Origin of the sequence: Aromatoleum buckelii (genome assembly GCF_012910785.2) — a bacterium.
Lineage (GTDB): Bacteria > Pseudomonadota > Gammaproteobacteria > Burkholderiales > Rhodocyclaceae > Aromatoleum > Aromatoleum buckelii.
In genome coordinates, this window is sequence record NZ_WTVH02000008.1 from 569,855 (window position 1) to 682,715 (window position 112,861).

At 66.7% G+C, this 112,861-nt stretch carries 107 protein-coding genes (2 of these 107 cut by a window edge); 47 read left to right on the forward strand and 60 right to left on the reverse strand.

The features are described 5' to 3' along the window. The 4 genes from dsbD to GO608_RS04550 all read right to left on the reverse strand — a co-directional run. Positions 1–754 carry the 5' portion of a protein-disulfide reductase DsbD gene (dsbD, locus tag GO608_RS04535; protein WP_169197331.1) on the reverse strand. It extends 1,061 nt beyond the left edge of the window, so only the first 754 of its 1,815 coding nucleotides appear in the window; it begins with the start codon at positions 752–754; its stop codon lies off the left edge, out of view. Positions 755–853: 99 nt separating this feature from the next. Beyond that, the gene (cutA, locus tag GO608_RS04540; protein WP_169197286.1) at positions 854–1,201 is read right to left on the reverse strand and encodes a divalent-cation tolerance protein CutA; all 348 of its coding nucleotides are present in this window, start codon (positions 1,199–1,201) and stop codon (positions 854–856) included. Positions 1,202–1,217: 16 nt separating this feature from the next. Continuing rightward, entirely contained in the window at positions 1,218–1,664 is a 447-nt protein-coding gene (locus tag GO608_RS04545; RefSeq protein ID WP_169197285.1) for a universal stress protein, read from the reverse strand. A gap of 13 nt (positions 1,665–1,677) precedes the next feature. Continuing rightward, positions 1,678–2,421, reverse strand: coding sequence for a TerC family protein (locus tag GO608_RS04550; RefSeq protein ID WP_169197284.1), 744 nt, complete (start codon positions 2,419–2,421; stop codon positions 1,678–1,680). A 208-nt stretch (positions 2,422–2,629) separates the two neighbouring features. On the opposite strand from GO608_RS04550, the gene GO608_RS04555 reads away from it, so the two are divergent. After that, positions 2,630–2,941: a DnaJ family domain-containing protein gene (locus GO608_RS04555; protein ID WP_169197283.1), complete on the forward strand. Its 312-nt coding sequence runs from the start codon at positions 2,630–2,632 to the stop codon at positions 2,939–2,941. A 34-nt stretch (positions 2,942–2,975) separates the two neighbouring features. Here the strand turns inward: GO608_RS04555 and GO608_RS04560 are convergent, their stop codons facing one another. From GO608_RS04560 to GO608_RS04610, 11 genes are all read right to left on the reverse strand, one after another. Next, positions 2,976–4,265 (reverse strand): ethylbenzene dehydrogenase-related protein, encoded by a 1,290-nt coding sequence (locus tag GO608_RS04560; RefSeq protein ID WP_169197282.1) that lies wholly within the window; start codon positions 4,263–4,265, stop codon positions 2,976–2,978. Between the two features lie 161 nt (positions 4,266–4,426). Next, complete coding sequence (locus GO608_RS04565) at positions 4,427–5,218, reverse strand: ABC transporter permease (RefSeq protein WP_169197281.1); 792 nt, start codon at positions 5,216–5,218, stop codon at positions 4,427–4,429. Between the two features lie 13 nt (positions 5,219–5,231). Next, positions 5,232–6,209 (reverse strand): ATP-binding cassette domain-containing protein, encoded by a 978-nt coding sequence (locus GO608_RS04570; protein ID WP_247002863.1) that lies wholly within the window; start codon positions 6,207–6,209, stop codon positions 5,232–5,234. 43 nt (positions 6,210–6,252) lie between these two features. Next, on the reverse strand, positions 6,253–6,864 hold the full coding sequence (locus GO608_RS04575; protein WP_169197280.1) for a glutathione S-transferase: 612 nt from the start codon (positions 6,862–6,864) through the stop codon (positions 6,253–6,255). A gap of 38 nt (positions 6,865–6,902) precedes the next feature. Beyond that, positions 6,903–7,550: an alpha/beta hydrolase gene (locus GO608_RS04580; protein ID WP_169197279.1), complete on the reverse strand. Its 648-nt coding sequence runs from the start codon at positions 7,548–7,550 to the stop codon at positions 6,903–6,905. Further along, on the reverse strand, positions 7,547–7,867 hold the full coding sequence (locus GO608_RS04585; protein WP_011237845.1) for a (2Fe-2S) ferredoxin domain-containing protein: 321 nt from the start codon (positions 7,865–7,867) through the stop codon (positions 7,547–7,549). Before GO608_RS04585 ends, GO608_RS04580 begins: the two co-directional genes overlap by 4 nt. Positions 7,868–7,958: 91 nt before the next feature. Then, a complete protein-coding gene (locus tag GO608_RS04590; protein ID WP_169197278.1) occupies positions 7,959–9,038 on the reverse strand; it encodes a VanZ family protein in 1,080 nt (359 codons plus the stop codon). 80 nt (positions 9,039–9,118) lie between these two features. Next, a complete protein-coding gene (gene ubiT, locus GO608_RS04595; RefSeq protein WP_169197277.1) occupies positions 9,119–9,625 on the reverse strand; it encodes a ubiquinone anaerobic biosynthesis accessory factor UbiT in 507 nt (168 codons plus the stop codon). Positions 9,626–9,650: 25 nt separating this feature from the next. Further along, a complete protein-coding gene (locus tag GO608_RS04600) occupies positions 9,651–10,547 on the reverse strand; it encodes a U32 family peptidase (protein WP_169197329.1) in 897 nt (298 codons plus the stop codon). 14 nt (positions 10,548–10,561) lie between these two features. Next, a complete protein-coding gene (gene ubiU, locus GO608_RS04605) occupies positions 10,562–11,575 on the reverse strand; it encodes a ubiquinone anaerobic biosynthesis protein UbiU (protein WP_211159215.1) in 1,014 nt (337 codons plus the stop codon). 123 nt (positions 11,576–11,698) lie between these two features. Further along, a complete protein-coding gene (locus GO608_RS04610; protein ID WP_169197275.1) occupies positions 11,699–12,517 on the reverse strand; it encodes an ABC transporter substrate-binding protein in 819 nt (272 codons plus the stop codon). 353 nt (positions 12,518–12,870) lie between these two features. Between GO608_RS04610 and GO608_RS04615 the strand changes: the two genes are divergently transcribed. Next, entirely contained in the window at positions 12,871–13,971 is a 1,101-nt protein-coding gene (locus GO608_RS04615; RefSeq protein ID WP_211159214.1) for a substrate-binding domain-containing protein, read from the forward strand. Between the two features lie 115 nt (positions 13,972–14,086). On the opposite strand, the gene hcrB is transcribed toward GO608_RS04615, so the two are convergent. The 3 genes from hcrB to hcrC are packed head-to-tail and all read right to left on the reverse strand — an operon-like array spanning position 14,087 to position 17,930. Continuing rightward, positions 14,087–15,076 (reverse strand): 4-hydroxybenzoyl-CoA reductase subunit beta, encoded by a 990-nt coding sequence (gene hcrB / locus GO608_RS04620; RefSeq protein ID WP_247002866.1) that lies wholly within the window; start codon positions 15,074–15,076, stop codon positions 14,087–14,089. Continuing rightward, positions 15,073–17,457, reverse strand: coding sequence for a 4-hydroxybenzoyl-CoA reductase subunit alpha (gene hcrA, locus GO608_RS04625; RefSeq protein ID WP_169197273.1), 2,385 nt, complete (start codon positions 17,455–17,457; stop codon positions 15,073–15,075). The genes hcrB and hcrA overlap by 4 nt, the downstream gene beginning before the upstream one ends. Beyond that, positions 17,454–17,930 carry a 4-hydroxybenzoyl-CoA reductase subunit gamma gene (gene hcrC, locus GO608_RS04630; RefSeq protein WP_169197272.1) on the reverse strand — a complete coding sequence of 159 codons (477 nt, stop codon included), beginning with the start codon at positions 17,928–17,930 and terminating at the stop codon, positions 17,454–17,456. The genes hcrA and hcrC overlap by 4 nt, the downstream gene beginning before the upstream one ends. 399 nt (positions 17,931–18,329) lie before the next feature. Between hcrC and GO608_RS04635 the strand changes: the two genes are divergently transcribed. Then, positions 18,330–19,382, forward strand: a complete 1,053-nt coding sequence (locus tag GO608_RS04635; protein WP_247002867.1) for an asparaginase — start codon at positions 18,330–18,332, stop codon at positions 19,380–19,382. 19 nt (positions 19,383–19,401) lie between these two features. Here the strand turns inward: GO608_RS04635 and GO608_RS04640 are convergent, their stop codons facing one another. From GO608_RS04640 to ubiB, 3 genes are all read right to left on the reverse strand, one after another. Next, positions 19,402–20,868: a high affinity choline transporter 1 gene (locus tag GO608_RS04640; RefSeq protein ID WP_169197270.1), complete on the reverse strand. Its 1,467-nt coding sequence runs from the start codon at positions 20,866–20,868 to the stop codon at positions 19,402–19,404. A 193-nt stretch (positions 20,869–21,061) separates the two neighbouring features. Beyond that, complete coding sequence (rocD, locus tag GO608_RS19500; RefSeq protein ID WP_169197269.1) at positions 21,062–23,218, reverse strand: ornithine--oxo-acid transaminase; 2,157 nt, start codon at positions 23,216–23,218, stop codon at positions 21,062–21,064. A gap of 133 nt (positions 23,219–23,351) precedes the next feature. Continuing rightward, positions 23,352–24,881: a ubiquinone biosynthesis regulatory protein kinase UbiB gene (gene ubiB, locus GO608_RS04655; RefSeq protein WP_169197268.1), complete on the reverse strand. Its 1,530-nt coding sequence runs from the start codon at positions 24,879–24,881 to the stop codon at positions 23,352–23,354. A 144-nt stretch (positions 24,882–25,025) separates the two neighbouring features. Between ubiB and argS the strand changes: the two genes are divergently transcribed. The 4 genes from argS to GO608_RS04675 all read left to right on the forward strand — a co-directional run bounded on the left by argS (position 25,026) and on the right by GO608_RS04675 (position 33,112). Further along, positions 25,026–26,789 (forward strand): arginine--tRNA ligase, encoded by a 1,764-nt coding sequence (gene argS, locus GO608_RS04660; protein ID WP_169197267.1) that lies wholly within the window; start codon positions 25,026–25,028, stop codon positions 26,787–26,789. Between the two features lie 22 nt (positions 26,790–26,811). Next, on the forward strand, positions 26,812–27,393 hold the full coding sequence (locus GO608_RS04665; RefSeq protein ID WP_169197266.1) for an SPOR domain-containing protein: 582 nt from the start codon (positions 26,812–26,814) through the stop codon (positions 27,391–27,393). Between the two features lie 91 nt (positions 27,394–27,484). Beyond that, entirely contained in the window at positions 27,485–28,129 is a 645-nt protein-coding gene (locus GO608_RS04670; protein WP_169197265.1) for a thiol:disulfide interchange protein DsbA/DsbL, read from the forward strand. Between the two features lie 165 nt (positions 28,130–28,294). Further along, a complete protein-coding gene (locus tag GO608_RS04675) occupies positions 28,295–33,112 on the forward strand; it encodes an NAD-glutamate dehydrogenase (protein WP_169197264.1) in 4,818 nt (1,605 codons plus the stop codon). A gap of 25 nt (positions 33,113–33,137) precedes the next feature. Here the strand turns inward: GO608_RS04675 and GO608_RS04680 are convergent, their stop codons facing one another. Further along, a complete protein-coding gene (locus GO608_RS04680) occupies positions 33,138–35,060 on the reverse strand; it encodes a potassium transporter Kup (RefSeq protein WP_211159213.1) in 1,923 nt (640 codons plus the stop codon). Positions 35,061–35,159: 99 nt separating this feature from the next. Then, positions 35,160–36,293, reverse strand: coding sequence for an alanine dehydrogenase (ald, locus tag GO608_RS04685; RefSeq protein ID WP_169197263.1), 1,134 nt, complete (start codon positions 36,291–36,293; stop codon positions 35,160–35,162). 108 nt (positions 36,294–36,401) lie between these two features. Between ald and GO608_RS04690 the strand changes: the two genes are divergently transcribed. Beyond that, positions 36,402–37,232: a helical backbone metal receptor gene (locus tag GO608_RS04690; RefSeq protein WP_169197262.1), complete on the forward strand. Its 831-nt coding sequence runs from the start codon at positions 36,402–36,404 to the stop codon at positions 37,230–37,232. 50 nt (positions 37,233–37,282) lie between these two features. Here the strand turns inward: GO608_RS04690 and GO608_RS04695 are convergent, their stop codons facing one another. The 3 genes from GO608_RS04695 to GO608_RS04705 form a co-directional block, all read right to left on the reverse strand. Continuing rightward, complete coding sequence (locus GO608_RS04695) at positions 37,283–37,759, reverse strand: putative toxin-antitoxin system toxin component, PIN family (RefSeq protein ID WP_169197261.1); 477 nt, start codon at positions 37,757–37,759, stop codon at positions 37,283–37,285. A 76-nt stretch (positions 37,760–37,835) separates the two neighbouring features. Further along, complete coding sequence (locus GO608_RS04700) at positions 37,836–39,659, reverse strand: PHA/PHB synthase family protein (RefSeq protein ID WP_169197260.1); 1,824 nt, start codon at positions 39,657–39,659, stop codon at positions 37,836–37,838. A 21-nt stretch (positions 39,660–39,680) separates the two neighbouring features. Then, positions 39,681–40,709 (reverse strand): MBL fold metallo-hydrolase, encoded by a 1,029-nt coding sequence (locus GO608_RS04705; RefSeq protein ID WP_169197259.1) that lies wholly within the window; start codon positions 40,707–40,709, stop codon positions 39,681–39,683. A gap of 138 nt (positions 40,710–40,847) precedes the next feature. On the opposite strand from GO608_RS04705, the gene GO608_RS04710 reads away from it, so the two are divergent. The 15 genes from GO608_RS04710 (at position 40,848) to GO608_RS04780 (ending at position 51,976) form a co-directional block, all read left to right on the forward strand. After that, positions 40,848–41,285 (forward strand): MerR family transcriptional regulator, encoded by a 438-nt coding sequence (locus tag GO608_RS04710; protein WP_169197258.1) that lies wholly within the window; start codon positions 40,848–40,850, stop codon positions 41,283–41,285. A gap of 74 nt (positions 41,286–41,359) precedes the next feature. Continuing rightward, a complete protein-coding gene (locus GO608_RS04715) occupies positions 41,360–41,827 on the forward strand; it encodes a PaaI family thioesterase (protein ID WP_169197257.1) in 468 nt (155 codons plus the stop codon). 55 nt (positions 41,828–41,882) lie between these two features. Beyond that, positions 41,883–43,022 carry a carbonate dehydratase gene (gene can, locus GO608_RS04720; RefSeq protein ID WP_247002869.1) on the forward strand — a complete coding sequence of 380 codons (1,140 nt, stop codon included), beginning with the start codon at positions 41,883–41,885 and terminating at the stop codon, positions 43,020–43,022. Positions 43,023–43,060: 38 nt separating this feature from the next. Beyond that, the gene (locus tag GO608_RS04725; RefSeq protein ID WP_169197256.1) at positions 43,061–44,251 is read left to right on the forward strand and encodes an acetyl-CoA C-acetyltransferase; all 1,191 of its coding nucleotides are present in this window, start codon (positions 43,061–43,063) and stop codon (positions 44,249–44,251) included. After that, positions 44,252–45,385, forward strand: a complete 1,134-nt coding sequence (locus GO608_RS04730) for an acyl-CoA dehydrogenase (RefSeq protein ID WP_169197255.1) — start codon at positions 44,252–44,254, stop codon at positions 45,383–45,385. 59 nt (positions 45,386–45,444) lie between these two features. Further along, complete coding sequence (locus GO608_RS04735) at positions 45,445–46,233, forward strand: enoyl-CoA hydratase/isomerase family protein (protein WP_169197254.1); 789 nt, start codon at positions 45,445–45,447, stop codon at positions 46,231–46,233. 22 nt (positions 46,234–46,255) lie between these two features. After that, on the forward strand, positions 46,256–46,921 hold the full coding sequence (locus GO608_RS04740; RefSeq protein WP_169197253.1) for a DUF4126 domain-containing protein: 666 nt from the start codon (positions 46,256–46,258) through the stop codon (positions 46,919–46,921). Then, on the forward strand, positions 46,922–47,260 hold the full coding sequence (locus tag GO608_RS19565) for a DUF1289 domain-containing protein (RefSeq protein WP_343316759.1): 339 nt from the start codon (positions 46,922–46,924) through the stop codon (positions 47,258–47,260). Next, positions 47,257–47,439, forward strand: a complete 183-nt coding sequence (locus GO608_RS04750; RefSeq protein ID WP_169197252.1) for a DUF1289 domain-containing protein — start codon at positions 47,257–47,259, stop codon at positions 47,437–47,439. Before GO608_RS19565 ends, GO608_RS04750 begins: the two co-directional genes overlap by 4 nt. After that, on the forward strand, positions 47,436–48,356 hold the full coding sequence (locus tag GO608_RS04755) for an MBL fold metallo-hydrolase (RefSeq protein WP_169197251.1): 921 nt from the start codon (positions 47,436–47,438) through the stop codon (positions 48,354–48,356). The genes GO608_RS04750 and GO608_RS04755 overlap by 4 nt, the downstream gene beginning before the upstream one ends. An 87-nt stretch (positions 48,357–48,443) precedes the next feature. Next, positions 48,444–49,322, forward strand: a complete 879-nt coding sequence (rapZ, locus tag GO608_RS04760) for an RNase adapter RapZ (protein ID WP_169197250.1) — start codon at positions 48,444–48,446, stop codon at positions 49,320–49,322. Further along, positions 49,319–49,708 carry a NusG domain II-containing protein gene (locus GO608_RS04765; RefSeq protein ID WP_169197249.1) on the forward strand — a complete coding sequence of 130 codons (390 nt, stop codon included), beginning with the start codon at positions 49,319–49,321 and terminating at the stop codon, positions 49,706–49,708. The genes rapZ and GO608_RS04765 overlap by 4 nt, the downstream gene beginning before the upstream one ends. Beyond that, positions 49,689–50,231: a Gx transporter family protein gene (locus GO608_RS04770; RefSeq protein WP_211159210.1), complete on the forward strand. Its 543-nt coding sequence runs from the start codon at positions 49,689–49,691 to the stop codon at positions 50,229–50,231. The genes GO608_RS04765 and GO608_RS04770 overlap by 20 nt, the downstream gene beginning before the upstream one ends. Before the next feature lie 115 nt (positions 50,232–50,346). Next, on the forward strand, positions 50,347–51,330 hold the full coding sequence (gene acuI / locus GO608_RS04775; protein WP_169197248.1) for an acrylyl-CoA reductase (NADPH): 984 nt from the start codon (positions 50,347–50,349) through the stop codon (positions 51,328–51,330). 64 nt (positions 51,331–51,394) lie between these two features. Continuing rightward, positions 51,395–51,976: a peroxidase-related enzyme gene (locus GO608_RS04780; RefSeq protein ID WP_169197247.1), complete on the forward strand. Its 582-nt coding sequence runs from the start codon at positions 51,395–51,397 to the stop codon at positions 51,974–51,976. A gap of 55 nt (positions 51,977–52,031) precedes the next feature. Here GO608_RS04780 and ruvC read toward each other — a convergent pair whose 3' ends face one another. Beyond that, the gene (gene ruvC / locus GO608_RS04785) at positions 52,032–52,589 is read right to left on the reverse strand and encodes a crossover junction endodeoxyribonuclease RuvC (RefSeq protein ID WP_169197246.1); all 558 of its coding nucleotides are present in this window, start codon (positions 52,587–52,589) and stop codon (positions 52,032–52,034) included. Positions 52,590–52,734: 145 nt separating this feature from the next. Between ruvC and GO608_RS04790 the strand changes: the two genes are divergently transcribed. Continuing rightward, the gene (locus GO608_RS04790; protein ID WP_169197245.1) at positions 52,735–52,911 is read left to right on the forward strand and encodes a hypothetical protein; all 177 of its coding nucleotides are present in this window, start codon (positions 52,735–52,737) and stop codon (positions 52,909–52,911) included. A 112-nt stretch (positions 52,912–53,023) separates the two neighbouring features. On the opposite strand, the gene GO608_RS04795 is transcribed toward GO608_RS04790, so the two are convergent. After that, positions 53,024–54,370 (reverse strand): sigma-54 interaction domain-containing protein, encoded by a 1,347-nt coding sequence (locus GO608_RS04795; RefSeq protein WP_169197244.1) that lies wholly within the window; start codon positions 54,368–54,370, stop codon positions 53,024–53,026. Between the two features lie 194 nt (positions 54,371–54,564). Here GO608_RS04795 and GO608_RS04800 point away from each other — a divergent pair, with 194 nt between their 5' ends. From GO608_RS04800 to GO608_RS04815, 4 genes are read left to right on the forward strand one after another with little or no spacing between them, the layout of a single operon-like run. After that, positions 54,565–55,095, forward strand: a complete 531-nt coding sequence (locus GO608_RS04800; protein WP_169197243.1) for a cupredoxin domain-containing protein — start codon at positions 54,565–54,567, stop codon at positions 55,093–55,095. A 14-nt stretch (positions 55,096–55,109) separates the two neighbouring features. Beyond that, positions 55,110–56,597 carry a cbb3-type cytochrome c oxidase subunit I gene (locus GO608_RS04805; protein WP_169197242.1) on the forward strand — a complete coding sequence of 496 codons (1,488 nt, stop codon included), beginning with the start codon at positions 55,110–55,112 and terminating at the stop codon, positions 56,595–56,597. A 10-nt stretch (positions 56,598–56,607) separates the two neighbouring features. Continuing rightward, positions 56,608–57,222 carry an SCO family protein gene (locus GO608_RS04810; protein ID WP_169197241.1) on the forward strand — a complete coding sequence of 205 codons (615 nt, stop codon included), beginning with the start codon at positions 56,608–56,610 and terminating at the stop codon, positions 57,220–57,222. Then, a complete protein-coding gene (locus GO608_RS04815; RefSeq protein ID WP_169197240.1) occupies positions 57,219–57,869 on the forward strand; it encodes a hypothetical protein in 651 nt (216 codons plus the stop codon). Before GO608_RS04810 ends, GO608_RS04815 begins: the two co-directional genes overlap by 4 nt. 7 nt (positions 57,870–57,876) lie before the next feature. Here GO608_RS04815 and GO608_RS04820 read toward each other — a convergent pair whose 3' ends face one another. Then, positions 57,877–58,761, reverse strand: a complete 885-nt coding sequence (locus tag GO608_RS04820; RefSeq protein WP_169197239.1) for a DMT family transporter — start codon at positions 58,759–58,761, stop codon at positions 57,877–57,879. 134 nt (positions 58,762–58,895) lie between these two features. Next, a complete protein-coding gene (locus GO608_RS04825; RefSeq protein WP_169197238.1) occupies positions 58,896–59,621 on the reverse strand; it encodes a YebC/PmpR family DNA-binding transcriptional regulator in 726 nt (241 codons plus the stop codon). A gap of 311 nt (positions 59,622–59,932) precedes the next feature. Between GO608_RS04825 and GO608_RS04830 the strand changes: the two genes are divergently transcribed. Further along, positions 59,933–60,550: a hypothetical protein gene (locus GO608_RS04830; protein WP_169197237.1), complete on the forward strand. Its 618-nt coding sequence runs from the start codon at positions 59,933–59,935 to the stop codon at positions 60,548–60,550. A gap of 88 nt (positions 60,551–60,638) precedes the next feature. Here GO608_RS04830 and GO608_RS04835 read toward each other — a convergent pair whose 3' ends face one another. After that, positions 60,639–60,929 (reverse strand): ComEA family DNA-binding protein, encoded by a 291-nt coding sequence (locus tag GO608_RS04835; protein WP_169197236.1) that lies wholly within the window; start codon positions 60,927–60,929, stop codon positions 60,639–60,641. Positions 60,930–61,273: 344 nt separating this feature from the next. Here GO608_RS04835 and rquA point away from each other — a divergent pair, with 344 nt between their 5' ends. Beyond that, entirely contained in the window at positions 61,274–62,002 is a 729-nt protein-coding gene (gene rquA, locus GO608_RS04840; protein WP_247002871.1) for a rhodoquinone biosynthesis methyltransferase RquA, read from the forward strand. A gap of 26 nt (positions 62,003–62,028) precedes the next feature. Here the strand turns inward: rquA and GO608_RS04845 are convergent, their stop codons facing one another. Beyond that, positions 62,029–63,552 carry a DEAD/DEAH box helicase gene (locus tag GO608_RS04845; RefSeq protein ID WP_169197234.1) on the reverse strand — a complete coding sequence of 508 codons (1,524 nt, stop codon included), beginning with the start codon at positions 63,550–63,552 and terminating at the stop codon, positions 62,029–62,031. A gap of 333 nt (positions 63,553–63,885) precedes the next feature. Here GO608_RS04845 and GO608_RS04850 point away from each other — a divergent pair, with 333 nt between their 5' ends. Then, positions 63,886–64,953, forward strand: a complete 1,068-nt coding sequence (locus GO608_RS04850) for a M48 family metallopeptidase (RefSeq protein ID WP_247002873.1) — start codon at positions 63,886–63,888, stop codon at positions 64,951–64,953. A 10-nt stretch (positions 64,954–64,963) separates the two neighbouring features. On the opposite strand, the gene GO608_RS04855 is transcribed toward GO608_RS04850, so the two are convergent. Continuing rightward, positions 64,964–65,857: a cobalamin-binding protein gene (locus GO608_RS04855; protein WP_169197232.1), complete on the reverse strand. Its 894-nt coding sequence runs from the start codon at positions 65,855–65,857 to the stop codon at positions 64,964–64,966. 108 nt (positions 65,858–65,965) lie between these two features. Here GO608_RS04855 and GO608_RS04860 point away from each other — a divergent pair, with 108 nt between their 5' ends. Further along, the gene (locus GO608_RS04860; RefSeq protein ID WP_169197231.1) at positions 65,966–67,435 is read left to right on the forward strand and encodes a cobyric acid synthase; all 1,470 of its coding nucleotides are present in this window, start codon (positions 65,966–65,968) and stop codon (positions 67,433–67,435) included. 47 nt (positions 67,436–67,482) lie between these two features. Here the strand turns inward: GO608_RS04860 and GO608_RS04865 are convergent, their stop codons facing one another. Continuing rightward, positions 67,483–68,265 (reverse strand): enoyl-CoA hydratase/isomerase family protein, encoded by a 783-nt coding sequence (locus GO608_RS04865; RefSeq protein WP_169197230.1) that lies wholly within the window; start codon positions 68,263–68,265, stop codon positions 67,483–67,485. A 229-nt stretch (positions 68,266–68,494) separates the two neighbouring features. Between GO608_RS04865 and GO608_RS04870 the strand changes: the two genes are divergently transcribed. Next, on the forward strand, positions 68,495–68,815 hold the full coding sequence (locus tag GO608_RS04870) for a DUF485 domain-containing protein (protein ID WP_343316760.1): 321 nt from the start codon (positions 68,495–68,497) through the stop codon (positions 68,813–68,815). Next, positions 68,812–70,491 (forward strand): cation acetate symporter, encoded by a 1,680-nt coding sequence (locus GO608_RS04875; protein ID WP_169197229.1) that lies wholly within the window; start codon positions 68,812–68,814, stop codon positions 70,489–70,491. The genes GO608_RS04870 and GO608_RS04875 overlap by 4 nt, the downstream gene beginning before the upstream one ends. A 96-nt stretch (positions 70,492–70,587) precedes the next feature. On the opposite strand, the gene GO608_RS04880 is transcribed toward GO608_RS04875, so the two are convergent. From GO608_RS04880 to GO608_RS04960, 17 genes are all read right to left on the reverse strand, one after another. Next, the gene (locus GO608_RS04880) at positions 70,588–71,964 is read right to left on the reverse strand and encodes a LytR C-terminal domain-containing protein (protein ID WP_169197228.1); all 1,377 of its coding nucleotides are present in this window, start codon (positions 71,962–71,964) and stop codon (positions 70,588–70,590) included. A 16-nt stretch (positions 71,965–71,980) separates the two neighbouring features. Beyond that, a complete protein-coding gene (locus GO608_RS04885; RefSeq protein WP_169197227.1) occupies positions 71,981–72,928 on the reverse strand; it encodes a type II secretion system F family protein in 948 nt (315 codons plus the stop codon). 24 nt (positions 72,929–72,952) lie between these two features. Beyond that, positions 72,953–73,927, reverse strand: coding sequence for a type II secretion system F family protein (locus tag GO608_RS04890; protein ID WP_169197226.1), 975 nt, complete (start codon positions 73,925–73,927; stop codon positions 72,953–72,955). 7 nt (positions 73,928–73,934) lie between these two features. After that, positions 73,935–75,287: a TadA family conjugal transfer-associated ATPase gene (locus GO608_RS04895; RefSeq protein ID WP_169197225.1), complete on the reverse strand. Its 1,353-nt coding sequence runs from the start codon at positions 75,285–75,287 to the stop codon at positions 73,935–73,937. Positions 75,288–75,323: 36 nt separating this feature from the next. Continuing rightward, positions 75,324–76,478: a CpaE/TadZ family protein gene (locus GO608_RS04900; RefSeq protein WP_169197224.1), complete on the reverse strand. Its 1,155-nt coding sequence runs from the start codon at positions 76,476–76,478 to the stop codon at positions 75,324–75,326. Positions 76,479–76,509: 31 nt separating this feature from the next. After that, positions 76,510–76,962 carry a TadE/TadG family type IV pilus assembly protein gene (locus tag GO608_RS04905; RefSeq protein ID WP_169197223.1) on the reverse strand — a complete coding sequence of 151 codons (453 nt, stop codon included), beginning with the start codon at positions 76,960–76,962 and terminating at the stop codon, positions 76,510–76,512. Then, complete coding sequence (locus tag GO608_RS04910; RefSeq protein ID WP_169197222.1) at positions 76,962–77,408, reverse strand: TadE/TadG family type IV pilus assembly protein; 447 nt, start codon at positions 77,406–77,408, stop codon at positions 76,962–76,964. Before GO608_RS04910 ends, GO608_RS04905 begins: the two co-directional genes overlap by 1 nt. Positions 77,409–77,417: 9 nt before the next feature. Beyond that, positions 77,418–78,680 (reverse strand): pilus assembly protein TadG-related protein, encoded by a 1,263-nt coding sequence (locus tag GO608_RS04915; protein ID WP_169197221.1) that lies wholly within the window; start codon positions 78,678–78,680, stop codon positions 77,418–77,420. A 24-nt stretch (positions 78,681–78,704) separates the two neighbouring features. After that, positions 78,705–78,983, reverse strand: coding sequence for a pilus assembly protein (locus tag GO608_RS04920; protein WP_169197220.1), 279 nt, complete (start codon positions 78,981–78,983; stop codon positions 78,705–78,707). A 10-nt stretch (positions 78,984–78,993) separates the two neighbouring features. Then, a complete protein-coding gene (locus tag GO608_RS04925; RefSeq protein ID WP_169197219.1) occupies positions 78,994–80,694 on the reverse strand; it encodes a type II and III secretion system protein family protein in 1,701 nt (566 codons plus the stop codon). A gap of 35 nt (positions 80,695–80,729) precedes the next feature. Next, positions 80,730–81,578 (reverse strand): Flp pilus assembly protein CpaB, encoded by an 849-nt coding sequence (gene cpaB, locus GO608_RS04930; RefSeq protein ID WP_169197322.1) that lies wholly within the window; start codon positions 81,576–81,578, stop codon positions 80,730–80,732. Between the two features lie 122 nt (positions 81,579–81,700). Continuing rightward, complete coding sequence (locus GO608_RS04935) at positions 81,701–83,008, reverse strand: ATP-binding protein (RefSeq protein WP_169197218.1); 1,308 nt, start codon at positions 83,006–83,008, stop codon at positions 81,701–81,703. Between the two features lie 23 nt (positions 83,009–83,031). Then, positions 83,032–83,601, reverse strand: coding sequence for an A24 family peptidase (locus GO608_RS04940; RefSeq protein WP_281505706.1), 570 nt, complete (start codon positions 83,599–83,601; stop codon positions 83,032–83,034). 72 nt (positions 83,602–83,673) lie between these two features. Continuing rightward, on the reverse strand, positions 83,674–83,835 hold the full coding sequence (locus GO608_RS04945; RefSeq protein ID WP_211159207.1) for a Flp family type IVb pilin: 162 nt from the start codon (positions 83,833–83,835) through the stop codon (positions 83,674–83,676). Between the two features lie 116 nt (positions 83,836–83,951). Next, positions 83,952–84,143 (reverse strand): Flp family type IVb pilin, encoded by a 192-nt coding sequence (locus tag GO608_RS04950; RefSeq protein ID WP_169197216.1) that lies wholly within the window; start codon positions 84,141–84,143, stop codon positions 83,952–83,954. Between the two features lie 77 nt (positions 84,144–84,220). After that, the gene (locus tag GO608_RS04955; RefSeq protein ID WP_169197215.1) at positions 84,221–84,610 is read right to left on the reverse strand and encodes a hypothetical protein; all 390 of its coding nucleotides are present in this window, start codon (positions 84,608–84,610) and stop codon (positions 84,221–84,223) included. 235 nt (positions 84,611–84,845) lie between these two features. Continuing rightward, positions 84,846–85,229 (reverse strand): response regulator, encoded by a 384-nt coding sequence (locus GO608_RS04960; protein WP_211159206.1) that lies wholly within the window; start codon positions 85,227–85,229, stop codon positions 84,846–84,848. A gap of 132 nt (positions 85,230–85,361) precedes the next feature. Here GO608_RS04960 and GO608_RS04965 point away from each other — a divergent pair, with 132 nt between their 5' ends. Continuing rightward, positions 85,362–85,718, forward strand: coding sequence for a hypothetical protein (locus tag GO608_RS04965; RefSeq protein ID WP_169197213.1), 357 nt, complete (start codon positions 85,362–85,364; stop codon positions 85,716–85,718). 101 nt (positions 85,719–85,819) lie between these two features. Further along, positions 85,820–86,659, forward strand: a complete 840-nt coding sequence (locus GO608_RS04970; protein WP_169197212.1) for a hypothetical protein — start codon at positions 85,820–85,822, stop codon at positions 86,657–86,659. A gap of 73 nt (positions 86,660–86,732) precedes the next feature. Here the strand turns inward: GO608_RS04970 and GO608_RS04975 are convergent, their stop codons facing one another. Both GO608_RS04975 and GO608_RS04980 read right to left on the reverse strand, forming a co-directional pair. Then, positions 86,733–87,413, reverse strand: coding sequence for a response regulator (locus GO608_RS04975; RefSeq protein ID WP_169197211.1), 681 nt, complete (start codon positions 87,411–87,413; stop codon positions 86,733–86,735). Beyond that, positions 87,410–89,125 (reverse strand): GAF domain-containing sensor histidine kinase, encoded by a 1,716-nt coding sequence (locus GO608_RS04980; protein WP_169197210.1) that lies wholly within the window; start codon positions 89,123–89,125, stop codon positions 87,410–87,412. Before GO608_RS04980 ends, GO608_RS04975 begins: the two co-directional genes overlap by 4 nt. A 206-nt stretch (positions 89,126–89,331) precedes the next feature. On the opposite strand from GO608_RS04980, the gene fumC reads away from it, so the two are divergent. Beyond that, positions 89,332–90,732, forward strand: a complete 1,401-nt coding sequence (gene fumC / locus GO608_RS04985) for a class II fumarate hydratase (RefSeq protein WP_169197209.1) — start codon at positions 89,332–89,334, stop codon at positions 90,730–90,732. Positions 90,733–90,844: 112 nt separating this feature from the next. On the opposite strand, the gene GO608_RS04990 is transcribed toward fumC, so the two are convergent. Next, positions 90,845–91,516, reverse strand: a complete 672-nt coding sequence (locus GO608_RS04990; protein ID WP_169197208.1) for a GntR family transcriptional regulator — start codon at positions 91,514–91,516, stop codon at positions 90,845–90,847. A gap of 351 nt (positions 91,517–91,867) precedes the next feature. Between GO608_RS04990 and scpA the strand changes: the two genes are divergently transcribed. The 8 genes from scpA to ypfJ all read left to right on the forward strand — a co-directional run bounded on the left by scpA (position 91,868) and on the right by ypfJ (position 102,081). Further along, positions 91,868–94,048 carry a methylmalonyl-CoA mutase gene (gene scpA / locus GO608_RS04995; RefSeq protein ID WP_169197207.1) on the forward strand — a complete coding sequence of 727 codons (2,181 nt, stop codon included), beginning with the start codon at positions 91,868–91,870 and terminating at the stop codon, positions 94,046–94,048. Between the two features lie 38 nt (positions 94,049–94,086). Next, complete coding sequence (locus GO608_RS05000; protein WP_169197206.1) at positions 94,087–94,317, forward strand: DUF433 domain-containing protein; 231 nt, start codon at positions 94,087–94,089, stop codon at positions 94,315–94,317. Next, complete coding sequence (locus GO608_RS05005; RefSeq protein ID WP_169197205.1) at positions 94,314–94,646, forward strand: DUF5615 family PIN-like protein; 333 nt, start codon at positions 94,314–94,316, stop codon at positions 94,644–94,646. The genes GO608_RS05000 and GO608_RS05005 overlap by 4 nt, the downstream gene beginning before the upstream one ends. Beyond that, positions 94,639–95,649, forward strand: coding sequence for a methylmalonyl Co-A mutase-associated GTPase MeaB (gene meaB / locus GO608_RS05010; RefSeq protein ID WP_169197204.1), 1,011 nt, complete (start codon positions 94,639–94,641; stop codon positions 95,647–95,649). The genes GO608_RS05005 and meaB overlap by 8 nt, the downstream gene beginning before the upstream one ends. 54 nt (positions 95,650–95,703) lie before the next feature. Continuing rightward, a complete protein-coding gene (locus GO608_RS05015; protein WP_169197203.1) occupies positions 95,704–97,236 on the forward strand; it encodes an acyl-CoA carboxylase subunit beta in 1,533 nt (510 codons plus the stop codon). Between the two features lie 29 nt (positions 97,237–97,265). Next, positions 97,266–99,254 carry an acetyl-CoA carboxylase biotin carboxylase subunit gene (accC, locus tag GO608_RS05020; RefSeq protein WP_169197202.1) on the forward strand — a complete coding sequence of 663 codons (1,989 nt, stop codon included), beginning with the start codon at positions 97,266–97,268 and terminating at the stop codon, positions 99,252–99,254. Between the two features lie 421 nt (positions 99,255–99,675). Continuing rightward, entirely contained in the window at positions 99,676–101,064 is a 1,389-nt protein-coding gene (locus GO608_RS05025; protein ID WP_169197201.1) for a KamA family radical SAM protein, read from the forward strand. Positions 101,065–101,223: 159 nt separating this feature from the next. After that, the gene (ypfJ, locus tag GO608_RS05030; protein ID WP_169197200.1) at positions 101,224–102,081 is read left to right on the forward strand and encodes a KPN_02809 family neutral zinc metallopeptidase; all 858 of its coding nucleotides are present in this window, start codon (positions 101,224–101,226) and stop codon (positions 102,079–102,081) included. A 33-nt stretch (positions 102,082–102,114) separates the two neighbouring features. On the opposite strand, the gene GO608_RS05035 is transcribed toward ypfJ, so the two are convergent. Both GO608_RS05035 and GO608_RS05040 read right to left on the reverse strand, forming a co-directional pair. Further along, the gene (locus tag GO608_RS05035) at positions 102,115–102,591 is read right to left on the reverse strand and encodes a VOC family protein (protein ID WP_169197199.1); all 477 of its coding nucleotides are present in this window, start codon (positions 102,589–102,591) and stop codon (positions 102,115–102,117) included. 125 nt (positions 102,592–102,716) lie between these two features. Further along, the gene (locus GO608_RS05040; protein ID WP_169197198.1) at positions 102,717–103,544 is read right to left on the reverse strand and encodes an AraC family transcriptional regulator; all 828 of its coding nucleotides are present in this window, start codon (positions 103,542–103,544) and stop codon (positions 102,717–102,719) included. Positions 103,545–103,662: 118 nt separating this feature from the next. On the opposite strand from GO608_RS05040, the gene GO608_RS05045 reads away from it, so the two are divergent. Then, positions 103,663–104,901, forward strand: a complete 1,239-nt coding sequence (locus GO608_RS05045; protein ID WP_169197197.1) for a CynX/NimT family MFS transporter — start codon at positions 103,663–103,665, stop codon at positions 104,899–104,901. Positions 104,902–104,974: 73 nt separating this feature from the next. On the opposite strand, the gene GO608_RS05050 is transcribed toward GO608_RS05045, so the two are convergent. The 3 genes from GO608_RS05050 to GO608_RS05060 all read right to left on the reverse strand — a co-directional run bounded on the left by GO608_RS05050 (position 104,975) and on the right by GO608_RS05060 (position 108,907). Beyond that, complete coding sequence (locus tag GO608_RS05050) at positions 104,975–105,694, reverse strand: response regulator transcription factor (RefSeq protein WP_169197196.1); 720 nt, start codon at positions 105,692–105,694, stop codon at positions 104,975–104,977. Further along, the gene (locus GO608_RS05055) at positions 105,691–107,793 is read right to left on the reverse strand and encodes a PAS-domain containing protein (RefSeq protein ID WP_169197195.1); all 2,103 of its coding nucleotides are present in this window, start codon (positions 107,791–107,793) and stop codon (positions 105,691–105,693) included. Before GO608_RS05055 ends, GO608_RS05050 begins: the two co-directional genes overlap by 4 nt. Positions 107,794–107,866: 73 nt before the next feature. Further along, on the reverse strand, positions 107,867–108,907 hold the full coding sequence (locus GO608_RS05060) for an AraC family transcriptional regulator (protein ID WP_247002896.1): 1,041 nt from the start codon (positions 108,905–108,907) through the stop codon (positions 107,867–107,869). A gap of 253 nt (positions 108,908–109,160) precedes the next feature. Here GO608_RS05060 and icmF point away from each other — a divergent pair, with 253 nt between their 5' ends. Continuing rightward, positions 109,161–112,448 (forward strand): fused isobutyryl-CoA mutase/GTPase IcmF, encoded by a 3,288-nt coding sequence (icmF, locus tag GO608_RS05065; protein WP_169197194.1) that lies wholly within the window; start codon positions 109,161–109,163, stop codon positions 112,446–112,448. 70 nt (positions 112,449–112,518) lie between these two features. Here the strand turns inward: icmF and GO608_RS05070 are convergent, their stop codons facing one another. Then, positions 112,519–112,861: the 3' end of a putative bifunctional diguanylate cyclase/phosphodiesterase gene (locus GO608_RS05070; protein ID WP_169197193.1), read on the reverse strand. The gene runs 1,538 nt beyond the window's last position; only the last 343 of its 1,881 coding nucleotides appear in the window; its start codon lies beyond the right edge, outside the window — the gene reads right to left on this strand; it ends in the stop codon at positions 112,519–112,521.

Consider the following 112,861-nt stretch of genomic DNA (forward strand, 5'->3'; position numbering starts at 1 on the left):
CCCCGGCCACGGCATAGGCCGCCGCCATGCCGAGCACGTACACGAGCGACAGCGCGAAAGCGCGTCCGCGCGAGATGTGGTGGCCCTGGCCGACGATGACGCCCGAGATGATCGGGATCATCGGAAAAGTGCAGGGCGTGAAAGCGAGCAGCAGGCCGAAGCCGAAGAAGCTCAACAGGATCAGCGGTACGCTCGCGTCGCGCAGCAGGCCGGCAATGCGCCCGCTTTCGTCGCCGCTCGGCGCCGTGCCGGAGCCTGTGCCCGCCAGGTTGCCGGGCGACAGGAAGCGGTCGATGAGGCTGCCGCCAGCCGCGACCGGCGTCGCTGTCAGGTCGATGTCGGTGCTCTGCTGCGTCGGCGGGTAGCAGATGCCGCCGTCCCAGCAGCCCTGGCTCGTCGCGGTCAGGCGGAACGCGGTGACGCCTTCGACTGCGGTGACCGGCAGCAGGATCCGGATCTCGTCCCGGTAAGTTTCGACGTCGCCGAAGAATTCGTCGTGCCTGATCTTGCCCGGAGCGCGTTCCGGAATGCCGAGCTGCACGGTCGGCGGGTCGGCGGTGAACTTGAACTTGTCGCCGTAAAGATAGTAGTCGTCGGCGATGTCGAACGTGATCTCGACGGTGGCGGGATCGAGCGCGCGAGCGGCGAAGCGGAAGGCTTTTTCGGGTTCGATCGGACTGCCTTGCGCGAATGTCGGCGGCAGCAGGGCAAGCAGGCTGGCCAAGGCGGCCAGCAGTAACAGGAGACGGCGCATCGGTTCGGAAAAGGTGTCGGAATTAGTCGGATTCTGGGGCATGGCCGGCAACGGCGCCTGAACCGGGATCAAGCCGTCCGAAGATGACGCAGTGCGCGATCACGGGGCCGGTCTGCACCCAGTGGATGCCAGAGCCGTCTCTGCGGCCACCCAGTCGAGATAAGCAGGCAGACCCCGCACAACAGGGACCGCGATGATCTCCGGAAGTTCGTACGGATGCGCGGCGCGCACCGCGGCTTCGAGCGCAGCGTAGCGGTCGGCGCTCGTCTTGATGAGCAACGGAACTTCGACCGCTTCTTCGATCGCGTCGTGCCAGCGATAAACCGAGCGGCAGGGCGCGAGCATGTTCACGCACGCGGCGAGCCGGTTTTCGACGAGATGCGACGCGAGCGCGCGGGCGCTCGCCTCGTCGGGAAGATTCGTCAGGACGACAAGCACTTCGTTCATTCGCGCGCTCCCCCCTTCAACCTTCGGCAGCCGGCTTGACGAGCGTCACGGGGATCGCGGAGCGCTTCAGCACCTCTTGTGCGACCGAGCCGAGCACCATCTGCAGCAGCGCGGTACGCCCGTGCGAGCCCATGACGATCTTGTCGAAGCCGTGTTCCTTCGCGTAGCGGGTGATCGTGTCCGCGACATGGCCGACCGCGACGTGGTGAGTGTAGGGAACGTGCGCTTCGTCGAGAATGTGGCGTGCGGGGGCGAGCGCCGCAAGCCCTTCGTCGCGATGGTAATCCTCAAGCTCCTCCGGGCTGACGAACAGCCGCGCGTGGCCCGAGTCGATCGGGATCTGCACGTTGAGGAGGTGGATGTCGAGCTGCGCATCGCTGCGATACAGCGCCAGCACGTGCGCCACGGCGCGGTTTGCGTTGTCCGATCCATCCACGGGTACGAGCACTTTCATCGTCGCCATCGCCATCTCTCCTTCACTTGTCGCCCGGGCGCCCGATGTGCGGGTCGTCGACGGCCAGTTCGACCAGCGGCGGCGTCGCCGCGCCGCGCCGGGCGAGCCAGCTGCCGAGCACGACGACGAACCCCGCGGCAAACGCCGACGTCCCATAGTGCAGCCACGACGGCATCTCTTCCACCCACGGCCTGATCGTCACGTCCCCGACCAGCATGCCGCCGGCGATCCAGCCGAGCAGCGCCGCGCCGAGCGTGATGACGACGGGGAAGCGGTCCATCAGCTTGAGCACGAACTTGCTGCCCCAGACGATGATCGGGATGCTGACGACGATGCCGAACACCACCAGCCCGAGATCGCCTTTCGCCGCGCCGGCCACCGCGATGACGTTGTCGATGCTCATGACGGCGTCGGCGATGACGATCGTGCGGATCGCGCCGAGCAGGTGCGGCGCGCCCTCGACGCCGGCGTGGCTGTCGCCTTCCTCGGGCTGCATCAGCTTGACGCCGATCCACAGCAGCAGCAGCGCGCCGACGATCTTCAGGAACGGAAGTTCGAGCAACTGCAGCGCGAAGAAGATCAGCACGATGCGCAGCCCGATCGCGCCGACGACGCCCCACGCGATGCCTTGGTTGCGCTGGTGCTCGGGCAACTTGCGGCACGCCAGCGCGATGACCACCGCATTGTCGCCGCCGAGCAGGATGTCGATCGCGATAATCTGCAGCACCGACACCCAGAATGCGCTGTCGGTCATGAATTCGAACACGGATGAACTCCTTGCTGATTGGGTCGGCCGGCCTCGCGTGCCGCTCCGTGGCCGCTATGTTCCGCAGGGTTCACGCGCTTGGCAAGCCGTATATGCCACAACAGTGCGCTGCGAAGGGGCGCGGAACTTCGGCGCGGTCCGCCGTTCAAACCGTGCGGCGCTGCCGCCCGTTGCACGGGTCCGAGGCTATGGAGCGCCGCACTTTCCAATGCCGCCATCCGTTTTCGACATCCTCGCCGAACAGCGCATCACCGAAGCCATCCGGCGCGGCGAATTCGATAACCTGCCCGGCGCCGGGCGCCCCCTCCACCTCGACGACGAACCTCTGGTGTCGCCGGAACAGCGCATGGCGAACCGGATACTGAAGAACGCCGGCTTCGCGCCGGCCGAAATCATGCTGCGCCGCGAGATCGCCGCGCTGCGCGGGCAACTGGCCGACAGCGTCGGCGGCGAGCGTGACGACATCAAGCGGCGCCTCGCGCGGTTGGTCGCGGCGCTCGGCATGATGTCGCACCGGTGATTGGCTCCGTTGCGGCTCTCCGGAGCCCGGAAGGTCAGGGCAGCTTGACGGCCTCGATCTTCGCCTTGGCGCCGATCCCCAGCGTCGTCGGCAGCGACACGTAATGCGCGCGGCTCGTGACGTTGTCGTCATGGACCGCGAAACCGACGTTATACACGCCGCCTTCGGCCAGCGCCTTGTCGTCACTGTTCGCGAGGCCGAGCGGGCGGATGATGACGACGGTCCAGATGCCGTCCTGCCAGCGGCCCGAAGCCTTGTTGTCGGCGGCCGAACCGCTCGCATCTGCCGCGCTGAGGACGTACTGCGGCAGCATGTCGCCTTCCTTCCAGCCGGCGCCGGCGTCGAACGGCACGGCGTTGGCGCCCTTGACGAGGATGTGTTCCTTCTTGAACACCTGCTCGGCCGTGACCGCCTTGTCTCCGGCTTTCGCCGCGTCGAACATGAACTTCGGCTGCTTTGTCTCCTTGTCGAGGTTCGAGGCGAAAGGATTCTTGCCGGCGTCGAAATTGCGGTATTCGAGGACGTACCCGTCGTCGGCCATGCCGACCGGATTGCTGCGGTGCGCGCGCCACTGGATCAGGTCGACGAAGCCGCCGGCGGCCTTGAGGCGCTCGATTTCGGCGACGGGCTTGCCGGTCTTCCAGTCGAACGGGTCGGTGCGCGTTGCCGGCAGGTATTTGCGCACGTCGGTTTTCCCGATCGCCGTCAGCAGAGGGTTGGCGGCCACTTCCTCGCTGCTCGCCTGCCCGGCGGTGTCGCGCTCGCCATCGTGGCACGTCAGCCAGCACCCCTGCTCGGCGAACTGCGGCACCTTGCCGTCGTCGATCATGATCGACACGCGGTCTTCATAGATCGCCGGTTGCTTGCCGTCACGGACCTCCCGCTTGAGGCGCGGGCCGCCGTACGCCTTCCACTCCTTGCCGTCGAAACGGTAATACGGGTATTCGACGCCGGGCCCCGCGGCTTGCGTTTTCCACTGCAGGCGCAGGTACGCGTTTCGCGTGTCGTAAGCGGCCTGTACGGTCAGGTCGACGTGTCCCTTCTTGCCCTCGATCGCTGCCGGCTCGAGCGGGCCGCTCTTCACCAGCTTGTCGCCGAACTGCTCTTCCTCGTCCTCGTGGCAGTCGAGGCAGCTCTGGCCTTTCCTGACTCCCGTCTTGCCTTTGTGCCCGGTCTGCATCCACTCGTAGGTCGTCAGCCCCGGGTAGAACAGCGTGATCTCTTCGGCGGGTACCTTCGACCAGTCGATCGTCGCCGGATCGGCGGCGTTCGAGGGCCCGGCGGCGAGGGCAGCGCAGATCGCAGTCAATGCAAGCTTGTTCATGGCGTCTCCTGGTCGTGAAAAGGGATTGGGGCGCCGTTTGCGCAGCCCTGCCCCGGAATATGCATATGAGCATAATACCGGTCCTGAGGGGGCGGCAGGTCGATGACGAATGCGTTGATCGGGGGCGGCGGAGCCAGGGGTCGAGGAGCTGCGTCGGGCCGCTACTTGAGAAGCCGCCGCCGCGTCAGCGCGAGCGCCAGCCAGAAGGCTGCGGCGCCGTAGCCGGCGATGACCCCCAGATGCAGGGCGACGTTCTCCGGCAGCCGTCCGAGCAGTAGCGGCCGGGCGAGTTCGATCGCGTGCGTCAGCGGCAGCAGCGTCGCTGCGGCCCGCAGCGCGGGGGGGAGCTGTTCGATCGGGAAGAACACGCCCGACACAAGCGTCATCGGCGTGATGAACAGCGTGAAGTAATACATGAAGAAGTCGTAGCTCGGCGCAAGCGCCGTCATCACCAGCCCGAGCGCGGCGAATGCGAGGCCGACGAGGAAGATCAGCGGCAGCAGCCACAGCACGTAACGGGTGTCGACGAACCCGAAAGCCGAGATCACGAGCAGGATCGCCGCACCCGACAGCAGCGCTTTCGACGCCGCCCACACCAGCTCGGCGAACACGACGTCGTCGAGATCGATCGGCGCGTTCATGATCGCTTCCCAGGTTTTCTGCACGTGCATGCGCGAAAAGCCCGAATACAGCACTTCGAACGACGCGGCGTTCATCGTCGAATAGCACACCATGCCGGCCGCCAGAAAGCTGATGTAGCGTACGCCGCCGACTTCCGGCACCAGCATGCCGATGCCGAAGCCGAGGCCGAACAGGTAGATCACCGGGTCGGCGAGGTTGCCGAGCACCGACGGCAGCGCGAGCTTGCGCCAGACGAGAAAATTGCGCCGCCATACCGGGATGAAGCGGCGCGAGAGTTGCGGTGCACGCCAGGAACTCGCTGAAGTGGGCATCGATGCGCTCCGGTCAGTCCCTGAGCTCGCGACCGGTGAGCTTGAGGAACACGTCTTCGAGGTTCGCCGGGCGGTGCAGGTAACGCAGGCCGGTCTGCGCGGACAGGTGCGCGAGCAACGGCGCCGCGTCCTCGACGTAGCAGAAAGCGGTCTCGCCGCTGACTTCGAAGCGTCGTGCGAACGCCGCGGCGTGCCGGGCGGCCCACGCTTCGGCGCCGCCCGCGCCACCGCCGCCGTTCCAGTCGCCGTAGACTTCGACGACCTGCGGCTCGATCTGCGCGGCGATGACGTCGCGCGGACTGCCTTCGGTCAGCATGCGCCCGGTGTCGAGAATCGCGAGGCGGTCCGCGAGGCGCTCGGCCTCGTCCATGAAATGCGTCGTCAGCAGGATCGTCGTGCCGGCGCGGATCAGGTGCTTCAGGCGTTCCCAGATCAGGTGCCGCGCCTGCGGGTCGAGGCCGGTGGTCGGCTCGTCGAGGATCAGCAGGTCGGGGCGGTTGACGAGCGCGCGGGCGAGCGTCAGGCGCCGCTTCATGCCGCCCGAAAGCGCCTGGATGCGTGCATCGCGCTTGCCTTCGAGCCCGGCGAACGCGAGCAGCTCCGGGATGCGCGCGCGGATCGCCGCTTCGTCGAGGCCGAAATAGCGGCCGTAGACGATCAGGTTCTCGGCGCACGTGAAATCGGGATCGAGGCTGTCCTGCTGCGGCACGATGCCGACGCGCATGCGCGCTTCGCGCGCGCGTGCCGGCACCGGCAGGCCGGCGAGCCGGATCTCGCCGGCGGACGGCGCGGTGAGCCCGAGCGCGCAGCGCAGCGTCGTCGTCTTGCCGGCGCCGTTCGGGCCGAGCAGCGTGAAACACTCGCCGCGCCGCAGCTCGAGGTCGATGCCGGCGACCACCTCGGTATCGCCATAGCGCTTGCGCAGGCCGCGGATCGACAGCGGCGAGGCCGGCGAGCGGCTCGCGAGCGTCAGGGGACGATCCGCCTGCACCGGCTCTCCGGAAAAGTCCGTCCTCGCAATAGGCACTGCATCTTCAGCCCACCGGGGGTTTGGTGTCGGCGAAGCTCGCGCGGTCGAACAGGCGTTCGGCCAGGGCCGTGAGCGCGGGGTGTGCGGCGCGCCAGTCGTAGTCCGGATGGCGCAGGTCGAGGTAGGCCAGCGCTGCGCCGACCGCGATGTCACCGAGGGTCAGGCTGTCGCCGTGCAGCCAGTGACGCCCGCTCGCGCGCCGCTCGAGCTCGTCCAGTGACCGGCCGATCTTGCCCGTCTGGTGCGCGATCTCGTCGTCGCTGCGCTTCTCCTCGGGGCGGCGTGATTCGAGCACCATCGCGACGGCCGCGTCGGTGATGCCGTCGGCGAGCGCCTCGATCTGCCGCACCCGCACCGCGTCGATCGGTTCGCGCGGCAGCAGGTGCGGTGCGACGTTGAGGGTTTCGAGGTAGCCGGCGATGACCGGGGAATCGAAGAACACTTCGCCGCCGTCGGTGAGCAGCGCCGGCACCTTGCCGAGCGGGTTGACGGAAGGGATGCGAGTATTCACTTCCCACGGCGAATCGACGACGAGCTCGAACGGCAGCCCTTTTTCGGCGAGGATGATGCGGATCTTGCGCGCGTATGGGCTCGTGAGCGAGGCAAAAAGCTTCATGGGGTCGATCTCCTTGAAGGCGGGTGCGCGGCCACCGTTCAGCGCGGCGCCCACGCGCGCGCGATGATGTCGCGGATCAGATGCAGCTTGCCGTGGAAGAAATGGTCGGCGCCCGGGACGACGACGATCGGAAGTTCCTGCGGGCGCGCCCAGTCGAGCACGTTCGCCAGCGCGACGTTCTCGTCCTCGGCGCCGTGGATCACCAACGTGTCTTTCGGCACCGTTTCGGTCGTGTAGCTGCGCGCACCGGCCGCTTCGCCAGTCGCGGTGCCGACGAGCACGATGCGCTCGGCCGGCGTCATGCTGTCGGCGAGCCGCTTCGCGACCCGCGTCTGGACGAAGGCGCCGAACGAGAATCCGCCCAGCGCGATCGGCAGGCTGCCCCAGCGCGATTGTGCCCACGCGATCACCGACAGCATGTCCTCGGTCTCGGCGTCGCCATGATCGTGCGCGCCTTCGCTCTTGCCGACGCCGCGGAAGTTCGGCCGGACAGTCGCGTAGCCGAGCTCGCGCAGACTGCGCGCCAGCGTGTGAGCGATCTTGTTCGTGTTCGCGCCGCCGAACAGCGGGTGCGGATGGCACACCAGCGCGATGCCGCGGATCGTCGCGGGGACGTCGATCAGCGCTTCGATCGCGCCGTCCGGGCCGCGCAGCAGCACGCTTTCGCTCGCATGCGCCCGGCTCATGCGGCGTCCGGCAGGCGCAGGCGGGTCACGATGCGGCCATGGACGAGATGCTCGTCGATGATCTCGTCGATGTCTTCCTTGTCGATGTACGTGTACCAGACGTTGTCGGGGTACACGACAAGCACCGGGCCTTCGTCGCAGCGGTCGAGACAGCCGGCCTTGTTGATGCGGATCTTGCCGCGGCCCTTGAGGCCAAGCGCCGCGATGCGGTCCTTCGCATACGTCTGCATCCCGGTGGCGTTGTGGTTGTTGCAGCAGGTGTCGCCGGGTTCGCGCTGGTTGCAGCAGAAGAAAACGTGGTGCTTGAAGTAGCTCATCGACGGTCTCCGGTCGGGGAAAGTGGCCGGCGCCGCAACGCCGGACCGGCTTCGGCCGATTATAGCTGCGCGACAATCATCCCCGCGCGGTTCAGCGTCCGGCGAGGTGTTCGCCGCGCCACAGGCCGATCGCCGACAGGTAGGACAGCGCGAGAAACGGCCACACGTTCGCCGTGAGCCGGGTCAGACCGTGGAAGTTGAGGAAATTTCCCTGCTGCAGCGACGCCAGCCCGAGCATCAAATACGGGTTGTCGGGGAGCAGGTTCGTCAGCGTCGTCGCCGCGAGCATCGTCACGCCTGCGAGCGCGTGCTGGTGCAGGCGCGGCAGCAGCAGCGCCGCCGCGAGCAGCGGCACGCCGTACAGCAGCCCGCGCGTGGTGCCGGGCGTGAGCCACACCAGCGCCGCGTCGGGAGCGAAGAACGACGCGGTCGCGACGGTTTTCGCGGCGAGCCCGAGCAGCAACAGCAGCGCAACCGGCAGCGGGCTCGCGCCTTGCATCATGCAGCGGCAGAAAAGGCCGACGGCGACGAGGCTCACGGCGACGACGACCGATTCGAGCAGGATGAAGCGTTCGGGATCGAAATGCAGCGGCGTCGGCAGGCCGAGCAGCTGGCGCAGGTCGCCGCTGCCGAACAGCAGGCTGTCGGGCATCAGCTGCGCGAGCAGCCACAGGCCCAGCAGCATCAGGCCGAGGTCGCCCGAGTGGCCGGGAATGATGCGTTCGGAGCGCCAGCGGTGCAGCCAGCCGCGCTCGTCGAACAGCGCGTGGCCCCAGCGCACGCCGGCGAGCGCGCCGATCAGGCCGCCGAGCACGTTGAACCCGAAGTCGATGTTCGACGACACGCGAGTCGGCAGGAAATTCTGCGTGACTTCCATCGAGAAGCTCAGCACGCCGGCGATCAGCGTCACGACGATGACTGCGCCCGCGCGCCCGAGGCGCTCGGGGAGCGCCGGCGCGAGCACGAAGCCGAACGGAACGAAACCGAGCAGGTTGAGCGCGAGATCGGCGTAGCGGAAATATTTCGGCCACGGCGCGAACAGGAAGTCCAGCAGTGGCAGGCCCGTCGGTCTCCACCCTGCGAGCGGGTGCAGGCAGGCGTAGACGATCAGCAGTCCGTACGCGAAAGCGAGGTGGCGCGGCAGGGTGGGGACGGCGCGCGCGGGGGGCATCGGCAAGTCCGGGCGAAGAATCTGGGAAGCCGATTCTAGCCCGGACGCCGGGGCGGGGACGTCGCCCCCGCTGCAGGGGATCAGATGATGGTCGTCAGGCGGCTGTCCGCGCGGTGGCGGGTGAGCGGATTGAGCCGTCGCAGCACGCTGGCGGGCGCATATTCCTTCTGCAGCGCGTCCCAGTCCACCGCGTCGAGCGTGTTCTTCACCAGCAGGCCGAGGTCGGTGTCGCCTTCGGTCAGCAGCCGGCGGCCGAAGAACAGCGTATCGGCATCTTCCTCGCGCAGCGCGAGCGCAAGGTAGTCGCGGACGTTCGCGGTCAGCGTCAGATCGGGCGTGCCGCGACCGGACAGCGGGCGAAAGCCGCGCGCGTCGAGCGTGAAGTCGAGCGTCAGTCCGGCGTCGCGGACCTTGATGCGCAAGTGCCGGCCGGTCAGCGGTTCGAGGTTCTCGCGCGGCAGGATGCGCCCGAGCGCGAGGTTCAGCGCGGTAGTCAGCGCGAACGTCGGCGGGCGCTGCGGCAGGCGGGCGGCAAGGCGCGCGAGCGGCGCGGGCAGCGTGAAGGCCGGGATGCGAAGCGTGGTCATCGGGATGGGCTCCAGGAAGGCGGATTCAGGATGGAACGTATTGTTCCACACCCGGACGGCCGTGCCAGAAACCGTTGCACGGCGCCTCGACCATCCATTCGGCGCTGCGACGGAAAGCTTCCTGCGGGGCGAGCTGCCCGTCGGCCGATTCGCGGAACAGTTCCAGCACCCGGATCGTATGCTCGCCCTGTGGACTCACCCGCACGACCTGCGCCGACTGCCGCACCGACGTCAGGTCGGCGAGGAGGTTATGCACGCGCGCCGATTGCGTCTGCACGCCGTTGAGCGTCAGGAAAGATTCGCCTTCGCGCGTGCGCAGCACCAGACCGTCGCTCATGCCGAGGCAGCGGAATTCGCAGGTGTCCTTCTGCAGGTTGAAGTGGCGCGCGGTGAAGCAGCGCGCCGAATGCGCAAGCGGCAGCCGGCCCCACGCGAGCACTTCGGTCTCGATTTCGGGCGCGCCCGACGCGAGCAACTCGGTGAGCACTGCGCCCGACATCTCGGGCGGCGCGACCCAGCGCGTCGCGCCCGACTCGGCCAGCAGCGCGAGCGTTGGCGGATTGAAGATGTTCAGCGTCGGCCCAGCGATCCAGTCGCGTCGGCCGGCGCCGGTCAGCAGGTGCACGGCCGACATGTCGTTCGCCTCGACGCGGAAATCGGTCTGGGCGACGATGCGGCGCAACGCCTTGAGATCGGATTCGGATTCGATCAGCGACTGCGACGACAGCACGACTTCCTTGCCGGCTGCGCGCAGCATCGCGGCGACTTCGAACCAGTCCTCGAGGCGCAGCTCGTGGCGGCGCGAGCACACCGTTTCGCCGACATAGACGACGTCGGCCGGGCTGTCGGCGACCTGCGCATAGAAGTCGAGCGTCGCTTGGCGCGGCCAGTAGTAAAGGAGGGGGCCGAGAGCGAGTTTCATCGGGTTCATCGCGTTCATTTCCATGGCCGGTAATACGCGCCGAGCGTATGGCTGCGGCCTTCGGAGATTTTGTCGAGCTCGGCGATCCAGGTCGGCTGGACCTTGAAGGAGTCGGCATCGCGCATCACGCGGTCGAGCGCTTCGCGCCACACGCGCGTGACCTGCGCGACGTAGGCCGGGCTCCTCTGGCGGCCTTCGATCTTGATCGCGCGAATGCCGGCGCCGGCGAGGTCGGGGAGCAACTCCAGCGTGTTGAGGCTCGTCGGTTCCTCGATCGCGTAGTAGGTCTCGCCATTGACGTCGAAGCGGCCTTTGCACAGCGTCGGGTAGCCGGCGCGTTCGCCGTCGCCGAAGCGATCGATGAGGATGCCGTTGAGCCGCGTTTCCATCCCGTTCGGCGTCTGTTCCCAGCGCACGTGCTTGCCCGGCGAGCACGCGCCGTTGCAGTTCGGCGATTCGCCGGTCGCGTACGCGGACAGCGCACAGCGCCCTTCGACCATCACGCACAGGCCGCCGAAACCGAACACTTCGATCTCGACGCCGGTGTTCGCGATGACTTGCTCGACCTGCGGCAGCGACAGCACGCGCGGCAGCACTGCGCGCTGGATGCCGAAGCGTTCGGCGTAGAAGTTGATCGCCTCGTAGCTCGTCGCCGAACCCTGCACCGACAGGTGCAGGCGCAGCTGCGGGTGCGTCTTCTGCGCATAGGCCATCAGGCCCGGGTCGGCGAGGATCACCGCATCGATGCCGAGGTCGGCGGCGCGGTCGATCGCCGCGGTCCAGGCTGTCCAGTTGCTCGCCTGCGGATAAGTATTGAGTGCGAGCAGCACCTTGCGGCGGCGGTCGTGCGCGTAGCGCACGCCTTCGCGCATCGCGTTGGCGTCGAAATTGAGCCCCGTGAAGTTGCGCGCGTTCGTCGCATCCTTGAAGCCGAGATAGACGCAATCGGCGCCGTGGTCGACGGCCGTCTTCAGCGCCGGCAGGCTTCCTGCCGGGCAGACGAGTTCTATTCTGGAATTGGAGGTCATGGAGGGGGCTGGGGAAAAAAGCCTCGCAACCATAGTGCGACTCGCTGCGCACCGCGTTGACCGGGGTCAAGGGCGTGGCCGTCGGCTCCGTGCAGGCCTCGCCCCTGTTGCCGCGATCGGAACCTACTTTGCCGCATTCGGGAAGAACAGCTGCTCGCCGTCGATCTTGTATGCCGCGATCGCCTGCTGGCCCTCCGCCGAGACGATCCAGTCGATGAACTGCTGCCCGAGCTCGCGCTTGACGTGCGGATGCTTGGCCGGATTGACGAGCATCACCCCGTACTGGTTGAAGAGGCGCTTGTCGCCTTCGACTGCGATCGCGAGATCCTGGCGATTCTTGAACGACAGCCACGTGCCGCGGTCGGCAAGGAGGTACGCACCGAGCGAGGCCGCCATGTTCAGCGCCGGCCCCATGCCCGAGCCCGAGTCGCGGTACCACGGCCCTTTCGCCTGCTCGAGGTCGATGCCGGCGAGCTTCCACAGCCGCAGTTCGGCCGCGTGCGTGCCGCTCTTGTCGCCGCGCGACACGAACGGCGCCTGCGCGGCCGCGATTTTCTTCAGCGCCGTGACAATGTCGCGCCCGCCGGCGACTTGCGCCGGATCGCTTTTCGGCCCGACGAGGACGAAGTCGTTGTACATGACGTCGCGGCGCTCGACGCCGTAGCCTTCGGCGACGAATTTTTCTTCGGCTGCGCGGTCATGCACGAACACCACGTCCGCGTCGCCGCGCCGCGCCGTATCGAGCGCCTGCCCGGTGCCGAGCGCGACGACCCGCACCTCGATGCCCGACTGCTGCTCGAACACCGGCAGGATGTGGCCGAACAGGCCCGACTGCTCGGTCGAGGTCGTCGACGAGACGATGATGAACTTGTCGCCTGCGTGCGCGGCGAGGCCGAACATGCAGACGAAAGCGGCCAGCAGGACGCGAAGCACATATGCCATGAAAAATCTCCGTGTGAAAAGAAATGTCGATCAAAGTCCGGAATCGCGCGCAAAACAGCGCGCTTTTGCAAAGCGTTGTATCAAAGCTGCAGCGAGCAGGCCAGCGTCGTGCGAAGGCGCGTAGCGTCTCTTAGGCAAATCCATGCATAAGTCCATCGGCATCGCCGGCGCGACTTCGCGCTGCATTTCGACGGTCTGCCAGCGGTTTCCCGTTTCGGTCCGGTGACGGCCTCGCGGCTCGGGCAAAAATGACTGTTGCTTTTTGCCAGGGGGAAGGTGTTCTCCCGCTGGGCATCAACTTTCCGCGCGCGCGGCGGGAAAGGCGCAGCCGCGTTTTCGGGTAAGCTTTTCCGATGAGCGTGAAACTCGAATACCGTTTCATTGCCGGCGTGGCCGAGGCAGCGGGAGCCCAACTGCAGCTCCACAATCCGCTGCTGGCGATGCTCGATGCAATCCGCGTGCAGGGTTCGATCGGCAAGGCCGCCACGCAACTCGGGCTGTCGTATCGCCATCTGTGGGGCGAGCTGAAGAAGCACGAGGCGGTTTTCGGCCAGACGCTGCTCGCCAGCGGCCAGGGCCGGGCGGCGCGGCTGTCGGCGTTCGGCGAACGCCTGCTGTGGGCGGAAAAGCGCATTCTCGCGCGCCTGTTGCCGCAGGCGGAGAGCCTCGCCGGGCAGCTCGACCGCGAACTGTTGCTGGCCGTCGATCCGGGGCTGGCGCTGCTGTCGGCCTGCGCGAGCCACGACCTGCTGTTCGGCGTGCTGCGGGACTCCTTGCTGCGCGACGCGCGCGTGCTGCTCGATGCCGAATATGTCGGCAGCACGCGCGCGCTCGAACGCCTCAATGCCGGGGCCTGCACCGTGGCAGGCATCCACCTGCCGCTCGATGACGATCGGCTGTGCCGGCGCGGCGCGCGGATCCACATCGCGCTCGGACGCGAGCTGCGGCTCGGCGCGCACAAGCTGATCCGTTTCGCGCGCCGCGAGCAGGGGCTGATCGTTGCCCCCGGCAACCCGCTCGGGCTCGTCTCGCTGAGCGACCTCGCCAGATCCGGCGTGGTGTTCGTCAATCGCCTGCAGGGCTGCGGCACGCGGCTGATGTTCGACGAGCTGCTCGCGCGCGCGAACGTCTCCCCTGCGGCAGTCGCCGGCTATGACACCGCGGAGCCCACCCATCTGTCGGTCGCGGCGAACGTCGCCGCTGGCAGCGCGAGCTGCGGCTTCGGGCTGCGCGCCGCGGCCGTGCGCTTCGGCCTCGATTTCGTCCCGCTCGTGCACGAACAGTATTTCCTCGTTTGCCTCAAGGATGCGCTGGACCTGCCAGCGATGCAGGCGGTCATCGGCGTGCTGCGCAGCGCGGATTTCCGGCAGCTGGCCCGGGCGGTGCCGGGCTACGGTGCCGAAGCCGCAGGCGAGATCGTGTCGTTGCGGCGCACGCTGCCCTGGTACAAGTAGCGCGGCAGGCGCGGGCGCCTACCGGGCACCGGCCACGCGGATGCCCGACGCTCCCCGGTGGGCAGCTCCGGCCTGCGCCTCCTCCGCCTTGTCGTGACGATTTCTTCGCAGATCGTCAGCGTCGCTTCGCCTCGTCCCACAGCCTGCCCACGAGGCGCTTCGCGAGCACCGGGGTTGCGCGGCGGCGGTACGGGACGCTGACGGTCGTCGTTTCCATCGGCTGGATCGTGCGCTTGATCTGGCGTTCGATGGTGGCGAACGCCGCCGCGTCGAGCGGCTGCCCGGCGAGCGCGTCGAGGCCGCCGACGAATTCAGGCCGCGACGACACGCCGGTGCAGGCGATGCGCAGCTCGCCGATCGCCTCGCCGTCGCGGGTGAGCGCGGCCGCGACGCCCGCGAGCGGGAAGTCGATCGCCCCGCGCATGCGCAGCTTCTCGTAGCCGCTGACGCGGCCGGCGACGAGCGGCACGGTGACGGCGAACAGCAGCTCGTCGGCTCCCAGCGCGAGCCAGCGCATGCCGTCGTCGACGTAAAGCTCGGCGAGCGGCAGGCGCCGGATACCCTGCGGGCCGAGGAGTTCGACTTCGGCGCCGAGCGCGAGCAGCGCCGGCGCGACATCGCCGCTGAAGGCTGCGTAGCAGCGGCTCGACTTCGGCGCGACGCGGCAGGTGTCGCCGGCGAGTTTCATGCAGTAGTTGTTGCCCTGGCGCCAGCTCTCGCTCTGGTTGAAGTACTGGCAGCGCGTTTCGAGGCACAGGTTGCCCCCGAGCGTCGCCGCGGTGCGGTGCGTCGGTCCCGCGACGCAGAGCGCTGCCTGTGCAAGGGCCGGCAGGCTCGCCCGTACCGTCGGGTCGGCGGCGAGCGTCGCGAGCGTGACGCCGGCGCCGAGGCGCAGCGTATCGCCGCTGCGCTGCACTTCGCGCATCTCCCCGACGTTGCCGAGGTCGATGACGATATCGGTGCTGACAAGGCCGCGCCGCAGGTTCGGCACGAGGTCGGTGCCACCGGCGATGAAGCGGCTCGCGGGATGTTCGCCGCGCAGGCGAACCGCGTCGACGGCGCTCGCCGGACGCAACACGCGGAATTCGGACAGGGCGGCCATCATGCGGCTCCTTTTGCAGCGGCCGCCACGTGGGCGCCGGCGGGGGGTTTGCGGTTGAGCGCGTCGAACACGCGGTCCGGGGTGAAGGGTGTCGCACGGATGCGAGTGCCGGTGGCGTCCTCGATCGCGGCGGCGATCGCGGACATCACGCCGGCGAGTGGTCCTTCGCTCGCTTCCTTCGCGCCGAACGGACCGTTCGGGTCCAGGCTCTCGACGATATGCACTGCGATGTCGGGCGACTCAATGATCGTCGGCACGCGGTAGTCGAGCAGGCTGACCGCCTTGTGGCGGCCGTTCTCATAGACGGTTTCCTCCGAGATCGCCTGCCCCATGCCCATCCAGATCGCGCCCTGGACCTGGCCTTCGACCGACATCGGGTTGATCGCGAAGCCGCAGTCGATCGCCGACCAGACTTTCTCGACGGTGACCTTGCCGAGCTCGGTGTCGACGCTGACTTCGACCGCCTGTGCGGCGTAAGAGAAGCCCATCGTCGAGCCGACCGCGCCGCCGCGCTGCTTGCCACCCTGGAACTCGGGTGGGCACGTGAACGTGCCCTTGACGGTGAGCATGCCGACGTCGACGAGGGCTTCCTCGACGATGTCGTGGAATGGGATCTGACGCGCCGGGTCGTTCGCGACCGCGGCCGCCTCGCCGAGCCACTCGACGTCCGCCTCGGCGACCTGCAGCCGCTTCGCCGCAGCGGCGACGAGCACTGCCTTGAGGTTGCGCGCGGCATCCGCCGCAGCGTTGCCGACCATGAACGTCACGCGTGACGAATACGAGCCGTTGTCCTTCGGCGTCAGCGCGGAGTCGGTCGCGATGAGGCGCAGGCGGCGGTACTCGACGCCGAGAATTTCGGCGACGACCTGGGTGATGATCGTCGACGAGCCCTGGCCGATGTCGGAGGCGCCGGTCAGGATCGTGATGCCGGCGTCGAAATCGACGCGCAGCGCGATCGTCGCGTGCGGCTGACCGGTGAAATGCACGGGCTTCGCCGAGCCGCTGACGAAGTGCGAGCACGCGATGCCGATGCCGCGCCTGATCGGGCCGTCGCTGTCGGCTTCGAGCCGCGCTACGCGCTCGCGCCAGCCGCTCGCCTGCTCGACCCAGTCGAGGCACTCGGGCAACCCGTAGCTCATCACTTTCAGCCCGTTGATCGTCTCGGTCGGCGCCTTCAGCAGGTTGCGGCGGCGCACCCCGAAAGCGTCGAGGCCGAGCTCGGCCGCCATCATGTCGAGCAGCGATTCGAACGCGAAGCGGATGTTGACCGTGCCGTGGCCGCGCATCGCGCCGCACGGCGGCGTGTTCGTATAGACGCGGTAACCGTCGTACTTGACCGCGGGCAGGTCATAGAGGCCGTTCAATAACGCCCCCGCGTAGAGGATCGTCACCAGCCCGTAGCCGCCATACGCACCGCCGCGCTGCACGACGTGCGCCTCGCATGCGGTCATGCGACCGTCGCGGGTCAATCCGAGCTTCATGCGCACGTGCGTTTGCGGCCGGCCGCGGTGCGTGAGGAAAGCTTCCTCGCGCGTCTGCAGCAGGCGCACGGTGCCGCGCGCCGCGCGGGCGAGCAGCCCGGCGATGATCTCGAAGTTCAGCGTCTCGACGCGGTGACCGAAGCCGCCGCCGACGAACGGCTTGATGACGCGGATATAGGCCGCGTCGGTCTTCATGCAGCGCGCGAGCGATTCGTGCACGTAGTAGGGCACCTGCGTCACCGACCACAACGTGAGGTGCCCGCGCTCGTTGTCCCATGCTGCGAGCGCGGCGTTCGGCTCCATCATCGCGTGATGGATTTCGGCGCACTCGAAGGTGTCCTCGCGGATCAGGTCGGCCGCTGCGAAACCGGCGGCGGCGTCGCCGAACTCGTTATGCACTTCGCGCTCGATGTTGCCTTTATTGTTGTCGTGCAGCAGCACGGCGTCGGCCTTGCGCGCGTCGGCCGCGTCGAAATACGCCGGCAGCTCGCGCACTTTCAGCCGGATCAGCGCGAGCGCCGCGTCGGTCGTCGCCTCGTCGATCGCGGCGACGGCCGCGACCGGCTCGCCGATGTAACGGATGCGCCCGCGCGCGAGCGGGAATTCGTTCTGCGCAATCGGGATCACGCCGTAAGGCGTGTCGCAGTCGTTGCCGGTGACGATGCCGCGCACGCCGGGCAGCTTCAGTGCTTCGCTGACGTCGACTTCGAGCAGCTCGGCGTGCGCGTACGGGCTGCGCAGGATCTTGCCGACCAGCGCCCCCTGGGCCGGCAGGTCGGCGGTGTAGCGCGCCGTGCCGGTGACTTTCTCGACGCCGTCGATGAGCGGCAGGCGGGCGCCGACGCCGTGCGGCGCCGCGTTGGCCGCGCCGAACTTGCGCAGTTCGCGGTCGGGCGCGTTCATGCCGGCACCTCGCTGCCGCAGGCGGCCGCTTCGACCGATTCGATGATCTTGACGTAGCCGGTGCAGCGGCACAGGTTGCCGGCAAGTGCTTCGCGGATCTCGTCGCGCGACGGCTGCGGATTGCGGCGCAGCAGCGCTTCGGCCGCCATCACCATGCCCGGAGTGCAGAAGCCGCACTGGCTGCCGAGATGCTCGTGGAACGCGCGTTGCAGGCGCGACAGGTTACCTTCGTGGCTGAGGCCTTCGATCGTCTCGATCGAGCGTTCGGCGACGCTGTGCGCCAGCGTGCAGCACGCGAGCCGCGGCTCGCCGTCGACGAGCACCGTGCAGGCGCCGCACTCGCCGCCGTCGCAGCCCTGCTTCGTGCCCGTCAGGCCGAGCGTGTCGCGCAGGTAATCGATCAGCAACGCATTCCCGGCCACTGCGTCCTCGCGCGGCCGGCCATTCACCGAAAGTGTCAGCAGGGTCTTCATGTCGCCTCCTTGGGCGAACCGCCGCGAGCGCAGGTGCGATCCTCGCCGGTCCGGCATCAATGTTTGATATCAAACAATTTAACGTGAAGCGATGCTAGCACCGTTGGAGGCAACGGAAAATATGAAGCGCAAAGCAGCGGTCGGTCGCGAGACTGCCCATGAAAACCCATGATTTTCAAGGGATTCTGGCTGATGATGCGAACGCTCGGCCTGCTCCGTCTGCAATAAATAGCCGCGGTTTGTGCGCTCGCCCGAAAGGCACGCCGCAGCTGGCGCAACTTTCTTTCTGACGTCGCGCCACAGCGCCGGGATCGGCGTACGGTACGGCTCGGGCGTGATTTGACCTCGCCGGAGCCGGAGGGAACAATGGCCGGCATCGAAACCCGGAGAGCCTGTGCGATGAATCCCGGCAACACGGCTGGCGTAGCGGAACAAGGATCGCGCGCCGCGGCGGGCGAAGGACAGCCGGCGCGGCCGCGCATCGTGCTGCTAGGCACTGGCGGCACGATCGCGGCGGTGGCCGGCGAGCCGACCCAGCTCCACGACTACACCGTCGGCGCGACCACCGACGAACTGCTCGCCGCGGTGCCGCAACTGCGCGCGCTCGCCGAAGTGCGCGGCGAACAGCTCGCCAATGTCGACAGCCGCGACATCGACAATGCACTGCTGCTGAAGATCGCCCGCCGCGCCGACGCGCTGCTCGGCCAGCCCGATGTCGACGGCATCGTCATCACGCACGGCACCGACACCCTCGAAGAGACGGCGTACTTCCTCAATCTCGTGCTGAAGAGCGCGAAGCCGGTCGTGCTTGCCGGCGCGATGCGTCCGGCGACCGCGCTGAGCGCCGACGGGCCGCTGAATCTGTACAACGCTTTTCTCGTCGCCACCTGCGCTACAGCGCACGGCAAGGGCGTGCTGGTGATGATGAACGACCGCATCGGCGCGGCGCGTTTCGTCACCAAGGGGGCCACGACCGCGCCCGACGCGTTTCGCGCGTTCGAACAGGGCAACCTCGGCGAAGTCGCCGCGGGCAGGGTGCATTTCTTCACTGCGCCGTTATGCCGGCACACCGTCGACAGCGAGTTCTCGCTCGCCGCGATCGATGAGCTGCCGCATGTCGACATCCTCTACGATCATCAGGGCGCGGGGCTGCACCACTATCGGGCCGCGATTTCCGCCGGCGCGCGCGGGATCGTCATCGCCGGCTCCGGCAACGGTAGCCTGTCGCCTGCAGCGCGTGCCGGCGCCGAAGAGGCGGCACGGCATGGTGTCGCGGTCGTGCGCTCGAGCCGCGTCGGCCAAGGCGTGGTCACCGCGTCGACCGACGACGCGGTGCTCGGCACTGTCGCGGCGAACTCGCTCAATCCGCACAAGGCCCGCATCCTGCTGATGCTCGCCCTCGGGCGTTCGCGCGACGCCGGCGAGCTGCAGCGCTGCTTCGACCAGTACTGAACCGGGGACGATGCGGCGGTCAGCGCCCTGCGTGCGGCTGTTGCTGAGTCTGCAGGTGCGCGGCGACGTGGCCGTGGACGGGCGTGACCAGCGTCTGCGGCAGCAGCGAGCCGGCGATCATGCCGACGATGCCTGCGAGCATGCCGGCGAAGTGCGGCGGAACGTCGGCGTCGGGAGCGGCGATCTCGAGCGTCACCCACACGACGAGGCCGGCCAGGATCGATCCCAGCGCGCCCTGCGTGCTCGCGCGCTTCCAATAGAGACCGAACGCGAGCGGCACGAAAGCGGTCGCGAGCGTCACTTTGTACGCGTTCTCGACCATGCCGTGGATCGTCTCCTCGGTGTGCGTCGCGTACCACGTGATCAGCAGCGCGAACACGACGACGACGATGCGCGTGAGCAGCAGGAACTGGCGATCGTCCAGGCGGCGGAACGTGCCGCGCAGGATGTTCTCGGAAAAAGTCACGGAGGGCGCGAGCAGCGTTCCCGACGCAGTGCTCATGATCGCCGACAGCAGCGCGCCGAAGAACATCACCTGCGCGAACAGCGGTGTCTGCGCGAGAATCAGCTGCGGCAGGATCTGCTGGCTGTCGATGTCCTGATACTGCGCGACGAGCTCGGGGTCGATCAGCGTCGCCGAGTACGCGATGAACAGCGGCACGAACGCGAAGAGAAAGTAGCCGGAGCCCCCGAGCAGCGTGCCGCGCACGGCGATCTTCTCGTCGCGCGCCGAGTTCAGCCGCTGGAACACGTCCTGCTGCGGGATCGAGCCGAACCCCATCGTCAGGATGCCGGCGAGGAAGGCGATGATGTCGGCCGGGTCGAGCGCGGGCAGGAAGTTCAGCTTGCCGGACTCGCTCGCGTGGGCGACGACGAGGTCGACTCCGCCCGCCATATCACCGACCAGCCACGCGATGTAGAACAGCCCGGCGATGATGACGATCATCTGCATGAAGTCGGTCAGCGCCACCGACCACATGCCGCCGAACAGCGTATACACCAGCACCACTGCGGCGCCGATCATCATGCCGGCCTCGTTCGAGATCGCGCCGTCGGAGAGGATGTTGAACACCAGGCCGAGCGCGGTGATCTGCGCCGCGACCCAGCCGAGGTAGGAGACGACGATCGCGATCGAACACAGCACTTCGACGGTGCGCCCGTAGCGTAGCCGGTAGTAATCGCCGAGCGTCAGCAGGTTCATGCGGTACAGCGGGCGCGCGAAGAACAGGCCGACGAGGATCAGGCACAGCGACGCGCCGAACGGGTCGGACCACAGCCCGCGCAGGCCTTCGTCGATGAACGTCGCGGAGATGCCGAGCACGGTTTCCGAGCCGAACCACGTCGCGAACACCGTCGCAGTGACGATGTACAGCGGCAGGTGGCGCCCGGCGGCGACGTAGTCGGCGGTGTTCCTGACGCGCGTCGCCGCGTATAGCCCGACGCCGATCGAAACCAGCAGGTAAGCGATGACGAAGCCGATCAGCATGGGCGGATTCTTCCGGGGACGTGGATTGAGCGGGCCGAAGTTTAGCAACGAATTTCGTCGCGAGGGCCGCCCCAATCGATCCGGATTCGCGCCCGATCGGGCCGACGAACGGGGCGACGATTGTGCCGGCGATTAGGCCGACGATTGTGCCGGACTTCGTCGTCTCGTCCCGGAGTCAGTAAGCGCGCTGCGCTCAGCCGTGCAACGGCTCGTGCTTGCGGCGGTGGTTCGCAGTCGCGAGCGTGTCGAGGATCACGTCGATCCCGCCGTCGAGCACGGCGTCGTCGATCACCAGCGGCGGTGCGAAGCGCAGCACCGTGTGGTGCGTGTCCTTCGTCGCGATGCCGCGTGCGAGCAGTAGTTCGGCGCCGGTCGCGGCGTCGAGAATGTGGGGGTCGAGCTCGATGCCGACCAGCAAGCCGCGGCCGCGCACTGCCTTCACGCACGGCGGCGCACCGTCGGCAAGCCGGCGCATCAGATGTTCGCCGAGACGCGCGGCGTTTTCCCACGGCCGCGTTTCCTCGAGCAGATCGAGGACTTCGAGCGCGACAGCCGCGCCGAGCGGATTGCCGCCGAACGTCGAGCCGTGGTCGCCGGGATGGAGCACGTCCATCACTGCGGCGTCGGCGAGGAACGCCGACACCGGCAGCAGGCCGCCGCCGAGCGCCTTGCCGAGGATCACCCCGTCCGGATGCACGCCTTCGTGCTCGCACGCGAGCAGCCGGCCGGTGCGCCCGAGCCCGGTCTGCACTTCGTCGACGATCAGCAGCACGTTGTTGCGGCGACAGATCTCGGCGCATCGCGCCAGATAGCCGTCGGGCGGCACGATAATGCCGCCTTCGCCCTGGACCGCCTCGACGAGGAAAGCTGCCGTGTCCGGCGTGATCGCCGCTTCGAGCGCGTCGGCGTCGGCGTACGGGATGAGCGTGAAGCCGGGCGGGAACGGCCCGAAGCCGTCGCGGTACTGCGCTTCTGACGACATGCCGACGATCGCAATCGAACGGCCGTGGAAGTTGCCCTGGCAGGCGATGATCCCGGCCTGGTCGGTTGCGACGCCCTTGACCTTGTACGCCCATTTGCGCACCGTCTTGAGCGCGGTTTCGACCGCTTCGAGGCCGGTGTTGACTGGCAGCGCCCGCTCGTAGCCGAACAGCGTGCACAGCCGCTCGAGCAGCAGCGGCAGGCGGTCGTTCGAATACGCGCGCGACGTCAGCGCGAGGCGCTGCGCCTGGTCGTTGAGCGCGCGCAGCAGGCGCGGGTGGCCGTGACCGAAGCTCACTGCGGAATACGCGCTCATCATGTCAAGGTAGCGCCGCCCCTCGACATCCCACAGCCAGACGCCCTGACCACGGTGAAACACCACCGGCAGCGGGGCGTAGTTGTGCGCGCCGAAATGCTGTTCCTTCGCGCGCAGCAGCGCCGTGCCCGGGCCGAGCGCGGCGCCGGCGAATTCGGCAATCCAGGCGGCGCCTGCACCGAGCGGATCGAGTCCGGGCACGTATTCGACGATCTCGAGTGCCGCGAAGTCGGGGCACGCGCGCAGCGCGAGCAGCGCGTCGGAAAGCTCGTCGGCCGCGAGGCCCCCGGTTTCGCGGCAGGTAACCGCCGGAAAGCTCGCCGGATCGAGCGCGTCGAGATCGAGCGTGACGCCGAACGCAGCGGTGTTGCGCCGCACGACGCTGAGCGCGTCGCAGAACACCGCCGACAGTCCCCGCTCGCGGATCGCCGGCATATCGAAGATCGTCACGCCGAGCCGCTGCAGGCGCTCGAACTCTTCCGGTTCCCACGAGCGCGCGCCGATGATGCAGACGTTGTGCGGGTCGAGACGCGGCCCCGGAATGCCGGTCAGCAGCGCATGGCCTTCGCCGAGCACTGCCGCGAGCGGCATGCCGTGGATGTTGCCGGACTGGGTGCTGGCGCTGGTGTGGCTGTCGAGGTGGGCGTCGATCCAGATCAGGCCGAGCGTGCCGCGCGCCGCGACCCGGCTGGCGATCGCCGGCCAGGTGCCGATCGCGATCGCGTGGTCGCCGCCGAGGATCAGCGGGAAGCGCGCCGGGTCGAGCGCAGCGAGCTGGTCGGCGACGCTTCGCGCGAGGTCGGCGACGCTCTTCAGGCGTTCCTCCATCGACGCGCCCGGCGCCGCCGAATCGTGCGGCAGCAGCGTCTGCTCCCATTTCGCGGCGATGCCGAGGCCGCGCAGCCGCGCGACGAGGCCGGAGGCCTGCAGCGCCGCGGGGCCTGCGTCGGGGCCGCTTCCGGGCGCGCCGAGTGCCGACGCGACGCCGAGGATGCTGACGCTGGCATGCGTCGCGGAATCGTTCGAGATATGAAGTGGGGCTGAATGCGTCATGACATCCTCCCATACCGCAGCTGCGGGCGAACAAGTCGAAATGCCTGACGGTTCGACGTGGGCGGCAGGGATTCGTTCAGCTGCTGCAGGGCGGGGCGCGGTGTCGAGCGCGCCGCGACTCCCGTCGGCGCGTTCAGGTGAAGCCGCGGTACAGCTCGATCGTGACGAGCGCCGCGAGCAGCAGCGCGACGATCGCGAGCAGGCGTCCCTGGAAGCGCTGCGCCGCGGTGAGGCGCTCGAGCTGCTCGCGCTGGACAGCGTGGTGCAGCGTCGGCTCGACCAGCGCCTGATGCATCAGGCGCGGCAGCTGCGGCAGCGTCCCGGCCCACGCTGGCGCCTCGTTGCGCACGCCGTGCAGCAGCGCGCGCCAGCCCATGCGCTCGTCCATCCAGCGCTCGAGGAACGGCTTCGCGGTCTTCCACAGATCGAGGTCCGGGTCGAGCTGGCGGCCGAGGCCTTCGATGTTCAGCAGCGTCTTCTGCAGCAGCACGAGCTGCGGCTGCACTTCCATCTCGAAGCGGCGCGCGGTCTGGAACAGGCGCAGCAAGGTCTTGCCGAATGAAATGTCCTTCAGCGGACGGTCGAAGATCGGCTCGCAGACTGCGCGGATCGCCCCTTCGAACTCGTCGACGCGGGTGTGCGCAGGCACCCAGCCGGCTTCGATGTGCGCGCGCGCGACGCGGTTGTAGTCGCGCTTGAAGAATGCGAGGAAGTTCTGCGCGAGGTAGTTCTTGTCGACTTCGGTCAGCGTGCCGACGATGCCGAAATCGAGCGCGATGTAGCGTCCGTCGGCATGCACGAAGATGTTGCCCGGATGCATGTCGGCGTGGAAGAAGCCGTCGCGGAACACCTGAGTGAAGAAGATCTCGACGCCGGCGCGCGACAGCCGCGACAGGTCCGTGCCCTGCGCGCGCAGCGTCGCGAGCTGCGAGATCGGCACGCCGTGCATGCGCTCCATGACCATCACCGACTTGCCGCACCAGTCCCAATAGACTTCCGGCACGACGAGGAGCAGGGAGTCCTTGAAATTGCGCCGCAGCTGCGAACAGTTGGCCGCTTCGCGCATCAGGTCGAGCTCGTCGTGCAGGTATTTGCTGAACTCGGCGACGACTTCGCGCGGCTTGAGCCGCCGGCCTTCGATCCACAGCCTGTCGAGCAGCATCGCCGCGGTCTCGAGCAGCGCGAGGTCGTGCTCGATGACGCGCTCGATGCCGGGACGCAGGATCTTGACCGCGACTTCGGTGCCGTCGGGCAAGCGGGCGAAATGCACTTGCGCGACCGAAGCGGAGGCGACCGGGGTGCGCGCGAAATCGACGAAGACGTCGTCGACCGGCCGCCCGTAGAAGTCCTCCAGGACTTTCAGCGCCTGCTCGGTCGGGAATGGCGGCACGCGGTCCTGCAGCAGCGCGAGTTCGTCGGCGAGGTCGGTCGGCAAGAGGTCGCGGCGCGTCGACAGCATCTGGCCGAACTTGACGAAAATCGGGCCGAGCGATTCGAGCGCCTGTCGCAGCCGCACGCCGCGTGGCGCCGACGGGTGGCGCCAGAAAAATACGACGTGCCACAGCCGCAACAGCCGGCCGCTCGGATCGGCGTCGAGCACCATCTGGTCGAGGCCGAAACGCAGGCCCACGGTGACGATCTTGGCGAGGCGGAACAGGCGCACGGGAGGGGTGAAAGAGGGAAACCGCGGACTTTAGCCCGAAAGGCGGGGCGGCGAAAGGCGCAGCAGGGCGTGAACTGTGAAGCGCACCGGGTCCGGCGGGGCCGATCCGTTATAATTCAGCCCTTTTACGATTTCCCGAGTGCCATGAGCGCCGATTCGAAAGTACAACTCACCGCCTTGCTGCGCGCCGCGCTCAAGAGCATCGCGCCGGAACTGGCCGATACGCCGATCCACCTCGAACGGCCGAAACAGGCCGGCCACGGCGATTTCGCGACGAACCTCGCGCTGCAGCTCGCGAAACCGCTGCGCCGCCGCCCGCGCGAGCTTGCGGAGTTGCTGCTCGCCGAGCTGCCGCGCTCGACGCTGGTCGCGGCGACCGAAGTCGCCGGCGCCGGCTTCATCAACTTCACGCTCGCCGCCGGCGCAAAGACCGCAGCGGTCGGCGCGGTGCTCGAGCGCGGGGCCGAGTTCGGCCGCGGCGCGCGCAACGGCACCAGTGTGCAGCTCGAATTCGTCTCGGCGAACCCGACCGGCCCGCTGCACGTCGGGCACGGGCGCGGCGCGGCTTACGGCGCGTCGCTTGCCGCGGTGCTCGATTTCGCCGGTTCGGACGTGACGCGCGAGTACTACATCAACGACGCCGGCCGCCAGATGGACATCCTCGCGCTGTCGACGTGGCTGCGCTATCTCGCGCTGCATGGCGTCGACATCCCGTTCCCGCCCAACGCCTACCAGGGCGACTACGTCGTCGGGATGGCGCGCGCGATGCGCGAAGGGCACCAGGACCGCTTCGCCGGCTTCACCGCCGAACAGGTGCTCGAGGGCGCGCCGGGGCTGCCGATTGCCGAGCGCAAGGACGACGAGGCGAAGACGCAGCGCGAGGACCACCTCGACATGTTGATCGCCAACGCCAAGCGGCTGCTCGGTGAGGACTACCACTTCGTGCATGGCTTTGCGCTCAACGAGCAGCTCGGCGACGGGCGCGACGACCTCGAAGAGTTCGGCGTGCATTTCGACAAGTGGTTCTCGGAGAAAAGCCTGTTCGACACCGGGCTCGTGGACCGCGCGGTTGCGGAGCTCGAAAAGCGCGGCCACGTGTATCTGCAAGACGGCGCGAAGTGGTTCCGCTCGACCGCGTTCGGCGACGAGAAGGACCGCGTCGTGCAGCGCGAGAACGGGCTGTACACGTATTTCGCGTCCGATATCGCGTACCACCTGAACAAGTACGAGCGCGGTTACGACCGCATCATCGACATCTGGGGCGCCGATCACCACGGCTACATTCCGCGCGTCAAGGGAGCGATCGCCGCGCTCGGCCTGCCGCCGGAAAAGCTCGAGGTGACGCTGGTGCAGTTCGCGGTGCTGTATCGCAACGGCCAGAAGGCGTCGATGTCGACGCGCTCAGGCGAATTCGTCACGCTGCGCGAACTGCGCCGCGAAGTCGGCAACGACGCGTGCCGCTTCTTCTACGTGCTGAGAAAAAGCGACCAGCACCTCGATTTCGACCTCGACCTGGCGAAAAGCCAGAGCAACGAGAACCCGGTGTATTACGTGCAGTACGCGCACGCCCGCGTCTGCTCGGTGCTTGAGCAGTGGGGCGGCGACGCGGCCGAGCTGCGTGGCGCGCAACTCGATCTGCTCGGCAACGAGCGCGAGCTCGCGCTGTGCGCGCGCCTCGCGAGCTTCCCCGAGCTGATCCAGAACGCCGCCGCGGACTACGCGCCGCACCAGCTCGCGTTCTACCTGAAAGACCTCGCCGCGGAGTTCCACAGCTGGTACAACGCCGAGCGCATGCTCGTCGACGATCCCGCGCTGCGTCTGGCGCGGCTCGCGCTGGCGGCAGCGGTGCGGCAGGTGCTGGCCACCGCGCTGGCGCTGCTCGGCGTGTCCGCCCCGCAGTCGATGTAACGTCCCAACGTCGGAGAACCTCGTGAGCCGCGCCCCCAAGTCCCGGCCGACAACCCGCCGCCCGCCCGCGAAAAGCGGCGGCGGCGTGATCGTCGGCATTTTCATCGGCCTGATCCTCGGTGCGCTGTTCGCGGCCGGAGCCGCGTGGTGGTTCACCCGCTCGTCGCCGTTCCAGACGCCGCAAGGCAGCGGCAGCGTGCCGAGCCGCGTGCCGTCGGGGCCCGACCAGCCGCCGTTGTCGTTGCCCGGCAAGCCGGGCGACCGCCCGGTCGTCAAGCCCGACTTCGAGTTCTACAAGATCCTGCCGCAGGGCAACGTCGCGCCCGCTGAAGTCCCGCCCGCTCCGCCGCCCGCGCCCCCGGTCGCCGAGCGGCTGTATCTGCAGATCGGCGCTTTCGAGAATCCCGCCGAAGCGGACAACCTCAAGGCGCGGCTCGCGCTCGCCGGCATCGAGGCGAGCGCGCAGCGCGCGCAGCTGCCCGACGGGCGAACGATGCACCGCGTGCGCATCGGCCCGTTCGCCAAGCCGGAAGACATGAATCCGGTGCGCACGCGGCTCGCCGACGCCGGCTTCACCGGCACCGTCGTGAAAGCCAGCCCCTGATTCGCGGTTCCATGCCGTTGGCACGGACGTTCGCGGGAACGTCAGCGCGCGGCTGCCGTCCGAGACATTGTCATCAACCCGGGAGCAATGCATGAATCGTCGTCTCGCCCTCAAGCAACTCGCCGCGCTCGGCGCGCTGTCCACGCTGGGCGCCTCCGCCTCCGTCTTCGCCCAGCGGGAAGCTTTCCAGACGTTGGGCACGAAGGTGCCGACCGAAGTCGCAGGCAAGGTCGAAGTGATCGAGTTCTTTTCCTACGGCTGCCCGCACTGCCACGACTTCGAACCGCTGCTCAACGGTTGGGCGAAGAAGCTGCCGGGCGACGTGAACTTCGTCAAGGTGCCGATCACGTTCAACCGTCCCGAATGGACGGCGCTGGCGCGGCTCTACTACACGCTCGAAGCGATGGGCCAGGCCGAAGAGAAAGGGCCGGCAGTGTTTGCCGCGATCCACGACCAGCGGCAGCCGCTGTACCGTGATGAGGTGCTGATGCAGTGGGTCGCGAGTTCGGGGCTCGACAGCAAGCGCTTCAGCGACATCTACAAGTCGTTCGGCGTGCAGTCGAAAGTGCAGCGCTCGAACCAGATCGCGGCGGCGTACAAGGTCAGCGGCGTGCCGATGATGGCCGTCGACGGCCGCTACACCGTTTCCGCGAGCTCGGCGGGCGGATTCGAGCAGATGCTCAAGGAAGTCGACCAGTTGATCGCGCGCTCGCGCAGCGAGCAGAAAAAGGGCTGAACTCCGTCGACCCGCTGCTCCGGCCGACCCGCGCGGCCGGATAACCCTACGGGGTAAAAGCTTCTTTCGCCGCGCGCCTGATCCGGGTATCGTTTTCGACGGAAGCGGGTCGGCGCCCGTATGACGCCACGTTGCACAGCCCGTCTTCGACAAACGGAGGCAGCGATGCAGGCACTTCAGGCGGACGTCGACGCCGCGCGATTCGATGCGGTTCTGGAACAGATCGCGAACAAGTTGCCGACCGACCAGGCGGCGCTGATCGAGCCGTTTGCGCGGCGATGGTTCGGCCAGGTCGCGCCGGAGGATCTCGCCGACCGCTCGGTCGACGACCTGTACGGCGCCGTGGTCAGCCACTGGCAGTTCGTGCGCAAGCATCGCGGCGGCACGCGCTTGCGCGTGTACAACCCGAAGCTCGAAGAGCACGGCTGGGAATCCACGCACACCGTCGTCGAAATCGTCAATGACGACATGCCGTTCCTCGTCGATTCGATCACGATGGAAGTCAATCGGCAGGGGCTCACGCTGCACCTGATCATCCATCCGGTGATGCGTGTCGTGCGCGACGAAGCGGGCCAGTATCTCGGGATCGCCGAAGACGGCGACACGCGCGGGCATTACGAATCGATCATCCACGTCGAAGTCGACCGGCGCACCGAAGCGGACGACGTCGATGCGCTGCGCACCGGGCTCGAGCGCGTGCTCGCCGACGTGCGCGCGGCAGTCACCGACTGGCCGGCGATGCAACAACGCGTCGTCGAGATCATCCAGGGCATCGAGCAGGACCCGCCGCCGGTCCCGCAGGACGAGATCGCCGAGACGGTGGCTTTCCTGAAGTGGCTGTTGGACGAGAACATCGTGCTGCTCGGCTGCCGCGACTACGAGCTGGTCGCCGCCGACGGCGACAGCGAACTGCACATCCGGCCCGGCTCGGGGCTCGGCTTGCTGCGGCAGCATCCGGGAGAGAACGTGTCGCGCTCGTTCGCCGCGCTGCCGATGAACCTCAAGGCGACGCTGCCGAATCTGCCCGTGCTGCTGACCGTGACGAAGTCGAACACGCGCTCGACCGTGCATCGGCCGGGGTTCATCGACCGGTTCAGCGTCAAAGTGTTCGACGAGAACGGCCGCGCGCGCGCCGAGCGCCGCGTCATCGGGCTGCTCGCGTCGACCGCTTACAGCACCAGCCCGAAGCTGATTCCGTTCCTGCGCCGCAAAGTCGCCGCGGTCGTCGAGCAGGCCGGCCTGCTGCCGAAGAGCCATGCGGCGAAGGCGTTGCTGACGATCCTCGAGCGCTACCCGCGCGACGAGCTGTTCCAGATCTCGACTGAGGATCTGTACCACCAGGCGATGGGCATCCTGCGGCTCGGCGAGCGCCAGCGCACGCGCCTTTTCGTCCGCACCGACCCGTTCGCGCGCTTCGTCTCGTGCCTGATCTACGTGCCGCGCGAGCACTACAACACCGACCAGCGGCTGCGCATGCAGGCGGTGCTGATGGAAGCGTTCAACGGCAGCAGCGCCGAGTTCGACGTGCAGTTTTCCGAATCGGCGCTGGCGCGCGTCCTGATCATCGTGCGCACGCGCGACTCGACGATTCCGCCGTTCGACGTGCACGAACTCGAGCAGCGCCTGGTGCGTGCGACGCGGCGCTGGGAGGACGAGCTGCAGCGCGCGATCCTCGAACACTGTGGCGAGGAGCGCGGCATGGCGCTGCTGCGCCGCTACGCCGACGGTTTCCCGGCCGGGTACCGCGAGGAATACGCGCCGCGCGTCGCGGTGTTCGACATCGAGCAGATGGAATCGCTTGCCGATGACCGCGACCTCGCGATGAGCCTCTACATCCCGCTCGAAGCGCCGCCGGGGCGGCTGAACTTCAAGATCTACCGTGTCGGCGCGCCGGTGCCGCTGTCGCAGAGCCTGCCGATGCTCGAACGCATGGGCGTCGCCGTCATCGACGAGAAACCCTCGGAGATCGAGCGCCAGGACGGGCGCTGCGTGTGGATCCACGACTTCGGGCTGTCGTACGCGGGCGCCGAGGAACTCAACCTGGACCGGCTGCGGGCGCTGTTCCACGATGCTTTCCTGCACGCGTGGCGCGGCGACATCGAGAGCGACGACTTCAACCGCCTGACGCTGCTCGCCGGGCTCACGTGGCGCGAGATCGTCGTGCTCCGCGCCTACGCGAAGCACATGCGCCAGGCCGCGTTCACGTTCAGCCAGGCGTACATGGAGCAGACGCTCGCGGCCCACCCGAAGCTCGCGCGGCAACTGATCGACCTGTTCGCGCTGCGCTTCGACCCGGCGCATGGCGGCGAGCGCGAGGCGCAGGCGGCAGCGCTTGTCGCGAACATCGAGGAGGCGCTGAACCACGTCGCCAACCTCGACGAGGACCGCATTCTGCGGCAGTTTCTCGCGATGGTGCGGGCGACGCTGCGCACCAACTACTACCAGCGCGCCGCCGACGGCAGGCCGAAGACTTATCTGTCGCTGAAGCTCGATCCGCGCCGCATCCCGAACCTGCCGCAGCCGCTGCCGATGTTCGAGATTTCGGTCTATTCGCCGCGCTTCGAAGGCGTGCATCTGCGCGGCGGGCGCGTCGCGCGCGGCGGCCTGCGCTGGTCGGACCGCATGGAGGACTTCCGCACCGAAGTGCTCGGTCTCGTGAAGGCACAGATCGTCAAGAACGCCGTCATCGTGCCGGTCGGCTCGAAAGGCGGCTTCGTCGTCAAGAACCCGCCGGCCGGCGGCCGCGAGGCGCTGCTGGCCGAAGGCGTCGAGTGCTACCGCACGTACCTGCGCGGCCTGCTCGACGTGACCGACAACCTCGTGCAGGGCCAGGTCGTGCCGCCCGTCGATGTAGTGCGCCACGACGAGGACGACCCTTACCTCGTCGTCGCAGCGGACAAGGGAACGGCGACGTTCTCCGATCACGCGAACGCGGTGGCGGCCGAATACGGCTTCTGGCTCGGCGACGCGTTCGCGTCCGGCGGCTCGGCGGGCTACGACCACAAGAAAATGGGCATCACTGCGCGCGGCGCGTGGGAGTCGGTCAAGCGCCACTTCCGCGAACTCGGGCTGAACACGCAGGAACAATCGTTCACGGTCGTCGGCATCGGCGACATGTCCGGCGACGTGTTCGGCAACGGCATGCTGCGCTCGCGCACGATCCGGCTCGTCGCCGCATTCGACCACCGCCACATCTTCATCGACCCGACTCCAGACGCCGAAACCTCGTTCGCCGAACGCGAGCGCCTGTTCGCGCTGCCACGTTCGTCGTGGGACGACTACGACAAGACGCTGATCTCGGCAGGCGGCGGCGTGTGGTCGCGTCACGCGAAATCGATTCCCCTGTCGCCGCAGGTGCGCGAGGCGCTCGACATCGAAGCCGAGATACTGTCGCCGGCCGAGCTGATCCGCGCGATCCTCACCGCGCCGGTCGATCTGCTCTACAACGGCGGCATCGGGACGTATGTCAAGGCGACGAGCGAGACCGACGCCGCGGTCGGCGACCGGGCGAACGACGCGGTGCGCGTCAATGGCGCGGCGCTGCGCTGCCGCGTCGTCGCCGAAGGCGGCAACCTCGGCGTCACGCAGCTCGGGCGCATCGAATACGCGCTGCGCGGCGGCAAGATCAACACCGACGCGATCGACAACTCCGGCGGCGTCGACTGCTCGGATCACGAGGTGAACATCAAGATCCTTCTCGACAGCGTCGTCGATGAAGGCGACCTGACCGACAAGCAGCGCAACGTACTGCTCGTCGAGATGACCGACGAAGTCGCCGGCCTCGTGCTGCGCGACAACTACGGCCAGACGCAGGTGCTGTCGGTGACGCGCTCACGAGGCGTCGCGCTGCTCGGCGAGCAGGCCGAATTCATCCGCCGGCTCGGCCATGCGGGGCGCCTGAACCGCAAGCTCGAGTTCCTGCCGATGGACGAGGAGATCGCCGAACGGGCGCTCAAGCAGGTCGGCCTCGTCACGCCCGAACTCGCGGTGCTGCTCGCATACAGCAAGATCGAGCTGTTCGACGAAGTCATCGCCTCCGACGTGCCGGAAGATCCGTACATCTCGGCTGCGCTGAAGAACTATTTTCCGCAGCCGCTGCGCGAACGCTATGCGGCGCAGATCGAGCGCCATCCGCTGCGGCGCGAGATCATTGCGACGCACGTCGTCAACAGCATGATCAACCGCGTCGGGCCGACTTTCGTCAGCCGGCTGCACGGCGAACTCGGCGCGACGCCGGCGGAAGTCGTCCGGGCGTACATGGCGAGCCGCGAAGTGTACGGCCTCGTGCCGACGTGGCGCGACATCGAGTCGCTCGACAACGTCGTCGCCGACGTGGTGCAGACCGAGATGATCATCGAGTCGGTGCGGCTGATTGAGCGCGGCGCGGTGTGGTTCCTGCGCCACCGCGACTGGATCGCCGACCTGCAGGCGACGCTCGACTATTTCTCCGCAGGCGCCGCGGAGCTGTCCGCCGGGCTGCGCGACTTTGTCCAGCCGGCGTACCGCGAAGTCCTCGACACCGTCGCCGCGGGTTTCATCGAGAAAGGCGTGCCCGCGCCGCTCGCGCAGCGCATCGCGTCGCTCGACGAACTGTATTCGGCGCTCGATCTCGTCGAGGTGGCGGCGGAAACCGGACGGCCGGAAGCGACCGTCGCGCGCGTGTATTACGCCCTCGGCGACCAGCTCGACCTGTACTGGCTCGGGCTGCAGATCTCCGCGCTGCCGGCCGAATCGCGCTGGCAGGGGCTCGCACGCAGCGCGCTGCGCAGCGAGCTGTCGAACCAGGCGCGCATCCTCGCTGCCGAAGCGCTCAGGCATTGTCCGGGCGTCGAACAGCCCGAAGTGGTGATTGCCGCATGGGAAGCCCGCAACCGCAGCAACGTCGAGCGTTACCGGCATCTCCTCGCGGACGTGAAGACCGCCGCGCAGACCGACATGCCGATGCTGTCGGTGCTGCTGCGCGAGCTGCGCAACATGAGCTGAAGAGCGTCGGGCCGGCGCGGCGGGTCTACAGCTCGACCTGCGTGCCGAGCTCGACGACGCGGTTGGGCGGGATGTGGAAGTAGTCGGCGGCGCTGCCGGCGTTGCGGAACATGACGATGAAGAGCTTCTCGCGCCAGCGCGGCATGCCGGAACCGACGCGCGACACGAGGGTTTCGCGGCCGAGGAAGAACGACGTCTCCATCATGTCGAATTTCAAGCCGAAATCCGCGCACTGCATGAGCGCCGCCGGCAGGTCGGGGTCGTCCTTGAAGCCGTAGTTCACGCGCACGCGGTAAAAGCCGTAGTCGAGTTCCTCGACGACCACGCGCTCGCTGTCGGCAACGTGCGGCACGTCGGCGGTTTCGACCGTCAGCAGCACGACCCGGCGGTGCAGCACCTTGTTGTGCACGAGGTTGTGCAGCAGTGCGCGCGGCACGCCCTCGAGCCAGGTCGTCATGAATACCGCGGTGCCGTCGACGCGCGGCGAAGGGCTGTTGAACATCGACCGGATGAAGCTGTCGAGCGGCATCGTGTCGGTGCGGATGCGGCTGTTGAGCAGTTCGCGGCCGCGCTTCCAGGTTGTCAGCAGCGTGAAGATCAGTGCCCCGATCAGCAGCGGGAACCAGCCGCCGGCGAGGATCTTCACGGTGGTCGCGGAGAAGAACGCGACGTCGACCGCGAGGAACACGCCGAGGAAGAGTCCCGCCTGCAGCCTGCCCCAGCCCCACAGCGCGCGGACGACCACGAACGCGAGCAGGGTGTCGATCATCATCGTCAGCGTGACTGCGATGCCGTACGCCGACGCCAGCGCGCTTGACGAGCGGAAGCCGACAACCAGCGCGATCACCGCGCCGAGCAGCATCCAGTTGATGCTCGGCACGTAGATCTGGCCCATCTCGCGTTCCGACGTGAAGATCGTGCGCATGCGTGGCGCGTAACCGAGCTGCATCGCCTGGCGGGTCAGCGAGTAGGCTCCGGAGATCACCGCTTGGCTGGCGATGATCGTCGCCAGCGTCGCCATCGCGACCATCGGGTACACCAGCGCATCAGGCACCAGCAGGTAAAACGGATTGCGCACGTTGTCGGGGTGATCGAGGATCAGCGCGCCCTGGCCGAGGTAGTTCAGGTACAGCGACGGAAACACGACGAGGAACCACGCGAACTTGATCGGCCGGCGGCCGAAGTGGCCCATGTCCGCATACAGCGCCTCGCCGCCGGTGATCGCGAGCACGACCGCGCCGAGCGACAGCCAGCCGACCAGCGGCATGTCGGCAAAGAAGCGCAGCGCCCAGCGCGGGTCGAGCGCGCCGATGATCTCGGGATGCAGCGTGATACCCAGGATGCCCAGCACCGCGAGCAGGACGAACCACACCAGCATCACCGGCCCGAAGATCCTGCCGACACTGCCGGTACCGTGGCGCTGAATGACGAACAGGCCGCATAGCACGGCGAGCGCGATCGGCAGCACGTACGGGCGGAACGCCGGCGTCGCGACCTCGAGGCCTTCAACTGCCGACAGCACCGAGATCGCCGGCGTGATCATGCCGTCGCCGTAGAACAGCGCGGCACCGAACACCCCCAGCGCCGACAGCACCCAGACCTTGCGACCGGGCGGCACCGCGCGCAGCACGAGCGAGGTCAGCGCCATGATGCCGCCTTCTCCGCGGTTGTCGGCGCGGGTGATGAACAACACGTATTTCGCCGACACCACGAGCACCAGCGCCCAGAACACCAGCGACAGGATGCCGTAGACGTTCTGGGGCGTCACCGGCACTGCATGCGGGCCGTTGAAGACTTCTTTCAGCGTGTAGAGAGGGCTTGTGCCGATGTCGCCATAGACGACGCCGATCGCCGCGACCGCGAGCCCGGCAATGCCGCGGCGCGGAGCGGCGGCGTGCGCCGTGGCAGCTGCTGCGGGTGAAGTATTCACACCCTCGAGTGCTTGCATGAATACTCCCGGAGGGCCTGGCGCGAGGCGCGTAGATTAGCGCAGGGCACCATCGCCGACGAGCAGATTTTCACGGTGCGGAAAAAGAATCCGTGTTTCTCAGGGCGTCGCCGCGGTCGCCGCCGCAATGTCGCGCGCGTTGCCGGGTTCGACGCCGAGGGCTGCCGCGACGCCGGGATGCATGACGCGACCGGCGCAGATGTTCAGCCCCTGCGCCAGATGCGGATCGTCGCGCAGCGCCTCGCGCCAGCCCTTGTCCGCGAGCGCGAGCACGTAGGGCAGCGTCGCGGCGTTCAGCGCGAGCGTCGAAGTCCGGGCGACTGCGCCCGGCATGTTCGCGACGCAGTAATGCACGACGTCGTCGACGACGAAAGTCGGATCGGCATGAGTCGTCGGGCGTGAAGTCTCGAAACAGCCGCCCTGGTCGATCGCGACATCGACGACCACCGTGCCCGAGCGCATCCTGCGCACGATGTCGCGCGTGACGAGCTTCGGCGCCGCGGCACCGGGCACCAGCACCGCGCCGATCACGAGATCGGCGTCGAGCACGGCGGCTTCGATCGCATCGGTGCTCGCGTGCAGCGTGTGCAGCTGCGTGCCGAAGCGCTCGCCGACGCGGCGCAGGACTGCCACCGAGCGGTCGACGATCGTCACCGCGGCACCCATGCCCAGCGCGATCAGCGCGGCGTTGCTGCCGACGACGCCGCCGCCGAGGATCACCACCCGCGCCGGCTCGACACCCGGCACGCCGCCGAGCAGCAACCCGCGCCCGCCGGCCGCTTTCTCGAGACAATGCGCGCCCGCCTGCACGCTCATCCGCCCGGCGACTTCGGACATCGGCGCGAGCAACGGCAGCCCGCCGTCGGCGTCGCCGACCGTCTCGTACGCGATCGCGGTAACGCCGCTCGCGAGCAGGTCGTTTGCCTGTTGCGGGTCCGGCGCGAGGTGGAGATAGGCGAACAGCACCTGGCCGGCGCCAAGGCGCACGCGCTCGGCGGGCTGGGGCTCCTTGACCTTGACGATCAGTTCGGCAGCGGCATACAGCGCTGCCGCATCGTCCTCGATGCGCGCCCCCGCGCGCCGGTAGTCGTCGTCTCCCGCGCCGATGCCGCGCCCCGCGTCGCGCTCGACGATCACTTCGTGGCCGTGCGCGACGACCTCGCGGACGCTCGCCGGCGTGAGCCCGACGCGGTATTCATGGACCTTGATTTCCCTCGGTACGCCGACAAGCATGTTGAACCTCCCGCGCAGGTGGCCGGACGCCGGCGGGCGCGACTCGGGCAGCGGCCGGACTGCCGCATCGCCTACAATCGCAGTCTTTCCCGGCGACCGCCTATCGAAATGCAAGTATCCACGATCCCGCCCGAATCTGCCGCCCTCGAAGACGCCGCCGGCGTCGTGCACCGCCGCGCCGAAGGGCCGGTGCGCATCGTGTCGCTGGTGCCGTCGCTGACCGAACTGGTATGCGAGCTCGGTCTCGCCGACCAGCTCGTCGGACGCACCGGCTTCTGCATTCATCCACGCGACATCGTCAGGAAGGTGGCGAAAGTCGGCGGCACGAAAGACGTCAGGATCGACGCCGTGCGCGCCCTCGAAGCCACGCACCTGATCGTGAATATCGACGAGAACCGGCGCGAGACGGTCGAGCGGCTCGCCGCTTTCATCCCGAATGTCATCGTCACCCATCCGTGCACGCCCGAGGACAATTTCGGGTTGTACCGGCTCTTCGGCCGGATCTTCGATCGCGACGCCGAAGCGGACCGGCTGGCCGCGGATCTTGCCGCCGCGCTCGATGCCGCACGCGCCGTGGCCGCGTCGCTGCCGCCGGAGCGGGTGCTGTACCTGATCTGGCGCGAGCCGTGGATGAGCGTGTCGCGCGACACCTATATTTCGGCGACGCTGCGCGCGGTCGGCTGGGAAACCGTGCCGGACGAGACATCGAGCCGTTATCCTGAAATCGCCTGGCAGGCGTCGGCGGTCGTGGCCGCGCAACGGGTGCTGCTGTCGTCCGAACCCTACCGTTTCCGCACGTTGCATCTGGACGAGGTCGCGCGGCTGTCGGGCCGGCCTGCTGCACTGATCGACGGCAAAATGACGTCGTGGTACGGCAGTCGCGCCGCGGCCGGGCTGCGCTATCTCGCGCGGCTGCGGGAGCGGCTCGCAGTCGAGTAGGGGTAGGGAAAGTTCGCGGGTTCGCGGGCCGCGTCGACGCTGCAGCCGAGTCAGCGCGAAGCGAACGCCTGTGCGAAGTTTTCCGGCGTCAGCACCGCGAACAGCGACCGCAGCAGCCGGTGGCGGTTGAGCTTCAGCAACGCCTTGTCGCGGCTGACGAGATGGCTCGCTTCGCCGTCGCGCGCGATCTCGAGAAACTTCTGGTCGTCGCGGTCGCGGCACAGCGGCAGTGCGGGCAGCGCCTGCGCCGGTGCGTCGCCCAGGGCGGGGCCGTCACCGTCGGGGAGTAATGTGACGCGCGCCACATAGCCGGCGAGGATCGTCGCTTGGCGTTCGGCAGCGACGCCGAACTGGCGGTACGCGAGAACGTGGCGCAGTTCGTCGAGTGCGTCGGCGCGCGTGACGAGGGTGAGATGGCCGCTCTCGATCGCATCGCGCAGGCGCATCAGCGCCGGGTCTTCGAAAAGCCACAGCGCCATGACGGTGTTCGTGTCGAGGACGACGCGCGGGGAGGGAAGGTCGGGCATCGAGTCTTCAGAGGGTGGTGGTCGACGGCAGCGAGGGGGCCGCAGCCCCCTCGCGATGTGCGACCGGCGACTCGCGTCAAGCCGCTTGGTTTGCGTCGAGGCGGACCTTCACGAAGGAGCCGGGAGCGTCCTCGATCGGCTTGAGCTTGCCTTTCGCCGGGTCACGCGCGTCGACCTGCTCGGGATCCTGCGGCACGACCCATTCCTGCCAGTCGGTCCACCACGATCCCTGCTGGTGCTGCGCGCCTTCGAACCACGCGTCGGCGTCCTTCGGCAGCTTTGCCGACGGATTCAGCCAGTAGCCGTACTTGTTCGACGCCGGCGGGTTGACGATGCCGGCGATGTGGCCGGAGCCGCCGAGCACGAAGCGCACCGGGCCGCCGAGCGCCTGCGCGCCCGTGTAGGTGCTTTTCCACGGCGCGATGTGGTCTTCGAGCGTCGAGATGAAGTAGCACGGGATCTTGATCTTCGACAGATCGATCGGCACGCCGTCGATGACGATGCCGCCCGGCTCGACGAGCCGGTTTTCCATGTACATCGTGCGCAGGTAGTAGCTGTGCATCTTCGCCGGCATGCGCGTCGAGTCGGAGTTCCAGTACAGCAGGTCGAACGGGAACGGGTCCTTGCCCATGAGGTAGTTGTTCACGACGAAGGACCAGATCAGGTCGTTCGCACGCATCATGTTGAACGTGCCGGCCATCTCGGAACCTTCGAGGTAGCCGCGCTCGAACATCTTCTTCTCGAGGCTCGATACCTGGCCCTCGTCGATGAACACGCCCAGTTCGCCCGGCTCCGAGAAGTCGATCATCGTCGTGAAGAACGTCGCCGTCGCGATGCGCTTGTCCTTCTTCCCGGCGAGGTACGCGAGCGTCGTCGCCAGCAGCGTGCCGCCGAGGCAGTAGCCGCAGACGTTCACCTCCTTCTCGCCAGTCTGCTTCTCGATCGCGTCGAGCGCGGCGACGATGCCTTCGTGCACGTAGGACTCGAAAGTCTTCTCGGCCAGGCGCTCGTCGGGGTTCACCCACGACACGACGAACACCGTGTGGCCCTGGTCGACGCACCACTTGATGTACGAATTCTTCTCGCGCAGGTCGAGGATGTAGAACTTGTTGATCCACGGCGGCACGATCAGCAGCGGGCGCTTGAGCGCTTTGTCGGTGCGCGGCGTGTACTGGATCAGCTGCATCATGTCGGTCTGGAACACGACTTTGCCCGGCGTCGTCGCGACGTTGCGGCCGAGTTCGAACGCGGTCGTGTCGGTCATCTTGACGCGCAGCTGGCCGCCGCCGTCTTCCATGTCGCGCAGCAGGTTGTTCAGGCCCTTGATCAGGTTCTGGCCGTTGTTCTTGACGGTCTCGCGGAACACTTCGGGATTCGTCAGCGCGAAGTTCGACGGCGACAGCGCGTCGATGTACTGGCGCGTGAAGAAGTTCACTTTTTTCTGCGAGTGCTCGTCGAGCCCTTCGACGCAGCACACCGTGTCATGCACGTGGCGCGCGGTGATCAGGTACGACTGCTTGATGAAGTCGAACAGGAAATGCTCTTCCCACTGCTCGTCCTTGAAGCGCTTGTCGGTCTTCTCCGGTTGCGCGATCGGGGCACCGTGCATGCCCATGACGCGCAGCATCGAATGCTGCCACAGCGAGAAGTAGTCCCACACCAGGTTCATCTGCGACTGGGCGAGCTTGTAGGGATTGGCCAGCAGCTTGGCCATCATGTCCATGAACGCCTGCGCGATGCCCAGCTCGTCGCTGGGCGTGGAGACGCCTTTCTTGAGCTGGCGCTGGACGTGTTCGCTGATCAGGTGCGAAGCGCGCTGCGCGACTTCGGCGTAGGTCTTGGCGACCTCCTTCGGATCCGGCAGCTCGGCAAATACATTCTCGGGGGTGGGTGCAGCCATCTCTCTATTGCTCCTGTTTTTTCATGCAATGCGTTCGAATCGGATCGTGCCGTCGTCGCTGGTCAGCCTGCGAGCCTCGTTTCTTTTGACGAGGTAGTTGAGGTGTGCGATCGCTTCTCCCATCGCGAACATGACCTGGTGCGTGTCCAGTTCGCGGGGAAACAGTGTCGAAAGGACGTCCGCAGCGCTGCCGGGCGTTACGATCGCGCCCAGCAGTTCGTCGCAGCGTTCACGGTGGTGCGTTTCGAGCTGTGCGATTCTTGCCCTGATGCCGCGGAATGGTCGACCATGTGATGGTAGCACGAGCGTATCGTCGGGCAAGTCCTTGAAGCGATTCAGCGAATCGAGGAACCAGCCGAGCGGATCGTCATTCGGTGTTGCCGCATAGACGCTGACGTTCGTCGAAATGCGCGGCAGCAGCATGTCACCCGAAACGAGTATCCCCAGCTGCGCGCAGTACAGGCTCGCGTGCTCGGGCGCATGACCATATCCTACGATGACGCGCCACTCGTGGGCGCCGATCGCCACGACATCGCCGTCGAACAGGCGGTGGTAGGCCGTGGGGAGCGTCGGCACGCCACGGCGATAACCGTTGCCGCGATCGACGAGTGCCGCCTGGCGCGCGTCGTCGAGTCCATGGCTGCGGAATTGCGCGACCATGTCGGTGACCGAATATCCGGGCAGCTGGTTCCATATCGCGTGGCCGTACAGGAGCTCGCCCTGCGTCATCCAGACTGGCGCGTCGTCGCGCGCGGCGAGCCAGGTCGCCAGGCCGAGATGGTCGGGATGGTGGTGGGTGACGACGACGCGGCCGACCGGACGCCCGTCGTTCGCGATGATCGTGTTCCAGTGCTCGCGCACTTCATCGAGGCCGAAGCCGGAGTCGATCGCGGCGAGCGTTTCGCCGTCGTCGAGCAGCCACAGGTTGATGTGGTCGAGGGCGAATGGCAGCGGCATCCGCACCCAGCTCACCCCCTTCGCCACGGGAAGTGTCTCGCCGCCGGCAGGGGTCTCGCTGAACGGATACTGCAGTTCGGTAAGACGGGTCATCGATTTCTCTCCGTTGGACGGGGCAAGCAATCGCCGATTGCTCAAACCCCTCAATTCTGATTAACTTTTCTGCTCTCTCAGAGCGGCTGCTTGCGCTGGACGCAATGGACCAGGCCGTTTTACTTCGGGCACCGATCAATGGCAAGCGAACAAACCTACACCATTACCGAACTCGCGCGCGACTTCGACGTGACGCCTCGGGCGATCCGCTTCTACGAGGACCAGGGGCTGCTGAAACCTTCCCGAGCCGGGCGCACGCGCATCTATTCCAAGTCCGACCGCACTCGCCTCAAGCTCACGCTGCGCGGCAAGCGCCTCGGCCTGTCGCTCGCCGAAATCAAGGAATTGCTCGAGATGCACGGCGGCGTTCGCAATCCCGCCGCTCAGCTGGTGCGTTTCCTCGTCGTGCTCGCCGACCGCCGCGAAGCGCTCGAACAGCAGCGCGAGGACATCGAGGCGGTGCTCGGCGAGATCGCGATGCTCGAAAAACAGTGCTCCGACTTGCTCGGCCACGACCCAGGCGGCGCCGCGGCTGCCCGTGCCGAGATCGTGCGACGCATGCGTAGCGGGACTTGATTTTTTTCACGATTAGTTTACGTTGACGTAAACGTAATAACAACTGGAAATTAAACGCCCGACGGGGAGACGCGATGAGATACGAGCTGCCGATTTTCCAGCCCAAAGACCCGGGGTATGCAGATCGTGTCCGTGAAAGTTTCCGCCTGCAGCAGGCGATGGCGCTGATCGGCGCCGAACTGTCGGTCGTCGAGCCGGGTCACGTCGAGATCCACCTGCCGTTCAAGCCGGAAATCACGCAGCAGCACGGCTTCATCCATGGCGGCGTCGTCGGGATGATCGCGGACTCCGCGGCCGGCTACGCGGCGAACACGCTGACGCCGGCCGGCACCAGCGTGTTGACCGTCGAATACAAGCTGAACCTGCTCGCGCCGGCCGACGGCGAACGGCTCGTCGCGCGCGGCGAAGTCGTCAAGCCCGGCCGCACGCTGCTGATCACGCGCGCGGAAGTGTTCGCGATCAGGCGCGAGCAATGGACGTTGTGCGCGGTGATGCAGCAGACGATCATGGCGATGCATGGCCGGAAGGAAGGGATCGAGTGATTTCAGCTGCCGCGGCGCGGCCGCGGTGTTGCAGGCAAAACTGAAGGAATTCTCTGTGCCAGTCGAACTTCGCGTGTTGGATGCCGATGACCGGGTGTGCCTCGACCACGTCCGCCAGTTCTTCCGCAACTATGCCGCTTCGATCGGCGTGGACTTGTGTTTTCAGGGTTTCGGCGACGAGATGGCGTCGTTGCCGGGAGCGTACGGAGGGGCGCAGGGCAGGCTTTTCTACGCCGAACTGGACGGACAGCCCGCGGGCTGCGTCGGCATCCGCCCGTTCTCCGACGGCATCTGCGAGATGAAACGCCTGTACGTCGAGCCGGCGCTGCGCGGCTTGGGCGTCGGCCGCGAACTGGTCCTCGCGGCGATCCGGGCGGCGAAGGAAATCGGTTACCGCCGCATCCTGCTCGACACGCTGCCGACGATGCGTATCGCCGTGAAGCTGTATCGCGAACTCGGTTTCACCGAGGCGCCGGCCTATTACCCGACGCCGGTCGAAGGGACGCTTTTCCTCGCGCTGGACCTCGAGAACTGGTCCGAGGAGGAGGTCGCGAACGAAAACCTGTTCCACCTCTTCGATTACAACCGCGCCTGGGCGCGCCAGATGCAGCAGATCGACCCGGGTTTCTTCGAGAAACTGTCGAAGCTGCAGTCGCCCGAATACCTGTGGATCGGCTGCTCGGATTCCCGCGTGCCGGCGAACCAGATCATCGGCCTGCTGCCGGGCGAAGTGTTCGTGCATCGCAACGTCGCGAACGTCGTCGTGCATACCGACCTCAACTGCCTGTCGGTGATCCAGTTCGCCGTCGACGTGCTGAAAGTCAGGCACATCATGGTTGTCGGCCACTACGGCTGCGGCGGCGTGAAGGCGGCGCTCGGACGCGAGCGCGTCGGCATCGTCGACCTGTGGCTGCGCCACGTGCAGGACGTGCACGTCAAGCACCGCCAGGCGGTCGATGGGCTGCCGCCGGAACTCGCGCACGACCGGCTGTGCGAACTGAACGTGCTCGAGCAGGTCGTCAATGTGGCCCAGACGGTGGTCGTGCAGGACGCCTGGCAACGCGGCCAGCCGCTCGCGGTGCATGGGTGGATCTACGGGCTGAAGAACGGCCTGGTGCGCGATCTGGGCCTCAACGTGACGCGCCCCGAAGACGTGATGCCGCGCTATGTCGCGGCGCTCGAAACGCTGGCCTGAGAGCCCGCTATCCCTACAAGTCGTACAGGAGAGAAAGCATGAATGATCCGGTTGTCATCGTTTCCGCCGCCCGCACGCCGATGGGCGGCTTCCAGGGCGATTTGTCCGCGCTGAGCGGCCCGCAACTCGGCTCGGTCGCGATCCGGGCGGCTGTCGAGCGCGCCGGTGTAAACCCCGAAGCGGTGCAGGAAGTGCTGATGGGCTGCGTGCTGCCGGCGGGCGTCGGGCAAGCCCCGGCGCGCCAGGCCGCGCTCGGCGCTGGTCTTCCGCTGTCAGCCGGCTGCACGACGGTCAGCAAGGTGTGCGGCTCCGGCATGAAGTCCGTGATGCTCGCGCACGACCTGCTGGTCGCCGGCACGAACGACGTGATGGTCGCCGGCGGCATGGAGTCGATGTCGAACGCGCCGTATCTGCTGCCGAAGGCGCGCGGCGGCTACCGTCTCGGCCACGGCCAGGTGCTCGACCACATGTTCCTCGACGGCCTCGAGGACAGTTACTCGAAAGAGAACAAGGGTCGCCTGATGGGCACTTTTGCCGAAGACTGTGCGAGCCACTTCGACTTCAGCCGGGCCGCGCAGGACGAGTTCGCAATCGCCTCGACGACGCGCGCGCAGAACGCGATCCAGGACGGCAGCTTCGCGTGGGAAGTCGCGCCGGTGACGGTCCCGGGGCGCAAGGGCGACGTCGTCGTCGACCGCGACGAGCAGCCGCCGAAGGCGCAGATCGACAAGATCGCCGGCCTGAAGCCCGCGTTCGCCAAAGACGGCACCGTCACGGCCGCGAATTCGAGCTCGATCTCCGACGGTGCCGCGGCGCTCGTGCTGATGCGCCGCTCGACCGCCGACAAGCTGGGCCTCGCGCCCCTCGCGACGGTTCAAGGCCATGCGACGCACGCGCAGGACCCGGCGTGGTTCACGACCGCCCCGGTCGGCGCGATGCAGAAAGTGCTGGCGAAGGCCGGCTGGAACGTCGGCGACGTCGACCTGTGGGAAATCAACGAAGCGTTCGCGGTCGTCACGATGGCAGCGATGAAGGAACTGGACCTGCCGCACGACAGGGTGAACGTGCATGGCGGCGCGTGCGCGCTCGGTCACCCGATCGGCGCATCCGGCGCCCGGATCATCGTCACGCTGCTCGGCGCGCTGCGCCAGTACGGCAAGAAACGCGGCGTCGCGAGCTTGTGCATCGGCGGCGGCGAAGCGACGGCGGTTGCGGTGGAGCTCGTCTAAATGATCCTCACGCAAGAACAGGAGATGGTCCGCGACTCGCTACGCGCGTTCGCGCAGGAGCGCCTCGCGCCGTTCGCCGCCGAATGGGACCGCAACCACACTTTTCCGCGCGAAGCCTTGCGCGAACTCGCCGAGCTCGGCGCGCTCGGCATGGTCGTGCCGGAGCAGTGGGGCGGCGCGGGGATGGATTACGTCAGCCTCGTGCTCGCGCTGGAAGAAATTGCCGCCGGCGACGGCGCGACCTCGACGATCGTTAGCGTGCAGAACTCGCTCGCGTGCGGCATCCCGAACCGCTACGGCAACGACGCGCAGAAGGAGCGCTGGCTGAAGCCGCTCGCCAAAGGCGAGAAGCTCGGCTGCTTCTGCCTCACCGAGCCGCACGTCGGCTCGGACGCGTCTGCGCTGAAGACGACGGCAGTGAAGGACGGCGACGGGTGGGTCATCAACGGCGTCAAGCAGTTCATCACGACCGGTCGCGAAGCCGACGTCGCGATCGTGTTCGCGGTGACCGACAAGACGGCCGGCAAGAAAGGCATTTCGTGCTTCCTCGTGCCGACCGACGTGCCGGGTTACATCGTCGCGCGCATCGAGGAGAAGATGGGGCAGAAGGCGTCCGACACCGCGCAGATCCTGTTCGAGGACTGCCGCGTGCCGGCCGACGCGCTGCTCGGTGCCGAAGGCGAAGGCTACAAGATCGCGCTGTCGAACCTCGAAGCGGGACGCATCGGCATCGCCGCGCAGTGCCTCGGCATGGCGCGCGCCGCGCTCGACGCGGCAGTGAAATACGCGCACGAGCGCGAGACTTTCGGCAAGCCGATTTTCGAGCACCAGGCGGTGAACTTCCGCCTCGCCGACATGGCGACGCAACTGGAAGCCGCACGCCAGCTCGTCTGGCACGCGGCGACGCTGAAGGACGCCGGCCGGCCGTGCCTGAAGGAAGCGTCGATGGCGAAGCTGTTCGCGTCGGAGATGGCCGAGAAGGTGTGCTCGGATGCGATCCAGGTCCACGGCGGCTATGGTTACGTGACCGACTTCCCGGTCGAGCGCATTTATCGTGACGTGCGCGTGTGCCAGATCTACGAAGGCGCAAGCGACATCCAGCGGCTGGTGATCGGGCGTTCGCTCGCCGCCTGAGGTCGTTGCCGCGCCCCCGGGAGCCGGGCCGCGAGGTCCGGGCAACAGGAGACAGCAGGATGTACGAAACTCTCGAAATCCGCACCGAAGGCGGTGTCGCGACGATCTGGATGAACCGTCCTGACGTGCATAACGCGTTCAACGCGCAGCTGATCGCGGACCTGACAGCGGCATGTCGCGAACTCGACGCGGACGACACGGTGCGCGTCGTCGTGCTCGCCGGACGCGGCAAGAGTTTCTCCGCGGGCGCGGACCTGAACTGGATGAAGGCGGCTGCCGCAGCCAGCGTCGAAGACAACCTCGATGACGCACGCCGGCTCGCCGGCATGCTGCAGACGATTTCCGCGATGGGAAAGCCGACGATCGCGCGCGTGCAGGGCGCAGCTCTCGGCGGCGGGATGGGGCTCGCGAGTGCGTGCGACATCTGCGTTGCCGCGGAGCAGGCAGTGTTTGCGACTTCCGAAGTCAAGTTCGGCATCATCCCGGCGGCGATCAGCCCGTACGTGATCCGGGCGATCGGCGAGCGCCAGGCGTATCGCTATTTCCAGACGGCCGAGCGGATCACCGCCGCGCGCGCCGGCGAGATCGGCCTTGCGCACGAAGTCGTCGCGGCCGCAGCGCTCGACGCGAAAGTCGCCCAGATCGCCGCGGCGCTGCTGCAGGGCGGGCCGAAAGCGCAGGCCGCGGCGAAGGACCTGATCCGCAACGTCGCGAACCGGCCGGTCGGCGACGCGGTCATCGAGGACACCGCGCGCCGCATCTCCAGCCTGCGTGCGACGCCGGAAGCGCAGGAAGGGCTCGACGCTTTCCTGTCGAAGCGCCCCGCGGCGTGGGTGGTGCAGGGCTGAACGCTGTCGCGCCGAGCGCGAGATGGATGCTTTTGCCAGCTGGAGCGAAGCGCTGCAGGGGCTCACGCCGCTGCTCGACTGGCGGGACGTTCCGCTCGACGTCGCGTCGCTCGCCGCGCTCGCGGCCGGCCTCGGCTGGGCGAGCGGGCTACGGCTCTACGCGCTCGTCTTCGCGCTCGGCGCGCTCGATCGCTTCGGCGGCGTGCAGTTGCCCGGCGGCCTCGAAGTGCTCGCGCACCCGGTCGTGCTCGGGCTGTCCGGCTTCATGCTCGTCGCGGAGTTCTTTGCCGACAAGCTGCCGTGGCTCGACTCGTTGTGGGACGCGGTGCACACTTTCATCCGCATTCCCGCCGGCGCAGCGCTCGCGGCGGCGGTGATGGGCGACCAGAGCGGCGCGATGCAGGTCGCGGCCGGGCTCGCTGGGGGCACTCTCGCTGCCGGCACGCATTTCGCGAAAGCGGGCGCGCGCGCGGCGATCAACACGTCGCCCGAGCCGCTCAGCAACGTCACGACTTCGCTCGGCGAGGACGCGATGTTCGCCGGCGGCCTGTGGATGCTGCTGCAGCATCCTTTGTGGTTCCTCGTCGCGCTCGTCGTGTTCGTCCTGCTCGCCGGCGTGCTGATCGTGCTGCTGTGGCGCTTCATCCGCAGACTGTTCCGGCCGCGCCCACGACCGGGCGTTCCGTAAGTGTCCGGCAACCCCGCGAACGGCAGCGACAACGCGGCGACTGACGCGAACCGAACCGAACCGGTCCGCAGCGGACCAATGGCAACAACACCACAACAACACCACCACAACTTGCCCGACCCCGACGACACCATGAACATCCCGTCCCCCTGCATCAACGTCTGCCGCCTGGATGCGGCCACCGGCCTGTGCGAAGGCTGCTTCCGCACGCTCGACGAAATCGCTCGCTGGAGCCGCCATGCCGACGTGGAGAAACGCCGCATTCTCGACGCGGTGGATCGGCGCCGCGCGCAGGCCCCCGTCGCGGCGAGCGCGCTTCGTGCGGAGCAGGCACGATGAGCGATGCCCTGTGCGTCGGCGTGTGCATGATCGACTGGGATAGCGGAGTGTGCCTCGGTTGCGGCCGCACGCCCGAGGAGATCGACGGCGTGCCTGTCGCACCTACGCCTGCGCAGACGCCGGCGAAAGTGCCGCTGCCGGCGAACGTCGCGGCACAGGTCGGCGAAGGCTCGCAATGAGCGCGGCGGCAAAGCTCCCGGCGACGATCGCCGTGCTCGAGCGCGGCTGGCTGTCGTCGAACAACGTCGTGCTGTTCGACGGTGGCGAGGCGACGCTGATCGACAGCGGCTACGTCAGCCACGCCGCGCAGACGGTCGCGCTGCTGCACCGCACGCTCGACGGCCGCCGCCTCGGACGGCTCATCAACACGCACTCGCATTCCGACCATATCGGCGGCAACGCGGCAGTGCAGCGGGCGTTCGGCTGTGCGATCACGGTGCCTGCCGGGATGGCGGGCGCAGTGGCCGAGTGGGACGAGGCAGCGCTGCTGCTGAGCACTGCCGAGCAGGCCGGCGAACGTTTCCACGCCGACGGGGTGCTGGCCGCGGGCGAAACCGTCGGGATGGGCGGCCTGACGTGGCAGATCCTCGAAGCGCCGGGCCACGACATGGACGCGCTGGTGTTCCACAATCCCGACCGGCGCATCCTGATTTCCGGCGACGCGCTGTGGCGCGACGGCTTCGGCATCCTGTTCGCGGACGTGCTCGGCACCGGCGACGGCATCGGCGCGACGCGGCGCACGCTCGAGGCGATCGCGCGCCTGCCGGTCGATGTCGTCATTCCGGGGCACGGCGCGCCGTTCGTCGAATTCGACGACGCGCTGGCGCGGGCGTTTGCCCGGCTGAAGGCGTTCGAGGACGACGGCGCGCGCATGGCGCGCAACGCGATCCGTGCGTGCATGACGTTCTCGCTGCTCGACTTGCGCTCGATCGCGCTCGACGAATTGCCGGAACATCTCGCGCGTGTGCCGCTCTACCGCGAAGTCAACGCGCGTTTCCTCGGCCAGTCGCCGGCGGCGCTGGCCGACTGGCTGGTTGCGGAACTGTCGCGCGCCGGCGTCGCGCGCTGCGAAGGAGGGCGGCTGGTCGCAGCCTGAATGCCGTCTGGATCGACACGGGTTTTCGCCGCTGGCCTGCCCCTACGACTTTCGCCATAATCCCCGCGATAGGGGGAGTGTCCTGTCATGCAGATCGTCCTGATTAGCGGGTTGTCGGGTTCCGGCAAGAGCATCGCGCTGAAAGTGCTGGAAGACGTCGGTTATTACGCGGTCGACAACCTGCCGGCGACGCTGCTGCCCGAACTCGTCGCCGAGCTGAGCGACACCGGGCACGAGCGTGTCGCGATCGCCGTCGACGTGCGCTCGGGCGCGAGCCTTTTGGCGCTGCCGCAGCAGGTCGAGTACCTGCGTGGCGTCGCGTCGGATCTGCGCGTGATCTTTCTCGATGCGCGCGACGACACGCTGATCGCGCGTTTTTCGGAAACACGCCGACGCCATCCGCTGGGGAGCGAAGGCGTCTCGCTCGCCGAAGCGATCCAGAACGAGCGCGACGCGCTCGCGAGCATCGCCGAACTTGGCCACCGCATCGATACCAGCGAACTGCAGGCGAACACGCTGCGCGCCTGGATCAAGGATTTTCTCGCGATCGAGGCGACCGAAGGGCTGACGTTGATGTTCCAGTCGTTCGGCTTCAAATACGGCATTCCGCTCGACGCGGACCTCGTCTTCGACGTGCGTTGTCTGCCGAACCCGCATTACGACCTGTACCTGCGGCCTTTCACCGGCAAGGACCAGCCAGTCGTCGAGTTTCTCGACAGCTTTCCCGAGGTCGGGCGCATGTGCGAGGACATCCGCCGCTTCGTCGCGACCTGGCTGCCGAGCTACGCGCGCGACAACCGCAGCTACCTCACGGTTGCGATCGGCTGCACCGGCGGACAGCACCGCTCGGTGTATATCGCCGAATGGCTCGGCCGTCACTTCGGCGACACCCTGCGCGTGCTCGTGCGTCACCGTTCCGCCGCGCGCCGTATCGTCGACCACGGCGCCGGCATGGCAGGCAAGTGAATCCGCGCCTCGCCGACTGGCTGGCGCTGCTGCGGCCGGGCGATTTCGCGACGCTGGCAGGCGCCCTCGCGGTATGCGTCGTGTCGGCGCTGCTGCTGTGGCGCGGTGGCGCGCCGGACAAGGCGATCGTGCGCGCAGGCGGCGCAGTGTTCGCCGAACTGAGTCTCGCGCAGCCGCAGCGTGTCGATGTCCCCGGGCCGCTCGGGATCACGCGCATCGAAGTCGAACCGGGGCGCGCGCGCGTCCTCTCCGATCCCGGGCCGCGCCAGTATTGCGTTCGCCAAGGCTGGCTGAGCCGCGCCGGAGCGGTCGCGATCTGCGCGCCGAACGAGGTCAGCCTGAGTCTTTCCGGCGGCGCAGCGGACTATGACTCCCTCAACTATTGAGATCCACCCGACCGCCGACGACCGGCGGGTGGCGCGGCTGGCGACCGCGGCGATCGTGCTGACGATCGCCGAAGCCGCGATTCCGCTGCCGCTGCCGGGAGTCAAGCCCGGGCTCGGAAACATCGTGATCCTGATCGTGCTGCTGCGCTGGGGCTGGCGCGATGCGGTGTGGGTCGGGCTGCTGCGCGTGTTCGCGAGCAGCCTGCTGCTCGGGCAGCTGTTCGCGCCGGGATTCTTCCTCAGCCTCGCCGGCTCGCTGACGAGCCTCGCGACGCTGGGCGTGGCGAAGCACCTGCCGCGGCGCTGGTTCGGCCTGGTGAGCCTCAGCGTGTTCGCGGCGTTCGCGCATATCGGCGGACAGCTTGCGCTCGCGCGCGCGTGGCTCGTGCCGCACGACGGCGTGTTCTATCTCGTGCCGGTGTTTGCCGCAGCGGCGACGCTGTTCGGCGTGATCAACGGGCTGGTCGCCGCGCGCCTGCTGCGGGACCGCATTGCCGTACCGGCGGGCGCAGCCAAGCGGTAGCGGACAGGGGCTGGCAGCAATTTTGCTCGCTCGGGAAAACGCCTGGCGGCCCAGGTTTTCTTGTCCTGCTCGGGGTACTCGGTTCCCGGCGGGATTTCCATCGAGAGGAGGCATCATGTTCAAGGCGGTACTGATCGAGAAGGACGACGCCGGCTATCGGGCAACGCTGACCGACGTCGATGACGCGCGTCTGCCCGACGGCGACGTGACAGTGCGGGTCGCGTATTCGACGCTGAACTACAAGGACGCGCTCGCGATCACCGGCAAGGGGCCGGTCGTGCGCCAGTTTCCGATGGTCCCCGGCATCGACCTCGCCGGCAGCGTCGAGCACAGCTCGCATCCGGAGTACCGGGCCGGCGATCTCGTCGTGCTCAACGGCTGGGGCGTCGGCGAAGGCCACTGGGGCGGGCTCGCGGAGAAGGCGCGGCTTGCCGGCGACTGGCTGGTGCCGCTGCCGGCGGCGTTCTCGCCGAAGCAGGCGATGGCGATCGGCACCGCCGGCTACACGGCGATGCTGTGCGTGATGGCGCTCGAACGGCACGGCGTGACGCCGGACCAGGGCGACGTGCTCGTCACCGGTGCGAACGGCGGTGTCGGCAGCGTCGCGGTGTCGCTGCTCGCGAAGCTCGGCTACCGCGTCGTCGCCTCGACCGGGCGGCCGAACGAAGTCGAGTACCTGAACGCGCTCGGCGCCGCCGAAATCATCGACCGGGTGCAGTTCTCGGTGCCCGGCAAGCCGCTGGCGAAGGAGCGCTGGGCCGGTGCCGTCGACACGGTCGGCAGCCACACGCTCGCGAACGTCTGCGCGAGCATGAAGTACCGCGGCGTCGTTGCCGCGTGCGGCCTCGCGCAGGGCATGGACTTCCCGGCGACGGTCGCGCCGTTCATCCTGCGAGGCGTGACGCTCGCCGGCGTCGATAGCGTCTATTGCCCGCGACCGGAACGCCTCGAAGCGTGGCAGCGGCTCGCGCGCGATCTCGATCCCGCGCATCTCGACCTGATCTCGCACGAAGTCGGCCTCGCCGACGTGATCCGCCTCTCCGGCGAGCTGCTCGCCGGCCAGGTGCGCGGGCGGCTGATCGTCGACGTCAACCGTTGAGCCCATCGCCTTGAGCCCATCGCCTCCGGGCCGTTTTTTCAACTTGCTGTCAAAAGGAATGCCCATGACCGACCGTCCCATCAGCCGCTTTCCGGTGCCCGAACTGAAGGACCTGCCCGACGACGTGCGCGGGAAGATCCTTGCAGTGCAGGAGAAAGCCGGTTTCGTGCCGAACGTCTTCCTCGCACTCGCACACCGGCCCGACGAATTCCGCGCCTTCTTCGCGTATCACGACGCCCTGATGGAGAAGAACGAAGGGCTGACGAAGGCCGAGCGCGAGATGATTGTCGTCGCGACCTCAGGGGCGAACGGCTGCCTGTACTGCGTCGTCGCGCACGGCGCGATCCTGCGCATCCGCGCGAAGAACCCGCGCGTCGCCGATCAGGTGGCGACGAACTACCGCAAGGCCGAGATCACGCCGCGCCAGCGCGCGATGCTCGACTTCGCGATGAAGGTCGCGCTCGCTTCGGCCGAAGTCGATGACCCCGATTTCGCCGCGCTGCGCACACAGGGTTTCAGCGACGACGAGATCTGGGACATCGGCGCCATTGCGGCTTTCTTCGCGATGAGCAACCGGCTCGCGAACCTCTCGAGCATGCGGCCGAACGACGAGTTCTTCCTGATGGGGCGGCTGCCGAAAGCCTGAACCCCTGCGGCGGCACGATGGGCCGCGGCGCTGATCGATGGCCGAACCGCCGGCGTCAGCCGAGATCCGGCGCGACGAGGATGCGCCCGGCGCGGCGCCGGCCGGCGAATGCGCCCGGCGTGCCCTGCCCGCCATGCGCGTGGCAGATCGCGCACGCGAGCGCGTCGGCCGCGTCCGGGCTCGGGCAGCCATCGAGCACCAGCAGCCGCTGCACCATGTGCTGGACCTGCTCTTTGGCCGCCTTGCCGTAGCCGACGACCGCCTGCTTGACTTGCAGCGCCGTGTATTCATGCACCGGCAGGTCGCACGACACGGCGCCGCAGATCACCGCGCCGCGCGCCTGGCCGAGCAGCAACGTCGATTGCGGATTGACGTTGACGAACACTTTCTCGACCGCGACCTGGTCGGGCGTGTAGGCCGCGATGACTTCGCGCACGCCCTCGAGCAGCGTCTTCAGCCGTCCGGGCAATTCGCCATCGCGCGTGCGGATGCAGCCGCTCGCGACGTAGCGCAGCTGATTGCCGAGCTTGTCGATGACGCCGAAGCCTGTGATGCGCAGCCCCGGATCGAGTCCGAGAATGCGGGTGGCAACGACGGTGGAAGCGCTTTTCATGCCGCGCATTCTACGGGCCATCGGGCAGCGGGGTCGAATCGTGGCAGCGGAGCGCGTCGTTCGTCCTGCGTGCAGCGCCGTACACGTGCAGGGTCAAGAACTCGCCGACCGGGCGGCGGTCACCCAGGAAGAGGGACGAGCGACGATGATTCCGCAATTGGATCGGGTGTATGTGATCGAGCTGTGCAGCGGCGAGTTGCGGCGTTGGCGTTTTCTCGGTCCGGGCCACCGCGAATCGGTGTGGTGGCGCGACGAGGAAACCGGGCGCACGTTCTCCGAAGCGAGCCTGATGTACGTCTGGGAGATCGTCGCGGAGGCGTGAACAGACCGGAAGCGCGGGCGCAGGCGCTTTTTCGCAGTCGCCCGGCCTGCCGTTTGTCGCCGAACGTCATTCAAGGAGCCCTGAGCCCGCACGCGACGCCAATCGTGGCCGCTCAGTTCCGGTTGAGCCGCTTCCACAAGGTCGTGCGCGACATGCCGAGTCGGCGCGCCGCTTCCGCCCGGTTGCCGCCGCACTGCTCGAGCATGCGCTGGATCTGTGCCTGCTCCTCGTCAGGCGTCACCTGCGTCGCGTAGTAGCGCGTCAGCGGCAGTGGCAGCAGCACCTCGTGCGTCGATTCGACGGGGGCCACGACTTCGGGCAGCAGGTGCTGCGGCAGGATCGTCGCCCCGTCGGAATTGACGACCGCATATTCGAGGGCGTTGAACAGCTGCCGCACGTTGCCCGGCCAGTGGTAAGACTCCATCGCCACGATCGCCTCCGGCGACAGCCGCAGGTCGGGCCGGCGGTAGCGTTCGCCGAGTTCGCCGAGCAGGCGGCTCGCGAGCAGCGCGATGTCCTCGCGGCGCTCGCGCAGCGCCGGCACGTGCAGCGGCAGCACGTGCAAGCGGTAATACAGATCTTCGCGGAACTCCCCACGGCCGACCATCCCGGCGATGTCGCGATGGGTTGCGGCGACGACGCGCACATCGACTTTGCGCGGATGGTTCTCGCCGACGCGCACGATTTCGCGCTCCTGCAGCACGCGCAGCAACCGGGTCTGTGTTGCCGGAGAAATCTCGCCGATCTCGTCGAGCAGCAACGTGCCGCCGTTGGCGGCTTCGAAGCGGCCGAGGCGAGCTCCGGTTGCGCCGGAAAACGAGCCTTTGGCGTGGCCGAAGAGTTCTGATTCCTGCAGGTTTTCCGGCAGCGACGCGCAATGCACGGCGACGTAAGGGCCTTTCGCGCGCGCCGAGTTGTCGTGCAGCGCGCGCGCAACCAGTTCCTTGCCGACGCCGCTTTCGCCGGTGATCAGCACGTTGGCTTCACTCGCCGCGACGCGCAGCACTTTCTGGTAGAGGTCCTGCATCGCGCGGCTGCGCCCGGTCAGCCCGCCGAGCTGCCAGCGGTCGCGCACTTCGGCTTCGAGTTCGACTTCGCGCGAGCGGTCGCGCAGCACGATCGCGCAGTACAGCCCGGAATCGTTCGGCGGTAGCAGCATCGCCCACATGCGCAGCGGAATGTCGACGCCGCTGGGCGAGCGCACGATGATGTCCTGGACCTTGTCGTCCTCGCCCTTTGCCGGGGTCAGCGAACATTCTCCGCGCGCTTCACAGGCCCGGGCACACTCGGTGCCCCGGAACAGCGTCGGACACAGTTCGTCGACGAGGCGCCGGTCGTCGTGCCCGATCATCCGCGCGGCTGCGCTGTTCATCTCGAGGACGCGGCGCGCCCGATCGAGAAACAGCACGCCTTCTTCGAGGCTGTCGAGAAATACTCGCAGGGTTGCCAGACTCGGCATCTGAATCCTCCTTTTTGTTCAGACTGAACGTCCAGAGCGAACGTTCAGTTTCTCCTCCACAACATTCCAGCAGCTAAGCGCTGCGCGAAAAATGATTGTGATCAATGATTTGCTAGATGTGGCACAGTGCTGGCTAAGAGAATGCTAGGGGGACGGCTTGTCCCGAAGACGATCGCATGACAGGAGAATCCACCGTGCAACCAATCGCTTGGCAAATATCGCTCGTGCTGATGGCACTCGTCGCGTTCGGCTTTGCCTTTGTCGCCATCAATTCCGGGCGGCGCCAGGAAGATTATTCGCCGCTGCAGAAGAGCGCCTATCGCCTGCGCTCGCGCCTTTTCTGGGGCCTGGTGCTGGTGTTCGGCCCGGCGATGATCTACACGCTGTTCGAACTGCCGTACGACGCGGCGCGGGCCAACACCGGGGCGGGCCCGGTACAGGTCGTCGACGCGACAGGCTACCAGTGGCGCTGGGAACTCAGCCAGGATCACGTCGCCGTCGGCCAGCCGGTCGAGTTCCGCGTCACCAGCGCCGATGTCAATCACGGCTTCGGCATTTACGACGCGAACCTGCACCTGGTCGCGCAGACGCAGGCGATGCCCGGCTACACCAACACGCTGCGTCACACTTTCAGCGAGGAAGGGACATACAAGATCCTGTGCATGGAGTACTGCGGCCTCGCGCACCACAACATGTTGACCGAAATCCGGGTCGGCGCTCAGTAACGGAGGAGACGAACGTGGCGACCTACACTTACGAACATATTCCCGACCAGGGAGCGAAGGCCGGCGTGCTGGCCTACCTCGCGACATCGGCCGTCGTGCTGCTGCTGATGATGGTCTTCGGCCTGCTGATGCGGCTCGAGCAGGCGCAGTGGATCTCGATCGGCGCGATCCGCTTTTACGAACTGATGACCTTGCATGGCGCCGGCATGGTCGGCATCGCGGCGATCGCCGGCGCGTCGATCATGTGGCACTTCCTGCGCCAGTACGTCGACCTGTCGTCGCGTATCTTCGTCGCGAACCTCGTTTTGTTCCTCGTCGGCGTCGTGATGATCCTCGGCAGCGTGCTGCTCGGGCATTTCCACGGCGCGTGGACGTTCCTCTACCCGCTGCCCGGCAAGTCGATGGGCTTGTGGAGCCCCGGTGCGGCGGCGCTTTTCATGGGCGGGCTGCTCGTCATCGGCGTCGGCTTCCTGCTGCTGCACCTCGACATCGCGCGTGCGCTCGTCGCGCGCTACGGCAACTTCTCGCGCGCGCTCGGCTGGCCGCAGCTCTTCGGCCACGATGACGGAAAGGCCCCGCCGCCGACCGTGGTCGCGAGCGCAATGGTCACCGTCGTCAACGTCATCGGCCTGGTCGTCGGTGCGAGCATCCTGGCGATGATGCTGGTGAACCTTTACGTGCCCGAGTTCGACATCGATCCGCTTCTCGCGAAAGGCATGATCTACTTCTTCGGCCACATCTTCATCAACGCGACGATCTACATGGCGGTGATCGGCGTCTACGAGATCCTGCCGCGCTACACGCAGCGCCCGTGGAAGTCGAACAAGGTGTTCCTCGCGTCGTGGACTGCGTCGACGCTGATGGTGATGTTCATCTTCCCGCACCACCTGCTGATGGACTTTGCGTTCCCGAAGTGGATGCTCATCATGGGCCACATTATCGGCTACCTGAACACCGTGCCGATCCTCGTCGTCACCGGCTACGGCGCGCTGATGATCGTGTATCGCTCGGGCATCCGCTGGGACATGGGGTCGAAGCTGCTGTTCCTGTCGCTGTTCGGCTGGGCGGCGGGCGCGATGCCGGCGTTCATCGACGGCACCATCACCGTCAACTACGTGATGCACAACACCCTGTGGGTGCCCGGCCACTTCCATACCTACCTGCTGCTCGGCATGGTGACGATGGTGTTCGGCTTCATGTACTACCTCGGCAAACCGAGCCACGAGCACGACGATCACCTGATCGACCGCATCGCGTTCTGGCTCTTCACGTCGTCGGTGCTCGGCTTCACGATGAGCTTCCTGTATTCGGGCAAGGAAAGCGTCGCGCGCCGCTACGCTGCCCACCTGCCCGAATGGGTGCCGTACGACCGCATCGCGTCGGTGTTCGCGGTGCTCGTGATCGCCTCGGCGCTGGTGTTCATCGGGCGCTTCTTCGCTCGCATCGGGCTCGCGCGCCATGACTACCAGCGCGCTCCGGTCGCGCGCAGCGTCGCCGCATGAGTCCGGGTCGATGAGTGACGCCGCGCGCAGCGTCGTCCTGACGGTGCTGGTGACCGTTCTCGGCACCGGCGCTTTCTGGTGGGGAACCGACGGTTTCAGCGCTTTTACCGCTGAAACCGCCCGCCGGGCCGACATCCTGCGCGCGCCACGCCCGCTGCCTGCGGCCGTCCTCGAAGACCAGGACGGCCGTGTTTTCCGGCTCGACGATTACCGCGGACGCTTGCTCGCAGTCGAGTTCATCTACACGCGCTGCACGACGATCTGCCGCAGCCTCGGCATGGCGTTCAAACAGATCCGCGACCGCGTGCCGCCCGACGCCCTCGGGCGCGACGTGGCGCTGCTGAGCATCAGCTTCGACCCCGAGCGCGACGATCCGGCGAGTCTCAAGATCTACGGCGGCAGTCACGGCGCCGATGGCGAGCACTGGCGCATCGCGCGAGTGCGGGACGCGGCGCAGCTGCAGGCGCTTCTCGATGCTTTCGGCGTCGTCGTGATCCCGGACCGTTTCGGCGGGTTCGAGCACAACGCGGCGATCCACCTCGTCGGCCGCGACGGGCGGCTCGTCGAAATCAGCGATCTCGAAGCGCCGCTGCAGTTTGCCGAGAAGCTCGCGGAGGCGCTGTGATCGCCGCGCTCGCCCGTCCGCAAGTGGGTTTTCGCGTGCTCGGCGCGCTGTATCTGCTGCTCGCGGCGCCGCCGCTGCGCACCTCGCTCGAAGCGACGATGAGCGGCCACATGCTGGTGCAGATTCCGCTTCTCGCCGCGATCGGCTTCGTCGCCTGCCGCCTGCTGCCCGTAGCGCGGCAGGAGCGCTTGCTCGACGCGGGCGGCGGTGCTGTGCCGTATGTCGTGCTGGTGGTCTTCGCGTCGACGTGGTGGATGCTGCCGCGTGCGCTCGACGACGCGCTTGCGAGCCCGCTCGTCGAAGCGGCGAAGTTCATCAGCCTGCCCCTGCTCGTCGGGCTGCCGCTCGCGCTGGCGTGGCGTCGGCTCGGGCCGATCGGCCGCGGCTTCGTCTGGACCAACTTCATCAGCATGCTTGCGGTGCTCGGCTGGCTGTACATTGCCGCGCCGGTGCGCGTGTGCAACAGCTACCTCGTCGACCAGCAGGAAAGCGCCGGCTGGCTGATGGTGAAGCTCGCGCTGCTGCTGTTCGCCGGTTGGCTCGCCAGCCTGTTCGTCGGCGGCGGCGGAAACCCCGCGCTGTCCACTGCGGAGCAGGTTGCGCCCCCACCGGCACCGAGCCGCGACTGCGGCCCGGAGCGCAACTGAATCGGGTTCAGACCTTGCGCGCGAGCCACACGCCCGACACGGCGATCACCATCCCGGCGAGCGCGAACCCGGTCAGCGTCTCGCCGAACAGCAACCAGGCCATCAGCGCGGTCGTCGGCGGCGTGAGGTAGAACAGGCTCGCGACGTTGACCGCGCTGCCGCTGCGGATCAGCAGGTTCAGCAGGCTGATCGCGCCGAGCGACAGCACCAGCACCAGCCAAAGGATCGCGAACACGAACTCGCCGCTCCAGTCGATCTGCATCGTCTCGGTGCGGCTCGCGAAGTATGCCGTGATGAGCAGGCACGGCACGAACTGGATGACCGAGCCGGTGCGCAGGTCGAAGGACGGGCAGAAGCGCTTCTGGTACAGCGTGCCGACCGTGATGCCGGCCAGCGCGGCCAGCGCCGGGGCGAGCATCCAGCCGAGTTGGGCAGACGACCCGTTGCCGAACGCGACCTTGTTGCTGACGACCAGCGTGACGCCGATGAAGCCGAGCGCGAGCCCGGCCCATTGCCGCGCACTGACGCGTTCGCCGAGCAGCCAGCCGGCGCCGAGCGCGGTGAGCAGCGGCTGCATGCCGACGACGAGCGCCGCGACGCCGGTCGGCAGGCCGCGGTGCAGCGTCATGAAGACGCCGCCGAGATAAGTCGCATGCACGAGCAGGCCGGCGACGCCGATATGCGCCGCCTGGCGCCAGTTGCTCGGCCAGCGCGCGCGGGTGGCGAGCGCCAGCACGGCCATCAGCGCGATCACCAGCACATAGCGGGTCGAAAGAAAGGTCAGCGGCTCGGCATAGGGCAGGCCGAACTTCGCGCCGATGAAGCCGGTGCTCCACAGGAGCACGAACAGCAGCGGGGCGGCGGCGGTGAGGGAAGGCGGCAGGGTCGGCATCGGTCAGCGGGCGGCTCGCGCGAGATGGGAAATGGCGGGACCACGCAATCTTACCGTTCATCAATTTGTTTGAGGCCAAACATTGACGAAAAAAAACCGCCTGGCGGGCGGTTTGTCGCAGGCGGCGCGGCGCCTTATTCGTCCATCACCGCCGACGTATAGACTTCCTGGACGTCGTCGAGCGATTCGAGCGCATCGAGCAGCTTCTGCATCCGCTCGGCGTCGTCGCCGGAGAGTTCGGTCTCGTTCTGCGGCTTCATCGTGACTTCGCCGAACTCGGCCCTGAAGCCGGCCTTCTCGAGCGCATCCTTGACGTTCGAGTACTCGTACGGCGCCGTGATGACTTCGATCGAACCGTCGTCGTTGGGGACGACGTCTTCCGCGCCGACTTCGAGCGCCGCTTCCATCAGCGCGTCCTCGCTCGTGCCCGGTGCGAACATCAGCTGGCCGCAGTGCTTGAACTGGAACGCGACGCAGCCGTCGGTGCCCATGTTGCCGCCGTATTTCGAGAATGCGTGGCGCACGTCGGCAACGGTGCGCGTCTTGTTGTCGGTGAGGCAATCGACCATCACCGCCGCCCCGCCGATGCCATAGCCCTCGTAGCGGGCTTCCTCGTAGCTGACGCCGTCGAGCTCACCGGTGCCGCGCTTGATCGCGCGGTCGATGTTCTCGCTGGGCATGTTCTCGGCTTTCGCCTTGTCCACGGCCAGGCGCAGGCGCGGATTGAAGTTCGGATCGCCCCCGCCCATGCGCGCGGCGACGGTGATCTCCTTGATCAGCTTGGTGAATACCTTGCCCCGCTTGGCGTCCTGACGACCCTTGCGGTGCTGAATGTTGGCCCACTTGGAATGACCCGCCATAAAATCCCCGATGCTGCCGATTTCGATTGAAAATGGCGGCCATTATACAGGCGCACGCCCGTCGTGCCCCCGCAGCGCTCGTTCGTGAGGTCTGGTAGAGTGGCGCCGCTCTGTTGGCGCGCTCGCTCCCGATACCCGGCTTGCATTTTCGGCCGGTGCTGCCCGGATTTCGACGGAAGCTGCAGCACCCGGCGGGAGTTTTTTTCGCGCCGCCCGCGCGACGATCGGCCCCCTTGCTCATGATTGCCGTACCCGCCCCGTGATCTGCGGATTTCGCGGGGATTCGAAAACCGACGCCCGAGGAAATTGAAGTGACGGCCAGTTCTCCCCTTGCGTTGCCGTTCGTGCCGCGCCGGGTTTTTCTGTTCAGCGGCCACCGCGTCGACACGCCCGACCGGCGTACGCCACGTTTCCCGGCGGGCCTGGAAGCCGTCGCGGCACGATGTATCGCACAGGCGCTCGAGGCATGGGAGGCCGGCCCCGGCGATCTGGCGCTGGCGCAGGGCGCGAGCGGCGGCGATATCCTGTTTCTCGAAGCGTGCCGCGCCCGCGGCCTGCACGTGCAGATGCTGCTGCCGCTCAACGAGGCGCAGTTCGTCCAATGCAAGATCCTGCCGTCGGTCGACGGCGAGCGCTGGCGGGAGCGCTTCCAGGTATTGAAGGCCGGCCTCGCGTCGCCGCCGCTCGTCATGCCGGCACGGCCGATCACGCTTGCGCACCTCGCGATTCCCGAAAACGCCGGCCCCTGTGAACGCTGCAATCTGTGGTCGCTCGACATCGCCCTCCATTGGGGGGCGGAGAGGCTGCGCTTCCTGTGCCTGTGGAACGGTGGCGGGGCGGACGGGGCCGGCGGCACGGCGCACCTTTACCGTGAAGCCCGGCGCCGTGGTGCACAAGTGGTGTGGCTCGACACGCGCTCCCTGTGGTAAGCCCGGCGCGTTTCGGCAACCCGCGCCAGCTGCGCAGCTGAACGAACGGCCGGCGGCGCCGGACGCCTTCGGCCGAATGCGGGAAAAGTTATTTCGACTTCGCGACCTGCTTTTTCGCGCCGCCCACGGTGAGCTGCTCGCGCAGCTGGGCGACCGATTTATCCCCGATTCCGGGCACTTTCGTCAGATCGTCGACGCTCGCGAAGGCCCCGTTCGACTTGCGGTATTCGATGATCGCCTTGGCCTTCGCCGGCCCGATTCCCTTGACCGTCTCGAGAGCGGCGGCGTCGGCGGTGTTGACGTCGACCGGCGCCTCGGCCAGCGCCGCCAGTGGCGACAGGGCGAGGGCGAAGAGCAGCGAACGGAGCAGTTTGTTCATGTGAGTACCTCCAGGCGGGTTCATGCCATATGGCAAATGCAATCTACGAGTCGCTGCAAACGATGTCAATGACATTTTATCGAGGGCCGCCCGGTCGTTTCGCGGGCAGCAGCGGCTTGGCTGTATCGAGCAGCGCGCGCTCGGCCCGGATTGCGGCCGCAACGCAGGCCCGGGCATTTATTAAGGCGGCAAATAAATACAACCGTTTGCCCTGAGCCCGTCGAAGGGCATCGGCAGGGCTTCGACAGGCTCAGCCCGAACGGTATTTGCCTGTCGGGTTAATATTCCGCTGCGGCGCGTGGTCGGTAGCGGTAAATAGGTAGGCTTCGATTATGCTTGGGGCCATGGAACCGAATCCCGCCGACCCCGCACTGCACGTCCACGGGGCTCTCGTGCCGCATGACGCCGAGATACCTTCCTATCTGCGCCGCGCCTACTCCTGGGCTTATCTCGACCCGCGCACGCTGCGCTGGCTCGATCGGCCCGGCGTCGTCTCGGCGATTCTGTGGGGGAACGCGAATCGCCTGATGCGCGACGCGGTCGCCGAGTTCGCGCCCGGGCAGCGCGTGCTGCAGGCAGCCTGCGTGTATGGCGGATTTTCAGCGCTGCTCGCGCAGCGAATCGGGGCACACGGTGCGCTCGATGTCGTCGACGTCGCCGCGTTGCAGGTCGCGAACGCACGCGGCAAGCTCGCGGGTTTCCGTCAGGCGAAGGTATGGCAGGCGGATCTTTCCGTGCCCGGCTGCGTCGCTGCTGGCGGCTACGATGGGGTGTGCTGTTTCTTCCTGCTGCACGAGGTGCCGGAGGCCGAGCGCTGTCGGATCGTTGACAACCTGCTCGCGGCAGTGCGGCCCGGCGGCAGGATCGTGTTCGTCGACTACCATCGGCCGCGTGGCTGGCACCCGTTGCGCCCGGTGATGTCGCTGGTATTCCGCAGGTTCGAGCCTTATGCGGAATCACTTTTCGGCGCCGCGATCGAGTCGCGCTCGGCGCGCTCGGCCGGCTTCGAATGGACGAAGACCACCTGCTTCGGTGGTCTTTATCAAAAGCTCGTCGGCACGCGGCGAGGTTGAAAACCCCTGCGCCGCGGATCGGCGCGTCAGCGGTTGCGATCGTCCGTCTTGGCGTTGAAGAGTGCCGGACGCGGCTGCGCGCGACGGGTGCTGTCGGGTCGCGGCGCCGGGCGTGCGCTGTCGCTGCGTGGCGTGCCGTTCGGCCCGGCGTTGCGCGGTGCCCGGTTGCCGTCCGCGTCGGGACGTCCGCGGCTGGCTTCGACTTCGCTGCGCGGGGCGCGATTGCCGAAATTGTCGGCGTCGCGTGACCGGGCGGGGGCTCGGGAAGGAGCCGGGTGGGCCGTCTGCCGGCTGGCGGGGCGGTCGGTGCGTGCTTGGCGCGGCGCGTTCGCGTTGTTGTGTCGCGACGGCTGACGCGGTTGCCGCGGGGGACGCGCGTCGCTCTCGTTCGGGTCGACCGGCGCGATTGCGAAGGCCGGCAGCACTTCGCGGTCGATCGTGCGCTTGATCAGCCGCTCGATCGCCGTCAGGTGTTGGCGCTCTTCGGAGTCGATGAACGACACCGCGGCGCCGCTCGAGCCGGCGCGGCCGGTGCGGCCGATGCGATGGACGTAGTCTTCGGGAACGTTCGGCAGTTCGAAGTTCACGACATGCGGCAACTGGTCGATGTCGAGTCCGCGCGCGGCGATGTCGGTCGCGACCAGCACTGGCAGCGAGCCGTCCTTGAATTCGGCCAGCGCGCGGGTACGCGCCGACTGGCTCTTGTTGCCGTGGATCGCCGCCGACGGGATGCCGTGCTTGGCGAGGTATTCGGCGAGCTTGTTGGCGCCGTGCTTGGTGCGGGTGAACACCAGCACCTGATGCCAGTCGTTCTCCTTGACCAGATGCACGAGCAGGTCGCGCTTCTGCTTCTGCGCGACCGAATAGACTGACTGCTGCACGAGTTCGGACGCGGTGTTGCGTCGCGCGACTTCGACGCAGCCCGGATTGTGCAGCAGGCCGTTCGCGAGGCTGCGGATCTCGTCCGAGAAAGTCGCCGAAAACAGCAGGTTCTGGCGCTGCTTCGGCAGCAGCGCGAGGATCTTGCGGATGTCGCGGATGAAGCCCATGTCGAGCATGCGGTCCGCTTCGTCGAGGATCAGGATCTCGACGCCCGACAGGTCGAGCGTCTTCTGGCCGACGTGGTCGAGCAGCCGGCCCGGGGTCGCGACGAGGATGTCGACGCGCTTCTTCAGCGCCTGGATCTGCGGGTTGATGCCGACGCCGCCGAACATCACCATCGACGTGAGCGGCAGATGCTTGCCGTAGGTCTGCACGGACTCCTCGACCTGCGCCGCGAGTTCGCGCGTCGGAGTCAGGATCAGGCAGCGCGGCCGGCCGGCCTTCGGGTTCGCTGGGGGGGTGGCGGACAGACGGTGCAGCACCGGCAGCGTAAAGCCGGCAGTCTTGCCGGTGCCGGTCTGGGCGGCGGCGAGCAGGTCGCCGCCGGCGAGCACCAGCGGGATCGCCTGTGCCTGGATCGGCGTCGGCGTCGTGTAGCCGGATTCGGAAATTGCGCGCAGCAGCGGTTCGGCCAGTCCGAGACCGGCAAAGTTTGCTTCTGATGTCATCGAGAAAATTGCTCCAGCGACGGCCTGTCGCTCAAGCTGAGTGACACCAATCGAGGCGGGCGGGGAAATGAGACCGGAAAAGGTCGTTGGGGACGAGCGTCGCCGATTGGCTGGGCGCACGCAAGAGATGGATTGTACGGGCTTTTGCGGCAGCGCAGCGAAATTCTTGCGCAAAGTGTGGACGATGCGCCACGCTACTCCTTACGTGCAATGTTTCGGCAGCCGATTGGCAGTTATAGTCCTCGTTCTGTCCATGGTTACAGGTGCCGGTCAATGCAAGCTTCCTGTCCGCGTTTGTCACGCCTTCGGTCGCGTCTGGCGCGGCGACTCGGCTTGAAGGCGCTGGCCGCCTGCCTGATTCTCGCGTTCGGCGCCGTCGCCGGTCGCGTCGCGTTCGCGACGTGGAGTTTTCTCGTTGAAGGGAAAGTCGCGGTGGCAACGACTTCCGCCGCCGTGTCGATGGTCGCGTTCGCGCTCGCGTGGCGCGGCCTCGGGTGGCTGCTCTCGCCGGCTGCGTGCCCTGCCGGCGTTCGCCTGCCGCGCGAGGCGGCGCGCTCGCTCCATGCGATGATCGACCAGATGAGCCAGCGCTTCGGCGGGATTCCCGTCGACGCGGTGTGGATCGGTGGCGACATGAACGCTGCGATCCTGCAACGGCCGCGCTGGGGCTGGGTCGGCCCGATCGAGACGCATCTGATCATTGGCCTGCCGCTTGCCCATAGCGTGTCGCGACGCCAGTTCTGCGCGATCCTCGCTCACGAATTCGCCCATCTGGCGTGCCAGCGGCAGCGGCTCGACGCCTGGTGGGGGCACTTGCGCGCGTGGTGGTTCCGCGTGCTGGACCGCTGCATCGACGGCATTCCGCTGCTCGGGCGCGGATTCGAATGGGGGTTCGCCGGCGATCTGCGTGAGGCGCTGCGCCTCGCGCGCCTCGAAGAGTTCGAAGCCGATGCGGTCGCCGCGCGCGTCGTCGGCGCGCAGCTGGTCGGCGAAGCGCTCGTCGAAGTCGCGCTGAAAGAGCGTTTTCTCAGCGAGGATTACTGGCGCAAAGTCATGGCACAGAGCCGGCTGCAGCCGGAACCGTCGATTCGCCCGTACCGGGACATGGGGCTCGGGATGATGGCGGGTTTCAGGCGGCCGATGCCGGGATTGCTTGATCTGAGGCGCTGGATGGCGGGTGACGAAGAGCAGGCTCCAGGCGCCAGTTTTCACCCGACGGTCGCCGAGCGCTTGCGTGCGCTGCGCGTGCGCGCCGCGGTGTCGCACGGCGAGCGCAAGTCGGTCGCCGACGCCTGCCTCGCGCCGCTGCTGCCGACGCTGGCGTGGGTCTTCGACCGCGCGTGGTGGGAGGACTCGCGCCTCGCGTGGCGGGGCTGTTACCAGCTGTCGCGCCCGCGTTGAGGTGCGATGATCAGCGCTCGTCGCGTTTCGCGCGGGCGGCGTCGAGAAATTCGCACAGCTGCGCGGCGCCGTCGAGAATCCGCGGCGTGTGGCGCTGGATGAGTTCGGGCGGCACGAAGTAGAGGTTCCCGGCGCGGCTCGCCGCCAGCCCCGGCCAGCGTTTCCATCGATCGAGCCATTCCGGGCGCGCCTCGCCCATGCCGCTGGCGACGATCACTTCCGGATCGGCCGCGAGCACGCTTTCGACGCCGATCGCTGGCGCGAGCTGCGCCAGCGCGCCGAACACGTTCCTGCCGCCGCACAGACGTATGACGTCGGAAATCAGGTGTTCGTCGTTGATCGTCATCAGCGGATCGTCCCAGATCTGGTAGAACAGCGGCACCGCTGGGCGCTGGCCGTAACGCCGAGCGAGCTCCGTCCTGCGCGCGCGAAACGCCTCGGCCGCGGCGTGGCCGGCCTGGTCGCTGCCGGTGAGGCGGCCAAACGTCTCGAGGCTGTGCGCGACGTCGTCGAGACTGCGCGGTTCGTTGAGGAACACCGGGATCCCGAGCGCCTCGAGCTTGGCGAGATGCGCGTTGCGATTGCCGCTGTGCCACGCGATCACGAGGTCTGGCTGCAACGCCGCGACCGCCTCCATATCCACGTTGCTGTAGCCGCCAACGCGCGGCAGCGCCTTCGCCGCGTCGGGGAAGTCGCTGTACTCGACGACGCCGACGATCCGTCCCCCCGCGCCCGCCGCGAACAACAGCTCGGTGACGTGCGGCGCGAGGCTGACGATGCGCCGAGCCGGCTGCGCGAGCTGCACGCGCCGTCCGGTGTCGTCCTCGACGACGAGTTCGGCGCGCAGCGGAGCGGCGAGCAGGAGGCAAAGGCAGAGTGTTGCGGGGATGCGAAGCGGGGTCATCGGAAGTACCGTGAAGCCGGCGCCAGGCTCGATCGGCCTGGAAATCGTCGGCGGAGCTTATCTAATCGGCGATAATCGGCCGCTTTCAACGAAGCGGGATTTTACGCGATGCCACATGCCGTTGCGCTGATGGTTCAGGGGACGACGTCGGACGCCGGGAAAAGCACGCTCGTCGCCGGCCTCGCCCGGGTGCTGTTCCGCCGCGGCGTGCGCATCGCGCCGTTCAAGCCGCAAAACATGGCGTTGAATTCCGCCGTGACCGTCGACGGCGGCGAGATCGGCCGCGCTCAGGCGCTGCAGGCGCTGGCCGCAGGGCTTGAGCCGCATAGCGATTTCAATCCGGTGCTGCTGAAGCCTTCTACCGACGTCGGCGCGCAGGTCGTCATCCACGGCCGCGTCGCGCTGAGCCTGTCGGCGCGCGACTACCATGCGTACAAGCCGACGGCGATGGCGGCGGTGATGGCGTCGTGGGATCGCCTCGTCACCGCCTACGAGTGCGTGCTCGTCGAAGGGGCAGGCAGTCCCGCGGAAATCAACCTGCGCGACCGCGACATCGCGAACATGGGGTTCGCGGAAGCCGCGGACGTGCCGGTGATCCTCGTCGCCGACATCGACCGCGGCGGAGTATTCGCGCATCTGGTCGGCACGCTGGAACTGCTGTCGCCGTCCGAGCAGGCGCGCGTCAAGGGTTTTGTCATCAACCGCTTTCGCGGCGACCTCGGGCTGCTGCAGCCCGGGCTCGACTGGCTCGAAGCGCGCACCGGGCGGCCGGTGCTCGGCGTGCTGCCGTACCTGCACGGGCTGTTCCTCGACGCCGAGGACGGCCTCGCCGATGCCCGCGCGGACAAGGGCGAAGCGCGCCTCACCGTGGTCGCGCCGGTCTATCCGCGCATCTCGAACCACACCGACTTCGACGCGCTGCGCCTGCACCCGCAGGTCGATTTCCGCTGGGTCGGCCCCGGCCAGGCGATGCCCGCGGCGGACCTGATCGTCCTGCCCGGTTCGAAGAGCGTGCAGGCGGACCTCGCGTGGCTGCGCGCGCAGGGCTGGGACGCGGCGATCCTGCGGCACCTGCGCTACGGCGGCAAGCTCGCCGGCATCTGCGGCGGCTTCCAGATGCTCGGTCGATGGCTGCACGATCCGCTCGGCGTCGAAGGCGGCGCCGGCAGCACCGCCGGGCTCGGCCTGCTGGACATGGAAACGACGCTTGCAGCCGAAAAGCGCCTCGAGAACGTGTGCGGCACGCTGAACCTCCCCGGCTCGCCCGCTGCGGCAGGCTACGAGATCCACATGGGCGTGAGCGGAGGGGCAGCGCTCGACCGGCCGGCGCTGCAGTTCGCCGACGGACGCGGCGACGGCGCACTGTCGGCGGACGGCCAGATCCTCGGTACGTATCTCCATGGGCTCTTCGACACTCCCGCCGCGCTGTCGGCGCTGCTCGCGTGGGCGGGGGCGGGCGAAGTCGAAACCGTCGATCTCGCCGCACGGCGCGAAGCCGACCTCGACCGGCTTGCCGACGCGATCGAGCGCCATCTCGACCTCGGCCGGCTGTTTCCCGCCGAGTGGGTCCGCAGGTGACGCCGGCGACGTTCCGGACGCCATTGCCCGGGCGCGCCTGAAAGGCGTCAGCGGCCGGTGAAGCGCGGCGGGCGCTTGGCGAAGAACGCTTCGAGCCCTTCGCGGTAGTCCGCAGTGTCGAGGAACGCGAAGGCGGCGCGCTTCTCGTCTGCGCCGAGCGGCTCGTCCCGCATCAGCCGGTGCACCCACTGCTTGTGCCAGCGCGCGACGAGCGGAGCGCCGGCGGCGATGCGGGCCGCGCTCGCCTGCGCTTCGTCGATCACTTTCTCGTCGTCGACGATCCGCGTCAGCAGGCCTTTCTGCAGCGCTTCACGCGCCGTCAGGATCCGGCCTTCGAGCAGGATCTCGAGCAGCACCGCCGGGCCGACGAGCTCGAGCAGCCCGGCCATCTCGCCCGGATACATCGAGAAGCCGAGGCGGTTGATCGGAGCGCCGAAGCGCGCCGATTCGCCGGCGATGCGCAAGTCGCAGCAGCCGGCGATCTCGAGGCCGCCGCCGACGCACGCGCCCTGGATCGCCGCAACGGTTGGAACCGGGCACGCACGGATCGCGTCGAGCGCGGCCGCGACGAGCCCGTCGTGGTAGTGCAGCGCGTCCTCGACCGTCGCGCGCACGGTGAGGAATTCCTCGATGTCGCCGCCCGCGGCGAAAGCCTTGTCGCCGTCGCCGCGCAGGATCACGCAGCGCAGCCCGTCGTCGGCCGCGATCCGTTCGAACGATTCGTGCAGCGCGATCCACATCGCCGAGTCGATCGCGTTGAGCTTGCCGGGGTTCGACAACACGAGGGTCGCGACCCCGTCGCCGGACGAAAAAACGATCCGGCCTTTCATTGCGCGTTGCCGTATGGAATATTCAACATGCTGTTTTCGCTTGTATTTTTTGCAATCAAAAATTCTCTTATGCGTTACAAAAAAACTTCCATACCCCACGGTATGGAGTGATTTAGATGATATATCATCCGCTCCAGTCACGACTGCGTCAGACGGTCGGGTGGAAAAATGAAGGTGAAGGTGGAGGCAGTCGGGTTTTCGTTGCTTTCTTACTTTGGGAGAGGTGAAAGTGTCCAGTTCCATGTATGCGCATATCAGGCGCAATCCGCGTTTTACGGAACTCGTTTCGAAGCGCACCCGCTTTGCGACGATCCTGTCGGCGATCGTGCTGACGATCTTCTACGGCTTCGTGCTGCTCGTGGCGTTCGCGCCCGATCTGATCGGCTCGCGCCTGTCCGGTACCAGCAACCTGACCTTCGGCGTCGCTGCCGGCCTGTTCCAGTTCATCTTCTTCTGGGTGCTGACCTTCATCTACGTGCGCCGCGCGAACGGCGAGTTCGACGACATCAACAATGAAATCGTGCGTGCCGCATGGAAGGACGAAAAATGAGGAAATCATCCTTCCTGTCGCGTCTCGCCGGCGGCCTGCTGCCGCTGGGGTTCGCTGCTTCGGCGTTCGCCGGTGACGCGATCGAGGCCACCGAGAAGCAGGGCGTCAATCTCACCGCGATCGGCATGTTCTTCGTCTTCGTGTTGATGACGCTCGGCATCACCTACTGGGCGGCGAGCCGCACCAAGTCGACGGCCGATTTCTACACCGCCGGCGGCGGCATCACCGGCTGGCAGAACGGGCTGGCGATCGCCGGCGACTACATGTCGGCGGCGACGCTGCTCGGCCTGACCGCGATGATGTACACGCAGGGCGTCGACGCGTACATCTACATGATCGCGTTCTTCGTCGGCTGGCCGATCATCCTGTTCCTGATGGCCGAACGCCTGCGCAACCTCGGCAAGTTCACGTTCGCCGACATTACCGCGTACCGCCTCGACCAGGGCAAGGTGCGCACGATGGCGGCGGTCAGTTCGCTGACGGTGGTGTGCTTCTATCTCGTCGCGCAGATGGTCGGCGCCGGTCAGCTGATCAAGCTGCTGTTCGGCCTCGACTACGTCTATGCGCTGTTCGTCGTCGGCGCGCTGATGATGGTGTACGTGACGTTCGGCGGCATGGTCGCGACGACCTGGGTGCAGATCATCAAGGCCTGCATGCTGCTGATCGGCGGCACGACGGTGATGCTGCTCGCGTTCAGCCAGTTCGGTTTCAGCTTCGACGAGCTGACGACGCGCGCGATGGAAATGCACAAGCTCGGCGACAAGCTGCTCGCCCCGGGGAGCCTGCTCGCCGATCCGGTGACTGCGATCTCGCTCGGCCTCGGGCTGATGTTCGGAACGGCCGGCCTGCCGCACATCCTGATGCGCTTCTTCACCGTCACCGACGCGAAGGAAGCGCGCAAGTCGGTGCTCTACGCTTCGGGCATCGTCGCGTACTTCTTCAACGTCATCGCGATCATGGGCCTGTGCGCGATCCTGATCGTCGGCACGAACCCGGCGTTCTTCGAAGGCGGCGAGCTCGGCGGCAAGGTCATCGGTGGCGGCAACATGATCGCGATGCACCTCGCGAGCGCCGTCGGCGGCAACCTGCTGCTCGGCTTCCTGTCGGCAGTCGCGTTCGCGACGATCCTCGCGGTCGTTGCCGGCCTCGCGCTCGCCGGCGCCTCGGCGATTTCGCACGACATCTACTCGCGCGTGATCATGAAAGGCAAGGCGTCCGAAACCACCGAGCTGAGAGTGTCGAAGTTCGCGACGATCGGCCTCGGCGTCGTCGCAGTGCTGCTCGGCATCGCGTTCGAGAAGATGAACATCGCGTTCATGGTCGCGCTCGCGTTCGGCGTCGCGGCATCGGCCAACTTCCCGGTGCTGATCCTGTCGATGTACTGGAAGGGCCTGACGACCCGCGGCGCGTTGTGGGGCGGCTACTCCGGCCTCGTCAGCGCGGTGATGTTCGTCGTGCTGTCGAAGTCGGTGTGGGTGGACGTGCTCGGCAATGCCTCGGCGATCTTCCCCTACACACAGCCGGCGCTGTTCTCGATGCCGATCGCGTTCCTGCTGACGATCATCGTGTCGAAGCTCGACATGAGCGCGCGCGCCAAGCGCGAGATCGAAGCTTTCGACGATCAGTACGTGCGTGCGCAGACCGGTGTCGGAGCGGCGACCGCGTCCAGCCACTGAGTCCGGGTACCGGAGATACCGCCGCGCTTCGGCGCGGCGGCACGACCCCCGTCAGGCATTGCCCGGCGGGGGTTTTGTCTTTTCGCCCCGCCTGCGTCACTCGCCGAAAGCGGCAGCGGTCTGTACCGCTGCAACTTGTCCGGCGGAACGGGCCAGCTGGGGGCACAGCCCCAATACGGCGCAGGCGTCGCTTTTGGTCAGGTCGTGGCCCAGCATCAGCCGCACGTCGACGGCGAGATCGTTCGACGCGGTGGCCCGGACTGCCGGCCGGAACGGCAGGCGGGCGGCGAACGCAGTGGCCGCTTCGCGGTAGCCGTCGCGGTATTCGACGAAGGACGCGGCCTGGTCGAACGGGCGGCTGTTCGTCAGGCGCGGGCGCGCGGCCCCCTGCTGTTCGAGCAATCCGGCAAGCCGCCGAGCGAGGCCTTCGCCGCCGTGACCGTTCGAAATCTCGTGGCGCGCCGGCCGGGACGCTGACGGACGAGGCGCAGCAGCCGGGCGCAGGTCATCGGTGAGGTTCGGGGTGGCAGCGCGAGCGGCGAGCGGCTCAGTCGCCCGGGGGAGCGCAGAAGGGCGCGCGGCGGCGGTGATGATCGCGGCTGCCTCGACGACCGCCGTTTCACGCCTTGGCGGCCCATTGAGCAGTTCGAAGACGTTTTCGGCGACTTTCACGAGCCTTGCGCGCGGCGTCGTCCTGACCGCAGGTCCGGCAATCGCTGCGGCCGGCGCGGGTGCTGGCGCAGCGGCTTGCGCCAACGCAGGGATCGGCGTCGCTGTGCCCGGCAGATCGGCGGCAATGGTGCCGACCGTGACCGATGGCCCCGCGGCAGTTGAGGGGAGCGGGGCTGCTGACAGCGCCGGGAACGGCTGCGCGGGTCCGGCTTCAGCCGGAGGCACGGACTGCGCGACATTCAGGATTGGGGCGGGTGCAGCAGGCGAGGCCCCGCTTGCCCGCGCGTTGGCGAACTCCGCTTTGTCCTGCATGCCGAGGCGTCGGTAAACCGTTGCCAGGTTGGTCCATGCGCGACGGTTGTTGCCGTCGAGTTCGACGGCCCGGCGCAGCGACGTCGCTGCGGCGTCGTGCCGTCCTGCGAGCAGCAGCGCGTAGCCGAGATTGTTGTACAGGTGGCTCGCCGCGGGGGCGAGACTCACCGCCCGTTCGAGTGCCCGCAAACCGTCCTCGAACCGGCCGAGCGCGGCCTGCAGCGAGCCGAGCGCGTTCCACGCCGCAGCGTGTTCAGGGTCGGCATCCAGGGCTTCGCGGTACGCGGCGATCGCTTCTTCATTGGCGCCCCGCCTCTCCTTGTAACGCCCGAGCGCGAAATAGCCGGCCGCGTCGTTCGTGGCGCCATGGTGCACGCTTTGCACCGGCGCAATTTTCCAGGCGTTTTCCGGCATCACCGGGTTCGTGCTGCACGCGCTGACCAAAAGCGCGGCGAGCACCGGGTTCAACGCGAGTACGCGCTTTTTCATCGTGCTTCTCCTCGCGTCAGCCGCCGCTGGTTCCCGCCATCGTCGGCAGCAGGATGCGGTACACCTGGATCATCGCCGGCCCGAGCAGCACGAGCATCAGCGACGGAAAGATGAAGAAGATCAGCGGGAACAGCAGCTTCAGCGCGATCTTCGCTGCGGCTTCCTCGGCGCGCTGGCGGCGCCGCGTGCGCAACATGTCGGAGTGGATGCGCAGCGATGTCGCGATGCTCGTGCCGAAGCGCTCCGCCTGGATCACCATCGCGACGAAACCTTCGACTTCCTCGACGCCGGTCCGGGCGGCGAGATTGCGCAGCGCTCGCGCCCGTTCGAGGCCCGCACGCAGTTCCAGCGTCACGAGATGCAGCTCTTCGGCGAGCGCTTCGCTCTTGTGCTGCATCTCGTCGGCGACGCGCACCAGCGCCGCCTCGACGCCGAGACCGGCTTCGACACACACCGTCATCAGGTCGAGCGCATCCGGGAAAGTCTCGAAAATCTCGCGTTGGCGCACGAAGATCAGCCGGTTCAGGACGATGTTCGGCACGTAATAGCCGAACGCCGCCGCGAGCAGCACGACCAACAGCGTGCCCTGGAACTGCAGCGACGGCGTCGACACCAGCACTGTGGAATACGCGAGCAGCGGCAGCCCGAGCGCGAGGACGGTCTTGACGCCGAAGAACGCGAGCGGCGCGGCGGCGTGGCGGATGCCGGCGTGCATGAAGCGCGCGCGCAGCGCCGACATGTCCTCGCTGTCCTCCGGCGTCGATAGCTTCGCGAAGGGTTTCGTCAGCTTGACGGTGCGTTCGATCCAGGCGTCGGCCCCCGGTCCGACGGTCGACTTGCCGCCCCCGAGTGCCTGCAGCCGGTCCGCGGTCGCCGAGCGCGAGAACAGGCTCATGACAAAGAACGCGCCCGCCGTCACCGCGACGAAGAGCAGCCCGAGAAATCCGATCTGCGTGTAGTCCATGTCCCGTTCTCCCGTCTTCCGCCGCTACACGCGGATGCGGATGATCTTGCGCATCCACACCACGCCCAGCACCATCATCCCCATGGCGCCGTAGATGAAGTTGATCCCTGCCGGGTCTTCCCACAGCACTTTCATGAAGCCGGGGTTGACGATGTTGATCAGCGCCGCGGTCGCGAACGGCAGGCAGCCGAGGATCCACGCCGACAGCTTCCCTTCGGCCGACAGCGTGCGGATCTCGCCGTACAGCTTCAGCCGCGCGCGCACGATCTTGCTGATGTTGTCGAGCAGCTCCGCGAGATTGCCGCCCGAATCGCGCTGGATCAGCACCGCAATGACGAAGTAGCTGAGGTCGGTGCTGTCGGTGCGCGAAGCGAGGTTCAGCATCGCCGTCTGCTGCGGCACGCCGTAGTTCATCTCGTCGAACAGGATGCGGAACTCGCCGCCGATCGGGTCCTTCATCTCCTCGGCGACCATCTTGATCGCGGTCGGAAACGCGTGTCCGGCGCGCAATGCGCGGCCCATCAGGTCGAGCGCTTCGGGCAGCTGCAGCTCGAAGCGCTGCATGTGCTGGTTGCGCGCGCGCATCACGTACAGCGTCGGCAGCGCCCCGAGCACCGCGGCGAAGCCGGCGCCGAGGAACAGCGGCCGGTTCAGCAGCAGCGGCAACGTGAAGCCGAGCGCCGCGAGCGCGACCGTCCAGCCGGCGAACTGCGCCAGCGTCAGTTGCAGGCGCGACTGCACGATGAGCCGGTTGATGCCGTGAAGTTGCGGCACGGCCGCGAGGAGGCGGTCGCCGGCGGCCGAGCCCGCGGCGTTCTGCTCCTTGTACAGCGACGCCGGCCGGGCGCTGCGCACGCCGCTCGCGACTTCGTCGAGGCGGCGGTTGAGCCGCTTCGCGTCGGCGCTGTGGCTCGACGCCCACCACAGGTAGGCGCCTTCGAGGAACAGCACGACCGTGATGAAGGTCGCGAGGGCGAAGAGCAGCGTCAGGATGTCCATCGTGTTCTCACTCGAAGCGCCGCCCGGGGTTGAACATGTCCTCGGGCAGGCGGATGCCGAACGAGCGCAGGCGTTCGGCGAAATGCGGGCGCACGCCGGTCGCGGTGAAGTAGCCCTGCACTTCGCCGGTCTCCGAAATGCCCGTCTGACGGAACGCGAAGATCTCCTGCATCGTGATCATCTCGCCTTCCATGCCGGTGATCTCCTGGATGCTGATGACTTTGCGCTTGCCGTCGGTCAGCCGGCTCGCCTGCACGATCAGGCCGATCGCGCTGGCGATCTGCGCGCGCGCGACTTTCGGTGGCAGGTTCGCGTCGGACATGCCGATCATGTTCTCCATGCGGCCGAGCGCATCACGCGGCGTGTTCGCGTGCACCGTCGTCATCGAGCCTTCGTGGCCGGTGTTCATCGCCTGCAGCACGTCGAAGGCTTCGGCGCCACGCGTCTCGCCGAGGATGATCCGGTCCGGGCGCATGCGCAGCGCGTTCCTCACCAGCGCGCGCTGCGAGACTTCGCCTTTGCCCTCGATGTTCGGCGGCCGCGTCTCGAGCCGCACGACGTGCGGCTGCTGCAGCTGCAGCTCCGCCGCGTCCTCGATCGTGACGATGCGCTCGTCGGCAGGGATGTTCGCGGTCAGGATGTTCAGCAGCGTCGTCTTGCCGCTGCCGGTGCCGCCCGAGATCAGGATGTTCACTTTTGCGCGCGCGAGGCCCGCGAGGAGCTCGCCCATCTCCGGCGTCAGCGCCTTGAAGCCGATCAGCTTCTCCATCGTCAGCGGCACCGCGGCGAAGCGGCGGATCGACACCACCGGCCCGTCGAGCGCGAGCGGCGGGATGATCGCGTTCACGCGCGAGCCGTCCGGCAGGCGCGCGTCGACCATCGGGCTCGACTCGTCGACGCGCCGCCCGACGCGCGACACGATCTTGTCGATGATCTTCATCAGGTGCGCGTCGTCGCTGAACGTGACGGGGGTCAGCTCGATCTTGCCGTGCCGCTCGACGTAGATCTGCTGCGAGCCGTTGATCAGGATGTCCGACACCGTCGGGTCCGCGAGCAGCGGCTCGATCGGCCCGAGCCCGAGCATCTCGTACTGGATGTCGCGCACGAGGTCGCGCCGCTCGTTCGTGTTGATGACGACGTTTTCTTCGGCGAGCAGGCGCTCGACCATCAGCCGCAATTCGTCCCGCAACTGCTCGGGAGCGAGGTTCTCCATCGCCTCGAGGTCGATGCGCGACAGCAGCAGCTGGTGGATGCGCATCTTCAGCGTCTGATACGCCTTGTTCGCGTGGGGGTCGGGCGCCGCCGCCGGACGCATCACGGTGTCGGTCGGGACTGATTCGAGGCGCTGTCGCAAGCTCATTTCACGTTCCTTTCAATAGTCATCCGCGTGCCGCGCTCAATGCGTCGCGAACAGGCGCGACAGCCAGCCCTTGCTCGCTTTTTCCGGGTCGTCGACGAGCGAGTCGGCGATTTCGCGCAGCGCTTTCGTCACCGGGCTGTTCTTCGCCAGCCGCGCGATCGGCTCGCCCTGGTTCACCGACGCCGCGACCGTGTCGTAGCTGTTCGGCACCGTCTTGAACAGCTTCGCCTTCACCGTGCGCTCGACGTCCTGCAGGCTGATCTCGCTGTTCTTGTGCTGGCGATTGACGACCAGACCGACTTTCGACATCGGGTAGCCGAGCGACACGAACACCTCGACGAGCCGCTTCGCTTCGCGGATGAACGGCAACGTCAGCTGGACCACCGGAAAGATCATGTCGGCCATGTCGAACGGCTTCAGGCTCACCGCGTCGAGCGAGCGCCCGACATCGACGATGACGAAGTCGTAGTTCGTGCGCGCGACCTTGAGGATCGCCTCGACGTGCTCGGGACGGACGTCGGTCGAGTGGGCCGGGTCGTCAGGCGCCGCGAGCAGGTGAAAGCCGGGCGCAACCTCGAGCATCGCCGATTGCAGGAAGGCGGCATCGAGCCGGTGGATCTGCTGGCACACCAGTGCCAGATTGCTCGCCGGCTTCAGGTCGGTGACGTACATCGCCGCGTCGCCGAACTGCAGGTTCAGGTCGATCAGCGCGACGCGCTTGCCGTGCACCGCCGCGAGGACCCAGGCGAGATTCGTCGCGAGGAACGTCGCGCCGCTGCCGCCCTTGCAGGAGGTCAGGGCGAGGATCTTGCCGTTGGTCGCGCTGCCGCCCCGCTTGCGCAGGATGCGCGCCAAGGCAGCGTGCAATGCCTCGGGCGACGGCGAACTCGGCAGCACTTCGCGCACCCCGGCACGGAACGCCTGCAGCAGGAAGTCCGACGACGTGTCGGCCGTGATGACGATCGGCTCGATCTGCGGGTAGCGCAGCGTCAATTGCTCGAGCGCATCGAGGTTCGCCGGGCGGAATGCGTCGAGTACGACGACGTCCGGCACCGTGCCATTGACTGCGCCGAGCGGTTCGCTCGACGTCGCGTGACCGACAGCGACGTCCATCAACTTGCCCGCCTGCGCGAGCGTCGCCCGCAGACGCTCGGCGCTGTCGTGGTTGTCGGAAAGGATTCGGATTTTCATGAGGGCTTCCTCTGTGGCATCCGTTCATTCGTCAGAGACACACCGGGTTGGCGACGTCATCGATCGAGCTTGCGAGGCTTTCGCGCGGGAGGGTGGTCGCGAATGCCGGCAGGCTCAGGCTGAGTGGAACGAGCGGAATGTAAGTGGCGATTGGTACGGGTTCGATCCGGACCGTTATCTCGTCGCAGGTCTCGGGGCCGCAGCCCGTGGGCGTGTACAAGATCGTGATCTTGTCGCTCGGAACCGTCGGAAACAGACTTGTCATTTTGGCCTTGATTGCTGAGTCGGCAACATCACAGACAACGGCGATACGTGCACCGAGGCGTGTCGCCTCCGTCGCCGTGTTCCAGTAAAAGAAGACGCGGCCCATTTCCATTACGCCGATCAGCAGGGTGAAGAAAAGTGCTGCGACAAGCGCAAACTCGATGGCGGCTACGCCCCGCTGTGTGCGTTTTCCAGTTTCTTCGGAGAAGCCCCGCCTCATCACAGCACCTGTCTCATGGTTACGCTGATGTCGCCGAAGGTCATGTTGGGCGCGACGAAAGGCACCAGTGAGACGAACTGATATCCGGCGACCGTCACGCTTACCAGGTTGATCACACCACTTCCCGTCGCCTGGTTCTGATGGGTCGTCGGACTGCTGATCTGGTCGTGGACCCGGATATGGTCAGTTGTCAGGCCGGGAGCGAGAGGACTTCCGCTGCATGTGCGATTGCCATATACAGCGAGGCATTTGGCTGTGCCGGATCCCTCCCCGGGGCCCTTTTGCGTCAAATAGCGGGCGGCATCGCGAGCCGATTTGGCGAGCGTGTTGTACTGGTACATTGCTCGACCGAATTCCGTGATGCCGAACGCGATCAATAAGAGCGGAATCATTACCAGAGCAAGTTCGACCGCTACCGCGCCGCGCTGCCTATGTCGCATTCTCATCGTCGTGTCCTATTGGACAAGTGAGGGTACAAGCGGGCCGATACTGCCCGGGCCTCCCACTGAGCCGGACGTCGCGCACGGGCTCGACGGATCTGTCGCGCTGCCGCGGTATTCCAGCCAGACCTCTTCCCCTGAAGCAGGGCCGTTGTCATTGCTCAGGGGATGGAGCATCAGTACACAGGCATAGCCGAGAATCGGAACGGTCTGTGGATTCGAAGTTTTCCAGCTCTCGCAATCCACGACCGGCACCACTACGGTCCGGCGATCTGCACCGAAATTCTTGTGACCGGATTGATCGATCGGGTTATAGCCATTTAACGCAGGCCCTTGATAGGGGCTGTATTGCGACCGCGCCGTGCGATAGTTCGAAATGTCGCCAGCGCCCGCATAGGCATTGAACTTCGCGGGCCACGACGCGGCGGTGTAGCTCATTCCGGTCCAGTCGGGTGGCGCGGAACTGAACGAATCGCTGCCTTTGTAAAGACCGAAACGTGTGTTCCACGCTTTGCCGAGCGACGCGATATTGCCCTGCTGCCCGACCTGGGTTCCCGTGCCTGCAGGCGGAAGGGCGCATTGCCCCGAGCCTTTCAGGATTTCGGCGAGTTCACTCGCGCCTCCGCCGTCGTTCGGACTGAAGTCGATCCAGTCGAAACTCCCTGTTGCTGATTCGGTCAGCTTGCTCGTCACCCATTGGCCGACTTGAAGACCGTCGAGCGGAGAACTGACGGGTGCCGCGGGCGGTTTGCACAGACCGATCGGAATCGCACAACTTGTTTGAGCATTGCGCAAAGTGGCAACCGCATATGCCGAAACATCCTTGGGACCTTGTCCGAGGACTTGCATGAACCAGGGAGGAATGTCCTCCGCACGGGCGATGCACATGACGAACCGGGAGCTCACGTCGGCGCTTCCGCTCGGCTGATATGCCGCGTTGGGGGCGAGCGCGGTGTAGAACCGGACGTCCCCGGGAGCAATCGAAATTGCAGTGTCCTGGAAGTCGTGTGAATTTCGCGCTGCAACCGCAATTCCGGCGGCGACCGCATTATCCAGATAGCTTGCGGAGCAGAGCCCCGCAGAAGGATCGCAGGTGAGTTCGCGCGAGGCGGCCAGCGCGCAGGCATCGGCTGCGTTCTGCAGCTCTGTCTTATTCACGTAGAGGTGGCTGAGGTCGAGCGCGAGGCCCGCGAAGCCGACGAGCGCCACAAGTGAAAGGGCCGTGATGATCGCGACCACACCGCGCTGTGATTCACGACCCGCGTGACGATTCCGCATAGCGCCGCTCCCGTCCCTTATTTGTCACTGCCCCGAAGCACCGATGCCGATCGTCATAATGCTCGCCTGCGGTTCGGGGGTCGTGTAGCTCTTTGCATACTCACCCATCGCACCTTGCGCCGCCTTGCCATCGATACCAGCGACGGGATCGGTGTTTTTCGACGCCTCGGGGAAAATAATTTGCTGCGCTGCGGTCGTGCGTGCAGCTTCACCGAAGCGCGAATCCCAGTTCGGTGAGGTGGCGACGCAGCCCGTAAGGGCGAGCGCTGCGAGCGCGGCAGTCAGTCTTGCGAATGCATTCATGGTCTGCTCCTCATTTCGGCTCAAAGCCGCCGCGGGCGGAATTTTCCGCACCGGGCAAGAGATCAAGATGGTCCGCCGGAGCGCGCCCCTCGCCTTCGATTTTTCCGCGCCAGATCACATCACTGCGGCTCGGTTCGACGTAGTTGTCGGTCGGCAGCGCGTAGTCCTCGGGCAGCGGCTTGACCAGGCGCGGAGTGATGACGAATACGAGTTCGGAGCGGTCGGTCTGGAACTCGGTGCTGCGGAACAGCGCGCCGAGCACGGGCAACTCGCCGAGGAACGGGAACGCCCGGATGTTCGTCGTCGTGTTGTTCTTGATCAGGCCGCCGATCGCGAAGCTCTGGCCGTCCCGAAGCTGGACCGTGGTGAAAGCGCGGCGCGTCGTGAAGGAAGGCAGGATCGCGAGGCCGTTCACCCCCGGGGCGCTCAACCCGACGCCTTCGCGGTTCAGTTCTGAGACCTCCGGTCGCACGGCGAGGTTGATGCGCCCGCCTTCGAGCACCGTCGGCGTGAATTTCACCGAAACGCCGAACTCCTTTTCCTCCAGCGTCACCGTCCTCGTCCCGCCGTCGTTTTGCGAGACGGGGATGAAGATCTTGCCACCGGCGAGGAAGCTGCCTTCCTGGCCGCTGATCGCCATGACCGTCGGTTCGGCGAGAATCTTGACGAGACCATCGTTCTTTTGCGCATCGACGCCGATCAGCGTGCTGTTCTTGCCCGAGATCAGCGGTACGGTCGTCGCGTCGCCGCCGATCGTCGCGTTGCCGATCGGCGCCGTGATCGCGCTGGTGCCGCTGGCGTTGCTGATCGAATCGACGATGCCGCCGCCGACGCGTGCGCCGACGGTTCCCGACACCTGTCCCCCGACTGGGCTCTTGCCTCCGAACACGCCCGACAGGAAGCGGATCATCGTGCCGTCCCCCGCGGCATAGGCGCGGGAGAAATCGATGCCGAATCGGTCCATCACCGCTTTCGACACCTCGGCGACTTTCACTTCCAGCATCACCTGCTGGGGCGCTCCGACGCGGAGCATGTTGAGGACGCGCGCGTTGCGCCCGTTTTCTCCCCCGCCGCCATCGCGAACGTATGCGGATGCAATCTCGACGGCTCGATCGACCTTCGTCGCATCGCTGACAGTCCCGGTCAGCACGAGCGAGTCGTATGCCGAACTGACCTTGATCCCGGTTTCGTCCGGGAGCAGCGCTGTCAAGGCGCCCTGCACCGAAGTCACGTCCATCGCAACCGTGACGTCGAGCGCGGTGCAGCCGCCTGAGCGGTCGACGAGCACGACGTTCGTCGAGCCGACGCTCTTGCCGAGCAGATAGATCTCGTTCGGGCTCAACAGCAGCACGTCGACCTGCGCGACGCCGGGCCGGCCGTCGCTCTGCTTTGCCTGCTGTGCGCCCTTGTCGTCCTTTGCCGGTTCCGCGCTTGGGCGCGCCGCCTGCGCATTGTCGGGGTTCCCGAGCAGGATGCGGGTGACCGGGACTTCCGGCCGGATCACCGACGATTTGCCGACGGGGATCGTGACCATCGGGGCGATTTCGACGCGCCCGCAGGGCGAACCGTTCGTGGTCGCGACGGAGACCCTCGGCGCTGCGGGTGAGGTGCCGATGGCTGCGGGCGCCGAGGCCGGCAGCAGCAGCGCCAGCGCTATGAAAGCTCCGGCCCGTATGGAACGATGACGTCTGTGTAGGTTGTTCGTGCTCATGATGTTCCCTGCGCTCGGCAATCGTTTGGAAGCGATTAGAAGCATTCGTTGACCTTGGAGACGCCGCGGATCACCTCGACGCAGACCTGCTGCTTCGGGGCGACCGTGGGGGCAGGGGGTTTTGCAGCAACGCGGCGCGGTGCGGCAGGCTTGGCCGGCGGTGCTGCGGGAGGCTCGTCGAATGTGCGCAGCAGCATCGCTTTCGTGATGCCCACCGTGTCCGTCGGGTTCGAGTCGATCTGGTTGCGCAGCACCAGCGACAGGTTGCCGACGCTGCGCGCGAGGTCGAGCCGCTCAGCCTGTTCGGGCGTCACTTCGAGCGTCACCGCATTGACGACTTTCGGCTTCGTCTCGTCGCGGTTCGCTTCCTGCGCGACGGCGAGCACGAGGATGCGTTCGAGGACGATCTTCGAGATCATCTGGTCCGTATTGTTGCGGTTCGCGCCGGTGTTTTCGGTATTGACCATGATGTCGACGTAGTTGCCGGGCAGCGTGAAGCCGGCGACGCCGATGACGTCATTGACGCGCACGGTGATCGCGCGCTTGCCTTCCGGCACTACCGCGGACAGGCCGCCTTTCGTGCCCTCCGGTGCGAGGCGCGATTCGAGGACCGGTTCGCCGGGCTGGATGCCGGTGATCGCGACGCGGCCGTCGAGCTTCGCGAGGTCGTTGAACGCGCCGGCCGGGATGCTGCCGGACGGCCATTCGACGAGGCGGATCGCCTCCGGCGCGATGCGGCTGCCGAGCTGCAGCTCGACGGCGGCGACCGCGATGCGATTGCCGTCGCCGGCGGACTTCGCCTGCAGCCAGCGCGTGCCGAGCACGACTGCCGCAAGGCCGGCGAGCATCGCGACCAAAAGAAAGCCCATCCCTTTTGCCTTCATGTGCATCCCCTTGTTTCATGTCGCGGCGCATGCCCGGCGACCGGACAAAGCCCGCGGTGCTGCTCCGGTGAAAACCGGCGACCGCCCATGCGGCCACCGGCCCCCCTCCCCCGGTTCGCGCCCTATCGGGTCGCGAAGTAGTTATGCCAGGCCCACTCCAGAGCTTCCGGCGTCAGACGCGCCGGTTCGCCGAGGTAGCGGGCGAGATCGGCGATCTGGTTCACCAGGTCGCGCGGGTAGCACGCGAGCAGCGGCTGCCCGTGCGCCTTGTGGTAATCGTTCAACAGCATCTGGAACGCGCTTTCATCGAACGGCACGTCGCGTGCGTCGCAGACTCGCGTGAAAATCTCCCGGTATTCGTGCTCGTCCATCGGCCCGATGTGGATCTTGTAGCCGAGCCGGCGCAGGAAAGCCGGGTCGGCGACGTCGGCCGGCATCAGGTTCGTCGAGAACACCAGCACGACGTCGAACGGCAGCGCGAACTTCGTGCCGCTGTGCAGTGCGAGGTAGTCGTGGTGCCGGTCCATCGGCACGATCCAGCGGTTCATCAGCTGCTCGGGCGTGACGATCTGCCGGCCGAGGTCGTCGACGACGAACAGACCATTGTTCGCCTTCACGTGCGGCGGCGCCTGGTAGAAGCCGCTGCTCGCGTCGTAGTCGAGGTCGAGCATGCGCAGCGTCAGCTCGCCGCCGGTGATCGCGACCGGCCGTTTGCAGCGCACCCAGCGCAGATCCGGCCGCATCAGGTTGTCGAGCGCGGCAGGGCGGCGGTCGTCCTCAATCGGCGTGTGAATCAGCGGGTCGAACACCTGGATGATCTCGCCATCGACGAGGATCGCGTGCGGCACGGCGATATCGCCGTCGAGCAGCAATGCGAGCCGCTCGGCGAGATAAGTCTTGCCGGCGCCAGCCGGGCCGTACAGGAACAGCGCGCGGCCCGACCCCATCGCCGCGCCGAGCTGGTCGCGCACTTCCGGCTTGACGATCAGACCGCGAAACGCCTCGTTTACACCGTCGCGTGTCACTCGCATCTTCGTCACCGACTGGCGCTCGACCTGCGCGACATACGCCGTGAGGCCGACCGGCGCGGCGCCGGCGTACTTGCAGCGGCCGAGGTATTCGACCGCGCGGGCGCGACCGGCGTCGGTCAGTTCATACAGAATGTCGCCGTCCGTCTCGCCGCGGCGCAGCACTTCGCACAGCCGCTCCGCGCGCATGAACGCGAGCAGGCTTTCGAGCACAGTCGCCGGCAGGCGCATCTGCTGCGACAGCTCGGTCAGCCGCATCTGGCCGCGCACGAACAAGAGCTTCGCCGCAAGCTCGACGAGGAACAGCAGCGGCAGGCCGGTTTCTTCGAGCGTGCGCGGGGCGCGCGGGAACGCGGCGGCTTCGTCGAGAGGGATCACGCGGGCGGCGGATGGTGCATTCATGACGAGTTCCGGCAAGTTTCCATTCAACTCAGCGCCCAGCCGCCGGAGCGGACGAGGATCAGTTGCAGCACGACGCCGGCGGCAATCGCGACGGCATAAGGCATGCGGCCGGCGGTCTGCGCGAGCGGCTCGAAGCGCGGGCTGTCGCCCCCCGCTGCGCGCACCGCGCTCGTCGTCAGCATGAAGCGCAGGTTCGTCGCGAGCTGGCGGAACGAGCGCTGCCACAGCGCCATGACGAATGCGAGCACGCCACCGGCGAGGAAGGTCAGTACGACGACACCCAGCGTCTGCAGCGGACCGAGAAACGCGCCGACCATCATCATCAGCTTGACGTCGCCGGCTCCCATCGCGCGCAACGCGTAGAGGGGAAACAGCGCTGCGAAGCCGACGGCGATTCCGGCGGAAACCATAACAAGTGTTACGCCAGAAGAAATTGAAGTCGAGTCATTCAGGCCGGAAAAGAGGCAAGTAAAAAGCGCGGCAGACATGCCTGCGAAAATAAGAAAGTTAGGCACGCGGCGAAAACGAACATCCATGTAGACTGCAAGCGCAAGCGCAAACAGCAGAGGCAACCAAGCACCTTCAATTTTCACGTTCGCCAACCTATGATCTCAGTGAAGATACGTGGCGCTTTGAAGGAAATCACTAAGCGCCACGCGCTTTTTTTATAGTTCAGCTGCGATCGCATTAAAGAGGGCGAGAAGGTTCGTGCCAACCAGCTTCACGCCTGCGATAATCACTACTGCAATTAGCGCGGCGATCAGGCCATATTCAATCGCCGTCACGCCTTCTTCGTCCCGAACAAACCGCTTCATCATTTCCAGCATAATTATCTCCTTCATTTTGAAAAACCGCCGGACCTCCCGGCAACCAACCGGAGCGGGAGGCCCGTTCCGGAAAACTGCTGCGAGGTTTTCGGCCTCGCAGTGAAATCGTCGCCCACTCACGACACCGCGTCGGAAACTTTCGTCGCGACGTCGCCGTAAAGCGCTTCGACACTGTCACCGAGCAACGCGACCGAACCCACGATTGCCCCGAAGATCAGCGCCCCCAGCAGCGCATATTCGATCGACGTGACGCCGTCCTGGTCTTCGATGAATCCTTTCAGCAGTCCGGCAATTCGCCTGGTTTTCATCGCTTTCGTCCTGTCCTGCGGCTTGACTTCAGATTAGGCGCCGAACGGTTCGGCAACATCGGCAATTGCGCCCGTTTTTAGTAGTCATATGCGCCACAGGTGCTTGTGACATTTGTCACGCTTGGGGAGGTGGCGCCGGAGGTGCCGAGATGATGCGCGTCGCGGTCTCGAGCTCTTTTTCGGAGAAGGCCGTGACTGTTCCCTGCCGATGTCACCGAAGATTTCGCGCCACACTCATCCCAATCGAACCCCGCCGCTTCGTCCCGGGTTTCAAGCGTCGGCATCCGCAGCAGGACGAGCACCGCAACGACGATTTCGGCCAGGCTGAACAGCAGCTTGCTCGTCATGCCGGTTTCGGCGAACGCGCCGAGGTGCGAGATTGCGAACAGCAGCAGCAGCGCGGAGGAAATCGCGCCGAGCGTGGACTGGGTTTGCGGCGACAACCTGTTTTTCGGCGAGGGCGTCACGGTTAGATCTCCTGATGCCGGGCGGGAATGACGATAGAAAACGGCCGTCGATGCTCCTTCGGGATGCCGTGGGGGGCGCCAGGGCGAGGGTTTCAGCTACCGTTCGCCCGGTGCCCGTTTGGCATTTCCTTCATGTTCGCCGGAGGTTCAGGATTCGGCATCGGCTGATGCGACTAATCGGCGTGGGCGCGTTCGACCGGTTGGACCCATGACATTTGTCACGGGCTTCGGCGGTTCAGAGCGCGGCGAGGCGGATCGCGGCGATCAGTTCGTCGCCTGGCGCGGTCTTCGAAACGAAGCCGGCGGCGCCGAGGCGCTGCGCGCGCAGGCGCGCACGCGGTTCGCCGAGGCACGTGAAGACGACGACCGCGGCATTGCAGCAGATGCGGAACAGCGGGATCAGCACGATGCCGTCTTCGCCGCCCAGGTTGGCATCGAGGACGATGACGTGCGGACGAACAGTTCGCGCAAGTTCGAGCGCCTGCCGGACGGAGCGGGCCTGCCCGGTCACGCGCATCCGCGGGGCTTCGCTCTCGATCAGTGCGGTCACCCCTGCAAGGATCACGGGCTGATCGTCGACGAGCAGGATTTCGATCGGTGGAGCCAGAGCGCTCGACAAGATGGCATGCTCCACGCGTGCGGCGACGGCCGCGAGGATTCAACGATACCGGGGGGCTCGCAAGCTGCGCATGGGAGAACTCGACTGCGAGAGGCATGACAACGCGACCGGGAAAAGTGCGTCGCGGGCGACTTGGCGGAGTTCCTGATCGAGGAAGACGTGTTCGGGACTCCGGGGGATCTGGCGATCAGCGCCCGGAAAATAGAAGGAGACGAATTCGGGGAAGGCTTCTTCGCTTGCTCCGGGCCGAATCGTGCGGTGCGGAAACAGCATCGCCATCAAGACCAGCGATCGCCGGGAATCGTCGCGGGGGAGGAGATGCCTGCTGCTTGGCATGACAACTTGACTAGCGAAAGGCGGGTGGCAGGCGCGCCAGTACAGGCATTTCCGGCACCCGAAGTGCAAAACGGCGGAAAGTTCCTCGTCGAGCGCCGTTGCGGGGTTTGTTCACTCCATGACGAATGTCACATGGCGTTCTCGCGCTTTTGACCATGGCCCCGAGGGCCGCGTGGCGGTACGTTCTCTCCTGTCATTTTCGACGCGCCCGCGACCTGCCGCCGCGTTTCCCGCTTCCAGAACGGAGAACAATAATGAAAAAGGTTTTCGTCCTCCTAATACCGGCGGCACTGACCGTCGTCGGTTGTGCGTCGCCGGTCCCCGTCGCGGAGAATTTTCCGCTTTCGTATCAAAAGGTCGCGCGCACTGCGCAGCACTGGGACGTTGTCGCCGACGATGTCGTGGAGCAAACGATGAACGCGATCGAGGATAACGAGAGCCTCCAGAACAGGCCGCTCCACGTGGCGGCATCCGAGCGGCGTTCGGCTTTCAATCGCGCCTTCCGGGAATTCCTGATCACGCGGCTCGTGGATAGCGGAGCGGACGTCGATGTCTGCAAGTCTGAACCGTCGAGGAAGGAGGGTTTTGCTGCGGACGGAGCGCAGATCGAAGTCACCTACGATACCCAGGTGGTGAACCACGGGTTGGGCTTCCCGGACTACGAGCCGCGGCGGTACACGTGGCTTGCCGCCGGCGTCGCTGTGATTCACCGGCTCACGGAGCTGCACCTCAATTCGGTCGAATCGGTCGGCACCGGGCTTGCGGGAGGCGCGTTCGCGGACTGGTGGCTGGGGCGTGACTCGAAACCTACGCGCACCGAAATCCTCATCACGACGACGATCGCCGAGAACAACCGCTTCGTCATGCGTCGAAGCGACATCTACTACGTGCCTGATGCGGATGCGGACCTGTTCGTGCGCTGGAGCGGGAAACGGAAATCGGAATGCCCCGAACAGTCGCAGATTGCCGCTTCAGGCACGGAGTCATCCGGGGCACCTGACGAACAGGAAGTCGAAAATAGCCGCAGGGAACTGGTTGCGCGGGGAATGCGGCGCATCAATCCGGAGTGGCGGAAGTCGGCGTTTTCTTACTGAGCCTTCGCGTACGACCGGGTTCGAATTTGTTCAGCCGCCCGTTTGGCGAAGCTGCATGCCGGCGCCCCCGGCGTCACGAATTCACCAGCCCGATCCCGTGTTCCTTCGCATAAACGTACAGTTCGAGCCGGCCGCGCAGTTCGAGTTTGTGGTAGATCACGGTGAGGTGGTTGCGCAGGGTGTGTTCGCTGATGCCGAGGCTTTCGGCGAGGATCAGGCTCTTGGCGCCTTTGTGGCGGACGACGGTGGCGATGACTTCGAGTTCCTTCGGCGTCAGGCTCGAGATCTTCGCGCTGTGCTCGTCCGGCGGCGGACTTCCGCCCTTGAGCCTGTCCATGATGTCGCCGATCAGCGCGCGATTGACCCAGACGTCGCCTTCGTGGACTTTCTCGATCGCGCGCAACAGCACGTCGACCGGCTCTTCCTTCCGGACGACGCCGCGCGCGCCGGCCATGACAACGCGGCGATGCGCGTCCGTGTCGCGCGCGCCGGTCAGCACCAGCACGCGAGCGCTGAGGGTCCGGTGCAATTCGGCTAGCGCGGTGGCCGAATCGACGCCGCCCAGATCGAGGTCGAGCACGATCACGTCGGCGTTGCGGCTTTCGGGGTCGGCGAGCAGCTCCGCGATGCTTGTCGCGCTGCCGACCAGCTGCATGCGATCGGCACCTTCGATCAGGCGCTCGAGCCCCCACAGCGTCGTTCGGTGATCGTCGACGAGGAAGACACGGATGGCACTTTCGGTGGTGATTATCATGGTTGGCCGTGCTTGGAATGGGCTGGGATGGAGATGATCAGATCAGTCAGGCCGGGCCGCTGGCGCTCGACGACTGCACGGCCGTGGAGCGATTCGGCGCGTTCGACGATCGAGCGCGGGATGAACGGCGGGGGAGGGGCGTGCGGGTCGTGCGCGTTCGTGATCCGCAGCGAACAGACGCCGGCCTGCGCCGAGACGACGATTTCGGCGCGGCTCGCGTCGGTATGGCGGCGGATGTTCGTCAGCGCTTCGCCGACCATCGCGAAAATCGCCGCGGCAAGGCTGCGGCGCACCGGCAGTTCTCCTTCGCAACACACCGACACTTCGATCCCGAACAGCTCGGAAAATCGCTTGGCCTGCCGCCGCAGCGCCGGCGCGAGCGCATCGTCGGCGCCACACGCGCCCGCCCGCATGTCCGTCACAAGCTCGCGCAGATGGTGCAGCTCGCTGATCGCGACGTCCTTCAACGCGTGGATGTCGCGGTGCAGCGGGTTGTCGGGTGCGGCCTTGCGCGCGAGCGCTTCGATGCCGTACTTCAGGCCGAGGTAGGGCTGGATCGCGGTGTCGTGGAGATCGCGGCCGATGCGGGCACGTTCGGTCGCCATCGCGGCTTCGGTGAGCCGCTCCAGCAGGCCCGCGTTTTCGATGACGGGGGCGAGCTGCTCCATCACCCCGTACAGCAGCTCGGCGTCGCGCGCGCGGTAGCGCCGATGCCGCGACGCGAGCAGCAGCCGGCACGGGTGCGGCGCACGGCGGCAAATCGGCATCGCGACCATCGACTGGGCGTCAAGGAGCTGGGCGAGCTGTTCGGCCGCTGCGCGGGCAGCGCTGTTCGACGCTCTGGTTTCGAGGTCGAAGCCGCTGTGACGACGCAGCGGCAGGCGGCCGACGTGGCCGAGATGATGTACGGCCGCGACGTCGGGCGGCAGGCAGCCCAGCGACTCGACGAGGCTCGCATGCAGTTCGCCCGACAGTTCGTTCACGTTGCCGCTGGCGTCGCAATCGAACAGGCGCGGCTCGCTGTCGGGGAGCCACAGCAGAATCAGCCCTCGATCGGCGTCGAAATGGTGCGTCAGCGTGCGCAGCGTCGTCTCCGCGATGCGCCGGACTCCCCGGCGCGGGTCCAGCTGCCCGAGCAGGCGGTCGGCGACCGTCAGCTGCTCGTTCATCTGCACGCCGGCTCGTGCGAGAGCGGCCACGAGGGGGCCGAGAACGAGCAGCGACAGCGGCTGGAGCATCGCGCCCTGCCACGGGATGTCGCCATACCCTTTGTGGATGAGCAACTGGGCTGCGGCGACCGCGGCGGCGAACAGCGAAACCAGCAGGCCCGAGACGAAGCCGAAGCTCAGCGACGCGAAGAGGACGGGAAAGAGCAGCAGCAGGATGAACAGGCTGCTTTGCGCCTCGGCGAGCCACGCGAAAAGCAGGATCCATCCCGCATCGACCCACGGCGTGATGCGCGGCAGAACCGGGTGATTCCCGCGGGTTTCGACCCAGCACAGCCAGCCCGCATAGACGGCGTAGCCGACGGCCGCGAGCGCGGCGGGCGTGCGTCCCGTGCCCGACAGCGAGAGGGCTTCCGTTATGGCGACGATCGCGACAATGACACGTATGTTCGCAAGAATCCGCCGCAGTTCCGGGTTCAGGTGCAGGCCGCCGTTTGCGACGCCAGGCGGGAGCACCGCCGGCGAGGTGGCGCTGCTGTTGTCCATCGTTGGAGTTCTCCCATCGGTCATGGCGCTTTTCGCATGTATGCCGAGAGCAATCGCGCCGTCTGCCGAATGTCACCATATTAAGCCATTCGGGCGTTGCACATCCTTACAATAAACCCAGCCGGGAAACGAAACGGCTATTGGGGAATCCCGGCCGGCGGCGCGCGTCAAACCGCCCGGGGCCGGGGAGCGGCCGGGAGACGATGATGAAAGCCACGCGTACCGAAACCGATTCGATGGGGCCTGTCGAAGTCGCGGCGGACCGTTACTGGGGAGCCCAGACCGAACGCTCGGTCGCGCATTTCCCGATCGGCACCGAGCGCTTCCGCTGGGGGCGGGCGATGATTCGGGCGCTGGGCGTCCTGAAAAAGGCGGCAGCGCGGGCGAACGCGGAACTCGGCGAGTTGGCTCCGGAAGTCGCGACGCTGATCGAGCGCGCCGCGGACGAAGTCATCGACGGCACGCTCGACGCGCACTTCCCGCTCGTCGTGTTCCAGACCGGCTCCGGCACGCAGTCGAACATGAACGCGAACGAGGTCATCGCGAACCGCGCGATCGAACTTGCCGGCGGCGAGCTGGGCTCGAAGCACCCAGTGCATCCGAACGACCACGTCAATCGCGGCCAGTCGTCGAACGACACGTTCCCCACCGCGATGCATGTCGCGGCGGTCGAGCAATTGCACGACCGCCTGCTGCCCGCCGTGGGGCGACTGCGCGCTACGCTCGCCGACAAGGCGAAGGAATTCAGCGACGTCGTCAAGACCGGGCGCACGCACCTGCAGGATGCGACGCCGATCACGCTCGGGCAGGAGATTGGGGCGTGGGTCGCGCAGATCGATTTCGGCATCGCGGCGGTCGAAAGCGCGCTGCCGGGACTGTACGACCTGGCGATCGGCGGCACTGCGGTCGGCACCGGGCTCAACGCGCATCCGCGTTTCGGCGACCGCGCGGCGGCGGAGATTGCCGCGCTTACCGGACGTCCGTTCCGCAGCGCGCCGGACCGCTTCTTCGCGCTCGCCGCGCACGATGCGCTGGTGCAGGCGTCGGCGGCAATGCGCACGCTCGCGGGCGGGCTGATGAAGATGGGGAACGACGTGCGCTGGCTCGCGAGCGGGCCGCGCTGCGGCATCGGCGAGCTGACGATTCCCGAGAACGAGCCGGGGTCGTCGATCATGCCGGGCAAGGTCAACCCGACGCAGTGCGAGGCGCTGACGATGGTGTGCGTGCAGGTGTTCGGCAACGACGCGGCAGTCGCTTTCGCCGGCACGCAGGGGAATTTCCAGCTGAATGTCTACAAGCCGGTGATGGCGCACAATGTGCTGGAGAGCATCGCGCTGCTCGCGGACAGCTGCGACGCGTTCGACGCGCACTGCGCGCGCGGCCTGCTGCCGAACCTGCCGCGCATTCGCGAGAATCTCGAAAAGAACCTGATGCTCGTGACGGCGCTGAACCGCGAGATCGGCTACGACTGCGCCGCCGAGATCGCGAAGAAGGCGCACAAGGAAGGCCTGTCGCTGCGCGAAGCGGCACTCGCATCGGGCTACGTCGGCCCGGAGGAGTTCGATCTGTGGGTGGACCCGGAGGCGATGACGCGGCCGGGTGGGTAGTAAACCGGAGTTTAATTACAACCGTTCGCCCTGAGCTTGTCGAAGGGCGCTGCCAGGGCTTCGACAGGCTCAGCCCGAACGGGATTTGTGCAATGACGGGGAAGGGTGCCGCTCAGGCGACCTTGTTCTTCGCTTTCGCGATCCGCGCGAGGGCGGCGCGCCCGCTGTCGATATGGGCACGCATCAGCAGTTCCGCCCGCTCCGCGTCGCGTTCGGCGAGCGCGGCGAGGATGTCGCGGTGCTCGGCAAGCGACTGTTCGAGCCGCCCTTCGCTGAACAGCGAATGGTGGCGCGACAGCTTGATGACTTTGCGCAGGTCCTCGATGACTTGCAACAGCCAGCGGTTGTCGGTGATCTTCTGCAGCGCTTGGTGGAAAGCCTGGTTTGCTTCGAAATAGCCGTCGATGTCGCCGCTGCCGGCGGCTTTTTCCAGTTTTTCGTGGATTTTCCGCAGCCGCTCGAGATCGGCGTCCGTCGCCTTGCGGGCGGTGATATGCGCGCACTGGCCTTCGAGCAGCGCCATGACGGTGAAAATTTCGTCGAGATCGCGCTCCGAGATTTCGTTGACGTAGCAGCCGCGGCGCGGCTTGAGCGTGACGAGACCTTCGGACGCAAGCACCTTCAGCGCCTCGCGTAACGGCGTCCGGGAGATGCCGTAATCGTCGGCCAGCGCCTGCTCGTCCACCCACGTACCGGGGGCGAGATCATGGGAATAGATACGTTGGCGAAGCCTTTCGGCGACCTCCTGGTAGAGGGCGAGCGGAGCAATGCGGGAGGCGGTCATGAGCGATTCAGTGCAGAGGTGGGGGCGCTTCCGGCAGTCGTGGTGCGCGGAAGTTGCATTCATAATTATGGATAAAGTATTATTCCCTGGTCGGCACAAGTCAACTTCCGGCGCGCGGCCTAGCATGGGAGTGCCAAGGGTTCAGCCATGCGCTGAACCTCCGGCAAGGGAAGGGAGAGCGCTACGTCGCAGCGCAGGAGCGTCGGCGGCCGCCCACGGGTCCGTTCCGTGGGCGGTCTCGTCGCCGCCACATTGTTGTTGGCCGGGTTTTTCATTGGGTTTCGAGCCGGTTCGCGTTTTACCGAATATCGCACGGCCGCTTTTCGCGGCCCTGAACAGAGAGGGTTTGTCATGTCGAACGCCAAGATGCCGGCGTACCCGCAGCCGGATATGGATGCCTGGAAGAAGGTCGCGGCGAAGCACGCGCCCGACGGCGACATCGAAAAGCTGAACTGGATCACCCCCGAGGGGATCGCGGTGAAGCCGCTGTATACGAAGGCGGACGTCGCCGAGCTGCCGCACACCGACACGCTGCCGGGCTTCGAGCCTTTCCTGCGCGGGCCGCAGCCGACGATGTACGCGGTCAAGCCGTGGACGATCCGCCAGTACGCGGGTTTCTCGACCGCTGAGGAATCGAACGCGTTTTACCGCAAGGCGCTGGCTGCCGGCGGCCAGGGTGTGTCGGTCGCGTTTGATCTGGCGACGCACCGCGGCTACGATTCGGATCATCCGCGCGTCACCGGCGACGTCGGCAAGGCGGGCGTCGCGATCGACTCGGTCGAGGACATGAAGATCCTCTTCGACAGCATTCCGCTCGACAAGGTGTCGGTGTCGATGACGATGAACGGCGCGGTGCTGCCGATCCTCGCCGGCTACATCGTCGCCGCCGAAGAGCAGGGCGTTTCGCAGGACAAGCTCTCGGGGACCATCCAGAACGACATCCTCAAGGAGTTCATGGTCCGCAACACCTATATCTATCCGCCGACGCCGTCGATGAAGATCATCGCCGACATCTTCGGCTACACCGCGCAGCACATGCCGAAGTTCAACTCGATCTCGATCTCCGGCTATCACATCCAGGAAGCCGGTGCGAACCAGGCGATCGAACTCGCGTTCACGCTCGCCGACGGCCTGGAATACGTGCGCACCGGCATCAACAGCGGCATGGACGTCGATGCGTTCGCCGGCCGGCTGTCGTTCTTCTGGGCGGTCGGGATGAACTTCTATCTCGAAGTCGCGAAGATGCGCGCCGCGCGCCTGTTGTGGTGGCGGATCATGAAAGGCTTCAACCCGAAGAGCGCGAAGTCGATGATGCTGCGCACGCACTCGCAAACGTCGGGCTGGTCGCTGACCGAGCAGGACCCGTACAACAACGTCGTGCGCACGACGATCGAAGCGATGGCGGCGGTGTTCGGCGGCACGCAGTCGCTGCACACGAACGCGCTCGACGAAGCGATCGCGCTGCCGACCGAGTTCTCGGCGCGGATCGCGCGCAACACGCAGATCATCATCCAGGAAGAGACGCACATCTGTAACGTCGTCGATCCGTGGGCGGGCTCCTACATGATGGAGAAGCTCACGCAGGAGATGGCCGACACCGCGTGGAGCCTGATCGAGGAGATCGAGGCGATGGGCGGCATGACGAAAGCCGTCGAGTCCGGCTGGGCGAAGATGAAAGTCGAGGAGTGCGCCGCCGAGAAGCAGGCGCGCATCGATTCCGGCAAGGACGTCATCGTCGGCGTGAACAAGTACAAGCTCGCGAAGGAAGACCCGATCGAGATCCTCGACATCGACAACCACGCGGTGCGCGATTCGCAGATCGCGCGGCTGAAGCAAATCCGCGCGACGCGTGACGCAGCCGCGGTGAAAGCGGCGCTCGACGCGCTGACCGCGTGCGCCGAAGCCGGGCAGAACGGCAGCCGCGACGGCAACCTGCTCGACCTCGCGGTGAAGGCGATGCGCGTGCGCGCGACGGTCGGCGAAGTGTCCGACGCGCTCGAGAAAGTGTTCGGCCGCTACCGCGCGAACCCGCAGGCGGTGTCCGGCGTGTATGGCGCCGTCGTCGAGAACGACTCCGACTGGAAGGCGCTGAAAGCCGACATCGAGGCGTTCGTCGCCGAGGAAGGCCGGCGCCCGCGCATCATGATCGCGAAGCTCGGCCAGGACGGCCATGACCGCGGCGCGAAAGTCGTCGCGTCCGCGTTCGCCGACCTCGGCTTCGACATCGACATCGGCCCGCTCTTCCAGACGCCGGAAGAAGCTGCGCGCCACGCGGTCGAGAACGACGTCCACGCGATCGGCTGCTCGAGCCTCGCCGCGGGTCACAAGACGCTGGTGCCGGAGATCATCGACGGCCTGAAGAAGCTCGGCGCGGGCGACATCGTCGTCTTCGTCGGCGGCGTGATCCCGGCGCAGGACTACGACGGGCTGTACGCGGCTGGCGCGAAAGGTATTTTCGGGCCGGGCACGCCGATCCAGACCGCGGCGCGCGAAGTGCTGAAGCAGATCCGCGCGGCGAAGGTGGCAGCGTAAGACGGCGATCGCAGCGCAATTTGCAAGGGGAGGAAGTCATGGACGCGAAACTGCTGGAGCGGATCACCCTCGAGCCCGGCAAGCGGGGCGGCAAACCTTGCCTCCGGGGAATGCGGATCACCGTTTATGACATTCTCGGTTGGCTCGCTTCGGGAATGTCGGCGGAGGAGATCCTCGCGGATTACCCTGAGCTGGAAGCGCTCGATGTGACTGCCTGCCTTGCTTTTGCCGCCGAACGCGAACAGCGCATCAGTCGGGTGGCAGCGTGAAGCTGCTGCTCGACCAGAATCTGTCGCGGCGTCTGCTGCCCGATCTCGAGCACTTCTTCCCGGGCTCTTCACAAGTGCAATTGCTTGGACTCGAGCGCGCGAGTGATCTCGCGTTATGGGAATTTGCGAAAGAAAACGGCTACACGATTGTGACGAAGGACGTGGATTTTCTCGAGCTCATGCTGTTGCGCGGATTTCCGCCGAAAATCGTATGGTTGAACTGTGGCAATGTATCCAGTGCTGCGGTTCGCGAACGGCTGATTACGCGGAGCGGTGAGATCCGCGAATTCCTTGCGTCGACAGAAGAAGGCGTGCTGGAACTTGAGTAAACCGGTCGAGGATTCCTTGCTCGCGCCGGAAGACCGGAAACTCGTCGACGGCGTGCTCGCCGGACAGCTGCGCCCGCTGGCGAAGACGATCACGCTGATCGAGTCGTCGCGCGAGGACCACCAGGCGCGCGCGCACAAGGTCATGGAGGCGCTGTTGCCGGCGAGCGGCAATGCGCTGCGCGTCGGCATATCCGGCGTGCCGGGCGTCGGCAAGTCGACGTTCATCGAGGCGCTCGGGCTGTACCTGATCGAACAGGGGCATCGCGTCGCGGTGCTCGCGGTCGATCCGTCGTCGTCGGTGACCGGCGGTTCGATCCTCGGCGATAAGACGCGCATGGAGATGCTGTCGCAGCGCACCGAAGCGTATATCCGGCCCAGTCCGTCGGCCGGTTCGCTCGGCGGCGTTGCCGCGCGGACGCGCGAGACGATGCTCGTGTGCGAGGCGGCGGGCTTCGACGTGATCATCGTCGAGACGGTCGGCGTCGGCCAGTCGGAGACTGCAGTCGCCGGCATGACCGACATCTTCTGCCTGCTGCAGCTGCCGAATGCCGGCGACGACCTGCAGGCGATCAAGAAGGGGATCATGGAGATCGCCGACCTGATCGTCATCAACAAGGCCGACATCGATGCGCGCGCGGCGCAGCTCGCGAAATCCCAGATGAAGAGTGCGCTGATGATGTTCCGCCACGCGTCGCCGAACTGGACGCCGCCGGTGCTGACGCTGTCGGCGCTGCAGAAGGACAGCGTCGCCGGGTTCTGGGACGAAGTGAAGCGCTACCGGGACACGCTGAGGCCGACCGGAGAGTTCGACGCGAAGCGCCGCCATCAGGCGCTCGCGTGGATGTGGGAAATGATCGACAGCGGCCTGCGCAGTCGCTTTCGCAGCCACCCGCAGGTGAAGCACGAATTGCCCGGGATTGCGCGCGCGGTCGAAGAGGGCGCGACGACGCCGTCCGCTGCCGCGATGCGCCTGCTCGGCTATCTGGAAAAACCGTCACAGTAGCGCGGAAAACGAAATTTCGGCGCCGCCAAAAAGCGAAGCACAAGGAGGTTTTCAATGCACGACATCATCCGCCAGCTGCAGGAAAAGCGGGAGGCAGCCCGTCTGGGCGGCGGCCAGCGGCGCATCGACGCCCAGCATGCGAAAGGCAAGCTCACCGCGCGCGAGCGCATCGAACTGCTGCTCGACGAGGACAGCTTCGAAGAGTGGGACATGTACAAGGAGCACCGCTGCACCGACTTCGGCATGGCCGAGGAGACGGTGCCGGGCGATGGGGTCGTGACCGGTTACGGCACGGTCAATGGCCGGCTGGTGTTCGTGTTCTCGCAGGACTTCACCGTGTTCGGCGGGTCGCTGTCGGAGACGCACGCGCAGAAGATCTGCAAGATCATGGACCACGCAATGAAAGTGGGCGCGCCGGTGATCGGGCTCAACGACTCGGGCGGTGCGCGCATCCAGGAAGGTGTCGATTCGCTCGGCGGCTACGCCGACGTGTTCCAGCGCAACGTCATGGCGTCGGGCGTCGTGCCGCAGATCTCGCTGATCATGGGCCCGTGCGCCGGCGGCGCGGTGTACTCGCCGTCGATGACCGACTTCATTTTCATGGTCAAGGACTCGTCGTACATGTTCGTGACCGGTCCTGAAGTCGTGAAGACCGTCACGCACGAGGAAGTCACTGCCGAGGAGCTCGGCGGCGCGGTCACGCACACGACGAAGTCGGGCGTCGCCGACCTCGCGTTCGAGGACGACGTCGAGGCGCTCGCGATGTTGCGCCGCTTCATCGACTTCCTGCCGCTGTCGAACCGCGAGAAGCCGCCGGTCAAGCCGACCGCGGATCCCGCCGACCGCATGGACGAGTCACTCGACACGCTGGTGCCGGCAAACGCGAACCAGCCGTACGACATGAAGGAGCTGATCGCGAAGATCGTCGATGAAGGCGACTTCTTCGAGCTGCAGCCGGACTACGCGAAGAACATCCTGATCGGCTTCGGCCGCATGGAAGGCCAGACGGTCGGCATCGTCGCGAACCAGCCGCTGGTGCTCGCCGGCTGCCTCGACATCAAGAGCTCGATCAAGGCCGCGCGCTTCGTGCGCTTTTGCGACGCGTTCAACATCCCGGTCGTGACGTTCGTCGACGTTCCCGGGTTCATGCCCGGCACCAGCCAGGAGTATGGCGGCATCATCAAGCACGGCGCGAAGCTGCTGTACGCGTACGCCGAATGCACCGTGCCGAAGATCACCGTCATCACGCGCAAGGCCTACGGCGGCGCGTACGACGTCATGAGCTCGAAACACCTGCGCGGCGACGTGAACCTCGCGTGGCCGACCGCCGAGATCGCGGTGATGGGACCGAAAGGTGCGGTCGAGATCATCTTCCGCGAGGAAAAGAACGACCCGGCGAAAATCTCCGCGCGCGAAGCCGAGTACAAGGAAAAGTTCGCGAACCCGTTCGTCGCGGCCCATCGCGGCTTCATCGACGACGTCATCATGCCGCACAACACGCGCAAGCGGATCTGCCGCTCGCTGGCGATGCTGCGCGACAAGCAGCTCGACAACCCGTGGCGCAAGCACGGCAACATCCCGCTCTGACCGTTCATCGCTCTGAATTGAGGTAAGAAATGTTCAAGAAGATTCTGATCGCGAACCGGGGAGAGATCGCCTGCCGCGTCATCAAGACCGCCCGCAAGATGGGCATCACGACCGTCGCCGTGTATTCCGAGGCCGACCGCGACGCGCTGTTCGTCGACATGGCCGACGAAGGCGTGTGCATCGGGCCGGCGGCGTCTAAAGAGTCGTATCTGGTCATCGACAAGATCATCGCCGCGTGCAAGCAGACGGGTGCCGAAGCGGTACATCCGGGCTACGGCTTCCTGTCCGAGAACGCCGAGTTCTCGCGCCGGCTCGAGGAAGAAGGCATCGTCTTCATCGGACCGAAGCACTACTCGGTCGGCCAGATGGGCGACAAGATCGCGTCGAAGAAGCTCGCCAAGGAAGCCAAGGTCAATACGATTCCGGGCTACGCCGACGCGATCGACACGGCAGAACAGGCGGTCGAGATCGCCAAGGGCATCGGCTACCCGGTGATGATCAAGGCTTCGGCCGGCGGCGGCGGCAAAGGTCTGCGCGTCGCGTTCAACGACCAGGAGTGCTTCGAAGGCTTCACGTCGTGCCGCAACGAAGCGAAGACCGCGTTCGGCGACGACCGCATCCTGATCGAGAAGTACGTGCTCGAGCCGCGCCATATCGAGATCCAGGTGCTCGGCGATGCGCACGGCAACGTCGTGTACCTGCACGAGCGCGAGTGCTCGATCCAGCGCCGTCACCAGAAAGTCATCGAAGAGGCGCCGAGCCCGTTCCTCGATGCGGCGACGCGCAAGGCGATGGGCGAGCAGGCGGTCGCGCTCGCGAAGGCGGTGCAGTACCAGTCGGCCGGCACGGTCGAGTTCGTCGTCGGCGCCGACAAGTCGTTCTACTTCCTCGAGATGAACACCCGGCTGCAGGTCGAGCACCCGGTCACCGAGATGATCACGGGGCTCGATCTCGTCGAGCAGATGATTCGCGTCGCGGCCGGCGAGAAGCTCGCGTTCCGCCAGGAAGACATCCAGCTCAACGGCTGGTCGATGGAGTGCCGCATCAATGCCGAAGACCCGTTCCGCGGCTTCCTGCCGTCGACCGGGCGGCTCGTGAAATTCCAGCCGCCTGCTTCCGTCGACGGCCAGGTGCGCGTCGATACCGGCGTGTACGAAGGCGGCGAGATCTCGATGTTCTACGACTCGATGATCGCGAAGCTGATCACGCACGGCGCGAACCGCGACCAGGCGATCGAGCGGATGCGCGATGCGCTCAACGCGTTCGTGATCCGCGGCATCAGTTCGAACATCCCGTTCCAGGCCGCGCTGATGCAGCATCCGCGCTTCGTTTCGGGCCACTTCAACACCGGGTTCATCGCCGAGGAGTACCCGAAGGGCTTTGATGCTTCGATGGTGCCGCACGATGACCCGACGCTGTTCATCGCGGCCGCCGCCGCGCTGCACCGCCGTTTCGAGGACCGCGATGCGCAGATCTCCGGCCAGATGCCCGGCCACGAGCGGATCGTCAGCGACAAATACACGGTGATGCGCGGTGACGAACGCAGCCTCGTGACGGTCGTGCCGGCTGCCGGTGGCTACGACGTGAAGCTCGCCGGCGAGACGTTCGCGGTGCGCACCGACTGGAAGTTCGGCGACGCACTGATGAACGGCACGCTCAACGGCAAGCCGTTCACGATCCAGGTCGCCCGCACCGGCCTGCGCTATCGCCTGTCGCACAACGGCACGCAGGCGGTGCTGCTGGTCATGAGCGCACGGTGGGCCGAACTGCAGGCGCTGATGCCGACCAAAGTGCCGCCCGACCTGTCGCGCTTCCTGCTGTCGCCGATGCCGGGGCTGCTGCGCGAGATCGCGGTGCGCGAAGGTCAGGAGGTCAAGGCGGGCGAGAAGCTTGCGGTCATCGAGGCGATGAAGATGGAGAACGTCCTCAAGGCCGAGCAGGACGGCAAGGTGAAGAAGATCGTCGCCACGGCCGGCGCCAGCCTCGCGGTGGACGAGGTGATCGTCGAGTTCGAGTAACGCCGGTTCCGCTGCGATAACCCGGCCGCGCTCATTGTGCGCAGCCGATCCGGAAAAAGGGCTCATCAAGGTGAGCCCTTTTTTCTTGATTTTGTTTCGGTATCCCGGCGACACCCTTCCCCGGCGGGATCAGAATCGATGCGGCCGGTGATCCGGGGCGATCCCTTGCGGCGCACAGCCGAGGCGTCCACGGCAGCCTCTCAATATTTGCCCAAATATAAATTGTGAGATAGTATGGCTGCGCTTCACGAACGCCCGCTGCGTGCCGGCGTTCGTTCCTGAACGGCAGCGGGTCGCTCACTTCTTCGCGACGTCCTGTACCGCCGCCACAAGACCAACGTTCGACGGACCGTGCATCACCCTCGATCGCCTTCGCGCGGGGGCTGCGCGTGCCGATACGGAACGAGATCAGGAGACATCCATGACGGCTCAAGTCCAGTCCCTTACCCGCCCGATCACTTTCAACACCGCGCGCTTCGACCCGGTGCCGTTCAAGGTCTACACGCAGCGCGACCTCGACCAGATTGCGCCGCTGGCGAAACTGTCCGACGCGCAGCGCTTCGAGATGAAAGTCGTGTCGTCGGTGCTGCCGTTTCGCGTCAACCAGTACGTCATCGACGAACTGATCGACTGGGACAACATTCCCGCCGATCCGATGTTCCAGCTGACGTTCCCGCAGCGCGGCATGCTCGCGCCGGAACATTTCGACCGCATCGCGACGTTGCTCCGGCACGGCGCGGACAAGAAGGATGTCGACACAGCCATCGACGCGGTGCGCCACGAGCTGAACCCGCATCCGGCCGACCAGATGGAAATGAACATGCCGCGCGACGAGCACGGCAACCGCCTCGAGGGCATTCAGCACAAGTACCGCGAGACAGTGCTGTACTTCCCGAGCCAGGGCCAGACCTGCCACAGCTATTGCACGTTCTGCTTCCGCTGGGCGCAGTTCGTCGGCGACAAGGAGCTGCGCATCGCGTCGTCCGAAGCCGAGACGCTGCACGCCTATCTGCGCCACCATCGCGAAGTCACCGACCTCTTGTTCACCGGCGGCGACCCGATGGTGATGAAAACGCGCCACCTGCGGGACTACCTCGAGCCGCTGCTCGAGCCGGAATTCGAGCACATCCAGACGATCCGCGTCGGCACCAAGGCGCTGACGTTCTGGCCGCACCGCTTCCTCGGCGCCGATGACGCCGACGAGCTGATCGCACTGCTCGAACGCCTCACCGAGGCGGGCAAGCACGTCGCGCTGATGACGCATTTCAACCACTGGAAGGAACTCGACACCGAGGCGACGCAGGCCGCGGTGCGGCGGCTGCGCAAGGCCGGTGTCGTGATCCGCGGGCAGGGACCGCTGATCGCCCACATCAACGACGATCCCGACGTGTGGGCGCGGATGTGGAAGACGCAGGTGCGGCTCGGCATCGTGCCGTACTACATGTTCGTCGAGCGCGACACCGGCGCGCGCAACTACTTCGAAGTGCCGCTCGTGCGCGCGTGGGAGATCTACCGCGACGCGATGCAGCAGGTATCGGGCTTGGGGCGCACGGCGCGCGGCCCGAGCATGAGCGCGAGCCCCGGCAAGGTCGAGGTCCAGGGCGTGACGGAAGTCGCCGGCGAGAAAGTTTTCGTGCTGCGCTTCATCCAGGGACGCAATCCGGACTGGGTGCAGCGGCCGTTCTTCGCGAAGTTCGATCCGCAGGCGACGTGGTTCGACCACCTGAAGCCGGCGTTCGGCGACGAAAAATGGTTCTGGGAGGACGAGTACGAAGCGATCCGCGATGACAAGCTGTCGATCGAAAGCTGAACAACGCGCGTGCGCCGGCGGCTGTCCCGGACGCGACGCCGGCGGGCGCCGCGTTTGCTCCACAGTGACGAGCCGGCGTCGATGCGGTCCGCGTTTCAGCAAGCCGCCGCTCGCCGACGTGTAATATCCGCAGCGGACGTCCACACACGGAGGCGGATCATGCGTATCGGCGGTCGTCGGGAAAGCGAGAACGTCGAGGACCGGCGCGGCTCGCACTTCAGGCTCGGAGGGGGTGGCAAGATCGGCATCGGCACGATCGTGCTCGCGCTCGTCGCGATGTATTTCGGCATCGACCCGAGCGTCGTGTTCGACACCGCGAGCGTCCAGTCGCCATCGCCGGCCACGCAGTCCACCTCGCCACGCTCGGCTGCGGAAGATGAACTGGCCCGCTTCGCCTCGCAGGTGCTCGCCGATACCGAGGACACGTGGGAGCCGATTTTCGCGTCCGCCGGCGGCCAGTACCGGGAGCCGCGCATGGTGCTGTTCACCGGCGCGACGCGCAGCGCGTGCGGCGTCGGGCAGGCGGAGATGGGACCGTTCTACTGTCCGGCCGACGAGAAAGTCTACCTCGACCTGTCCTTCTTCGACGACTTGCAGAACCGCTTCCGCGCGCCCGGCGATTTTGCCCAGGCGTACGTGATCGCGCACGAAGTCGGCCATCACGTGCAGAACCTGCTCGGCATCTCCGAAAAGGTTCAGCAGGCGCGCGAGCGGCTGCCGGCGCGCGAGGCGAATGCGCTGTCGGTCCGCGTCGAACTGCAGGCCGACTGCCTCGCGGGCGTGTGGGGCCATCACGCCGACCGTACGCGCCAGCTGCTCGAAGCGGGCGACGTCGAGGAGGCGCTCGGCGCGGCCTCTGCGATTGGCGACGACCGGCTGCAGAAACAGGTGCAGGGCCAGGTCGTTCCGGACAGCTTCACGCACGGCAGCTCGGCCCAGCGCGCGCGCTGGTTCCGCCTCGGCCTCGAGCGCGGTGACCTGCGCGCGTGCGACACGTTCAGCCCGGGCGCGCTCTGAACGCCCTCCTCGGCGGCCGTCGGTAGCTGCCGGTTATCCCGCGAGGCGCGCGAACGCGTCGACGACTTCCGGCGGCGCCTGCACCAGTTCGACGAGGACGCCTTCGCCGCCGATCGGGAATTCGTCGTTGCCTTTCGGATGCAGGAAAGTGATGTCGAAGCCGGCCGCGCCACGGCGAATGCCTCCGGGCGCGAAGCGCACACCTTGCGCAGTCAGCCATTCGACCGCGACCGGCAGGTCATCGACCCACAGGCCGACGTGGTTCAGCGGCGTCGCGTGCACCGCGGGCTTTTTTTCGGCGTCGAGCGGCTGCATCAGGTCGACTTCGACCTTGAACGGCCCTTTGCCCATCGCGCAGATGTCTTCGTCGACGTTCTCGCGCTCGCTGACGAAGTTGCCGGTGACTTCCAGCCCGAGCATGTCCACCCACAACGTCTTGAGCCGCTCCTTGCTCGGGCCGCCGATGGCGATCTGCTGGATGCCGAGGATCCTGAACGGGCGGTGCGACATTTGGGTAATCTCCTGAATTCTGCGGGGAAGGGAAACCAAGGGCGGAATTGTAGCGAACGGATGAACGTGGTGCATGGCCCCCGGTGCCGGGCTGTCCGGTCCCGCACCGCGTCCGGCCTCCCAGGTCACGGCGGGGACTCGCTCGTCGCGCGCCGCAGCCGCAGCGACTCCCCGCGTTCGACGAGATAGCGCGCGGGCGGCTTGCCGAGCACTTTCTTGAACATCGTGATGAAGGCGCTGACGGATTCGTAGCCGAGATCCTGCGCGACCACCTGCACCGTCATCCCTGCCGACAGGCGCTGCAGCGCGATGACGATGTGCAGCTGCTGGCGCCAGCGGCCGAAAGTCATGCCGGTTTCGCCGACGATCAGGCGCGCCAGCGTGCGCTCGCCGATCGATACGCGCCGCGCCCATTCGGCCATCGTGCTGCGGTCGGACGGATCGTTCATCAGCGCGTCGGCGATGCGGCGCAGGCGCGGCTCGGCCGTGATCGGCAAATGGAGCTGTTCGGCCGGCATCTGCACGAGCTCGTCGAGCAGCACCGCGACGAGGCGCCCGGTCGGCCCGTCGATGGAATAGCTCTGCGGCAGTTCGACGAGGCGCAGGATCAGCTCGCGCAGCAGCGGGCTCACCGACAGCGTGCAGCAGCTCGCCGGCAGCGCCGCCGCGTCGGGCTCGACGAACAGCAGGCAGATGCGGCCATTCAGCGATACCCGGTTGGTGTGCGGCATGCCGCCCGGGATCCACACTGCGCCGTGCGGCGGCACGATCCACAGGCCGGAAGGCACTTCGCACGTCACCGAGCCGCGCGCCGCCAGGACGAGCTGCCCTTTGCGGTGCCGGTGCACCGGCAGCTCGCGGCTGTTGTCGCGGATGTCGACGGTCAGCGCCACGGCCGGGCTGTACAGCTCGTCGGGATCGAAGCGCGCCAGGCTGTCAAGAAGGTCGGACATGAAGGGAAAGCTTGTGTGCAGGCAGAATCAAGATATTAACCGTCAAGATATCGAGATTCAGATAAGCGCCCACCCTCTAGAATCGAATCCATCTCCCCTTCTTCCACGGTGGATTCGCATGAAGCCGCACGCCTCCGTCACGCCGCCCGCCGCTCAGGGCCTCCTCATCGTCGGCATCCTGCTGATTGCCGCGAACCTGCGCGCCCCGGTCACCGGCGTCGGCCCGGTGCTTGCCGACATCCAGCACAGCTTCGGCTTCAACGCCACGCAGGCCGGCGTGCTGGCGACGCTGCCGCTGCTCGCGTTCGCGCTCGTCTCGCCGCTCGCCGCCGGCCTCGCGCGCCGGCACGGGCTCGAACGCACGCTGTTCGCGGCGCTGCTGCTGCTGACGACCGGCATCCTCGTGCGTTCGTCGGGCACCGCGTGGGGGCTGTTTGGCGGCACGGTGATACTGGGCAGCGCGATCGCGGTCTGCAATGTCCTGCTGCCGAGCCTCTTGAAGCGGGACTTCGCCGCGAAAGTCTCGACGATGACGTCACTTTACGCGGTGACGATGAGCGTGAGCGCCGCCTTGTGTTCGGCGGTGATGATTCCGCTGACGGGAATGTCGTCGTCCGGATGGACTTTCGCGCTCGGCATCTGGGCCGTCCTTGCCGCGTTCAGCGCAGTGATGTGGCTGCCGCAGCTGCGCAGGGCGACGCGCCCGATGCAGCAGGCCGCCACGACTCCAGCGATCCCGATATGGCGCTCGCCGCTCGCGTGGCAGGTGACCGCTTTCATGGGGCTCAATTCGTTCGTCTACTACGTCGTCATCAGCTGGCTCCCGGCGATCCTGCAGCAAAACGGCTATTCCGCGGCGTCCGCCGGCTCGCTGCACGGGCTGCTGCAGCTCGCGACGGTGGTTCCCGGCGTGCTCGCGGTGCCGCTGATCCACCGCCTGACCGATCAGCGCGCCGCCGCGTTCCTGAGTGCGACCCTCGCCCTCGTCGGCCTCGTCGGCTTCATCGCGCTGCCGGGCTGGAGCGTCGTGTGGTGCATCTTCTATGGCTTCGGCAGCAGCGCCTGCCTGATCCTGGCGCTGACGTTCATGAGCCTGCGTGCAGGCAGCGTGCATCAGGCGGCAGCGCTGTCGGGCATGGCACAGGCCGTGGGTTACCTGCTCGCCGCAGTCGGCCCGACCCTCGTCGGCGCGCTCCATGACATCTTCGGCGGCTGGTCCGCCGCGCTGCTGCTGTGCGCGGCGATATCCGTAGTCCAGGCCGTGTTCGGCCTGTACGCCGGCCGCCCGACGCAGATCGGCGCGCTGTCACCGCTGCCGGTACCGCCGGTGCCGGAGTTGGCGGGGAGGCGGCGCTGACGGGCAGAGGTGGCCTGTGATGCGGAAGGAGACGCGGGAGCGGGTGAAAGTTGCCAGCGCCCTCGTCGTGCCGTCATTCCCATCGCACCTGTGCCGAAAAAAGATATCCGGCGCCGTACACCGTCTTGATCAGCTTCGGCTGCTGCGGGTCGTCGTCGAGTTTGCGGCGCAGGCGCGAGATGCGCACGTCGATGCTGCGGTCGAACGGGTCGACGTCGCGCTCGCCGAGCAACTGTTCGCGGCTCAGGATCTTGTTCGGCCGGCGCAGCAGCGCGAGCAGCAGCGCCGCCTCGGCCGCCGAAACGCTGACTTCGGGTTCGCCCGGACGGGACAGCGCGAGCCGGCCGGTATCGAAGCGCCAGTTTGCGAAGACCGCGACACTGCGTTCGTCCGCGCCCGGCGCGGGGGATGCGGCGCGCTGGTAGCGGCGCAGGATCGAGCGCACACGGGCGACGAGTTCGCGCGGTTCGAACGGCTTGACGAGGTAGTCGTCGGCGCCGAGTTCGAGGCCGAGGACGCGGTCGGTGACATCGTTGCGGCCGGTAAGGATCAGCACGGCGCACGGGCTGCCGTCCTGCAGTTCGCGCACCACCTGCATGCCGTCCATGTCCGGCAGGCCGAGGTCGACCACCACCAGGTCGGGGGAAGCTTTCCGCGCGCGGGCGAGCAGTTCGCGCCCGGTCGCGACGTGTTCGCTGCGGAAGCCGTAGTCGGCAAGTGCGCCGCAGATCAGGCGGGCGATATCCGCTTCGTCCTCGAGAACCAGGACAAGCGGCGGCGTGTTGTCGGTCATCGGGTGGGCAGGTCCTCGGTGGTTGCCGGAACATCCAGGATCGCGGCGAGGCTCGTCGCGAGCGTGTCCTGGTCGAAAGGCTTGCGCAGCACCGGCACGTCGAGCTGCGTCGTGCCGGCGAGCGCGTTGTCGCTGGCGTAGCCTGTGATCATCAGGATCGGCAGCCGCGGGCGCAGCGCGCGGGTACGTGCGACGAGTTCGCGGCCGCCGATCGCACCGGGCATCACGGTGTCGGTGACGAGGACCGCGATCTCCGGGACCGACTCGATCAGGCTCCACGCTTCGACGCCGTCGGCGGCCTCGATGACGGAGTGGCCGAGCGCGGTCAGTTGCAGCCGGATGATGCGGCGTACTTCGGGTTCGTCCTCGACGAGCAGCACCGGCCCGGCGTTCTGGCGCCCGCGCAGTGCCGGCGAGGCACCTTTGGCCGGCGCCGCCGGCGTCGGGGCGACGGTGCGTGGCAGCACGAACGTCACCGTCGTTCCCGAGCCGGGCGTGCTGCGGATGCGGATGTTGCCGCCCGACTGGCGCACGAAGCCATACACCATCGCCAGCCCGAGACCGCTGCCCTGGCCGAACGGTTTCGTTGTGAAGAACGGTTCGAACAGCCGCGGCAGCAGCTTCGCGTCGATGCCACAGCCGGTGTCGGTGACGTCGATCTGCACGTACTCCCCCGGGGGCAGCTCGATGAGCATTGCGAGGCTCTCCGGGATGTGGCGCTCGCCGATCGCGATCGTCAGCGAGCCGCCGTCCGGCATCGCATCGCGCGCGTTGAGCGCGAGGTTCAGCAGCGCGTTCTCGAGCTGGTGGGGGTCGACAAAAGCGTGCAGCGGCACTGGCGGCAGGCGCGTCTGCAAGCGGATGTTTTCGGTCAGCGAGCGTGACAGCAGGTGCGCCATGTTGAGCACCAGCACGCCGACCTCGACTGTGATCGGTTCAAGTCCCTGGCCGCGCGAGAAGGTCAGCAACCGCTTGATCAGTTCCGCGCCGCGCCGCGCCGCGTGCAGCGCCGGGTCGAGGTGCTCGACCGCAGCACCGCCCTGCGGCAGCTTCGATTTCAGCTCGGCCAGGTTGCCGATGATGATCGTCAGCAGGTTGTTGAAATCGTGCGCGAGACCACCGGTGAGCTGGCCGACGGCTTCCATCTTCTGCGCCTGCACGAGCGCCGCCTGGCTCGCTTTCTGTTCGGTGATGTCCGTCGACAGCACGAAATAGCCGACCACTTCGCCGTGCGCGGACATTTCGGGCACGATGACGCTGCGGGCATGCACGGTACGGCCGTTGTCGAGCTTGCGCGAATATTCGTAGCTGACGCGCTCGCCGCTCGCTGCAACCTTCAACTGCTCGACGACCAGCGGGTACAGCGCGGCGCCGAACACGCTCTCGATGCTGCGCCCGACGATCGCATCCTTGGTCAGGCCGAACCATTCGGCGTAGCCGCGGTTCGCGAAATGGTAGATTTCTTCGCGATCGACATACGCGATCAGCGCCGGGATCGAATCGATGATCAGCTTCAGCCGCTCCTCGGAGCGCCGCAGCGCGCCAGCGATTTCGTCGACTTCGGCATGCGCCTGCGCGAGCCGCACGTTCGCGCTCTCGAGCTCGGCCGTGCGGGCCTTGACGCGCGCCTCGAGTTCGGCGTTCTGCCGCTGGATGACGTCCTCGTAGCGGCGCTGTTCGGTGATGTCGGTCCACAGCGAGACGAAGCCGAGATTCGGGATCGGCACGCCGCGGATCGCGAGGATTTTGCCGTTCGGCCGTGCGCGCTCCGCGTAGTGCGGCAGGAACGCCCGCGCTGCGGCCATGCGCTCGGCGACGAGCTGGTCGACATCGCCTTCGCCGTATTCGCCGCGTTCGGCATTGAACCGCGCGAACTCCTCGAACGGCGTGCCGACGTGGACCATTTTCTCGGGAAAGTCGAGCAGCCGCAGCATCGCCTTGTTCCACGTCACGAGCTTCGGCGTCACGTCGAAGACGGCGATCGCCTGGTCGAGCAGGTCGAGGCCGGCGAGCAGCAGGTCGTAGCGGCGCAGCTCCTGCGACGACAGCTTCGGCGGCGAGCCGCCTTTCGCAGGCGGAGTCGGCGTGTTGCGCAACATCAGGCGTGCATCCTCCGGGAGTGAGTTTGGCGCTTGCCCATTCTAGTCATCTCCGCAGGCGAAGACGCGCCGACTACCTCACGGAACGCGGCGCAGGGCGCGGCGAGGCCGCAGCCTGGAAGTCCGCCCCCGCGCCCTGGTTCAGCAACTGCTTTCGAAACCGCTCCGGCGACATCCCGGTCCAGGCGACCACGGCACGATAGAACGCCGAGGGATCGGCGTAACCGAGTTCGGCGCCGATCTGCGCAATCGGCTGCGCTGTTTTCGTCAGCCGGGCGAGCGCGATGTCACGACGCAGCGCGTCCTTGATCGTGCGAAAGCTCGAGCCTTCCTCTTCGAGCCGGCGGTGCAGCGTGCGCGCTGACAGGTGCAGCCGGTCGGCGACGGCTTCGAGCGACAGGTTCTCGGGCAGCGCGTCGCGCAGCAGGTCGCGCACGCGATACACCATGTCGCGGTCGCGCCGGTACAGCATCGTGATCTTGCCGGGCGCACCGTCGAGGAAGGTGGCGAGCGCGGCGTCGTCGCGCCGCACCGGCAGGTCGAGCAGGTTGTCGCGCAGCCGCGCGACGAGCGTGCCGGCGTCGAAGAACGAATGTTCCGTATAGACCAGCGCGTAGTCGTCGGCGTGCGGGGGGCGAGGGTAGGGGAAATGCACCGAGTCGAGCGCGAGCTCGCGGCTGACGAGCCAGCACGAAACCGCGTGGATCAGCCGCAGCAGCCACTCGAATGCGAACACGCGAGCCGGGTCTCCGCGCCGGTCCGCAAGCCGGCGCGTCTCCGAAATGCGCAGCTCGGCCCGCTCGTCGCCGTCGCCGCGCCGCACGCTGACTGCCAGATCGGGCAGCACGATGCGCAGGAAGCGCGCCGCGCGATCGAGCGCGTCGCCGAGCGTCGCCGCGCCGAGCATGCCGCGGCACAGGAACTCGAAGCTGCCCGAGCGCATCGGCTGCGCGAACAGGCCGAAGCCCTCGTCGTCCATCTCGCGACCGATCAGGTTGTACAGCGCCGCGTAGCGGTCGATCGGAACGCGCGTGGCGGGGTCTGCAAGGTCGACGCCCGCTGCGGCGAGCAATGGCGCCGGATCGCGCCCTTGCCGGACCATTCCCGACAGCATCCCCGTAACAAAGCCGCGCGCAACCGTCGCACGACGGCTGCGAGTGGGACGCGGCAAGGCGGGGCGCGGCAAGACGGGGTCGAGCGCGCCAGCAGCGGAAGGGGTGGGCATCGTCGGGCTCGTGCAGCGCAAGGCGCGAGGTTGATTGGAAGGTTGGCGGATTTTGCACGATGGACGTCCGGCCGGGCAATGGCAATCGCTCGGCGGCCCTCCTAAGATGCAGGGCATCATCGGACATCACGTGGAAAACGACATGACCAACCTCAGCGAAGCCAAGAAGCTCGTCAACTACAAGCCGAAGAACAAGGTCCGTTTCGTGACCGCCGCGGCACTGTTCGACGGCCACGACGCGTCGATCAATATCATGCGCCGGATCCTCCAGTCGACCGGCTCCGAAGTGATCCACCTCGGCCACAACCGCTCGGTCGGCGAGATCGTCAACGCCGCGCTGCAGGAAGACGTGCAGGGCATCGCGATCACGTCGTACCAGGGCGGTCACGTCGAGTTCTTCAAGTACATGATCGACCTGTTGAAGGCCAACGGCGGCGAGAACATCAAGGTGTTCGGCGGCGGCGGCGGCGTGATCGTGCCGTCCGAGATTCGCGAGCTGCACGACTACGGCGTCACGCGCGTGTATTCGCCGGAAGACGGCGCGATGATGGGGTTGCAGGGCATGATCAACGACCTCGTCGAGAAGTCGGACTTCGACCTCACCGCGGTCGCGCCGCAGTCCGCTGAGGAAGTCGTCAAGCAGCTCACGACCGGCGAGCGCGCCGCGCGCCAGCGCGTGCTGTCGCGCGTAATCACCGCGCTCGAGAACGGCGCCTATGGCGACGACGTCAGGAAGGCGATCATCGACGCGGCGGCGAAAGTCAGGACGCCGGCGCTCGGCATCACCGGCACCGGCGGCGCGGGCAAGAGCTCGCTGACCGACGAACTCGTGCGCCGCTTCCGCCTCGACCAGAACGACAAGCTCAAGCTCGCGATCGTGTCGATCGACCCGTCGCGGAAGCGCACCGGCGGCGCGCTGCTCGGGGACCGCATCCGCATGAACGCGATCGAGCACGACAACATCTTCATGCGCTCACTCGCGACGCGCGACACGGGTTCGGAAATTTCGGCCGCGCTGCCCGAAGTCATCGCCGCGACGAAGCTCGTCGGCTTCGACCTCGTCATCGTCGAGACCTCCGGCATCGGCCAAGGCAATGCCGCGATCGTGCCGTACGTCGACCTGTCGCTGTACGTGATGACGCCGGAATTCGGCGCGGCGAGCCAGCTGGAGAAGATCGACATGCTCGACTTCGCCGACTTCGTCGCGATCAACAAGTTCGACCGCAAGGGCGCCGACGACGCGCTGCGCGACGTGAGGAAGCAGTATCAGAGGAACCGCGAGCTCTTCAGCCAGCCGACCGACGCGATGCCGGTCTTCGGCACGATGGCCGCGCGCTTCAACGACGACGGCGTGACCGCCCTGTACCAGGCGATGTTCCCGAAGCTCGTCGAGAAGGGCCTGAAGGCCAAGCCCGGCGTGCTGCCGATCGTGGCGACGAAGGCGTCCTCCCACGGCCGCGCGATCGTGCCGGCCGAGCGCACGCGGTATCTGGCCGAGATCGCCGACACCGTTCGCGACTACCACAAGCACATCGAGCAGCAGGCGCGCGTCGCCCGCGAGCGCCAGTCGCTGAAGATCGCGAAGGCGCTGTTCGAGCAGTGCGGCAAGGGCGCGGGTGCCCAGGTGACTTTCGATGAGCTGATCGGCTGGAAGGATGGCGAGCTGACGCCGACGGCGAAAAAGCTCCTCGAGATGTGGCCGAAGACGAAGGAGCTCTACGCCGCCGACGAATACGTCGTGAAGATCCGCGACAAGGAGATCCGCACCAAACTGACGTCCGAATCGCTGTCGGGCACCAAGATCCGCAAAGTCGCGCTGCCGAGCTTCGACGACGACGGCGAGTCGCTGAAGTTCCTGATGAAGGAAAACGTCCCCGGCTCGTTCCCCTACACCGCTGGCGTGTTCGCGTTCAAGCGCGAAGGCGAGGACCCGACGCGGATGTTCGCCGGTGAAGGCGACGCGTTCCGCACCAACCGCCGCTTCAAGAAAGTCTCCGAAGGCATGCCGGCGCACCGCCTGTCGACCGCGTTCGACTCGGTGACGCTGTATGGCTGCGACCCGGATTTGCGCCCGGACATCTACGGCAAGATCGGCAACTCCGGTGTGTCGATCGCGACGCTCGACGACATGAAAGTGCTGTACGACGGCTTCGACCTGTGCGCGCCGACGACGTCGGTGTCGATGACGATCAACGGGCCGGCGCCGATCATCCTCGCGTTCTTCTTCAACACCGCGCTCGACCAGCAGGTCGCGAAATTCCGCGCCGACAACGGCCGCGAGCCGACGGAGACCGAGTTCCAGAAGATCAAGGAGTGGACGCTGTCGTCGGTGCGCGGCACGGTGCAGGCCGACATCCTGAAGGAAGACCAGGGCCAGAACACCTGCATCTTCTCGACCGAGTTCGCGCTGAAGATGATGGGCGACATCCAGGAGTACTTCGTCCATCACCAGGTGCAGAACTTCTACTCGGTGTCGATCTCCGGCTACCACATTGCCGAAGCCGGCGCGAACCCGATCTCGCAGCTCGCCTTCACGCTGTCGAACGGCTTCACGTACGTCGAGTCGTATCTCGCGCGCGGCATGCACATCGACGACTTCGCGCCGAACCTGTCGTTCTTCTTCTCGAACGGCATGGATCCCGAGTACTCGGTGATCGGGCGCGTCGCGCGCCGCATCTGGGCCGTGGCGATGAAGAACAAGTACGGCGCGAACGAGCGCAGCCAGAAGCTCAAGTACCACGTGCAAACGTCCGGGCGCTCGCTGCACGCGCAGGAGATGGACTTCAACGACATCCGCACGACGCTGCAGGCGCTGATCGCGATCTACGACAATTGCAACTCGCTGCACACCAACGCGTACGACGAGGCGATCACGACGCCGACCGAGGAATCGGTGCGCCGCGCGATGGCGATCCAGCTGATCATCAACCGCGAATGGGGCTTGGCGAAGAACGAGAACCCGAACCAGGGTGCGTTCATCATCGAGGAACTCACCGACCTCGTCGAGGAAGCGGTGCTGCAGGAGTTCGAGGCGATCGCGTCGCGCGGCGGCGTGCTCGGCGCGATGGAGACCGGCTACCAGCGCGGCAAGATCCAGGAGGAGTCGCTGTACTACGAGCACAAGAAGCACGACGGCTCGTACCCGATCATCGGCGTGAATACTTTCCTGAACCCGAAGGGCAGCGCGCAGCCGGAAATCGAACTCGCGCGCTCGACCGAGGAAGAGAAGCAGGGGCAGTTGAAGCGCCTCGCCGACTTCCAGGCACGCAACGCCGCGGAAGCGCCGAAGTGGCTCGCGAGGCTGCGCCAGACCGTCATCGAGAACGGCAACGTGTTCGAAGTGCTCGTCGACGCGGTGCGCTACTGCTCGCTCGGCCAGATCACGTCGGCGCTGTACGAAGTCGGCGGGCAGTATCGGCGCAGCATGTAAGCGCGGGCCGTCGAGGCAGTCATGAAAACGGCGCCACACGGCGCCGTTTTTTTCTGTCTGGTTTGAACCGTCAGTGAGCAGTCGTCGGCGTTGGGTCCCCGGCTGTCGGGCGGTGCCTCCACTGGCAATGCGCCTCCCAGTCGACGAACTGTTCGGTCGGAATCGGGAAACCGACGAAATGGCCTTGGGCAGTGTCGCAGCCGAGCGCCCGCAGGCCGTTCCACTGCCCCTCGCTTTCGACCCCTTCGGCGACGACGCCGAGCCCGAGGTTGTGGCCGAGTTCGACCGTCGAGCGCACGATGACTGCCGAGCCGGGGTTCGTCAGCATGCTTGCGACGAACGACTGGTCGATTTTCAGCGAGTCGACGGGCAGCTTCTGCAGGTAGCTCAGGCTCGAGTAGCCGGTGCCGAAA

What these genes read in the sequence shown, in the direction of transcription:
- GO608_RS04565 (WP_169197281.1), bottom strand. Translation starts at nt 5,218, where the DNA reads ATGCCCACTTCAGCGAGTTCCTGGCGTGCACCGCAACTCTCGCGCCGC.
- GO608_RS05025 (WP_169197201.1), top strand. Translation starts at nt 99,676, where the DNA reads ATGACGGCTCAAGTCCAGTCCCTTACCCGCCCGATCACTTTCAACACC.
- GO608_RS04715 (WP_169197257.1), top strand. Translation starts at nt 41,360, where the DNA reads ATGAGATACGAGCTGCCGATTTTCCAGCCCAAAGACCCGGGGTATGCA.
- GO608_RS04890 (WP_169197226.1), bottom strand. Translation starts at nt 73,927, where the DNA reads ATGGACATCCTGACGCTGCTCTTCGCCCTCGCGACCTTCATCACGGTC.
- scpA (WP_169197207.1), top strand. Translation starts at nt 91,868, where the DNA reads ATGTCGAACGCCAAGATGCCGGCGTACCCGCAGCCGGATATGGATGCC.
- GO608_RS04875 (WP_169197229.1), top strand. Translation starts at nt 68,812, where the DNA reads ATGAGGAAATCATCCTTCCTGTCGCGTCTCGCCGGCGGCCTGCTGCCG.
- hcrC (WP_169197272.1), bottom strand. Translation starts at nt 17,930, where the DNA reads ATGAAGACCCTGCTGACACTTTCGGTGAATGGCCGGCCGCGCGAGGAC.
- GO608_RS05035 (WP_169197199.1), bottom strand. Translation starts at nt 102,591, where the DNA reads ATGTCGCACCGCCCGTTCAGGATCCTCGGCATCCAGCAGATCGCCATC.
- GO608_RS04700 (WP_169197260.1), bottom strand. Translation starts at nt 39,659, where the DNA reads ATGGCTGCACCCACCCCCGAGAATGTATTTGCCGAGCTGCCGGATCCG.
- ald (WP_169197263.1), bottom strand. Translation starts at nt 36,293, where the DNA reads ATGCTTGTCGGCGTACCGAGGGAAATCAAGGTCCATGAATACCGCGTC.
- GO608_RS04640 (WP_169197270.1), bottom strand. Translation starts at nt 20,868, where the DNA reads ATGCTGATCGGCTTCGTCATCGCTTACCTGCTGGTTTCGATCGGCGTC.
- GO608_RS04935 (WP_169197218.1), bottom strand. Translation starts at nt 83,008, where the DNA reads ATGAATGCACCATCCGCCGCCCGCGTGATCCCTCTCGACGAAGCCGCC.
- GO608_RS04925 (WP_169197219.1), bottom strand. Translation starts at nt 80,694, where the DNA reads ATGAGCACGAACAACCTACACAGACGTCATCGTTCCATACGGGCCGGA.
- GO608_RS04945 (WP_211159207.1), bottom strand. Translation starts at nt 83,835, where the DNA reads ATGCTGGAAATGATGAAGCGGTTTGTTCGGGACGAAGAAGGCGTGACG.
- GO608_RS04895 (WP_169197225.1), bottom strand. Translation starts at nt 75,287, where the DNA reads ATGAGCTTGCGACAGCGCCTCGAATCAGTCCCGACCGACACCGTGATG.
- ypfJ (WP_169197200.1), top strand. Translation starts at nt 101,224, where the DNA reads ATGCGTATCGGCGGTCGTCGGGAAAGCGAGAACGTCGAGGACCGGCGC.
- GO608_RS04675 (WP_169197264.1), top strand. Translation starts at nt 28,295, where the DNA reads ATGCAGGCACTTCAGGCGGACGTCGACGCCGCGCGATTCGATGCGGTT.
- GO608_RS04835 (WP_169197236.1), bottom strand. Translation starts at nt 60,929, where the DNA reads ATGAACAAACTGCTCCGTTCGCTGCTCTTCGCCCTCGCCCTGTCGCCA.
- GO608_RS04845 (WP_169197234.1), bottom strand. Translation starts at nt 63,552, where the DNA reads ATGACATCAGAAGCAAACTTTGCCGGTCTCGGACTGGCCGAACCGCTG.
- GO608_RS04600 (WP_169197329.1), bottom strand. Translation starts at nt 10,547, where the DNA reads ATGAAACTCGCTCTCGGCCCCCTCCTTTACTACTGGCCGCGCCAAGCG.
- fumC (WP_169197209.1), top strand. Translation starts at nt 89,332, where the DNA reads ATGAAAGCCACGCGTACCGAAACCGATTCGATGGGGCCTGTCGAAGTC.
- GO608_RS04710 (WP_169197258.1), top strand. Translation starts at nt 40,848, where the DNA reads ATGGCAAGCGAACAAACCTACACCATTACCGAACTCGCGCGCGACTTC.
- GO608_RS04580 (WP_169197279.1), bottom strand. Translation starts at nt 7,550, where the DNA reads ATGAGCCGGGCGCATGCGAGCGAAAGCGTGCTGCTGCGCGGCCCGGAC.
- GO608_RS04560 (WP_169197282.1), bottom strand. Translation starts at nt 4,265, where the DNA reads ATGAACAAGCTTGCATTGACTGCGATCTGCGCTGCCCTCGCCGCCGGG.
- GO608_RS05060 (WP_247002896.1), bottom strand. Translation starts at nt 108,907, where the DNA reads ATGCTGTCGGGAATGGTCCGGCAAGGGCGCGATCCGGCGCCATTGCTC.
- GO608_RS04780 (WP_169197247.1), top strand. Translation starts at nt 51,395, where the DNA reads ATGACCGACCGTCCCATCAGCCGCTTTCCGGTGCCCGAACTGAAGGAC.
- hcrB (WP_247002866.1), bottom strand. Translation starts at nt 15,076, where the DNA reads ATGATGGCCGCCCTGTCCGAATTCCGCGTGTTGCGTCCGGCGAGCGCC.
- GO608_RS05055 (WP_169197195.1), bottom strand. Translation starts at nt 107,793, where the DNA reads ATGTTGCGCAACACGCCGACTCCGCCTGCGAAAGGCGGCTCGCCGCCG.
- GO608_RS04695 (WP_169197261.1), bottom strand. Translation starts at nt 37,759, where the DNA reads ATGCCCGACCTTCCCTCCCCGCGCGTCGTCCTCGACACGAACACCGTC.
- ruvC (WP_169197246.1), bottom strand. Translation starts at nt 52,589, where the DNA reads ATGAAAAGCGCTTCCACCGTCGTTGCCACCCGCATTCTCGGACTCGAT.
- ubiT (WP_169197277.1), bottom strand. Translation starts at nt 9,625, where the DNA reads ATGACCACGCTTCGCATCCCGGCCTTCACGCTGCCCGCGCCGCTCGCG.
- GO608_RS04950 (WP_169197216.1), bottom strand. Translation starts at nt 84,143, where the DNA reads ATGAAAACCAGGCGAATTGCCGGACTGCTGAAAGGATTCATCGAAGAC.
- GO608_RS04820 (WP_169197239.1), bottom strand. Translation starts at nt 58,761, where the DNA reads ATGCCGACCCTGCCGCCTTCCCTCACCGCCGCCGCCCCGCTGCTGTTC.
- icmF (WP_169197194.1), top strand. Translation starts at nt 109,161, where the DNA reads ATGACCAACCTCAGCGAAGCCAAGAAGCTCGTCAACTACAAGCCGAAG.
- GO608_RS04545 (WP_169197285.1), bottom strand. Translation starts at nt 1,664, where the DNA reads ATGGCGACGATGAAAGTGCTCGTACCCGTGGATGGATCGGACAACGCA.
- GO608_RS05045 (WP_169197197.1), top strand. Translation starts at nt 103,663, where the DNA reads ATGAAGCCGCACGCCTCCGTCACGCCGCCCGCCGCTCAGGGCCTCCTC.
- rocD (WP_169197269.1), bottom strand. Translation starts at nt 23,218, where the DNA reads ATGACGCATTCAGCCCCACTTCATATCTCGAACGATTCCGCGACGCAT.
- GO608_RS04795 (WP_169197244.1), bottom strand. Translation starts at nt 54,370, where the DNA reads ATGCCGAGTCTGGCAACCCTGCGAGTATTTCTCGACAGCCTCGAAGAA.
- rquA (WP_247002871.1), top strand. Translation starts at nt 61,274, where the DNA reads ATGGAACCGAATCCCGCCGACCCCGCACTGCACGTCCACGGGGCTCTC.
- GO608_RS04860 (WP_169197231.1), top strand. Translation starts at nt 65,966, where the DNA reads ATGCCACATGCCGTTGCGCTGATGGTTCAGGGGACGACGTCGGACGCC.
- GO608_RS04915 (WP_169197221.1), bottom strand. Translation starts at nt 78,680, where the DNA reads ATGCGGAATCGTCACGCGGGTCGTGAATCACAGCGCGGTGTGGTCGCG.
- GO608_RS04755 (WP_169197251.1), top strand. Translation starts at nt 47,436, where the DNA reads ATGAGCGCGGCGGCAAAGCTCCCGGCGACGATCGCCGTGCTCGAGCGC.
- GO608_RS04905 (WP_169197223.1), bottom strand. Translation starts at nt 76,962, where the DNA reads ATGAGGCGGGGCTTCTCCGAAGAAACTGGAAAACGCACACAGCGGGGC.
- GO608_RS05015 (WP_169197203.1), top strand. Translation starts at nt 95,704, where the DNA reads ATGCACGACATCATCCGCCAGCTGCAGGAAAAGCGGGAGGCAGCCCGT.
- GO608_RS04810 (WP_169197241.1), top strand. Translation starts at nt 56,608, where the DNA reads ATGAGTGACGCCGCGCGCAGCGTCGTCCTGACGGTGCTGGTGACCGTT.
- GO608_RS04920 (WP_169197220.1), bottom strand. Translation starts at nt 78,983, where the DNA reads ATGAATGCATTCGCAAGACTGACTGCCGCGCTCGCAGCGCTCGCCCTT.
- GO608_RS04705 (WP_169197259.1), bottom strand. Translation starts at nt 40,709, where the DNA reads ATGACCCGTCTTACCGAACTGCAGTATCCGTTCAGCGAGACCCCTGCC.
- accC (WP_169197202.1), top strand. Translation starts at nt 97,266, where the DNA reads ATGTTCAAGAAGATTCTGATCGCGAACCGGGGAGAGATCGCCTGCCGC.
- GO608_RS04900 (WP_169197224.1), bottom strand. Translation starts at nt 76,478, where the DNA reads ATGAAAATCCGAATCCTTTCCGACAACCACGACAGCGCCGAGCGTCTG.
- argS (WP_169197267.1), top strand. Translation starts at nt 25,026, where the DNA reads ATGAGCGCCGATTCGAAAGTACAACTCACCGCCTTGCTGCGCGCCGCG.
- GO608_RS04975 (WP_169197211.1), bottom strand. Translation starts at nt 87,413, where the DNA reads ATGATAATCACCACCGAAAGTGCCATCCGTGTCTTCCTCGTCGACGAT.
- GO608_RS05050 (WP_169197196.1), bottom strand. Translation starts at nt 105,694, where the DNA reads ATGACCGACAACACGCCGCCGCTTGTCCTGGTTCTCGAGGACGAAGCG.
- GO608_RS04585 (WP_011237845.1), bottom strand. Translation starts at nt 7,867, where the DNA reads ATGAGCTACTTCAAGCACCACGTTTTCTTCTGCTGCAACCAGCGCGAA.
- GO608_RS04880 (WP_169197228.1), bottom strand. Translation starts at nt 71,964, where the DNA reads ATGAAAAAGCGCGTACTCGCGTTGAACCCGGTGCTCGCCGCGCTTTTG.
- GO608_RS04750 (WP_169197252.1), top strand. Translation starts at nt 47,257, where the DNA reads ATGAGCGATGCCCTGTGCGTCGGCGTGTGCATGATCGACTGGGATAGC.
- GO608_RS04690 (WP_169197262.1), top strand. Translation starts at nt 36,402, where the DNA reads ATGCAAGTATCCACGATCCCGCCCGAATCTGCCGCCCTCGAAGACGCC.
- ubiU (WP_211159215.1), bottom strand. Translation starts at nt 11,575, where the DNA reads ATGACCTCCAATTCCAGAATAGAACTCGTCTGCCCGGCAGGAAGCCTG.
- GO608_RS05040 (WP_169197198.1), bottom strand. Translation starts at nt 103,544, where the DNA reads ATGTCCGACCTTCTTGACAGCCTGGCGCGCTTCGATCCCGACGAGCTG.
- GO608_RS04970 (WP_169197212.1), top strand. Translation starts at nt 85,820, where the DNA reads ATGAAAAAGGTTTTCGTCCTCCTAATACCGGCGGCACTGACCGTCGTC.
- cutA (WP_169197286.1), bottom strand. Translation starts at nt 1,201, where the DNA reads ATGAACGAAGTGCTTGTCGTCCTGACGAATCTTCCCGACGAGGCGAGC.
- GO608_RS04865 (WP_169197230.1), bottom strand. Translation starts at nt 68,265, where the DNA reads ATGAAAGGCCGGATCGTTTTTTCGTCCGGCGACGGGGTCGCGACCCTC.
- GO608_RS04790 (WP_169197245.1), top strand. Translation starts at nt 52,735, where the DNA reads ATGATTCCGCAATTGGATCGGGTGTATGTGATCGAGCTGTGCAGCGGC.
- GO608_RS04980 (WP_169197210.1), bottom strand. Translation starts at nt 89,125, where the DNA reads ATGGACAACAGCAGCGCCACCTCGCCGGCGGTGCTCCCGCCTGGCGTC.
- GO608_RS04910 (WP_169197222.1), bottom strand. Translation starts at nt 77,408, where the DNA reads ATGAGAATGCGACATAGGCAGCGCGGCGCGGTAGCGGTCGAACTTGCT.
- GO608_RS04590 (WP_169197278.1), bottom strand. Translation starts at nt 9,038, where the DNA reads ATGCCCCCCGCGCGCGCCGTCCCCACCCTGCCGCGCCACCTCGCTTTC.
- GO608_RS04725 (WP_169197256.1), top strand. Translation starts at nt 43,061, where the DNA reads ATGAATGATCCGGTTGTCATCGTTTCCGCCGCCCGCACGCCGATGGGC.
- rapZ (WP_169197250.1), top strand. Translation starts at nt 48,444, where the DNA reads ATGCAGATCGTCCTGATTAGCGGGTTGTCGGGTTCCGGCAAGAGCATC.
- cpaB (WP_169197322.1), bottom strand. Translation starts at nt 81,578, where the DNA reads ATGAAGGCAAAAGGGATGGGCTTTCTTTTGGTCGCGATGCTCGCCGGC.
- GO608_RS04610 (WP_169197275.1), bottom strand. Translation starts at nt 12,517, where the DNA reads ATGGCATATGTGCTTCGCGTCCTGCTGGCCGCTTTCGTCTGCATGTTC.
- acuI (WP_169197248.1), top strand. Translation starts at nt 50,347, where the DNA reads ATGTTCAAGGCGGTACTGATCGAGAAGGACGACGCCGGCTATCGGGCA.
- GO608_RS04990 (WP_169197208.1), bottom strand. Translation starts at nt 91,516, where the DNA reads ATGACCGCCTCCCGCATTGCTCCGCTCGCCCTCTACCAGGAGGTCGCC.
- GO608_RS04740 (WP_169197253.1), top strand. Translation starts at nt 46,256, where the DNA reads ATGGATGCTTTTGCCAGCTGGAGCGAAGCGCTGCAGGGGCTCACGCCG.
- GO608_RS05000 (WP_169197206.1), top strand. Translation starts at nt 94,087, where the DNA reads ATGGACGCGAAACTGCTGGAGCGGATCACCCTCGAGCCCGGCAAGCGG.
- hcrA (WP_169197273.1), bottom strand. Translation starts at nt 17,457, where the DNA reads ATGAACGCGCCCGACCGCGAACTGCGCAAGTTCGGCGCGGCCAACGCG.
- GO608_RS04555 (WP_169197283.1), top strand. Translation starts at nt 2,630, where the DNA reads ATGCCGCCATCCGTTTTCGACATCCTCGCCGAACAGCGCATCACCGAA.
- GO608_RS04735 (WP_169197254.1), top strand. Translation starts at nt 45,445, where the DNA reads ATGTACGAAACTCTCGAAATCCGCACCGAAGGCGGTGTCGCGACGATC.
- GO608_RS04825 (WP_169197238.1), bottom strand. Translation starts at nt 59,621, where the DNA reads ATGGCGGGTCATTCCAAGTGGGCCAACATTCAGCACCGCAAGGGTCGT.
- GO608_RS04770 (WP_211159210.1), top strand. Translation starts at nt 49,689, where the DNA reads ATGACTCCCTCAACTATTGAGATCCACCCGACCGCCGACGACCGGCGG.
- GO608_RS04635 (WP_247002867.1), top strand. Translation starts at nt 18,330, where the DNA reads ATGAATCCCGGCAACACGGCTGGCGTAGCGGAACAAGGATCGCGCGCC.
- GO608_RS04730 (WP_169197255.1), top strand. Translation starts at nt 44,252, where the DNA reads ATGATCCTCACGCAAGAACAGGAGATGGTCCGCGACTCGCTACGCGCG.
- GO608_RS04885 (WP_169197227.1), bottom strand. Translation starts at nt 72,928, where the DNA reads ATGGACTACACGCAGATCGGATTTCTCGGGCTGCTCTTCGTCGCGGTG.
- GO608_RS04680 (WP_211159213.1), bottom strand. Translation starts at nt 35,060, where the DNA reads ATGCAAGCACTCGAGGGTGTGAATACTTCACCCGCAGCAGCTGCCACG.
- GO608_RS04855 (WP_169197232.1), bottom strand. Translation starts at nt 65,857, where the DNA reads ATGACCCCGCTTCGCATCCCCGCAACACTCTGCCTTTGCCTCCTGCTC.
- GO608_RS04670 (WP_169197265.1), top strand. Translation starts at nt 27,485, where the DNA reads ATGAATCGTCGTCTCGCCCTCAAGCAACTCGCCGCGCTCGGCGCGCTG.
- GO608_RS04615 (WP_211159214.1), top strand. Translation starts at nt 12,871, where the DNA reads ATGAGCGTGAAACTCGAATACCGTTTCATTGCCGGCGTGGCCGAGGCA.
- GO608_RS04575 (WP_169197280.1), bottom strand. Translation starts at nt 6,864, where the DNA reads ATGAAGCTTTTTGCCTCGCTCACGAGCCCATACGCGCGCAAGATCCGC.